The sequence below is a fragment of the Desulfomicrobium salsuginis genome (assembly GCF_054657795.1).
This window is the reverse complement of the sequence record NZ_BAAHYA010000001.1, coordinates 453,839-567,617: the sequence shown is the minus strand read 5'-3', so window position 1 is coordinate 567,617 and position 113,779 is coordinate 453,839. Positions and strand designations below refer to the sequence as shown.

The following is a 113,779-nucleotide window of genomic DNA, read 5'->3' as shown; positions in this document are numbered from 1 at the left end:
TCATCTGGACCTGGCCGCCGGGTCGAAACCGGCCCTGGCCTCGGAGACCCTGAGCATGGAGCTCGGGGCCTTCGTGACGTTGAAGAAGCACGGCCGCCTGCGCGGCTGTATCGGCAACATCGTCGGCAACGGTCCCTTGGTTGCGACCATCGAGCGCATGGCCGGGGCCGCGGCCTTCGAGGATCCGCGCTTCTCGCCGGTTACGGCCGACGAGGTGTCCGACCTGGAGATCGAAGTCTCAGTCCTGGGCCCCATCACGCCATGTCCGGACCCGGAGCTGCTCGAGATCGGCCGGCACGGCCTGTATGTCCGCAAATCCATGCATTCGGGCCTGCTCCTTCCGCAGGTGGCCACGGAGTGGGGCTGGGACCGGGAAACGTTCCTCGACCAGACCTGCGTCAAGGCCGGCCTGCCCAAGGGGACCTGGCGCAAGTCCAAGGTCGAGATCTGGTGGTTCGAAGCCGTCATCTTTTAAAGGAAGGTACATCATGCGCGCATTTTTCTTCGCTTTCGTTCTGTTCTGCCTGACCGTCACCGCGGCCCAGGCCGGCAACCCCAAGGTCGCCCTGACCACGAACAAGGGCGTCATCGTCCTCGAACTCGATGCAGCCAAGGCCCCGGTCTCGGTGGAAAATTTCCTGACGTACGTGAAGGAAGGGTTCTACTCGGGCACGGTCTTCCACCGCGTCATCGAGGGCTTCATGATCCAGGGCGGCGGCATGGACACGTCCATGTCCCAGAAAAAGGGCCGCGCCCCAATCAAGAACGAGGCGGCCAACGGCCTGAAGAACGACAAGTACACCATCGCCATGGCCCGCACCGGCGAGGTCGACTCGGCCACGTCCCAGTTCTTCATCAACACGGCCGACAACGACTTCCTGAACCACGGCGTGCGCGACTTCGGCTACGCGGTGTTCGGCAAGGTCGTCGAGGGTCAGCAGGTGGTGGACGCCATCGACGCGGTCAAGACCGGTTCCAAGGGGATGCACGGCGACGTGCCGGTGGAACCGGTGGTCATCGAAAAGGCCGAAGTGCTGCAGTAGCCTGCATCGAGTTTGCAACAAGAAAGGGCGGTCCCGCAAAGGATCGCCCTTTTTCTTTGGCCTGCAGCGCGGCCCTACGAGGCCAGCAGCTTGGGCAGGATGGTGATGATGTCCGGGAAGAGGGTCAGCACCATAAGACTGGCCAGCAGTGCGTACAGGTACGGCAGCGACGCCTTCATGACCTTTTCCAGGGGGACCTTGGTGATGGCGCTGGCCACGAAGAGGTCCAGGCCCACGGGCGGCGTGATGCAGCCGATGGCCAGGTTGCAGACCATGAGCACGCCGAAGAAGAGCGGGTCGATGCCCAGGCTCTTGGCCACAGGCAGGAAGATGGGCGTCAGGATGACCACGGCCGCCGAGGCGTTGACCATGGTGCCGATGATCAGCAGCAGCACGTTCATGGCCAGCAGGAAGAGGATGGGCGAGTTGGTCAGGCTGGCCACGAAGGCGCCGACATGGTGGGGGATCTGCAGGTTGGTCAGGAGCCACCCGAAGACGTTGGCCGCGCCGACCAGGAACATGATGATGGTCGTGCCGATGACGGCCTGGAAGATGATCTTGGGGAAGTCCCTGAGTTTGAGTTCCTTGTAGATGAACATGCCCACGAAGATGCCGTACACGGCGGCCACGGCCGCGGCCTCCGTCGGGGTGAAGATGCCGCCGTAGATGCCGCCGATGATGATGACCGGGGTCATGAGGGCGAAGAAGGAGTCCTTGAAGGATTTCCACAGGGCGGAAACCGAGAACGTGCCTTCGGCCTTGAGGCCGCTTTTCTTGGCCAGCCACCAGCTGACCAGCATCATGGACACGCCCATGAGCAGGCCCGGCAGGAAGCCGCCGACGAAGAGATCGCCGATGGAGGTGTCGGCGATGACGCCGTACACGACCAGGGTGATGGACGGCGGGATGACGATGCCCACGGTGCCGCCGGCGGCGACGATGCCCGTGGCCCATTCGCGGGTGTAGCCCTTCTTTTCCATTTCATTGACCATGGTCGAGCCCAAGGCGGCCGTGGTGGCCGCGGAGGAGCCCGAGATGGCGGCGAAGAACATGCCCGACACGGCCACGGCCTGGGCCAGGCCGCCGGTGAAGGAGCCCACCAGGGCCTGGGAGAAGTTCACCAGGCGCCCCGTCACGCCGCCAGCGGACATGAAGGAGCCGGCGAGCATGAAGAAGGGCACGGCCATGAAGGAGAAGGAGTCGATGCCCGCGTACATCATCTGCGAGACCATGACGAGGGGCATGTGCATGAAGAAATGCAGGATGGTGGCTGCGGCCAGGCACAGGGCGAAGGCCACGGGCACGCCCAGGGCGGTCAGGCCCAGGAAGACGAAGAGAAGGACGAATTCCATGGCTATCCCTCCTGCCCGGTGCCGCGCCCGGAAATGTTTCTGAAGATGCGCAGGGTTTCCCGGAAGAGGTAGAGGAGCATCAATACGCAGCTGACCGGGATGATGACGTAGACCCAGCTCATGGGGATATCCAGGCCCGGCGCGCGCTGGAAGGTCATGATGGAGGTCATCTTCCAGCCCTGGGTCAGGAGCAGCCCGATGAACACGTAGCCGCAGACGTTGATGACGATGTCCAGGACCGTGCCGAAGGCCGTGCCCTTGAACTTGTCCGGCAGGAACTGCACGGCCAGGTGGCCGCTCTCGCCCATGATCAGCGCCGACCCCAGGAAGACCACCCAGACGAACAGGAATCGGGCCAGCTCTTCGGACCATTCAGGGGTATAGTTGAACAGGTAGCGCGTCACGACCTGGGCAAAGATGATCACGAGCATGACCGACATGGCGACGACGGAAAACCCGTACAGCACCGAGCGCACGCCCTTGAGAAGCTTGTCCATATAATCTCCTGAAATATGAAATGTCCGAGGTATGGCCGCCTTGAAGCCCGTCCCGGCATCCCGGGACGGGCTGGTTCCATGGCTTCTAGTTGCTCAGGGCCAGGACCTTGTCGATGTTGTCCTGCCCGACGGTGGGGGCGAATTCCTTCCACACGGGCTGGGTCGCTTCCATGAACGGCTTGCGATCCACGTCGATGACTTCGATCTTGCCGGTGGCCTTGATCTTGTCCCAGTACTCGTTGTCCTCCTTGGTGGACAGTTCGCGCTGCCAGGCGACGGCCTCGTTGGCCGCTTCCTGGATGATGGCCTTCTGGGCGTCGGAAAGCTTGCCCCAGGTGATCATGGAGATGAGCACCGGTTCCGGGGCGTAGGCGTGGGCCGTCAGGGAGGCGTACTTCTGCACCTCGAAGAAGCGCTTGGTGTAGATGTGGGCGCTGGGGTTCTCCTGGCCGTCGACCGTGCCCTGCTGCATGGCGGAGTAGAGTTCGCCGAAGGCCATGGGGGTCGGGGAGGCGCCGAGGGCCTTCATGGTCTCGATGTAGATCTTGTTGGACATGACGCGGATCTTGAGGCCGGCCATGTCGGCCGGAGCCTTGACCGGGCGGACGTTGTTGGTCAGGTGGCGGATGCCGTTCTCCATGTAGCCCAGAAGCTTCAGGCCGCGGGGTTCAAGCTCCTTGCCCAGTTCCATGCCGACGGTGTCCAGGGCCTTGTATGCGTGGGCGCGGTCCTTGAAGAGGAAGGGCAGGTCGAAGAGGGACATCTTGGGCTGAAACTGGCCCAGGTCGGCGGTGCCGGTCAGGACCATGTCGATGGTGCCGTAGATCAGGCCTTCGGTCATGTCCTTCTGGCTGCCGAGCTGGGAGGACGGGAAGACCTGGACTTCCATGTCGCCGCCGGACTTCTCGGCGACCAGTTTGGCGAAATAATCGGCGCCCTGGGCGTAGGGATGGCTGACCTCGGCGATGTGGCCGAGCTTCAGCACGGTCTTGGCAAACGCGGGCACGGTGAGCGCGATGGCGACAATGGCGACTGCGCACATGAAGAAACGTTTCATGACTCCTCCTGCAACAAAATCGTGTTGGGGGCGCGGATGCGCCGTGAAAGGGACCTCGAGTTTCTGAAGCCACGGATACGCCGGTCGGAGACGAAAATGTCGTTTGGAGCGAAAAAAGAAAAATCCCCATTTTGGGGATTTTGCTCATTGTGCTCACGCTGGAGCGTAAAGAGGGCCGGGTGCGTTCAGCAGCGGAAATACCGGCGCTCCGGACGGCCAACGCTGCCGTAAACCGCGTCGGCGTAGAGCGTGCCTTCGGAGATGAGGTATTCCAGGTAGCGGCGGGAGGTCGAGCGGCTGATGCCGATGAGATCCGCCACGTCTTCGGCGCTCAGCCCCTCTTTCTGGGGCTGGTCGAACACGCCGCGCACCTTGCCCAGGGTCAGGGCGTCGATGCCCTTGGGCAGGCTGGTCCCGGTTCGCTGGGCGCGCGACGCGGCGGGGTGGAGCAGGCTGTCGACGTCATGCTGTTCGATGGCGCAGCCCTGGCGCAGGCGGTCGCGGTAGGCGCAGAACTTGGTCAGGCAGTCGTGGAAGCGCTCGGCCGTGACGGGCTTGATGAGGTAGTCGAAGACCCCGCCGCGCAGGGCCTCCTTCAGCGGGCCCATTTCCCTGGCCGCGGTGATGAGGATGACGTCGATCTCCAGGTCCCTGGACCGGATTTCGCGCAGCAGGTCCGTGCCTGGCCCTTCGGGGAAATAGAGGTCCAGCAGGATGAGGTGGGGCTCCAGGGCCAGGGCCATGTCGCGCGCGTCGTCCAGGCGGTGGGCGACACCCACCACTTCGCAGCCCGGCACACGTTCCGTGAAGCGGCGGTGCAGGTCGGCGATGCGCACGTCGTCCTCGACGATGAGTACTCTGGTGACCATCAGGCCTCCTTGGGGATGACTACGGTGAACAGGGCCCCACCCAGGTGTCCGCGGCTGACCATGACCTGCCCGCCGAGTTCCTCCAGGCGCTGGCGCACCAGGGACAGGCCCACGCCCCGGCGGCCCTGGCCTTTGGTGGTCACGCCGCGCTCGAAGATGTGGGCCTGCTCGTCCACGGCCACGCCGTGCCCCGAATCCTCGATCTCGAAGACGATGTCGTTGCCCAGGTCCGTGAAGGACATCTCCACGGACCTCAGTCCGGCCGGGCGCTGCAGGGCGGCGTCGAAGGCGTTGTCCAGGATGTTGCCGAGGATGGTCACGATCTTCTCCTGGCTGATCCGGGCCGGCACGTCGGCCAGGGTGCTGTCGCGGTCGATGCTGAAGTTGACACGCAATTCCTTGGCCCGGTTGTACTTGCCCAGGATGATGGCGGCGATGACCGGGTGCGGCACCGCCTCGCCCAGAAAGCGAATGAACTCCTCGTACCCCGAGGATTCCGTGACCACAAGGTCCAGGGCCTCGCGATAGGCCTCGATCTGGATCAGGCCGGCGATGGTGTGGAGCTTGTTGGAATACTCGTGGGTCTGGGCCCGCAGCAGTTCGGAGTATTCCTGCACCCGCGAGAGTTCGGCCGCCAGGCGGTCCAGTTCGTCCTTGCGGCGGAAGCTGGCCACCACGCCGCGCACCTTCTGGTCCTGGAAGACAGGCACGATGTTGAAAACGAGTTCGCGGCCGTCCACGGTGCGTTCCTGGTCGAACTCCGCCTGGCCCGTGTGCAGCGTGTGCAGGAGCCCCGCTTCGGGGATGACCATGTCCACCGGCTTGCCGGAGAATCGTTCGTCCTGGGCCAGACCGGCGTAGCGCCTGGCGGCCTGGTTGCAGACGCGGATGTCCCCCTGGTGGTCGATGGCGATAACCCCTTCGCGGATGGTCTGCAGTACGGCTACGCGTTCCAGGTAGAGGTTGGTGATCTCGGAGGGTTCGAGCCCCAGGGTCAGCCTTTTGAGTCGTCCGGCGATGACCACGGCGCTCAGGATGCCGACCACGCTCATGCCGATGATGTACATGAGGGGCTTGTCCAGGTGGGCCGAGATGGACTCGTGCACACCCTCGGACAGGTAGCCCACGGACACGAAGCCGATGATGGACCCGTCGTCGCCCCGGATGGGCGTCATGCCGCGCAGGGAGCGCCCCAGGGTGCCCACGGCCTCGGACACGTAGGATTTGCCCTCCTTCAGCGCCGGCCCGGTGTCCCCGCCGACGAAGGTCTGACCGATGCGTTCGGGCACGGGATGGGAGTAGCGGCGCTCCTGCGTGTCGCCGATGACCACGAAGGACGCTCCGGTCTGGGTGCGGATGGATTCGGCGAGGGCCTGGATCTCCCCTTCCGGGTCTCCGTTTCCGAGAGCCTGGCGGATGCGCGGGATCTGGGCGATGGTTTTGGCCGTCTGCAGGGCTGTCTGGCCGACCTGTTCGTGCAGCATCTCCTCGGTCAACCCCGAGATGACATGCCAGCTGACGGCGATCTGGACCACGACCAGGGCCAGCACCATCAAAATGAGGTGCCCCTGGATCGTTGTCGGGCGCAGCCAGTCGAAACTCCGCATCCATGGCTTCATGAACATCCCTCCGCGTTGTGCGTGAAGACTCTTCGCGAATTGGGGCTCCCTGGCAAGCCCTGACAGTGGCGGGCGACGCAAGCCTGGCAAGGGCTCACCGGGCCCTGGCCCGCCAAGGAGTGAGAACCTTCGTCCCGCCTCTTGCCAGAATTTTTTGTGACATTAAATGCAAAATAATCCTTTCTGTTGACGATAAGTTGAAGTTGTGTATAAATATCTTCAAACATCTAAAATATTTTGGAGGCCGTTATGGTAAACATGGATTATCCAGGACCTGGTTGGGGATGTTCGGCTATTGAAGGTTGCATGTCCGACGAAGCAAAAAGGCTGGCTGTAAAGGGATATTGCAAGGGCGTCGAAGGAGAGCTCACCGCATGGAAGGCCACTCTGTATGACGTGATGGCCTCCTTTATGGATCTCAAGGACGCCGACCGCGGAAAGCTTCTGGATACCGTGACGGAAATCAAGGCCCTCGTTCGCGAAATCGAAACCAAGACCGCCCAGCTTGAATCCGAATGCCCTCTGGAAGGAGTTCAGGCGGCTTCAAAGGATCTGGAAGATAAGATCGGTCTGGTCAGGGTACACTACAGCAAGGCCATGGAAGTCATTGGCGCTGGCTCCTTCGGAGGCTGATACAGGGTCTTGGAAATGGTCTGACAGTGTCGCCCGGTGTTTCACGCCGGGCGTTTTTTTTCGCCAGCCGCACAGCATTGGGAGGGTTGCCATGAGTGTTCTATTCTGGATCAAGCTCTACCTTGCCACCGTACCCGTTTTTTTCGCCATCGACATGCTCTGGCTGGGAGTTCTGGCTCGGAGCTTCTACCAAACAAACCTGCGCCATCTCCTGAGCCCGGAAGTCAACTGGTCGGCGGCGTTCGTCTTCTATTTCATCTATATCGCAGGCATCCTGCTCTTTGCCGTGCGGCCCGGCCTGGAGGCCCAGTCCCTGGGCAGGGCCTGCCTGTGGGGGGCGCTCTTCGGCTTTTTCACCTACGCCACCTACGATCTGACCAACCTGGCCACCCTGCGGGACTGGCCCCTCAAAGTCGTGCTGGTTGATATCGCCTGGGGCACGGTCCTGTGCACCCTGGTCGCCGGCGGCAGCTACCTTCTTGCACTCAAGCTGGCCTGAAAGGGGGACGCGATGACGACAGTGTTGCTCGGCGCGGCCGTGGCCGTGCTCCTGGCCATGAACGCCATGTTCGTCGTGGGCATGTACACACGCGACAACAGCCGCATGGACATCGCCTACGGTCCGGTCCTGGCCTGGGTCGGGTTTGCCGCCTGGCTGGCTGGCGGGACGCCGGACCATTTCCGGCCCCTGGTCATGCTGGGGCTGGCCTGCCTGTGGGGGCTGCGGCTGGGCCTGCACATCGGCCTGCGCCACCGTGGCCGGGGCGAGGACTTCCGCTACCGGAACTTCCGCGAATCCTGGGGGGATACCTTCGTCTGGCGCAGCTTCCTGCAGATCTACATGCTGCAGGGCGCGGTCATTCTCGTCGTGGCCGCGCCCATCCTGCTTGCGGTGGCTCAGCCGGGTGGCGGTCCAGCCTGGTCCGACGCCCTGGGGCTCTCCCTCTTCGCCCTGGGCTTCTTCTTCGAGGCCGTGGGTGACTGGCAGCTCGCGCGCTTCAAGAAGAACCCGGACAACAGGGGCCGCGTCATGTCCACCGGTCTGTGGCGCTACACCCGGCACCCCAACTATTTCGGGGAGGCGACGCTGTGGTGGGGCTTCTTCTTCCTGGGGCTGGCGTCGCCGTTGGGGCTTTGGGGAGTGGTCAGCCCGCTGCTGATCGGGTTTCTGCTGCTCAAGGTCTCGGGCATCCCCATGCTTGAAGCCAAGTACGAGGGCAATCCCGAGTTCGAGGCCTACAGACGAGCGACGAGCGCCTTTTTTCCGAGGCCTCCGCGGAGCACGTCTTCCTCGGACGCCACCCCGGAGCCGGGAGGCGCGCCATGAAGCCCGCCGGAACCAGAAGGACCACGGCCGTCATCGGCGGCGGCGTGGCCGGGATCGTGGCCGCCCACCTGCTGCAGGACATCCGCGAGGTCACGGTTTTCGAGGCGGCGGACTATCTGGGCGGCCACACCCACACCGTCTCCGTGCCCGACGGGCCCGACGGCGGCACGCCCGTGGACACGGGATTCATCGTCTTCAACGAGGCCACCTACCCGTTCTTCATCCGCTTTCTCGACGAACTCGGCGTCGCGTCCCGGGAAGCGGAGATGTCCTTCGGCTTTCACTGCGAGCGTACCGGCCTGACTTACGCCGGCACGGACCTGAACGGGCTTTTCGTTCAACGCAGGAATATCGCGTCCCCCGAGTACTGGCGCTTCCTGTTCGAGATCGCGCGCTTCTGCCGCCAGGCCAAGGCCGACCTGGAAGCCGGCGGCAATCTGGGCACCCTGGACGAGTACGTCCGCAGCCGCCGCTATTCGCCGTTCATGGTCGAAAATTATCTCCTGCCCATGGCCGCGGCCATCTGGTCCACCCCAGCCGGGCGGGTGGGGCGCTTCCCGGCCCTGTCCTTCCTGCGCTTCTTTCGCAACCATGGCCTGCTGTCGCTGGTGGACAGGCCTCGCTGGAGGACCGTGAGCGGCGGCAGCTGCAGCTACGTCCGGGCATTCCTGCGCCGCTTTTCCGGCACCGTGCGCCTGAACGCACCCGTGGCCAGGGTTCTGCGCACGGGCGAGGGCGTGCGGGTGGAGGTGGAAGGGGAGGGGCCGCAGGTCTTCGACGAGGTCGTCATCGCGGCCCACGCCGACCAGACCCTGCGCATGCTGGGGGACCCGTCCGCGGACGAGGCGCGGCTGCTGGGAGCGTGGCGCTACGAGGAAAACAGGACGGTTCTGCACACCGACGTCTCGGTCATGCCGCGGGAGCGCTCGGCCTGGGCCTGCTGGAATTTTCGCCGCGTGGCGGGCGAGGACAGGAACGTCTTCGTCACCTACGCCATGAACCTGCTGCAGGGGCTGGCCGGCGACAGGCAGTTTCTCGTGACCCTGAACCGCCCGACACCCCATGACGCGTCGCAGGTCCTGGCCGATCTCGTCTATCACCATCCCGTCTATACCGATGAGTCCATGGCAACACAGGCCGAACTGGACTCGTTGAACGGGCGGCGGGGAACGTGGTTCTGTGGCAGCTATTTCGGGTACGGTTTCCACGAGGACGCCGTGCGTTCGGCCAACGCAGCGGCGGAAAGTCTGAGGAGGACCTGATGCGTTCGAGGATCTATGCCGGGACCCTGCGTCACAAGCGGCTGCTTGGGGTGGAACACGGCTTTGACTACGGCCTGCACATGTACGCCCTGGACCTGGATGACCTGGACGAGCTGGCCGGCTCCTGCAGCCTGTTCGGCCACAACCGCGTCCGGCCTCTGGCCCTGCACGACCGCGATTATCTTTTCCCCGGGGACTCCCCTCTGCGGGAGAAGGTCCTGCGCGCCCTGCGCGAGAACGGCATCGGGGAGGAGCCGGCCAGGGTCGTGCTGCTGACGGCCCTGCGCCAGTTCCATTACGTCTTCAACCCGGCCAGCTTCTTCTACTGCTTCGATGCCTCGGAGCGGCTTTTTTGCGTTCTGGCGCAGGTCAACAACACCTTCGGCGAGACCCACCTCTACGTGCTCACGCCCCACCCCGACACGGGCCGCTTCGGGGCGCCCAAGGCCTTTCACGTTTCCCCGTTCTTTCCGCGCGAGGGGCGCTACGAGTTCGAGTTTTCCGCCCTGGACGATGACATGCGGGTAGCCATCACCTACGTCCTGGGGGACGGTCCGGCCCTGACGGCGTCTTTCAGCGGCGTCTCGAGTCCCGTCACGTGCGCGAACCTGGCCCGGCTGCTCCTGCGCCATCCCCTGCGGGCGGCCGCCACGTTCCCGCGCATCCTGGCCCAGGCGGCGCGGCTCTATTTCCGGAAGAAGCGGCCCGTCTTTCCCAAACCCGAACCCGCCTCGGCCATGACCATCCGCCAAGCCCCGCCGACGGTGGCCGACAGGGTGGGCCGGGCGGCGCTGACCGGCTTTCTGCGCCGTCTCGACCATGGGCGCCTGACCATGACCCTGCCCGACGGCGGCCGGGAAACTTTCGGGCCGGATGACGGCGGACCACGGGTCGAGCTGGCCGTGCACAGGCCGCGCTTTTTCCAGCGCACGCTCTTTTCGGGGGACATCGGCTTCGGCGAGGCCTATGCCGACGGCGACTGGACTGCGCCGGACCTGACGGGCCTGCTGCGCCTGCTGGCCCTGCGCGAGGAAACATTGAACGACCGCCGGTTCCTGCCGGCACTGGCCGGCCGGACCCTGAACTTTCTGTCCCATCTGCGTCGGCCCAACACCGTGTCCGGAAGCCGGCGCAACATCACCGAGCACTACGACCTGGGCAACGAGTTCTACAGGCTTTTCCTGGACCGGACCATGTCCTACTCCAGCGGCATCTTTCAGCGTGACGGGGACAGCTTGGAGCAGGCTCAGCAGAACAAGATGGGCGCGGTCCTGGAGATGGCCGGCATCGGCCCGGGCGACCATGTCCTCGAGATCGGCTGCGGGTGGGGCGGCTTCGCTCTGGAGGCGGTGCGGCGTACGGGCTGCCGGCTGACAGGCATCACCATCTCCGCGGAGCAGTACCGACTGGCCCGGGAGCGCGTGCGCGAGGCCGGCCTGGACGACCGCATCGACATCCGGCTGGAGGATTACCGGCACGTGCAGGGCGTCTTCAGCCGGATCGTGTCCATTGAGATGCTCGAAGCAGTGGGGCACGGCAACCTGCCCGAGTACTTCGAGGCCGTGGACCGCCTGTTGGCTCCCGGCGGCAGGGCCGTGATCCAGGTCATCACCATGCCCGACCGGAAATATGATGCCTACCGCCGCGGTTCCGACTGGATCCGCAAGCATATTTTCCCCGGTGGCCATCTGCCTTCCCTGGGGGCCATGGTCGCGGCCATGAGCGCACGCACGCGGCTAGGTCCCACTCGTCTCGACGATATCGGGCTCCATTATGCGCGGACTCTGCGGCTCTGGCGGGAGGCGCTGCTGGCCCGTCGCGCGGACGTCCTCGCCCAGGGCTTTGACGAGACCTTCCTGCGCAAGTGGGAGTATTATTTCAGCTATTGCGAGGCCGGTTTTCTGTGCCGCACGGTGCGCAACTACCAAATGCAGTTATCCAGGATGGGCGAGCCCGACGCGGGTGGAGGCGTCTGATGTCCGGCCTGCTGCGCACCAGGGTCCTCAATTTCGTTCTCTACCAGTCAGGCTGGCTCTGCTGCGTTCTCGGGGCCGCCAACGGTCGGCCATGGCTGGGCGCGGGCCTTGGGCTTGTGCCGGTTCTTGCGCACCTGGGGCTGGCCCGCAGACGGGGAGAAGAGGCCTCCCTCATGCTGGGAGCACTGGCATTGGGCATCGTGGTCGACACGCTGCACATGCGAATGGGGACCCTGTCTTTCCAGGGCGGGCTCCTTGTGTCCGGGTTCCCTCCTCCCTGGCTTCTGCTGCTGTGGCTGCAGTTCGCCTCGACTCTGCGGTATTGTCTGAGTTGGCTCTTGGGGCGGTATGTGCTCGGGGCTGTTCTCGGATTCGTGGCCGGCGCAGTCGCGTATTGGGCAGGGGTGCGTCTCGGCGCAGCGACGTTCGGGGTGGACACGGCGCAAGGCCTCCTGCGCATCGGCCTGAGTTGGGGGATTTGTTTGCCGCTGCTGCTGATCATTGCCCAAAGGGCGGAGGAGGAGGGCGGGACGTACCGTTTCTTCTGAATGCGCGGGCACCCTCCCTTTGCGTGCATTACCGGCTTGCATGAACGAAAAACGCCCGGCGGGTTCGCCGGGCGTTTTTCGTTGGGAGCGGGAGAGGCGGCTGGAAGGTTTGGCTGAGAAGCCAGCTCAGCCAAACCGTTCACTGCCATGACGCGATAGTCGAGTTCCGATTAGCATGGCGGTGCGAAAAAAGTAAATCAAAAAGAGTATGTATGACAAAAATAGAGTGTTTTGTAGTACGTGTCCCAGAGGCCTTTCAGCCAGAGTCGTCTGGGTCCGGCAACGGTTTCAAGGCCGTATTTCGAGCTTTGGCCCGTCTTTTGATCTGCTTGCGTCAGCAGGAGGTGGATCATGCAGTTTTTTCCCGCCATGGCACCGGGTTTTGGACCCTCGTCGCAGGCCTTTTCCCGTTTCGATTTCATGGACGCGCGGGCTGGCCAGGATTTTTCAGGCCTTCTTTCCGAGCAGATGAAGCAGCCCGACCCGCAGGACATGACATCGAGGCCGATCGAAAGCGAGCCCGTCTCCGGTCCGGAACCGGCTGCGACGGAATACCGGACCCAGGACGCAGCCCCGGCCGCAGCCGTCGTGGACGAGGGCGCTCCGCAGCGGGAAGAGGCGCCCGCGAGTCATGAACGCCATGCGGAAAGCGATGCCCGGCCTGAAGCCGGTCGGGCCGACGATCCGGCAAAAGCTGCCGAGAATGTCCATGACGCGCCGCGCAAGGAGGAAGGCAAGGTCGCGAAAACCGGGAAGGACGACTCGGAGTCGACGTCGTCCGGGGTTTCGGACGGTGCTGCGCCGCAAGACGCCGGGTCTCCTGACACGGAAGCGTTGCAGGAGGAGCTGGACGCTGTGGAGCAGGAGGCCAAGGGGCGGGCGACCGTGAACCCCGACGTGGACGCCAGGATCAAGGCCCTGCGGGAACTGCTGGGCACCTTGCACCAGGCCGACCCGGCAGAGCGCAGCGAGTTGGCCGTGACCCTTGGGGCGCAGATCAAGGCTTTGCGCGAGGAGCTCGTCGCGCCGGGCGCCAGGGCCGAAAGGGCGGACCATGCGTTGTCCCGCGCTGCGGCCGAAGGGGCGGAAAAATCCGCTTCGCGTTCGCAGGCGCGGGCAGTCCGCAAAGGGCGAGACGGGGATGCGCCGGTCCAGGCTGCTGCAGCCGGTCGGAATGCGGGCGGCTCCGTGAAGGCCGCGCACGCGTCTGTTGCGCCAGACGCCGGAACGGACATGGCGCTGGCCGGCAAGGGTCGGGTCCAGGCATCGACGGACTCCGTCCATGAGGCCACAAAAGAGGTGACGTCCGCGCAGAACGAGCCGAAGGCGGCTGCCGGGGCGTCCGTGGCTGAGGGGTCCGCGGGTGCGGCCGGTCTCGCGGACGGTGCTCGCGCCGACGGCAAGGCGCAGGCGGAGGATGTGCTTGGACGCGCCGGGACCAAGGCCCATTTGGCGGACACGGGCGCTGCGCAGACGCCGGGCGAGGCCGCCGATGAGAACCGGGCCACCGGGAACAAGCCGGCGGCGTCCGCGCAGGAAACGGCCCTGAAGCCCCCTGTCGACAGCGCGTCGCGTGAGGCCGGGAAGAGTCATGGCGCCGCTCAGGCCGCCGAACTCATCGGCCGGGGCGAAGCAGCCAGGGACCATGGCGTTGCCGCGGACGCTTCGCGGGCCGATGCGACGGATGCGCGAAACGTCGTGTCGGCACAGGCCAACGGCGCCAAGGGCGACCAGGTCCGTCAGGACGCACGTCAGGGATTTTTCGGCGCCAGGGGTGAGGAGCAGCCCCGGCAGGCCAAGCCCGTGGCTTCGGCATCCGGCAAAATCGTACACGAGGCCGAGGCCCAGGCCCTGGGAACAGGGCAGAATACGCAGTCAGCCGCCCAGCAGCGTGGCGAATCCCCGGTCAGTTCCCGCTCCGCGGAAGTCTACAGGCAGGTCGAGACCGGCGCCTTCCGCAATCTCGGGCAGGGCGTCAAGCAGCTTGTCATCCGGCTGGACCCCGAGGAGTTGGGCCAGGTCAGCGTGATCCTGCAGGTCAAGGGCAAGGAGGTCCAGGCCGTACTGCGGGCCAGCAGCCAGGAGACCTCGCAGGCCCTGGGCGAACAGCTTTCCCAGTTGCGGACCCAGCTGGAGTCCCAGGGACTCAAGGTCGGCAAGCTCGAGGTCCAGACCCAGCTGGCGGACTCCCAGGGGCAATCCCAATGGCAGGGCGCCGAGCAGCACAACCGCTACCAGGAGAACCGGGAACTGGCCCTCTCGGGCCAGCGCTGGCGCACCCTCGAACGGGTGGACTCCGGACTGGTCCGGGAAGTGCAAAGTGGAGTCCAGAGGGAAAATCTTTCCCAAAGAGGACTGGATATCTTTGCCTGAGAGGGGTGGGTCATGATCGATCAGATTTTGTCGCAGCAGGGCGGTTTTTACGGGGCCGAAACGAAGAGCGCCAACGACGTGCTGGGCAAGGACGCGTTCCTCAAGCTGCTCGTGACGCAGCTCCAGAATCAGGATCCCCTGAACCCCCTCGACGACAAGGAATTCATTGCCCAGTTGGCGCAGTTTTCGAGCCTGGAGCAGATGTCCAACGTCGCCGAAGGCATCAACGCCCTGACGAACAAGACCGCCCAGCAGGACATGATGAGCGCCGTCGGCTACATCGGCAAGCAGATCGCGGCCTCGGGTTCCAGCATGACCAAGGTCGAGAACTACGCCACGCCGGTCTATTTCACACTGAAGGACGCCGCGGCCACGGTCCACGCCAACATCTACGACGCCAACAACAACCTCGTGCGCACGGAGAAGTTCACCTCCATGCAGGCCGGCGAGTTCGAGTTCAGCTGGGACGGCACCGACTACAACGGGGCCACGGTCAACAACGGCCAGTACAACGTGTATTTTTCGGCCGAAAGCGCCACGGGCAAGACCGTCTTGGTCGATACCGAAGTCACCGGGATCGTGACCGCGGTGGAGCAGGGCGATGGCCAGACCTATTTTCGCCTGAGCGATGGGCGCAAGATCGGCTTCAGCGACATCAAGAAGGTCGTGCAACCGGCGGCCACGTCAACGGAATCATAGATTTTGCCGCGTCAGCGGCGGAACAAGGGGGTAACATATGGGCTTGTCAGCATCGATGTATTCCGCGACCAGCGGCCTCAAGGTCCATGGCGAGGACATGACCGTCATCGGCAACAACATCTCCAACGTCTCGACCATCGGCTACAAGGCTTCTCGCATGTACTTCGAGGACGCCCTGAGCCAGCAGGTGACCACGGCCTCGGGCGTGGGCCAGGTCGGGCGCGGCGTGTCCGTGGGCACTGTCATGGGCGATTTTTCCCAGGGTTCCCTGGAGACCACGACGGAGGCCACGGACCTGGCCATCGGCGGCAGCGGCTTCTTTGTGGTTTCTCCGGCCGGGCAGGATGTCAACTACTACACGCGGGCCGGCAATTTCCGCTTCGACGAGGACGGGTTCCTGGTCGATCCCCACGGCTATCGCCTGCAGGGGTGGGCGGTGCAGCAGTCGACCACGAGCACGGCGTCCTCGGGAGAGACCACATCCACGGAAACAGCCGGCGTGCAGATCCAGGGCGTTCCGCAGGACATCAAATTGGAGAATTTCCAATCCCCGCCTCAGGCAACAAGCCGTATCGACGTCATCGTCAACGTGGATTCCGGCTCCGAGGACAAGTCGGCCAGCGATGTGACCCCGTTCACCTCGATGCTGTCCAACTACGACGCAACCGCCGAGAAGCCGCTCGGCGAGGAGCGGTATGCGTACCAGACCACGCTCAAGGTCTATGACGAGAACGGTTCCTCACACAATCTGACGGTGTACATGGATCCGGTAGCAAACGATGAGGTGGCGGATGTCGCTGGCGGCAAGCGCTACTGGGAGTACATCGTAGCCGTGCCCCCGGGCGAGGACAACCGCACGTTCTGGGATGACGGCGACACCAAGCGCGGTGTGCTCATGACCGGCACGCTGACTTTCAACGCTGCTGGCGAGTTGGAAAATATGTCGGCGTTCACGATCAACAACCCGACCGTTGCCGACCCGAACCTCCTTAGCTCATGGACACCGGCTGATTTTTCCCAGAACGGTTACCCCATCTGCACCGCCAATTTCCTGGGAACGGAAAACGGCAGCGTCACAGCTGCCGGAACCGTGTCCGAGAACACCAAGATCGTCGAGATCAATTTTGGACTGCGCAACAAGAACAACCTCTGGAATCCTGGTCCGTCGACCCAAGTGCCTGCACCGACCACTCCCGGTCTGGACAACCTGGGCTCGCTTGCCGCTCTCGATGCCGCAACGTTGACCTCAGCGGAGTTGGGCTCCATCAACGGCATGGATTCCAAAGAGATCAGCGCCCTGTCCTCGACCAACTACTCTACGGGCTCCACGACCATATTCCAGGCCCAGGACGGCTATACCGCCGGGTTCCTGCAGAACATCTCCGTGGACCGCGACGGCGTCATCACGGGACGATACTCCAACGGGCAGGTCTTGCAGCTCTTCGCCGTGACCCTGGCGACCTTCAACAACAACTACGCACTCTACCGCGAGGGCGGCAACCTCTTCTCCGAGACCCGCTCCTCGGGGCCGCCCATCACCGGTCTGGCCAACACCGGCGGCAAGGGCAGCATCGCCTCCAACTCCCTGGAGCAGTCCAACGTGGACCTGGCCACGGAGTTCGTGAAGATGATCACCACGGAAAAAGGCTTTCAGGCCAACTCCAAGACCATCACCACCGTCGACGGCATGCTGACGACCCTGATCCAGCTCAAGCGCTAACGAGCGCCTTTGAAGAAAAATCGGAAGCCCGCGCTGCCAGTGTGCAGCGCGGGCTTCCGATTTTTCCGTTGGCTGGGCGTTAGAGTGCCTTGTCGAGGAACAGGCCGACCATGTTCTCGATGGACGCGGCCAAGTCGAGCATTTCGTCGGCTGGGATCTTGCGGATGAGCTTGTCCGTTTCCGGGTCGCGCACTTCCACCTGAACCATGTCCGTGCGTTCGTCGATGTTGAATTTCAGGCTCACGCCGATGGAGGCCATGTAGGAATCGACGGCCTCTGTCAGGTGCTGCAGCTTCTGCAGGGAAATTTCTTCCGTTTCGTCCTGAGGGGCGTTCGCCGTCCCGTCACGAAGCAGGGCGTGCAGATCGCGTTCGCCGCTATCCGGCGCGGTTCGCTGCTGGGCGACGTGGTCGACAGCCGTGAGCATTTCCTGGGGTTCGAAGGCAAGGGAGGATATCTTCATGGCCGTGGCCTCCTCGTGATATTCTGATTCATCCTATTGATCGGCAGGCGGCGGCAAAACTTTAGAACGGTCGGGGAGGCAAAATTGACCCGGTTTTTGACACACAATCGAGTGCTTGTTTTTAATATATTGAAAATAAATGGAATATTAAAAGTGGCATCCGGAGTGCATTGAGGCGTGTACAACCGCACAAGGAGGTCATCTCATGTCTTTGGTCATTAATCATAATATGATGGCGATGAACGCCGCCAGGAATTTGTCCCAGTCCTATGGAAATCTTTCCGTTTCGACCCGACGCCTGTCCTCCGGACTGCGCGTGGGCACTGCCGCCGACGACGCGGCGGGCCTGGCCATCCGCGAGTTGATGCGCGCCGACATCGCCTCCCTCAACCAGGGCATGCGCAACGCCAATGACGCCATCTCCATGATCCAGACCGCCGACGGCGCCCTGCAGGTCATCGACGAGAAGCTCATCCGCATGAAGGAACTGGCCGAGCAGGCCGCCACCGGCACGTACACCTCGGACCAGCGCCTGATCATCGATTCCGAATACCAGGCCATGGCCTCGGAAATCACGCGAATCGCCAACGCCACGGACTTCAACGGCATCTATCTGCTGAACGGCAATCTTTCGAGCGACCAGTTCCAGGGAAGCGGCCTGCAGTCGAGCGGCAAGCTCAAGGTGCACTTCGGCTCCGGCAACGACTCGGCCGAGGACTACTACTACATCCAGATCGGCAACTCCACGGCTTCGGCCCTGGGCGTCGGCAACCAGAGTGATCCGGCCCTCGGCGGAGGCTACAGCATCTCCACGCAGGAGGGAGCCCAGAGTTCCCTGGACGCCATCAACAAAGCCATTGTCTCCAAGGACAAGATCCGTGCGAGCCTCGGCGCCCTCCAGAACCGACTGGAGAACACCATCACCAACCTGAGCATCCAGGCCGAGAACCTGCAGGCCGCCGAGTCGCGCGTCTCCGACGTCGACGTGGCCCAGGAGATGACCGAGTTCGTGCGCAACCAGATCCTGACGCAGTCCGCCGTGGCCATGCTGGCCCAGGCCAACCAGCTGCCGCAGATGGCCATGCAGCTCATGCAGGGCTAGTGACGGGTTTTCCGGCTAGTGGCGATGATCAAAGACGGAAAGCCGGGGTGTTTCACTCCGGCTTTTTCGATTTGCGGGGTGCGGGTTGCACGGCGTCGTTGCCGGTCATGTCCGGGTAGCGTTCCTGCAGCAGGTGCAGCGCCTGTTCCGCCGCACCCTGTTCGGCCTTGCGCATGCTGCGCTCTTCCCATTCGAGACGGGTGCCGTCCGGCAGCGTCACGATGACGGAATAGAGCTTGGCGTGTTCGGGGCCGCGGCTGGCCCCGAGGGCGTAGCTTGGCCGTGATTTCCAGATGCGTTGGGTGGCTTCCTGCAGCAGGCTCTTGAAGTCGCGCGGGCGGAAGGTCTCCGGAGGGGACGGCCAGTGCCCCTCGAACAAAAATTTGACGCGCTCCGAGGCGGCCTCCAGGCCGCCGTCGAGGTACACCGCGCCGAGGACGGCCTCCAGGGCGTCGCTCAGCACGGAATTCTTGTCCCGCCCCCCCTGACTTTCCTCACCCCGGCCCAGCAACAGGCAGTCGCCCAGGCCCATGCGTCGAGCCACGCCGGCCAAGGCCGTCTCGCTGACCATGGCCGAGCGCATGCGGGTCAGATGTCCTTCCTGGGCGTCCGGAAACTTGCGGTACAGTTCGTCGGACACGGCCAGTTCAAGGACCGCGTCGCCCAGGAATTCAAGCCGCTCGTTGTGGGTCCCGCCGTGCTCGTTGGCATGGGACGTATGTGTCAGAGCCTGGATTAAAAGCTTGACTTGCTTGAACTCATAATGGATTCCAGACTGCAGTGTCCGCAGTGCATCGGAAGGAATTTCCAGAGACATCAAGGTTCTCCATGAGAGACGTTTATCTTCACGCCCTGTTTTCTCCCAAGGCCATCGCGGTCGTCGGCTCCCTCGACGGCGCGGGGGGCCCGGCACGTGTGATCCTGGCCAATCTCGAAGGCTCCGGGTATCAGGGGAGGATCGTGCCCGTCAATTGGACCGGCGAGCGCCCGGCCGACGCATTGGAGTCCCTCGGGGACATCGATCTGGCCGTGGTCTGCCTGCCGCCCGAGGCCGTTCTCGACGCCCTGGAGAGCATCGCCGACAAAGGCATCCGCACGGTCATAGTCACGTCGGCGGGGTTCCGCGAGATCGGCGGCCAAGGCTACTACCTCGAGGAGGCGGTCATCCAGCTGGCCGAGCGCCGGAACATGACGCTTCTGGGGCCCAACTGCCTCGGCGTGGCCTCCTGGGCCGACCGCATGAACGCGTCCCTCATCTCCCGCCTGCCCGCCGAGGGCAACATCGCCTTCTTTTCGCCCTCGGGTTCCATGTGCAACGCCATCCTGGACTGGGCCGCCAGCGAGGAGATCGGGTTCTCCAAGTTCGCGAGCCTCGGCAACCGGGCCGTCATCGACGAGGCGTCCATGCTCCAGTTCTTGGCCGAGGACCCGCAGACCCACGTGGTCATAGGGTATCTCGAAGGCATGAACAACGGCCGCCGCTTCGCGCGCATCAGCCAGACCATCACCCGCGAGAAGCCCGTCATCATGCTCCAGGCCGGCATGACCGAGCACGGCCGCAAGGCAATTTCTTCCCATGTCGGCGCCCTGACCGGGTCCGAGCGCGCCTATCAGACGGCCCTCAGGCAGGCCGGCATCATTCAGGTCGACAACCTTTCGACCCTTTTCGACCTGGCGCGCATGTTCGGCACGCAGCCGCTGCCCAAGGGGGCGAGCCTGGCCATCGTGACCAACTCTGGCGGGGCGGGCATCCTGGCCGCCGATGGCATGGCCGGGACCAGCCTCAATCTTGCGCGCCTGGGCCGGGAGACGGCCCAGCGGCTGGGGGAAATCCTGCCCAGCCACATGCAGGCCTCCAACCCCGTGGACATCGGCATGCAGGCTACGCCCGAGCAGTATGCCCGCGCCGTGGAGCAGGTCGCCCGCGACCGTCAGGTGCACATGGTCCTCGTGGTCATCGCCCCCGGAATGGGGGTGGACATGCCGGCCATCGCGAAGGCCCTGGCCGCCCTGCCGAAAACCCTGGACGCCGCCATGGCGGTCTGCCTGCTCGGCCAGGAAGGCGTGCTGGAGGAGAAGCGATTCCTGCAGCGCAGTGGCCTGCCCTGCTATTCCAACCCCAAGGCTGCCCTGACCAGCCTCGAGGCCATGATCCGCTACGCGCAGTGGAAGACCACCGCCTACCCCGTCGAGGTCTGCTACCGTCGCGACAAGGCCAAGGCCGAGCGTTTTCTGGAAGAGTATCTGGAGATCGGCAAGACCGAGCTGTTCGGCTTCGAGGTGCAGCCCCTGCTGCAAGCCTACGAACTGCAGTACCCCCGGACCGAGCTGGCGCGCACCAGCCGCAGCGCGGCCAAGATCGCCAAGCGCCTGGCCTGCCCCGTGGCGCTGAAGATCGCCTCCCCCCACATCGAGTACAAGAGCGACGTGGGCGGCGTGGAACTCGGCCTGCAGACTCCCGAGGAGGTGCGGCAGGCTTTTTTGAACCTCACGTCCCGGGTGCAGTGCCTGCGCAGCGAGGCCTTCATCTCGGGCTGCCTCGTGCAGGAGATGATCCTCGGCAAATCCACGGAAGTCTGTATTCGCGCTCTCCGGGACCCCAAGTTCGGCCCCCTGGTCCGCTTCGGGCTTTCGGGCAGCCAGGCCGAAATCTTCCAGGACTATTCCCTGCGCCTTGCTCCCCTGTCCCTCGAAGATGCCGCGGGCATGATGCGCGAGCTCAAGGTCTTCTCGCTGCTCAAGCGCGAGCGGGGCCGGGACGCCCTGGACTTGCGGGCCCTGGAGGATGTACTGCTGACCGTGTCGCAGATGACGCTTGATTTCCCCGAAATTTACGCTCTGGAATTCGACCCTGTCCTGGTGACCTCGCGGGGGGCGTGGATCGCCGGGGCGCGGATGTCCCTTTTGCCGCATGCCGAAGAGCGGGGGCGTGACCGATAACCGAGCCTCAATATCTCAGTTCCGATCAGGAGGGTGTATGGTAGGAATTTATGTTGGCGCGACATCCGGCTATTCCGGAAAGAACATGATCGCCATGGGCATCGGGCTCAAGCTCCAGAAGGAGGGCTACCGGGTCGGCTACATGAAGCCCGTGGGCGCCCTGCCGCAGGAAAAGAACGGCGTTCTCGGCGATGCCGACGCGTTCTTCGTCCAGGACATTCTGGGCCTGGCCGAAAATCCGGCCCTGGTCACCCCTGTGGTCGTGGACCAGGATTTCAAGATGAAGGCCTTCACCGGCAAGTGCGACGACCTCATGCCGCGCATCAAGGCCGCCTACGAGGAGCTGAGCAAGGACAAGGACGTCATGATCGTGGCCGGGTCGGGCAGCATGTACTCGGGCAAGTACTGCGGCCTGGACGGCGTCAGCGTGGTCAAGGCCTTGGGCATCAAGGCCATCGTCATCGACCGCTTCGTCAAGGAGCTGAACTACGACTACCTGCTGTCCATGAAGGAGCGCCTGGACGACCAGCTCCTGGGCGTGCTTCTGAACGACATCCCGCCGTCCTTCAAGGAGGAGCTCGACACCCTCCTGCACCCCTTCCTGGAGAGCAAGGGCATCAAGGTACTGGGCAAGATCCCGAGCGACCCCCTCATGGGCGCCATCAAGGTCGCCGATCTGGCCGACCGCCTTGGCGGCCGCATCATCACGGCCCAGGACAAGTCCGAGCGCGTGGTCGAGAATTTCCTCATCGGCACCATGCAGGTCGAGAACTTCATGACCCATTTCCGCAAGAGCAAGAAGTCGGCGATCATCGTCGGCGGCGACCGCTCGGACGTGCAGCTGGTGGCCCTTGAAGGTCAGTGCCAGTGCCTGGTCCTGACGGGCAACCTCTACCCCAACGACATCATCATGACGCGGGCCGAGGTCCTCGAAGTGCCCATCGTCGTGGTCCGCGACGACACCTTCACCGTGGCCAAGAAGATGGAAGCCATCCTCTCCCGCCACAAGCTGCGCGACGTGATCAAGATCCAGCACGGCTCCCAGCTGGTCAGCTCCATCATCGACTTCCCGTTCATGAAGGACGCCCTGGGAATCTGAAAATTCTGGTCGGAACCCAAAAAAAGCCCCGAACTTACGGGGCTTTTTTTTGCGAGAGCGCCGACTGACGGAAGCTCCGTTCGCGTTCGGGACATGACACGAGGATGGATCCCCGCCTTCGCGGGGATGACGCCCAGGCAGGACGATTCGATTCGCAAGCTTCCAGCCCTCGCGGGGATGACGCCCAGGCAGGGCGATTCGGTTCGCAGGCTTCCCGCCTTCGCGGGGATGACGCCCAGGCAGGACGATTCGATTCGCAGGCTTCCCGCCTTCGCGGGGATGACGCCCAGGCTGGGCGATTCGATTCGCAGGCTTCCAGCCCTCGTGGGGGTGATGCCCAGGCAGGGCGCTTCGGTTCGCAGTCTTCCCGCCATCGCGGGAATGACGTCCAGCATGACGATTCTGCCCGTTGTCATTCCCGCGAAGGCGGGAATCCATCTTCTCTTGCGCCGGCATGGCGTCGCCAGGGCCGTATCCCGGATTTGCTCCCGAGCCGCCGTCAGATCTCCCGGATGGCCTGGGTCAGCTTCTTCTGGTCGTCCTTGAAGAGCTTGTAATTGATGGAATCCTCCAGGGCCTGGCGACTGGCCTCGATGATGTTGTAGGACACGCCCACCGTGGTCCAGCGGCTCTTTTGGTCCCCGGATTCGATCAGCACCCGCACGACCGACGCCGTCCCGCTGTGCCCCTCTTCCTTGTTCGCCACGGCCAGCACCCGCACCTTGAAGTCCAGCAGGCGCATTTCGCCCAGGTTCGGGTAGAAGCGCTCCAGCCCCTTGCGCAGCGCGCAGTCCATGGCGTTGACCGGGCCCTTGCCCGTGGCCGCCGTGTGCTCGACCATTCCGCCCACACGCAGCATGACCGTAGCCTCGGTGAAGGGCTCGACGCCCTCGGTGAAGACCGAGTCCAGGATGCGGAAACTCATCAGCCTGAAATAGTTGCGCGCCCGACCGAGCACGCGGTTGACCAGCAGTTCGTAGGAGGCTTCGGCGGCCGAGTACTCGTAGCCCTGGTCCTCGCGGTTTTTCAGCTCCGTCAGCAGTTCGAGGACGAAGGGGTCGCCCTTGTCCAGTTCGAAGCCGTACTGCTTGGCCTTGTAGAGGATGTTGGACTGGCCGGCCAGGTCCGAGAGGATGATGCGCTGCTTGTTGCCGACGAGTTCGGGCTCGATGTGCTCGTAGGTGCGCGGGTTGCGGCGCACGGCCGCGACGTGCACCCCGCCCTTGTGGGTGAAGGCCGACTGGCCCGTGTAAGGCTGGCGCTTGAAGCAGCGCAGGTTGGCCACCTCGGCCACGAAGGCCGCGGTCTCGGTCAGGCGCTCCAGGTGTCCGGCGGGCAGGCAGGACAGGCCCATCTTCAGTTCGAGGTTGGGGATGATGGAGCAGAGGTTGGCGTTGCCGCAGCGTTCGCCGTACCCGTTGATGGTGCCCTGGACCTGGACCGCGCCATGGCTCACCGCCGCCAGGGAGTTGGCCACGGCCAGCTCGCAGTCGTTGTGCACGTGGATGCCCAGGCGCGCCTGGGGCAGCCGCTCCCGCACGGTGTCCATGATGGACGCGATTTCCTCCGGGAGGCTGCCGCCGTTGGTGTCGCACAGGACCAGAAGCTCCGCGCCGGCGTCCCAGGCGGTGCGCAGGCAGGTCAGGGCGTATTCGGGATTGGTCTTGAAGCCGTCGAAGAAGTGCTCGGCGTCGTAGAAAAGCTCCTGGGCATGGGGCCGCAGGAAGGCCAGGGAGTCGCGGATGAGCTCCAGGTTGCGTTCGAGGGTGATCTTCAGGGCGTCGGTGACATGGATGTCCCAGGTCTTGCCGAAGATGGTCAAAACCGGCGCCCCGGACTCCACCAAAGCCAGCAGGTTCTGGTCGTTCTCGGCCGAAACCTTGGCGGCGTGCGTGGAGCCGAAGGCGGCCAGTTTGGCCGTGCTCAGCTCGTACTGGCGCATCTCGGCGAAGAAGCGCTTGTCCTTGGGGTTGGAACCGGGCCATCCGCCTTCGATGTAGGCGATGCCGAGCTGGTCGAGCCTGGTGGCGATGCGCAGCTTGTCCTCGGTGGACAGGTTCAGCTCCTCGGATTGCGTGCCGTCGCGCAGGGTGGTGTCGTAGATCTGGATGGTGTTCATGGTTCTCCCGGGATTATCTCCGGCTTCGCGCGCCCTGTGCGGGCGGCGTGTCGGGCGACAGGTTGAGTTCCCCCTCGAAAGCGAAAAAGCCCCCGGACCTTGCGGTCGGGGGGCTTTGCTTGCGCGGACGTCCGTGTGGTGCAGGCGCGTCACTCCCCCGACCGTGACCGGATGATCACGGAAATCAGAATAATAATAATGGAAATGGGGGTGGAAACGGTTTTCATATGCTGCACCTTTCTGCGTTGATGAACAATGGAGAATCGATTGTCAAGCCCGATGTTGCCGCTGTGCGGGGATCATTGGGCGATCTTGATCTCCAGGGCATCGATGAACTCGATGCCGTTGTCCCGCCCCTCGTCGCCCAGGACGATGGCCTTGCGGCCGTCCAGTCCCGAGGCATCGATGCCGCGCACGATATAGCTCGATGCCTCGGTCACCAGAATGGTGCCGGTGCTGGTTTCTTCCAGAATGCCGTGTACTTCTACGGTATCGCCGGCCAGTACGGCGGCGGGGGCGGCCAGCAGGATGGCGCCGGCCAGGGCTGTGCATGCGCACATCTTCATCATTCTTCCTTCCACTCTCATCTTCTCCTCGGAAATGTTCGGCCCGGGTGTGCGCCCCATGACCCGAAGGGGTCCGGCGCAGCAGGGCGCGCGTGCGGTAGCACAAAATATGCCCCAGATACAACATGCTGAAATTGCTGTATGCGTAAGAAAAGATGCGGCATCGGTCAGAATCGGCGATTCTTTTTTTGCGCACGGGCGTCGGAAAAGCGCAGAAAGCGGTCTCGCTGGGAAAGAACTGCTGGTTCCTATTTGAAAAAAAGGAATCAGGGGTTCCGTTTCGATCTGGGTCGGAAGGATTTCTTGTCGAGGCGGTGCCTGGTCATGAGCTTGTGCAGCTGGCGGGTGGTGATGCCGGCCGTGTCGGCGCTCTTCTTGATGCTGCCGTTGCAGGACTGCAGCAGGGCCCACAGGTAGCGGCGCTCGAATTCCTCGATGGCTGCAGCGCGGGCGGCGTGCAGCGGCATGAGGGTGTCGGAGCGTGTCGGCGAGTCGGTCTGGGTTTCGGGGCGTAGCGTCAGCAGCTCCAGGGGCAGGCTTTCGGCCTGGATCTGGTCAGTCTCCTCCAGGATGCAGGCCCGCTCGACGATGTTTTCCAGTTCGCGCACGTTGCCCGGCCAGGAATATTCCTGCAGGGCCCGGGCGGCGCGCGGGGCGACGGAGGTGATGTTGCGGCCCGCGTCGCGCCGGAAATTGGCGATGAACTGTTCGGCCAGGGGCAGGATGTCCTCGACGCGCCGGCGCAGGGGAGGGACCTCGATGGGAAAGACGTTCAGGCGGTAGAAGAGGTCCCAGCGGAACTTGCCCTGCTCGCACAGCACGGCCGGATCCTCGTTGGTGGCCGCGATGATGCGCACGTCGCAGGGGATGAGCTTTTCCCCGCCGACGCGCTCGAAGGCCTTTTCCTGCAGGATGTGCAGGAGCTTGATCTGGGCCGAGGGGGTGATGGTGCCGATCTCGTCCAGGAAGATGGTGCCGCCGTCGGCCAGTTCGAACTTGCCCTTGCGCGTCCGTGCGGCGCCGGTGAAGGCGCCCTTTTCGTGGCCGAAGAGTTCGCTCTCGATGAGGGATTCGGGCAGCGCGCCGCAGTGGACGCTTATGAACTGGCGGTTGCAGCGCGAACTGAGCTGGTGGATGAGCTTGGCCAGATAGCTCTTGCCCGTGCCCGTTTCGCCCGTCAGCAGGACCGTGGTGCGGGTGGGCGCGACCATCTGCACCTTGCGGTACACGTCGCGCATGGTCTGGGAGCTGGTCATGGACGTGAAGTCCATGCCCTGCGGGGTCTGGCAGCGCAGGCCGGCCGCACCGTTCATCTCCAGCCAGACGCGGCTCAAGGCCAGATGGACGGCGCGCGCCTCGTGGGGCGGCAACAGGGGTTCGGCGTGGCACTGGCGCAGCGCGCCCGTCTCCGGCAGCATGGCCGGGTCCTTGATGAGAAAGAGGATTCGGCAGGCCGGAGCCCTGCCGGAGAATCGTTCCAGGGTTTCCTGGACGGCCTCGGCGTCGGCCAGGTCGCGCAGGTCCATGACGATGATCTCCTGGCCGGGATGGTCGGGCAGGCTCTCGGGAGGCATGGTCTTGACCGTGGCGGCGAACTCGTCGCCGGCCGCGGCCAGGAGGATTTCGCGCATGTCGCGGTGGGCGCTGTAGATGGTCAGCGGGTGCGTCATGACGGTCTCCGCATGGTGTTCAGGACGATTTCCGCGGCCCGGCCGGCTGCTCCGCCGTTGCCGAGCAGGTCGGGGAGGCTTCCGAGCTGTGCGAGGATGCGGCCGCGCTCCGGGGTGTCGGGAATCCACCGGGCCACGGCGTCGGCCAGGGCAGACGGCTCGGCCCCGCGCTGCAGAAACTCGGGGAAGACCGGGGCGTCCAGGATGAGGTTGGGCAGGGACATGTACGGCACCTTCACCAGGAGCCTGCCCAGGAGATAGGTCAGGCGGGAAAAGGTGTAGGCCACGGCCGTGGGCGTTTCGAGCAGGGCAGTCTCCAGGGTGGCCGTACCCGAGGCGGCCATGATGGCCCGGCAGGAGCGCATGAGCTCGTAGCGGCCGGAGCTGTCGATCAGGGTCACTGGCAGTTCCGAGCGCCAGTTGTCCGTGATCAGGGTCCGGTCCATGCCCGGGGCGACGGGCAGCACGAATTCCAGGCCCGGAAAACGGGCGGCAAGGAGGTCGGCCGCGCGGGAAAAGATGGGCAGCAGCCCGGTGATCTCGCGCCGGCGGCTGCCCGGCAGGATGCCGATGCGCCGGGGTGACTGCGGCGTGCGCAGGATGGCGTCCGTGCGGATGGAGTCCAGCAGCGGGTGGCCGACGTAATCGACGGTCATGCCGTGGCGGGCGTAGAAGTCGACCTCGAAGGGCAGGATGCAGACGAGGCGGTCGACGTGGCGGCGCAGGAAATCCGCGCGCCCTTCGCGCCAGGCCCAAAGCTTGGGGCTGATGTAGTAGACCACCGGGATGCCCAGGCTCTTGGCGATCTTGACTACGCGGAAATGAAAGTCCGGGGCGTCGATGACCACGACGACATCCGGCCGCAGGGCTTCCATCCGCTCCCTGATGGTGCGCAGGAGACCCATGATGCGGGGCAGCTGGGCCAGGACCTCGGTGAAGCCCATGACCGAGAGGGACTCGGTCGCAAGCAGCGGTTCGACGCCTTCCCCGCGCATGGCCGGACCCGCCATGCCCACGAACCGCGCGTCGGGACGCATGTCGCGCAGGGCGCGGACCAGGAGCTGGCCGTGCAGGTCGCCGGAAGTCTCCCCGGCGTTGATCCAGATGGTGGGCGAGTTCGTCATGGGTCGCAAATAGTCCCTTGCCGTCGAAATAACAAGAAGTCTAACCCCTTGCCCCTCCAGAATGTTTGGCATAGGTGGGGTCATGCGAAATTTTGCGTTCACCATGTGCCGAAAGGCTTTCTGGGTCGCGTACGTGCTGGCCCTGGTCGTCTCCTCCCTCATGCCGGTCGCGTTCCCCGAGGCTCCCGAAGGCAGCGACAAGGCCCTGCATCTGTTGGCCTACTGCCTGCTCGTGGCGTTCTGGCCACCGGCTTGGCTCCGGCCCGCGGCGGTCATGTTCAGTTTCGCCGCAGTACTGGGAGTGGTTTTGGAGATCGCCCAGGGCGTCCTGCCAACGAGCCGCTTCGCCGACCCCTGGGACGCCGTGGCCAACTGCCTGGGCGCAGGCCTCGGCCTGGCCTGTCTCCAGGCGTGGCGAATAATGGGGAGGGGGGCGGCGTGAGCGCGGCGGAACTGTGGCAGCAGATTTTGTGGCCCCTGTGCAAGCTGGTGGGCCTGGTGTCCGTTGGCCTTTTCATCGGCAACCTCATCGAGGCCCTGCACTGGACGCGCTTCGTGGCCCGGCTGGCCATGCCCCTGGCCCGCGTCGGCCGCCTGTGCGAGATTTCGGCCGCCAGCTTTTCCGTGGCCTTCGTCTCGGGCATCACGGCCAACACCATGCTGGCCGAGGCCTACGACCAGGGCAAGCTGACGCGCCGGGAACTCATCCTCTCCAACCTGTTCAACAGCGTGCCGACGTATTTCCTGCACCTGCCGAGCATGGTCTTTATCACCGCGCCCATCCTCAAGTCCGCGGCGCTGGTCTACCTGGGCATCACCGTGGGCTCAGCCGTGCTGCGCTCGGTCTGCATTCTGGTGGTGGGGCGCTTTCTGCTGGCCGGGATTGACCGCTGCCATGCCGCCGAATTGCCCTCTGAGGAACGCATCGGCCTGCGGCAGGTCCTGGACAAGACCTGGAAACGCTTTCGTCGCCGCATCAAAAAGATCGTCATGATCACCGTGCCCATCTACATCGGCGTGCATTTCGCCCACGAGTTCGGATTCTTTGCCGCGGCCGAGGGTTTTCTGGCCACGCACATGGGCTGGCTGTCCTGGCTGCACCCCCAGGCCGTGGGCATCATCGTCTTCCAGCTCGCAGCCGAGTTCTCGGCCGGCATGGCCGCCGCCGGGGCGCTCCTCGACGCCGGCTCCATGGCCCAGCGCGACGTGGTCATGGCGCTCATCGTCGGCAACGTGCTGTCTTCGCCCATGCGCGCCTTCCGGCACCAGTTCCCCTACTACGCCGGCATCTACAAGCCCGTCCTGGCCCTGGAACTCATCGTCTGCAGCCAGGGCTTCCGCGTGGCCAGCCTCGTGGTGTGCGGGGCCGCGTATTACTGGCTGAGTTGAGCGGATAGCCGACGGCGGGTGAAAGGCATGGATCCCCGCCTTCGCGGGGATGACATGTCGAGGAAACGGTACGGCATGGCGCGGTTCCATGGATCCCCGCCTTCGCGGGGATGACGTTCATTCAATGCGACAGCCCCGAATTTTTTCAACCTGACGGAAGCAGTAATCCTTCACGCCAAGCCTAGCGTCATCCCCGCGAAGGCGGGGATCCTTCCCACGCACACGTTCAGTCGCCTGCCCGACCCACTCGGAACCGAAGGCCCAAAAAAAACCCGGCAAGAAGCCGGGTTTTTTTTCAATATGTGTTCTTGCGCTTAGCGGCGCGGTCCGCGACGTTCGCCGCCGCGGTCTCCGCCTCTGCGTTCGCCGCCGCGGTCTCCGCCGCGGGGACGGTCGCTGCGCGGGCGGTCGGAGCGGGGCTGAACCGGCTCGGGCTCTTCGCCGAGTTCTTCCAGGATGATGGCCTTGCGGCTGAGCTTGATGCGGCCGGAAGGCTCGATGTCGATGACGCGGACGCGGATGGCGTCGCCTTCCTGGCACACGTCCGTGACCACGTTGACCCGGTCGCGGGCCAGCTGCGAGATGTGGCACAGGCCTTCGAGGCCGGGCAAGATCTCGATGAAGGCTCCGAAGTCCATGATCTTCTTGACGATGCCGTCGTAGTCCTTGCCCAGTTCGGCCTTCTGGTCATAGTAGAGGACCATTTCGCGGGCCTTGGCCAGGGCGGCGGTGTCCGGGGCGAAGATGGAGATCTTGCCGGAGTCGTCGATGTCGATGTCGGCCTGGGTGGCTTCGCAGATGGCCTTGATGTTCTTGCCGCCGGGCCCGATGACTTCGCGGATCTTCTCGGGAGAGATGTGCACGATTTCCATCTGGGGCGCGTACTTGGACAGCTCGGGACGCGGGGTGGCGATGACGGCCTCCATCTGGTCGAGGATGTGCACGCGGGCGTCCTTGGCCTGGTGCAGGGCCTTCTGCATGACCTCGGCCGGTATGCCGGCGATCTTGATGTCCATCTGGATGGAGGTCACGCCGTCGCGGGATCCCGCGACCTTGAAGTCCATGTCGCCCAGGTGGTCCTCGTCGCCGAGGATGTCCGTCAGCACGAGGTACTCGTCACCTTCCTTGATCAGGCCCATGGCGATGCCGGCGATGGGCGTCTTGATGGGCACGCCCGCGTCCATGAGGGCCAGTGTGCCGCCGCAGACCGAGGCCATGGAGGACGATCCGTTGGACTCCATGATGTCGGACACGACGCGGATGGTGAAGGGGAAACCGTCCGGCGCGGGCAGCACCGGGGCCAGGGCGCGCTCGGACAGGGCGCCGTGGCCGACTTCGCGGCGGGACGGGGCGCGCAGCATGCGGGCCTCGCCGACGCTGTAGGGCGGGAAGTTGTAGTGCATGAGGAAGCGCTTGGAGATCTCGCCGGCCAGGGTCTCGATGCGCTGCTCGTCCCGGGTGCTGCCCAGGGTGCAGGTGCACAGGGACTTGGTCTCGCCGCGGGTGAAGATGGCCGAGCCGTGGGTGCGGGGCAGGAAGCCCACTTCCATGGTCAGGGGGCGGACCGTGGTCAGGTCGCGGCCGTCGATGCGGAGCTTTTCGGTCATGATGCGCTGGCGCACGAGCTTCTTCTCGAGCTTCTCCAGGATCTCGCCGACGTTGCGCACGCGCTCGGGCGTTTCGGCGAAGCGGGCCAAGAGCGCTTCCATGAGCTCCTGGCGGACCTTCTTCTTGGCGTCGCGGCGGTCCATCTTGCCGGGCACGGCCAGGGCCGTGGTCAGGGGGCCGGCAGCCAGTTCGGCCACGGCGGCGATGAGTTCCTCATCCTCCTGCGGGGGGACGACGGTGAACTTTTCCTTGCCGAGGATGGCGCGCAGTTCCTCCTGGACATCCAGGAAGGGGGCGAGCTGGGCGTGGCCCCAGGCCACGGCCTCGGCCATGATGTCCTCGGACAGGAACTGGGCCCCGCCCTCGACCATGACCACGGCGTCGCGCGTTCCGGCCAGGACCATGTTCAGCTGGCTGGTGGCCAGCTCGGAGGCCGTGGGGTTGAGCAGGAACTGCCCGTCGCGGTAGCCGATGCGGATGGCCGCGATGGGGCCGGCGAAGGGGATGTCGGAGATGTGCAGGGCCGTGGACGCGCCGATCATGGCCAGGACGTCGGCGTAGCGCTCCTTGTCCGAGGAGACGACCGTGGCGATGACCTGGATCTCGTTGGTGCAGCCCTTGGGGAAGAGCGGACGGATGGGCCGGTCGATGAGCCGGGAGGTCAGCGTCTCGTGTTCGCTGGGGCGGCCCACTTCGCGGCGGAAGTAGTTGCCCGGCACGCGGCCGGCCGCGTAGAGCATTTCCTGATAGTTGCAGGTCAGGGGCAGGAAGTCCACGACCCGGTCCAGGGCCTGGTGGGTGGCCGTGACCAGGACGACGGTGTCGCCCCACTGCACGGTGACGGAGCCGCTGGCCTGCAGGGCCAGTTTGCCGTGTTCGATGACGATTTCGCTGTCGCCCATGGGGATGGCGCGGCGGGTGATCTGAAATGCCATGATGTGCCTCATGCTGGTTGGCGCTCCAGCGGGGCAGCTGCGGCGGGTTTGGTGTTTAGGGCGTGTCCCGAAGGGAGTCGGGCCATGCACTAAACACAAAACCGCTGGCGTGAGAGTGCTGCCGGGAGCGCGGTTGATGAAAGGGGCAGGCGGGGCCGTGAGGCCCCGCCTTGGTGTCTACTTGCGCAGACCGAGTTTCGCGATCAGATCGCGGTAGCGCTGAATCTCGGTTTTCTTCAGGTAGTTCAGCAGCTGACGGCGCTTGCCGACGAGCTTGAGCAACCCGGTCCGGGAGTGGAAATCCTTCTGGTGACCCTTGAAGTGGTCCGTCAGGTAGTTCACGCGGGCCGTCAGCAGTGCGACCTGCACTTCGGCGGAGCCCGTGTCGGTTTCGGTTTTTCCGTATTCCTTGACGATTTCAGCCTTCTGCTCAGCGGTTAAGACCACAGCAATATCCTCCGGTTTTCATGTTTCTTCCGCTTTTCCATTATCCACGTGCGAACCGAAGCCTTACGCTTGCCAGAGACCGCGCATGATCGCCCAGGACAGGACCTGGCCCTTGGGCTGCGCTCCCGCCAGAGCCAGAGGCTCGCGGGACGGGGAGAGCAGCAGGGCCCGGTCCCCTTCCTGGGCCGGGTACTCCGGAAACAGGGTCGTCGGCAGCCATGCCCCGTTGCGCACCAGCTGGGCCTGCTCGGTGTTGAGCAGCAGCTTGGGCCAGTGGGGCAGGGCCTGGACCATGGGCAGGACCAGCTCTGTGAGCCGGTCGCCGCTTTCCAGGACCGTTTCCAGGTCGTGGGCCTGGGCGAGGGTGAACGGATGGCTCGCCTCACGCTCCAGTTCGCTGAGGACCGCTCCGCACCCAAGTCGCTTCCCCAGGCTGTGGGCCAGGGAGCGGATGTAGGTGCCTGCGGAGCAGGTCACTCGAAAAGTGACGCTGGGCAGATCCATGGACAGGATCTCCACGTCGAAAATTGTCACGTCCTTGACCTTGACCGGGACTTCCTTCCCGGCCCGGTGCAGGGCGTACAGGGGCTTGCCCTGATGCTTGGCCGCAGAGACGGGCGGCACTTCCTGGCTCATGGTCCCGAGCCAGCCCAGGATGTTGGCCCTGATCGCCTCCGGGTCCAGGTGCTCCCAGGGACTCTCGGCCATGATCTCGCCCTGCACGTCGTACGTGTCGGTCGTGCTTCCAAGGACGAGAGTACCGCGGTAGGTCTTGCGGTCCTCGCTCAGGTAGTTCGCGAGCTTGGTGCCCTGGCCCAGGAGTACCACCAGGACGCCCGTGGCCATGGGGTCCAGGGTGCCGGCGTGGCCGATCTTCTTCTGGCCGAGGTTGCGTTTGATCCGGTTCAGGCAATCCGTGGAGGTCGGACCTCCCGGTTTATGCAAAACCAGGACCCCGTCAAGTTGTTTCAGGGCTGTGGCATTCACGCGCGGTCCAGCTCCTCGGTCACGGCCCGGATCAGGGTCGCCTTGGCCTCGTCCATGGGCACCTCCAGGGTACCGCCGGCGGCGTTGCGGTGCCCGCCGCCGCCGAAGCGTGCGGCCACGGCCTGCACGTTGACGCTGCCCTTGGAACGCAGGGAAAATTTGATGCCCTTGTCCTCCTCGCGCAGGCTGACGGCCGCCTGCACCCCGCGCACGTAGAGGACGGTGTTGACCAGCCCTTCCGTGTCCTCGGGGCCGGTGCCCGTGCGCTCGAAGAGTTCGCGGGTGAAGGCGATGAGCGTCACGCGGCCGCCGGCGTGGAGGCCGGCCTGTCGCAGCACTTCGCCGCGCATCTGCAGTTGGTTCAGGGTGCCGGTGGACTGCTTCTGCTCATGGAAGGGGCCGGGCAGCAGGCCCAGGCGCAGGATTTCGGCGGCCATCTCCAGGGTTTCTGGGCGGGTGTTGTTGAAGCAGAAGTCGCCCGTGTCGGAGATGAGGGCCAGGTAGACGTATTCGCCCAGCAGTCCCACCATGGGCACGCCGAGCTTGCGCGACAGGATGCCGACCATCTCACCCACGGACGAGGAGCGCTCCTCGATCCAGTTCATGGTCCCGAACTTCGGGTTGCCCAAGTGGTGGTCGATGTTGATCACGGTCTTGGACGCGAGCCACGGGCGGATGACCTCGCCGGTACGCTCGGCGCTGCCGCAGTCCAGCACGATGATGGTGTCCGGCTCGTTTTCGGGCAGGGCCGTCAGGATCTCGCGCTTGGGGGCGAGCCAGGAGAAACGGCTGGGGATGCCGGACTCGTTGAACAGGGTCACGCGCTTGCCCAGGGCCGCCAGCAACTCGCCCATGGCCAGCATGGAGCCCAGGGCGTCGCCGTCGGGGGACACGTGGGAGAGGACCAGGAAGTTGTCGGTCTCCCGGATGTGCTCAATGATCGGCTTGAGGTGGGGCATCATAGACCATGTCCTCGAGAAAGGTGTCCCATTGGAAGCGCAGGTCGGGGATGCCCCGCAGCTTGAGCTCCTTGCCCAGGCGCGTACGCAGGAAGCCCTTGGCGCGAATCAGGGCCTTGGTGATCTCGGGTTCGGCCGAGCGTCCCCTGATGTGGGTGTAGAGGACCTCGGCGATGCTGAAGTCCCGGTTGAGGCGCACCCCGGTGATGGTCACGAGCTGCAGGGTCGGGTCCTCGACCTCCTGAACCAGGAGGGAGGCCAGGACCTGCATGATCTGGTCACCCATCTGCACGGCGCGGCGCGAATTGCTTCTTTGCATAGAAAATCAGGCTCCAAATACGTCCATGTCGGCATGGACCAGTTCGTCGGACGTCGAGGCTTCGACCATGGCCAGGACCTTGGACAGCTGGCTGTGCACGTAACCGGATTCATTGGACACCGTGACCACGCCCAGGACCAGGGTCTGGTGGGAGTCCTGGGACTCGGTCTCGGCCACGGCGACGTTGAAGGTGTTGCGCAGCTTCTGCTTCAGACTGTTGGCGCTTTTCCGCTTTTCCTTCAAGGAAAAAACGCCGTGCAGACGGAATTCCAGGCGCAGGGTGCCGATGATCATGGCCGTACATCCGTTGCGGTTCAGGCGTGGCGAATAAACGGAAGGCATGGATCCCCGCCTTCGCGGGGATGACAAGTAGGTAGCCCGGGCCGCCTGTGCGTCATTCCCGCGAAGGCGGGAATCCATGCCTTTTGTTCACGTTTTGCGTCCTCGCCTAGATGGTCCGGGCTTCCTCGACCAGTTCGAAGGCCTCGATGATGTCGCCGACCTTGATGTCGTTGAAGTTCTCCAGGGCCGCACCGCAGTCGTAGCCCTTGGTCACTTCCTTGGCGTCGTCCTTGAAGCGCTTCAGGGAAGACAGCTTGCCGGTGTAGATGACCACGCCGCTGCGCAGCAGGCGGATGCCGGCGTTGCGCATGAGCTTGCCGTCGCTGACCATGCAGCCGGCGATGTTGCCGATCTTGGGCACGCTGAAGACCTGCTGCACGTCGGCCTGGCCGAGGTACACTTCCTTGATGTCGGGCGAGAGCATGCCGGACATGGCCGCCTTGATGTCATCCACCAGCTTGTAGATGATGTCGTAGAAGCGGATGTCGACCTTCTCCTGCTCGGCCACTTCCTTGATCTTGGCCGTGGGCCGGATGTTGAAGCCGATGATGATGGCGTTGGAGGCCGAGGCCAGCAGGATGTCGGATTCGGTGATCGCACCGGCACCGCCATGGACGATGCCGATCTTGACCTCGTCCGTGGACAGCTTGCGCAGCGCCTCGGAGATGGCCTCCAGGGAACCCTGCACGTCGGCCTTGAGGAGCAGGTTCAGGTTCTGGGCCTCTTCGCCGGCCTTGGAGGCCAGGAAGCTTTCCAGAGTGACCTTGGATTCCTTGGCCAGTTCGCGGTCGCGGTGCTTGACGCGGCGGTCCTCGGCGATCTTGCGGGCGACCTTCTCGTCCTTGACGATGACGAACTCGTCGCCGGCTTCGGGGATGGCCTCGAAGCCCTGGATCTCGGTCGGGATGGCCGGTCCGGCGGACTTGATCTGGTTGCCCTGGTCGTCGAACATGGCGCGGACCTTGCCGCTGATCAGGCCGCAGACGAAGGCGTCGCCCTGGTTGATCTGGCCTTCCTGGATGAGGACCGTGCCCACGGGGCCGCGTCCCTTGTCCAGCTTGGCCTCGACCACGTGACCGCGGCCGGGCTTGTCCGGGTTGGCCTTGAGGTCGAGGACTTCGGCCTGCAGAAGGATGAGTTCGAGCAGTTCGTCCAGGCCCTGGCGCTTCTTGGCGGAAACGTGGGCGTAGATGGTCTCGCCGCCCCAGTCCTCGGGCATGAGGCCCAGGTCGGACAGCTCGCGCTTGACGCGGTCGGGGTCGGCCCCTTCCTTGTCCATCTTGTTCACGGCCACGACGATGGGCACGCCGGCGGCCTTGGAGTGGCTCACGGCCTCGCGGGTCTGCTCCATGACGCCGTCGTCGGCGGCCACGACCAGAACGACGATGTCCGTGACCTTGGCGCCGCGGGCGCGCATGGTGGTGAAGGCTTCATGGCCCGGCGTGTCTAGGAAGACCACTTCGCCGCGCGGCGTGTTGACGTGGTACGCGCCGATGTGCTGGGTGATGCCGCCGGCTTCGCCCGAGGCCACGCTCGTGGAGCGGATGGCGTCCAGGAGCGAGGTTTTGCCGTGGTCGACGTGGCCCATGATGGTCACCACGGGCGGACGCGGCTTCAGATCCTCGGCCTTGTCGGCCTCCTTTGGCAGCAGGAATTCGTCTTCGGAGAAGCCGACCTTCTCCACCTCGTACTTGAACTCGGCCGCCAGCAGCAGCGCGGTCTCGAAATCCAGCGACTGGTTGATGGTCGCCATGACGCCCATGGAGAAGAGCTTCTTGATCAGGTCCTGGGCCTTGATGCCCATCTGATGCGCCAGGTCCGTCAGCCGGATGGTGTCCTCGACGCGGATCTTGCGCTTGGACGCCTTCAGCGGCTGGGTGATCTGCTGCTGAGCGCGGGCTCCGCCGGCCCTGCGGGCCTCGGCGCGCTGGGCCTTCTTGCCCTTGCTCAGGTTGAACTCCTCCTTGCGGTACAGATCCTCGGCCTCCACGGTGCGACGACCCTTCTTCTTGCCGCGGGCATTGCGCGCGGCTTCGCCTTCGGGCGCGGGGCGGGGGGCGCCGGTGTCACCAGGGCCCATGGGACGGGGACCGGGACCGCCGGGGCGCGGGCCCGCGGGACCGGCAGGACGCTGGCCGGGTCCGCCCGGACGCTGGCCGGGTCCGCCCGGACGCTGGCCGGCGGGGCCCATGGGGCGCTGTGCGGCAGGGCCCATGGGGCGCGCGGCCGGACCCATGGGTCTGACGGGCGGCTGGCCTTCGGGGCGGGTGTCGGGAAATTCGACGATGGTCGGGCGGGAAATGACCTTGACCGCGACGGTCGGCGGAGCCGGCTTGGGCTTCTTGCCTTTCTTGCGGCCCTTTTTGGCCTCGTCATCGCCTTCGGCGGCTGTATCCGCAGTGGCTTCGGCCGTTTCGTCGCCCCCGTCCCCTGCGTCTTCCTCGGCTGCCGTCTCTTCGACGGCGACGGGCTGCGCAGGGGCTTCGGCGGTCACGGGCTCTGCCGGTGCTTCGGGTGCCTCGGCGGCCGCTACGGTCTCGGGCGCTGCCGGGGCAGCCTCTTCCGCGGCTTCCGGCGCGACCGGTTCCGGGGTGATGATGCGGGCCGGCGTGATGACCACGGCGCGGGCGGACTTGCGAGTTCTCGGCTTTTCAGCGGCTGCTTCGGGAGCGGCCTCGCCGGCTTCGGCCTCGGTTTCCGTTTCGCCGGCCGTGGCTTCGGCCGCGGAGGGGGCTTCGACAGCCGCGGCCCTGTGGCGCTTGCGTACGATGACTCCCGAGGTGGCGCGCGTCTCGACGACCTGCGGCTCGGCGGACCTGTTTCGGTGGTGGCTGCGCACCTGATCGGCCTCTTCATCGGTCAGGCTGCTCATGTGGCTCTTGGCCGGAATCCTGAGCTCCCGCAATATCGTCATCAAATCCTTGCTGGAGATATCAAGCTCCGTGGCCAGATCCCTCACGCGCAATCTAATGGACATTCCCAACCCCCTTGCATTTCTTCTGCCAGCCCTTGAATCGCTCGAATCTGTTCCGGCACGCCGCATCGCGGCAAAGATAAAATCCCCGTCCCGGCAGTTTTCCGGTGCTGTCAGCGGTCAGAGTGAGCTCTCCGTGAACAGGGCAGACAAATCTCAGCAGTTCGTCCTTGTAAAAACGCTGCCTGCAGACGACGCACATGCGCATCGGCCGATGGCCGCTTCGGGCCGGCGCGTCCACAGGTTCCATCCTATTCCTCTTCCCCGGCCTCGGCCTGCTCACCGCCGGCGTCTTCCGCCGGCTCTTGCGCGACCGTTTCCGGCTCCTCTTCCTTGTTCTGGCTGATGAGCAGGTTCAGGGCCGCGCGCAGGTTGCCGATGTTTTCCTCGTCGATGCCCTGGATGTCGAAGAGCTGCTCGTTGGTGCAGGCGGCGATGGCTTCGAGGGAGTCGAAGCCCGCCTCGAAGAAGTCGGCCACGGAGACCTGGGCCGCGCTGGCCAACTGCTCCAGGAGCTGCCGGTTCTTGTGCACCTTGTTGAAGCGGGTGTTGGTGAAGATGTCGATCTTCCAGCCCAGCAGCTTGGCGGCCAGCTTGACGTTCTGGCCCTTCTTGCCGATGGCCGGGGTCAGCTGGTCTTCGGGCACCACGACCTCCAGGGACTTCTCCTCGTCGTCGATGGCGATCTTGGAGATGCGCGCCGGGGACAGGGCATTGGCCGCGTAGGTGGCGATGTCCGGGCTCCAGAGCACGATGTCGATGCGCTCGCCGCGCAGTTCCTGCACGATGTTGTGGATGCGCGAGCCGCGGATGCCGACGCAGGCGCCGACCGGGTCCACGTTGGAGTCCTGGGACAGGACCGTGACCTTGGCGCGCAGGCCCGGGTCGCGGGCCACGCCCATGATGTTGACCGTTCCGTCGGCCACTTCGGGCACCTCGCGGCGGAAGAGGGCGACCATGTATTCGGAGTCGGAGCGGGTGATGATGATCTGCGGCCCGCGGCCTTCCTTGCGCACGTCGATGATCAGGCCCTCGACGCGGTCTCCCTGGCGGAAGCGCTCGCGCGGGATCTGCTTGTCCTTGGGCAGCAGGGCCTCGGTGCGGCCGAGGTTGATGATCCAGCCCGAACGGTCGCGGCGCTGGATGATGCCGCTGACGATCTCGCCCTTGCGGTTCTTGTATTCCTCGTAAATGATTTCCTGCTCGGCGTCGCGCATGCGCTGGATGATGACCTGCTTGGCGCTCTGGGCGGCGATGCGCCCCAGGTCCTCGACCTGCAGGCGGAATCCGATGGCGTCGTCAAGCTCGACGTTGGGGTCGTGCTTGATGGCGTCGGCCATGATGATCTCGGTGTCGGGATCCTCGACCTCCTCGACCACGATCTTGAACTGGTAGACTTCGATCTCGCCGGTCTCCTCGTTGAAGGTGACCTCGATATCCATCTTGTCGCCATACTTCTTGGTCACGGAGGCCCGAATGGCTTCTTCCAGGGTGTCGATCAGCATCTCCCGGTCGATGCCCTTGTCCTTGCTGATCTGATCGATGGCTTTCTTGAGTTCCAAATTCATGAACGTCCTCCGTTCTGAGGGCGGAAACAACCGCCGCGTTCCGAAATATTATCGTTTTCCGGGCTTGCCCTGGTCGTGGTGTTCGTAGACGAGATTGATCTTGCCCACGTCCTCCCAGTTCAGTTCGAAGGTGTTCGCGCCGTCGGACAGGGTGAACAGGGGGGGACTTATGGCAAGCAGGCTGCCCTTGAAATTTTTTCTGCCCTCAAGGGGCTTGTCCAGGCGCAGACGCACCGTCTGGCCGATGTAGGCGGTCATCTGCTCCAGCGAGAAGAACGGGCGTTCCAGGCCGGGCGAGGAGACCTCCAGGGTGAACGCCCCGGGGATGATGTCCTCGACGTCCAGGGCCAGGCTCAGGTGGCGGCTGATGTCGGCGCACTCTTCGATGCCCACGCCCTGGGCGGAGTCGAGGTAGACGCGCACGATCTTGTGGCGTCCGCCGGCTCCGAAGAGCAGGTCGATACCCCAGATCTCGAGGTCCCGCGCCAGACATAGGGGCGTGACCAGTTCCAGAAGCCTTGCGTGAATTTCGTTCATGTCCATAATTGCCTGCCGGAAAAAAAAAGGTGGACCACGAAAAGGCCCACCCCCATCAGCTACCGAATATCAGTATGACCACATACAGGAGTGGAGCGGGTGACGAGGGTCGAACTCGCAACTCCAAGCTTGGGAAGCTTGTACTCTGCCATTGAGCTACACCCGCTCTGCAACCGTTTCCCTTGCATGACTGGGGGGATGGCCGTCAAGTGTTTTTTTCCCGCGCCGTTTCCCCGCGGCATCCCGGCTTTGGCTCACTGGCCTGGTATGTGCAAGAAGCCTCGTGCCGAGGAGGATTCCCATGCAAGAAAGCAGCTACAGCGCCGTGTTCGGGGCCCTGACCCAGCAACACAGGCTTGATACCATCGCCAATAATTTGGCGAACGTGAACACCACGGGCTTCAAGGCGGACAAACTCTCGTTCCGGGACACGTTCCGCCGTTACGCCCACGACCTGTTGGACCCCAACACCAGCCTGCGCGACCGGGTGCCGTGGCCCCAGGGCAACGTCCTGGCCCAGCCCAGGATCGCCGAGCAGGTCATAGACTTGTCCCAGGGGACCATGCGCAGCACGGGCAACCCTCTGGATCTGGCCATCGCCGGTGACGGCTTTTTCCGAGTCCAGACGCCGGAAGGGGAATTTTTGACCCGCCAGGGCGTCTACCACCGCTCAAGCGAAGGTTACATCGTGGACGGCCACGGCAATCGGCTCCTGGGCGAGGGCGGTCCGCTGCAGATCCCCGAGGACGGCACGGTGCTCATCGATTCGAGCGGCCAGCTGTCCGTGAACGGGGAGGCGGTGGATATCATCTCCCTGGTCCGGGTCGAGGATCCCCGCGCGCTGGAAAAGGTCGGCAACTCCATGCTGCGCGTTCGGCCCGACGCGGGCGTTCAACCCGTTCCGGCCGAGGGCGCGACGGTGGAGCAAGGGTTCCTGGAGAGCGCCAACGTCGAGGTGGTCTCGGAGATGGTCAACATGATCGAGGCCCTGCGGGCCTTCGAGGCCTATCAGAAGATGATCAGCGGGACCTTCGAGCAGGACAAGAAGGCCATCGCCGAAGTGGGCGCGCCGAGATAATCATTATGGATGCAGGCTGCGTCGCCCGGTTCGGGCGTCCGGTCGCGGCGCACCGCGCCGCAAGGAGAAGGATATGATTCGAGCCTTATGGACCAGCGCTTCGGGCATGATCGCCCAGCAGCTCAGCCTGGACGTCACCTCCAACAACCTGGCCAACGTCAATACCACGGGCTTCAAGAAGAACAGGGCCGAGTTCGAGGATCTCATGTACCAGAACATGAAGATCGCCGGCGCGACCACTCAGGACGGCAACCAGCTGCCTGTGGGCATGCAGGTGGGCATGGGCGTGCGCCCCGTGTCCGTGCACAAGATCTTCACCCAGGGCGATTTCCAGAACACGGGCAACCAGCTCGATCTGGTCATCGAGGGCGAAGGGTTCTTCCGTGTCGATCGCAACGGTGAAGAGCACTACACCAGAAACGGCGCCTTCAAGCTCGACAGCGACGGCCGCATCGTGACCGACAACGGGCACCCCCTGCAGCCCGAGTTCGTCGTGCCGCCCGAGACCCAGAACATCGTCATCACCGAGGACGGACATCTGACCTGCGTGGACAAGGCGGGCGCGGAGATCGCGGCCACGGACATCCCCGTCTACACCTTCATCAACCCCGCCGGCCTCAAGGCCGTGGGCCGCAATCTCTACGTCCAGACCGACGGTTCGGGCGAGGCGGTGGAGAGCGTGCCCGGCGAGAACAACGCCGGCACCCTGGCCCAGGGGTTTCTGGAGATGTCCAACGTGGAGATCGTCGAGGAGATGGTCAACATGATCGTCGGGCAGCGCGCCTACGAGGCCAACTCCAAGTCCATCTCCACGGCCGACTCCCTGCTGCAGATCGCCAATCAGCTGAAGAGGTAGGGAATGCGTCTTTTCGTCATCCTGCTCACGCTCCTGTTCATTCCCGGCTTGGCCTTGTCCCAGGACAGGCTGGTCGTGGCGGAAGCCGTGTGCGTGGACGGGGAGGCCATCGCCCTGCGCGACCTGGCCAAGGCCGAGGGCCTGCGGGCCGAGGCCGTGCTGGCCGGGGTCGGGGACACCCCCCTGCTGGCCGCGCCGCGGTTTCCAGGCGCGCGGGCCAACCTGAGCGGGCCGCGGCTGCGCGAGCTCATCGAGCAGCGTCTGGGGCCGGGATTGCCGCCCATCACGGTTCCGGATCAGGTGCAGGTCCAGCGCGGGGGGCAGGTCGTCAGTGGCCGGAGCCTCATTCCCGGAATCGACAAAATTTTGACGACTGCCCTGGCCGGCTACGAAGGGGAGGTCGAGATCCGCGAGCACCGCATCGCCGACTACCTCTTCCTCAAGGACAAGACGCCCGTCCAGATGCGCGTCGTGCCCGTCGCGACGCCGGCCCCGGGCCGCATCAGCCTGCGGCTCGAAGCCGTGGACGAGGGCGGGCGTGTGGTGGAGAGCTTCACGGGCACGGTGTTCGCCGATGTCTGGAAGACCGTCCCCTGCGCGGCCCGGGTCCTGAACCGGGGCGACGTGCTGGAGGCCGGGCTGGTCGGTTTCGCGCGCAAGAATCTGGCCTACATGGCCCGGCCGCCCTGGGACGGGCGCGGGCTGCCCCTGCGCATGACCGCGCCCGTGGGCGAGGGGCAGGTCATTTCGGCCGAGGCCGTGGAGCCCATCCCGGTCGTGGCCAAGGGTCAGGTTCTGACCCTGGTCTACGAGGGGGAATCCCTGAAGCTGACCGTGCCGGTGGAGAGCCTCGAGGACGGGGGCATCGGCAGCACCATAAAGGTCCGGAACATGCAAAGCCGCCGGGTGGTGGCCGCACGGATCATCGACGCGGAAACGGCCCTGGTGCCGTAGTCCGGGAGGAAACATGCACAGACTGACGTACCTTTTCATAGCCGTTCTGGCCCTGGCCGGATGCCGGGCCACGAGTCGGCCGCCCATGCCCGCGGCCATCGTCACGCCTCCGCCACAGGAACGGGCGGACCCGGCGACCAACCCGGGCTCCCTCTACGACCCCGACGGCGCGACGTCGCTCTTCGCCGACGCCCGCGCCCGCAGGGTCGGCGACGTGGTGCTCATCAAGGTCGTGGAGACGACCCTGGCCAAAAACAAGGCCACGACCACGGCCGACAGGGCCAACAACGTGGACCTGGGCGTCAGCGCATATCTCGGGAAGGACAAGCTGCCGCTCATCCCCGGCGCGACGGTCGGCGCGGATTCCCTGGTCAAGGCCGACTCCTCCAGCAAATTCGAAGGCGACGGCGAGACCAAGCGCGAAAGCACCATCAGCACCACCGTGGCGGCGCGGGTTTCCCGCGTTCTGGGCGGCGGTCTCATGGAGGTCGTCGGCGCGAGGGAGACGAGAGTCAACGGCGAGACGCAGATCGTCGTGGTCCAGGGCGTGGTCCGGGACCGCGACATCGACGCCGACAACACCATCAAATCCACCAGCATGGCCGAAGCCCGCATCGAACTCTACGGCGAGGGCATCCTGGCCGAAAAGCAACGCCCAGGGTGGCTCGCAAGGATACTCGACAATGTGTGGCCCTTCTAGCCTTCGCGCCGGCCTGGTCCGGTTCGTCATCATCGTGGTCCTGGCGGTTCTCTGCGGTCCCGCCTACGGCGCCCGCCTCAAGGACATCGCCACCTTCGGGGGCGTGCGCTCCAACGATCTGGTCGGCTACGGCCTGGTGGTCGGCCTGCCCGGCACCGGCGACAAGAGCGGGTCCCGGTTCACGGTGCAGTCCATGGCCAACATGCTGGAGGGTATGGGCGTAAAGGTCGACCGTTCAGCCCTCAAGCCCAAGAACGTGGCCGCGGTCATGGTCACGGTCAAGATGCCCGCCTCGTCCCGGCCCGGGTCGCGCCTCGACGCCACGGTCTCCTCCGTGGGCGACGCGGCGTCACTGTTGGGCGGCGTGCTCCTGCTGACCCCCCTCAAGGGCGTCGACGGCAACGTCTACGCCCTGTGCCAGGGCCCCCTGGCCGTGGGCGGGTTTTCCGCCAGCGGCGAGGCGGCCTCGGCCACCAAGAACATCACCACCGTGGGACGCATCCCCGGCGGAGCGGTGGTGGAGCGCAGCGTGCCCTTTTCGTTCAACGAGCAGGCCGAGGTGGCCATCCAGCTCGGCGTGGAGGATTTCTCCACGGCCAAGCAGGTCACGGACACCCTGAACCGCGCCATGGGCGGGCAGTACGCCGCGGCGCAGGACGCGTCCACGGTCCGCCTGCAGGTTCCGCCGAAGTACCAGGGCAACATCGTGGCCCTCATGGCTTCCCTGGAAAATCTGGAGGTCCGTCCCGACACCCGGGCCAAGGTCGTGGTCGACGAGAAGACCGGCACCGTGGTCCTCGGGTCCAACGTCACCTTGTCGAAGGTGGCCGTGTCCCACGGCAACCTGAACGTCATCGTGTCCGAACAGCCGCAGGTTTCCCAGCCGGGGGCCTTCGCCCAGGGCCGCACCGTGGTCACGCCGTCCACGCAGGTCGGGGTGCGGGAGGAGCAGCGCCGCCTCATCCTCATGGACGGGGCGTCCATCCAGGAACTTGTCGACGGCCTCAACGCCATCGGGGCCACGCCGCGCGACCTCATTTCCATCCTGAGAACCATGAAGTCGGCCGGATCGCTGCACGCCGACCTCGAGGTCCTCTAACACGGGAGACGACATGAGCGAATTCCTCACACCCACGGCCCTGCCTGCCCAGGAAGGCGGCCAAAGCCTGCAGAACCGCCTGCGCGAGCTGCGCTCCCATCTCGAACCCGGCGACAAGGGCCAGGACGAGGCCAAGCTCCGCAAGGCCTGCCAGGATTTCGAGGCCGTGTTCATCGGGCAGATCTGGAAGCAGATGCGCTCCTCGGTGCCCAAGGACGGCATGCTCCACTCCAAGGAGGAGGAGAGCTACCTGTCCATGTTCGACCAGGAACTCTCGGTCAAGATGTCCCGCAGCGGCGGCATCGGCCTTTCGGACATGCTGTACGAGAACCTCTCGCAGCGTCTCGTCAACGCCAGTCGCGACACGGACTCCGCCAAGCCCTTGAAGCCCCTGGACCACAAGGCCCTTTCGAAGCTCCAGGCCGAGGCCCGCGTTCAGGACGTCCCGGCCGGAACCCTGGCCGCCATGACCGCCCAGCGCCAGGCCGAGCAGCTGGCCCGGAGCATCGAGAAGGCGAACGGTCCGGCCCCTGCGGAGCCGCCCGTGGCCAAGGCGTCCTCAGAACTCGAGGAAGCCTTGCGCGTGGTACGCATGGACCTGGAGAACGGCGACTGAGGAGCCGGAAATTCTTGCCGGGAAGGAGGGGGGCGCTCCGTCCCGCATGGCAGGAAACCGGCCGTGACGCCCCTCTGACGGTTCGCATCGCCCCGGTGGTCGGAAATTTGCACAGTCGTGGAAGAGGCCCCAGGCGGCGGGCAGGTCTTTCCTGCCCTACCCGAAGCAAAGTCCGTATTTTCGAAGGAAGTTCACCATGCGACAGATCACACTCGGCAGTCTCATTCGTCAGGCCAGGGGCACGGAGCTTCTCTGTCAGCTTCTGCGGGAAGAGCACGCGCTCCTGCGCGCGGGGCAGCCCGATGCGGTGGCGGGGCTGGAGATGTCCATTCAGGAGCTTATCCGGCAGTTGGTCCGCGAGCGCGAGTCCCTTGCCGATGCCCTGCAGCGGGCGGGTTTCGCCAAGCTCGGGCCCTTTCTGGATGGACTCGGCGAAGCCGAGCGGCGGGTTTTCGAGACGTGGCGCGCCAAAATCATCGCCGACGAACAGGAAAGCGCCCGCCAGGCCACGGTCAACGCTGATCTGGCCATGGCCCTGTGGAAGCAGAGCGGTTCGCTGCTGAGCCACTTCCAGAATCAGGTCGCCCCGAAAGAGCGCAACACCTACACCGCCAAGGGGACTTGGCACGACCGCTCGGCCACGGCCACCTTGCTGCGCGGGAGGTTCTAAATGGCCGGCATCGGCTCCATGCTCGAAATAGGGAAGAAGTCCCTGTTCGCCAACCAGGCGGCCATCGAGGTCGTCGGCAACAACATTTCAAACGCCAACACCCCCGGCTACAGCCGTCAGGCCGTGCGCCTGGAAGACGGCATGTACATCAGCTCGTCGCCCGGGCAACTCGGCACGGGTGTCAACGCCGTGGAGGTCGTCCGCTATTTCGACGAGTTCATCGAGGCGCAGTACTTGGACAAGAGTTCGGATGAAGCGCGTTGGCAGACCCTCTACGAGAACCTGAAGAATGTGGAGATGGTCCTGAACGAGTCGAGCACCGATGGCGTCAATTCCGCGCTGGCGGCGTTCTGGGCAGATTGGCAGACCCTGGCGGCCAATCCCGAGGACACGAGTGCCAGGTCGGCCCTGCTGGGCCACGCCGCCAACCTGGTCAGCGCCGTGCAGTCCGTGCAGGGCGATCTGCAACGCCTGCAGGACGGGGCCGATGACGTCATCTCCGCCGAAGTCACCGCCATCAACAAGCTTCTGACCGGCATCGCCGAGCTCAACCGGCAGATCACCGTCACCGAGGAGACGGGCAAGAACAACGCCAACGGCCTGCGCGACGAGCGCACGCAGCTCATCCGGCAGCTCGCCGAGAAGATGGACATCAACGTCATCGACAACGGCCTGGGCAACCTGACCATCACCACCACGGCCGGGCACACCCTGGTGGACGGGCCCAACTCCTTCCGTCTGGCCTTCGAGGCGCCCCAGACCATTGCGAACCTGAAGTCGGGTTCATCTTTCAAGGGTTCGATTGCCTATGATGGCGAGAGTGCTACGGAATACACGGTGAAGATCGTTTCCCAGGTTGGCTCCGTGGTGAAGTATGAGGTCTACGTCGATGGCGGGAAGACCCTTCTCAAGGACGAGAGCGGCAACTCCGAGTTTACCGCGAGCAAGGACGGCATTCTCATGCCCGACGGCCGCGGGGTCCTGAAGTTCGACATTGGCACGGGGACAAGCCTCCAGGCTGGCGACACGTTTCAGGTGCTCCCCAACAAGTCCCTGTTCTGGTACGAAACCTCCTCGTCCAAGGTGAACATCACGCCACAGGTCCAGAGCAACGGGCTGGATAACGAGCGCCGACTCACGGGCGGCAGCCTGGCCGGGTATTTCCAGTTCCGCGACGCGGGCATCGGCGGGTACCTGGAAAAGCTCGACGCCTTTGCCGAGAGCCTGTCCTGGGAGGTGAACCGGATTCATTCCCAAGGTACGGGGACGGAGCGGTTCGAGAACGTGATCGGCAGTTTCGGTGTCGGATCAACGAGCGCAGCGCTGGGGAGCGCGGCCGGGCTGGTGTTTGGCGACAAGCTTGCGGCCGGGAACCTCGTCATCAGCGTTTACGATGAACAGACCGGACAGCTCGTGCAATCTTCCCCGCTGGATTTCGATTTTGATGCGACGAATTTGGAGGTTAAGAATTTCAGCACGGCCAATTCGCTGCAGGATGTCGTGAAAGCAGTGAATGCCGCTTTCCCTTCCGGAACCGTTACGGCCGACATCATCGATGGACACCTGCAAATCAAAGCCAAGGACGGCTACGATTTCGCCTTCGGCTCCGACTCGACGGGCCTTTTGGCCGCCCTGGGCATCAACACCTTTTTCGAGGGTGCAAACGCGGGCGATTTGGCAATCAACTCGACCATCCTCGGCAACATCGCCTACATCAACACCGGACATGTCAACGGCGCCGGCGAGATGAACGAGGGCGACAACACCACGGCCAAGGCCATCGCCGCGCTGCAGTCCGCCTCCGTGCCCACGCGCACCCAGTCCGAAGGCACCACGCGCCAGACCCTGGGGGAATATTATTCCACCATCGTGGCCAAGGCCGGCTCCGACACCCAGAGCGCCAAGTTCAACTACGAGTACAACGAGGCCCTGGCCACGGACCTTCTGTCCCGTCAGGAAGCCGTTTCAGGCGTGAATCTGGACGAGGAAATGACCAACCTGATCAAGTTCCAGCACGCCTACACGGCGGCCGCGAAGCTGATCACCACGGCGGAATCCATGCTGCAGGTTCTGCTCGGGCTCAAGCAATAGGAGGCCGGCAATGCGCGTATCCCTTCGCAACCAGTACAGCAATTTTCTCTACAACCTGCAGAGCACCCAGTCCCGCCTGATGGAACTGAACATGCAGGCCTCCAGCCAGAAGCGCATCAACAAGCCTTCCGACGACCCCGTGGGCACGGCCAGGGTCCTCGACTACCGCAGCTCTCTGTCGGCCATCAACCAGTACCGCGCCAACATCGACACGGCCACTGGCTGGCTGAACCTGGCCGACGAGTCCATGCTCCAGTCCAGCGCCATCCTGACCAAGCTCAAGGGCCTGGCCGAGCAGGGGTCCACGGGCACCATGACGGCCTCGGACCGCGAAGCCACGGCCTACGAGGTCCGCCAGCTCTTCAGCCAGCTCGTCAACCTGGGCAACACCCGCTACGAGGGCAAGTCCATCTTCGGCGGCCAGAAGTTCGAGCAGAACGCCTTCGAGGAAGGGCTCATGGTCTATGACGAGGACGGCAAGAGCCTTGGGCTGGCCACAGGCGCCGCAAGCCGCAGCATCGTCGTGCAGTTTGTCGGAAACGAAGGCGACACGGCTACGGTGGGCGACGCTGCCATTGACTGCCGCTACTCCAGCGACGGCGGAAAGACCTGGACTACGGGCTCGGTGGGGGCGGACGGCGTCCTGGATATGGGCGGCGTCAGCCTCCAACTGCCCAAGGGCAGGGTCCTCGACCTTTCGCCCGAGACCAACACCAACCGGACAACCGGTTCCTGGCTGACCGTCGCGCCCACGGCCGTGTACAAGGGGGATCACGAGTCCCAGTCTGCGGTGGTGTATACAGCAGGCGGCCTCGACGTTGTGGCCGAGCCTCTTGGCGGGTTCGAGCGGGATGTTGATGTCGTCGTCGCGGCGTCGGGGACGGACTTGGCGATTACCGTTTCGGCCCAGGTCAACGGCTCTCCAGAGACTTGGACAACGACGATGCCGGACTCTCGACCCTTGCTGCTGGAAACGCCTTACGGCGCGGTACGCCTGTCAGGAACGAATCTTGTCGGAGCTGAGTTCACCGTGAAGTCCGGTTCGACGGGCGTGCTGCAGATGGGGGCGACGGTCAACGCGGAGGGAAGGGGGCTGTTCGGAGGCGACGTCATGGTCCGCGTCGACGAGGCCGCGACCATCGGGTCCGGCACGGCCTTCACCTATTCGTACAGCACCGACGGCGGCGTGAGCTGGTCCGGCGGTCACACCGCATCCAACCCCGCCGCGGGGGCGCCGGAGCTCCTCGTGCCGGGGGGCAAGCTCGTTCTTTCGGCAAGGGTCGGGACAACCGCCCTGGCCGAAGGGGCTCAGTTCGTCATCCACCCGCAGACGGCCGCCCACGAGGTCGAGATTTCGGCGGGCCAGTACGTGCAGCTCAACAACATCGGCTCCGAGGTCTTCGGCGGCTACTACGAGCACGGCACCCAGCCCGCCTTCGGCGATTCGGCCGGGGAGAAGAACATCTTCGTCGCCGTGGGCAAGCTCGTGGCGGCCCTGGAGAACAACGACCAGCAGGGCTGCGCCGAGGCCCTCAATAGCCTGAAGACATCCCAGGAACATTTCACCACCCAGTTGGCTTCCGTGGGCGCCCGGGAAAACAGGCTCGAGGTCGCCGACACGGTGCTCTCGGGCCTCAAGCTGAACGAGACCGAGCGCATGAGCAACATCGAGGATGTCGACCTGGCCACGCTCCTGACGGAACTGGCCAACCAGCAGATGTCCTACGAGACGGTTCTCAAATCCTCGTCCATGATCATGAAGATGAGCCTGGTCAACTACCTCTAGGAAGGGTTTATGCTCATACTCTCGCGTCGGCCCGGTGAAAGCGTGCATCTGGGCGACGACATCAAGATCACGATCCTGAGCATCAAGGGGCAGCAGATCAAGATCGGCCTCGACGTGCCCGAGCACATGCCCGTGTATCGTGAGGAGTTGTACCAGAAGGTGCAAAACCAGAACGCATCGGCCCTTGAACTCGACAACCACGACCTGATGATGGCGGCAGCACTATGGACAAGCACAGACAGACGATAAACACCCGCATCGGGTCCATCACGGTGTCCCTGGACAAGACTATCCGTTTTCCGCGTGGCCTCATCGGCTTCGAGTCCCTGCGGGAGTTCGCCCTGGTCGAGTTCAAGCCCGGCTCGCCGTTCCACTTCCTGCAGAGCATGGAGATGCCCGGCATGGGCATGATGCTGGCCGACCCGTTCTCCTTCCTGCCCGGCTACGAGATACGCCTGGCCTCGGTGGAGGAGCGCATCCTCCGCATCCGGAGCGTGAGCGACCTGTTCATCCTGGTCAGCGTCACGGTGCCCAAGGGAGACCCCGAAGGCTGCACCCTCAACCTGACGGGGCCCATCTGCGTCAACGTCCAGGAACGTCTGGGCCTGCAGTCCCCGCAGACGGACCTTCCCTATCCCTCGCGCGTGCTGCTGCGGGACTTGGACGGAGGGGACAGGCGCCTGGCCAACTCATAAGAAACAAGAAAAGCCCGACCGGCGGACCGGTCGGGCTTCTTCATTCCCTCTGACGACGCGGGTCTATCCCCAGACGTCGAGTTCCTGCCGCACAAGGCTGGCCGCGATGTCCTTGCCTTCGGGCTTGTATTCGCCGGCCTCGATCCTGGCCTTGAGGTCCGAGACCTTGTCGGCGCGCACCCCGTCGCTTTCCTGCGCCGTCTTGAAGGCCGCTGCCTTGAGGCGCCCCTCCTCGGAGATGGAGATGCGGTCGTTGGCGCCTTCCTGGTTTGCGGCCGCTTTCTGGGCTTCCTGGTGCTTCTGCTCCAGCTGCTCCAGGCGGTGCGATTCGTACCCGCTGACCTTGGTGGTGATGGTGTTGATGGTCATGTTCCGCTCCCTCCGGGTATCCCGGCTGCGCCGGCAGCGCCGGCCGCATCGGCGGTTTCCCGCCCGTGCATGAAAAATATCAGAGCATCGTCTCGTTGACCCTGCTCAGGGCGATCTCCCACAGCCGGCGCATGAAAACATCCTTCTGGCCGTTGGTCAATTCGCTGACGCCTTGTTCCGTCTTCTTCAGTACCTGAAGCCCGCTCCCGTCCGAAGGGTACCTGAAGACCATGTCCCCACCGAACTCGCTCATGAGCTGCTGCTTGATGTCCCGGACCACCGGGTTGGTGCTGTCCGAGCCGATGAGGTTGTCCACGATCTCCCGAGCGACCTTCTCCACGAGCTGGCGGCGCTTGGCTTCCTTGGAAATGGAAACGGAATCCCCCTGTCCGGCGCGGTCCATGTACTTCTTGAACCTGGCGATGCGTCGGCCGGTGTCTTGGTGCTGGTCATAGGTCCGCACCACGTTTTTGACGAGGAAGGGATTCACTGTCACGGGCTATACCTCTTACTTCTCCCTATCGGTTGTCATCGCGAGAACTTTAGGAAAATTCACAAAAATCAGGAACAAGAAATTCTCTTTGATTTCAGGCGGGACGACGCCGCTTAGCTTGGACAGGCTTTCCTTGAACACCCGTCGCCTTTTGCATACAGTCCCGCAAATGGGTAAAATCATCACCAAAATCGTCATCGTCCACAGCAGCGGAAACGAACTGGCCCACGGCATGGCCGGGCAGATCCGGGACTGGCTCTTCCACGAGGGCCGCTCGGCGCGCATCGTCGAGACGTCGCGCGAAGCGGCGCCCCCGGCCGAAACCTGGGCCGGCGCGGAAATGATCCTGACCCTGGGCGGCGACGGCACCCTCCTGGCCGTGGCCCGGGCCGTCCAGGACCTGAGCATTCCCATCCTGGGGCTGAACCTGGGCACGGTCGGCTTCCTGACGGAGATGTCGCCGACGGACTGGCGCGATTCCCTGACGGCCATCCTTCGCGGGGAGTACGACATGTCCCTGCGCCTGGTGATAAGCTTCCACGTCGTGCGGCGGGGCCAGGAGTTTTACAAGGGGTACGCCATCAACGACCTGGTCATCAGCTGCGGGAGCCTGGCGCGCATGATCCGCCTGGACATGTGGTACGGCAACGACCACCTCGGCACCGTCCGGGCCGACGGCATGATCGTTTCCACTCCCACCGGCTCGTCGGGCTATTCCATTTCCGCCGGCGGCCCCCTCATCTATCCGGAACTCAACGTCTTCGCCCTGACACCCATCTGCCCATTCCTGCACGCGTTCCGCCCCATGGTCCTGCCTTTCGAGAAGGACCTGCGCGTCCTGGTCCGCGACGCCGACGTCGACGTCTACCTGACCCAGGACGGCCAGACCGGCGTGGTGCTGGCGCCCGGCGACAACGTCATCGCCTCCAGGGCCGAGAAGCCGCTCAACCTGATCCGCCCCCTTCATTCCCACTACGCCCACAAACTCAAATCCAAAGGATTCGTGAGGGAGAGCTAGATGTCCAAGCTGCCCGACTTCTTTTCGGTCCGCGAGCTGCGCTACGGCCGCGACCCCTATCTCGACGCCTGGCTCCTTCATTTCATGACCGAGAACAACATCGAGCCCAGCGTCAACCCGGCCGAGAACGCCCAGCCCGAGCAGCTGCGCTTCATGGTCGACCTCGACGACGACCAGGTCTTCGTGCCCTGTTCGGATGAGATGTTCGAGAACCTGCTGCACACGCGCCTCTCGGATACCCTGCGGGCCGAGTACCGCGAAAAGTGGAGGATGCTGGTCCACCTGGTGCGCATCAACATCACGGACCGCTACACGCGGCGCAAGATATTTTCCCTGTCCCGGAACAAGATCCGTCAGGTGCTGCACGCGCCGTTTCTCATCCCGTCGCGGTTCCTGAAGCAGCTCCTGACCATCTTCATGGCCATGAGCGGCGTGCACGACCCCCAGCGCGCCGAAAAGAGGCTGGCCAACAAGCGCGCCGAGGATTTCATGGCCCGGCCGGCCATGAACCGCTGCCTGTACGCCTGCCCGGAAACCACCCTGGGCTGCACGTCCATCCAGAATCTGCGCTGGGAGCTCGACTTGCTGGAACTGGCCCGGCTGTGCCGGCTTTCGCTGCGCCCGGCGATCTGGGAAAGCCCCGGAGAGTTCACGGACAGCCCGGCCTTTTTCGACGACATCTGCGCCCCGTGGCCCGAATTCACCGAGGTCATGACCAGGGTCATGGGCCCCGGCGACGGCCGCAAGCCTCTCAAGATTCTCTTTCTTCCGGCCAGCAGCGGCGAAGTCGTCTTCGACCTGCGCTTTATCCGCGTCCTGCTGCGCCTCGGCCACAAGGTTATCCTGGCCCTGAAGGAGGGGTTCTGTCTCGACAGCCCCGTATTCTGGGACGTGGAGCACGACAGCGCCCTGGCCCGCGCCCTGGGTGAGACGCGTCTGGTGGAGAACAGCCGCATGAGCAAGAACGACCTCCTGCGCGCCCAGCGCGAGGACTCCCTCATCGTCATCTCCGACGGGACCCGCGAGCGCCTCAATCTGTGGCGCACCAGCGTGACCTTCGCCCGCGCCTGGAAGGAGGCCGACCTCGTCGTGGCCAAGGGCTTCGCCAACCACCGCCGCCTGGTGAAGAACTCGCACCTCTTCACGCGCGACGTCCTGTGCCTGTTCCGGGACGAGGACGGGCGCGACCGCGTCGTATTCAAGGAGAAGTCGCCCCGGGTGACGAAGATCACCGAGTCGCAGGTCGTGGCCCAGGCCGATTCCATCATCGCGCGCATGCGCAGCGCCCGCGGCATGGGCAAGCAGGTCATGTTCTACAGCGCCATCATCGGCAGCATCCCGGGCCAGACCAAGGTGGCCCTGCGCGTGGTCAACACCTTCGTCTCCCACCTGCGGGCCAAGCACGCCAACCTGATGATCATCAACCCGGCCGAGCACTTCATGGAAGGCATGGACGGCGACGACCTGATGTACATGTGGGAGCGGGTCCAGCGCAGCGGCTTCATCGACGTCTGGCGCTTCCAGACCGTGGCCGACATCGAGAACAGCTTCGAGCTCATGGGCGAGCCGGTCCCGGCCGAGTGGCACGGCAAGGACGCCACCTTTTCCACGGGCTGCACCAAGGAGATGAACATCGCTCTCGACATGCAGGACAAGCACCCCGAGATGCAGATCATCGGGCCCGACCCCAAGCGCTTCTTCCGGCGCATGGAATACGGCGTGGGCAAGTATTTCGACGCGCGCATCCCGGACAAGGGCCGCGGCCTGTGAGGCTTCTGGCGGCAGCCTTCGTCTTGGCGCTGCTGTGCGCCTGCGCGGCGCCGGGCAAGGCTCCGTCCCTGGTGGAGGCGCGGCCCGGCTCCGGGCTGGCCGCGCGTGTGGCCAATGCCGCCGCGGCCGACCCCGTGCCCATGGCCCAGGCGTTGCGGCGCTCCCTGGACTATGTCCGGACCAAGCCCCAGGGCGCGCAGGCCTTCGGACCCGGCGGTCCCGAATGCACGTGGGCGGGACTGGCGGCCTCCCTGGAGCACATGCTGGAAGTGCTGCCGCGCCTGGGAGGCGACCCCGGCCTGCTGGAGCGCGAGTTCGTCTGGCGCGAGGTGCGTCCCGAACCCCTCATGACGGGCTACTACGAGCCGGAGTTCGAGGGCACCCTGGAGCCTGACCCGCGCTTCCCGGTCCCCATTTACGGCCTGCCGGCGAACCTGCAGACCGTGGACCTCGGGGCGTTCCACCCGCGCTGGAAGGGGCAGAGCCTGACCTGCCGCGTGGAGGGGGGCAAGGTCCTGCCCCCGTTCACCCGCGAGGAGATCGACTCGCGCGGGGCGCTGGCCGGCGCGCAACCGCCCGTGGCCTGGACTCGCGACATCGTCGACGTCTACTTCCTGCAGGTGCAGGGCTCCGGGCGGCTGCGGCTGCCCGACGGGTCCGTGCGGCATATCCTTTATGCCGGGAAGAACGGGCATGAATATGTTTCGCTGGGCAAGGTCATGATCGACCGCGGGCTCGTTCCGAAGGAAGAGATGTCCATGCAGCGCATCCGGCAGTACCTGCGCGAGCATCCGGATGAGGTCACGGACTTGCTGAACACGAACCCGAGCTACGTCTTTTTCCGTATCGCCGACGACGGGCCCCTTGGCGCCATGGGCCGGGCGTTGACGCCGATGGTCAGCGTGGCTACAGATTCTGCCTTTCTGCCCCTGGGCAGCATCCTGGCCGTGGAGGCCGGGTTGCCGCAGCCGGGCGGCACGGCGGAGCCTACGGCCTTTCTCGGCTTGGCCCAGGACCGCGGCGGGGCCATCAAGGGCTCGCGCCTGGACCTTTTCTGCGGGGCGGGGGAGGGGGCCGAGTTTCTGGCCGGCCACCTGCAGGCCACAAGCCGCGTGTTTTTTCTGCTCAAAAAACAGGACGCACCATGACCATGACCCCTACGGCCCTCAAGGCCCTTCTGCGCGCCGCCATCTCGGCTCAGCTCGACCATGTGGCCCTCTGGCACCTCGAGGAGCCTGCGGCGGACATCCCGGTGCGGGACGGCGACGGCCTGGTGGAGCTGGTCCTGCGCCAGCACCTCAAGAATTTCCTGCTCTGGCACGTCGAAGACCGCGCCCGGCGCAAGGACGTGGACGACAGCGTCATCACCGCCTGCAAGCGCGAGATTGACGGGCTCAACCAGCAGCGCAACGACCTCATGGAGCAGGTCGACGCCTGGCTGGTGCGCGCCGTGTCCGCCTTCGAGGCCCAGCGGGACATCCACGAAGACCGTCGCCGCTACAACACCGAGACCCTCGGCGCGGCCCTGGACCGCCTGTCCATCCTGAGCCTCAAGATCTTTCACATGGGCGAGCAGACCGAGCGGGACGACGTGGACCCGTCGCACCTCGAACGCTGCCGGGAGAAGCTCGGCGTGCTCCGCGCCCAGCACGACGACCTGTCCCGCTCCGTCCTCGAAGTAGTGGACGAGTACGCAGGCGGCCTGAAGAGCCCCAAAGTCTATTTCCAGTGCAAAATGTATAACGATCCGGCCCTCAACCCGGAACTGTACGCCGCCAAGCCCGTCGCCGGCTGAAGCGAAGGAGTGCCCATGCGCGACTATGAAGTGGTCATCGGCCTGGAGGTTCATGCCCAGCTCAAGACCAACAGCAAGATATTCTGCTCCTGCTCGACCCAGTTCGGGGCCGGACCCAACGAGAACACCTGCCCCGTGTGCACGGGTATGCCCGGCATGCTGCCGGTGCTCAACGCCCGCGCCGTGGAATACGCCGTGAAGATGGCCCTGGCCGTGGACTGCGCGGTCAACCGCCGTTCCCTGTTCGCGCGCAAGAACTATTTCTACCCCGACCTGCCCATGGGCTACCAGATCTCCCAGTTCGAACTGCCCGTGGCCGAGCACGGGCACATCGACATCCACACGGAGAGCGGCGTGAAGCGCATCGGCATCACGCGCATCCACATGGAGAACGACGCGGGCAAGAACATCCACTCCCCTGCGGACAACGCCTCCTACGTGGACCTGAACCGCGCCGGCGTGCCGCTGATCGAGATCGTCAGTGAGCCGGACATGCGCTCAGCCGAGGAGGCCGTGGCCTACCTGAAGAGCCTGCGCGCCATCCTCGTCTACTTGGGCATTTGCGACGGCAACCTGGAAGAGGGGAGCTTTCGCTGCGACGCCAACGTGTCCATCCGGCCGCGCGGGCAGGAGGAGTTCGGGACGCGCGCGGAGCTCAAGAACATGAACTCCTTCCGCAACATCCAGCGCGCCATCGAATACGAGGTGGGCCGCCAGATCGACCTGGTCGAGGACGGCGAGGCCATCGTCCAGGAGACGCGCCTCTTCGACGCGGCCAAGGGCGTGACCCGTTCCATGCGCGGCAAGGAGGAGGCCCACGACTACCGCTACTTCCCGGACCCGGACCTGCTGCCGCTGGTCATCGACCCGGACCGGATGGAGGCCTGGCGCGCCGAACTACCCGAACTGCCCGCGGCCCGCTGCCGTCGCTACCAGGAGACCTTGGGCCTGCCCGAGTACGACGCCCTGGTCCTGACCGCTGAAAAGGAAGTGGCCGATTATTTCGAGGCCACCCTGGAGACGTACTCAGAGCCCAAGAAACTTTCCAACTGGGTCATGGGTGAGGTCATGCGCGAGCTGAACGACCGCGGCGCGACCCTGACGGACTGCAAGGTGCGGCCGTCCGAGTTGGCCGCGCTGGTCAGGCTGGTGGACGACGGCGTCATCAGCGGCACCATCGCCAAGAACGTGTTCAAGGAACTCTTCGAGACGGGCGGCGACCCCGAAGCCCACGTCAAGGCCAAGGGCCTGGTGCAGATCTCCGACACGTCGGCCATCGAGGGGCTGGTGGACGAGGTCCTGGCCGAGAACCCGGCCGAGGTGGAGCGCTACCGGGGCGGCGACAGGAAGCTGACGGGCTTCTTCGTCGGCCAGGTCATGAAGAAGTCCAGGGGCAAGGCCAACCCGGGGCTGGTCAACCAGCTGCTGGCGAAAAAACTCGGTTAGGCTAAAGCGCCAGATCTCGCAAAAACCAAACGGGCGGCCCAAGGGTCGCCCGTTTGCGTTGTGAACGGAAGGATACTGCAAACGGCCTGAGATATCATGAGAAGTCATCCCCGCGAAGGCGGGGATCCATGCCTTTTTTCGGAATGCTGAAAACACTGGATCCCCGCCTTCGCGGGGATGACACGTGGTGGCGCGGAGCGCCTTCGCATCGGCAATCGTCTTCGATCAAAAACGCAGTCTCCTAACTGACTGTTGAAAAATTCATAATTCGCAGGCCGTTCAAAAATGGTGAGATGCAAGGAAGCGGAAAAAGCCAGGACGCGCAGTGTACTCTCGCATACATAAGCGGTCTGGCTTTTTCCGCTGACGCCGCAGATCGTCGTTTTTCAACGGCCTGCTAACGCTGCATCAGCGCCGCCGTCAGCCGCGCGGCCTTGAGCATGTCTTCGACGAGGACGAACTCGTCGGTGGTATGCACGCGGCTCATGCCGATGCCGAGGTTGATGCAGGACAGACCCTGCCCCGCAAAGACGTTGGCGTCGCTGCCGCCGCCCGTGCCCTTGACCGCGCAGGTCAGGTTCTGGTCGTTGCAGGCGTGCAGGGCGCGGTGCAGGAGCATACTGTGGGCCGGGACGTCCATGGCCGGGTAGGAGATTTCGTGGCTGAAGTCGAAGCTGCCGCCGAGCTCCTCCACGGCTTTGACGCAGCACAGGCGCATGTGCTCGATCTGGGCCATGAGCTTGGCGTTCGTCTGGGACCTGGCTTCGCCCGTGAGGGTCACGCAGTCCGGGACGATGTTGGTCTGCCCGCCGCCTTCGATGCGCCCGAGGTTGGCCACGGTCTCCTCGTCGATGCGCAGCAGGCGCATGTGGCTCACGGCGTGGGCGGCCAGCTGGATGGCGCTGATGCCCTTTTCCGGCTCGATGCCCGCGTGGGCGCTGCGGCCGTGGAAGGTCACGCTGATGCCGGCCTTGCTCGGCGCGCGGACGATGATGGTGCCGACGTCTCCGCCGGCGTCCAGGACCACGACCTCGCGGGCCTTGATGCGCGAGAAGTCCAGGTTCTTGGCCCCGAACATGCCCGCCTCCTCGCAGACGGTGAAGAGCAGATACAGCTCGGGGTGCGGGATCTTCTCCTCCTCCAGGTGGAAGAGGGCCTCCAGGATGGCGGCGATGCCCGCCTTGTCGTCGCCGCCCAGGACCGTGTTGCCGGCCGCGCGGATGACGCCGTCTGTCAGCACCGGCTCCACGCCGATGCAGGGCGGCACGCAGTCCATGTGCGCCGAGAAGGCGATGGCCTCGCCCGGCCCCGTGGCCGGTACGCGGACGACGACGTTGCCCGTGTTCCCGCCGATGATGTCGCCGGCGTTGTCCACGCGGATATCGTACCCCCGCCCCGCGAGCAGGGCGCAGAGATGGTCGGCCACGGCCTTTTCGTGCAGGGAGGGGCTGTCGATGCGAACCAGGTCGAGAAAGGTGTCGGTCAGTCGCTGTGAGTTGATCATTGTCGCGGTGTGTCCTTGTGAATGGGAAGTGCCGGGATCATTGCCTTTTGTTCAAAAAAGGTCAACAAGGTCATGGCGGGCGGGGCATCCCCGCGTTTCGCCTGCATATTCGGACACGCACGGGCCTTGCAAACCGCACATCAACAGGAGGCAACCATGCCCAAGGGAACCATGGTCGACACGCACAGCACCTTCATGGGGTATCTGCTCTGGATCTTCGGGTTCACGGGATCGCACCGTTTCTACTATGGCAAGCCCATTTCCGGGACCGTCTACTTTTTCACCCTGGGCCTCTTCTTCATCGGCTGGATCGTGGACCTCTTCCTCATCCCGTCCATGGTCAGAAACGCCAGCCTGCGTTTCCGGCCCGGGCGCATCGACTACTCCCTGGCCTGGATTCTGCTGACCTTTCTGGGGCTTTTCGGGGTGCATCGCATGTACATGGGCAAATGGATCACGGGGATCCTGTACATGCTGACGGGCGGGTTCTTCCTGATCGGGTATGTCTACGATTTCTGGACGCTCAACGACCAGATAACGGTCATCAACGCGCGGGAAAGCTGATCCGTTTCGCCGGCTTGGACTCAGGGCCTCGCCGGTTTGCCGGGGTCGGGCGGCGAGAACCATTTCCTGGCCAGGGCGTCCAGTTCCCCTGAGGCCTTCATGTCCGCGAGGGCCGCGTCCATGTCCCCCTGCAGGCGGGTCCGGTCCTTGCGCAGGGCGATGGCCACGTCGGAACCCGGGTCCGGTGTGGTCAGGACCTTCACGCCAGTGCCCGATTCCCGTGCCAGATACCGTCCCACCTCAAGGGGCATGATGGCCGCCGCGGTCTTTCCTTCGGCCAGAAGACGCAAGGCCTCCTCCTTGGTCTTGGTCTGGGTGACGCGGATGCGCGAGAGGATGCCCTCCTTCCTCCAGAGCAGTTCCACATACGAGTGCCGGTCCCCGGTGATGATGCGGCCGAACAGGTCTTCCACCCCGGACGCCGTGCTGTTCGCAGGGACGAAGACCGCATCGTGGCGCCTGGAGTAGGGAGCGGTGAAGTCGAAATAGGCCAGGCGGAACTCGTTGACTTCCATGCCCGCGATGATGTCGATGCGGCCGATGCGCAGCATGCTGACCACGCTGTCCCAATCGCCTTGGACAAAGCGCGCCTCCATCCCGAGACGGGCCGCCACGCCCCTGGCCACGTCCACGTCGAAGCCGGCAGGCTGTCCATCGAGCGTGAACTGGTAGGGCGGAAAGCCCGACGCCACGCCGACGGCCAGCGTCTTCTCCTGGGCTGCCGCCATGCCGGGGCAAAGGAGGATGAGGGTCAGAATCTGCAGCAGGCGGCTCATGGGCGACTCCGGATTCGGGCTGGATCATGCCCGTTCTAGCCTATGCAGGCCCTGCGGACAAGTGTGGAGAGAAATTATTTGCTCCCGTCCGACTCGAGACGGTCACACAGGAGCGACAGCCAGCCGTGGAGTTTCGTGATGGAGGCGATGGACACGCACTCGCCGAGGCCATGCTGGGTGCCGAAGCCCTCGGCCCCCCAGATGGCGCCGGGGATTCCGCGGTCCATGAGGTGGCGCGCGTCGCTGGCGCCGTGCTCGCGGGTCAGGACGGCGCCGGGGGCGGTGTCCAGCAGGATGTCGGTCATGGGCGAAGGCGGCGAAGCGAAGACCGGGATGACCGAGAGGACGTCGACCCTGCTGCGCACCCGTTCGGTTATGGCCTCGACCAGGCGGCGCGGTTCGTCGTCCTCGGTGAAACGTATGTTGAACCAGCCCTGGGCCGTGTCTGGAACCTGATTGATGGATTCCCCGGCCCGAATCTTCCCGAAGTTGACGGTGCGGTGCCAGTGGTCGGGGCCGTCGTCGCCACCGAAAAGCTCGCGGATGCGTCCGTAGTCTTCGAGCAGCGTGTCGATGGCGTTGAGCCCGAGCCACGGCCGGGCGCCGTGGGCGGCCTTGCCCGTGGCCGTCAGCATGATGTCGATGACGCCCTTCTCGCGGGTCACGATCCGTTCCGGGCCGCCGCCGTCGAGGGCGATGGCGAAGTCCGCGTCGATCCCTTCCAGAGCCCGCGCCGCCCCGTTTTCCCCGCCCGTCTCCTCGTCCCCGGTGATGAGCAGGCCCAGAGCCATGTCGGCCTGGGACAGGCCGCTTCGTTCCAAGGCCCGCAACCTGTCACGGAACAGAACCAGCGACAGGGCCACGGCGTACTTGTCGTCGATGGCCCCGCGCCCGAGGAGCCTGTCTCCCTCGATGCGCGGCGAAAAAAGCTCCTCGGGCGCGTCCACCACGTCGATATGGGTCATGAGCAGCAGGCGGGCGTGTGCTCCGGGCATGACGAGGACCGACGGGGTCCCCCCGTGCACGATCTTTCGCGCGGCGATGTCCTGCCGCCCGCACCAACCCACGACGAAGTCCGCGCAGCGCATGATTTCCTCCGGCCGCGAGTGCATGGAGGGGATGCGGATCAGGTCCTGGGTCAGGCGGATGATTTCGTCGCAGGTGGTCATGGCGTGTGTCCGAGGTTTGCGTGTTGCCGGGCCGGAAAAGGAAAACCCGGCCGGGCCGGGTTGTTTTCTTACTTTTCTTCCGGGTTCAGGACCTTCTTGTCCAGAATGAAGACCGCTCCGATGAGCAGCAGGACGAAGATGACGAAGGAGAAGAAACCGAAGCCGCCGCCGGATGACCCTTCCTCGGCGTGGGCCGCTGCCTTTTCGTCATGGGCGGCGTCCTTGGCGGCGGGGGCGGCATGCTCCTCGGCCTTCTTTTCCGCCTTGGCGGGTTCGGCGTGCTTTTCGGCCGGAGCCTTGTCGTCATGAGCAGCGGTTTCCTTCCCGGTTGCGGCCGCTTCCGCGTGGGCCTCGGGGGCCGCGTGTGCGGCAGCCGGAGCCGCTTCGGCGCGTTCGATGATGCGCACCTTGCCCGTCAGGATGTCGTAGATGGCCCCGACCACAACGACCTTGCCCGCGGCGGCGCGTTCGGCGATGGCGTGGCTCTTGGTCATGATGTCATCCACGGACTGCCAGACGTTGGCCTCGATGGCTGCGTTTATGAGTTCGGCCTGTTCGGCTCCGGGATGCTCGTGTTTGGCCTTCTCCACGGCGGGCACAATGTTGTCCACCAGCTTGGGGATGCTGCCGTGGACTTCGGCGCCGGTGGTCACGGCCGTGACCGCGCCGCAGTAGGTGTGCCCGAGGACCATGAGCACGGGCGTGCCGAGATGGTCCACACCGTACTCTGCGGACCCGATCTCGTCCGTGTCGGCCACGTTGCCCGCCACCTTGATGACGAAGAGATCGCCCACGCCCTGGTCAAAGAGAATCTCGACGGGCACGCGGGAGTCGGAACAGGCGATGACCGTGGCGAAAGGCGCCTGGCCGTCGGTGGTGGTCACCAGACGGCGGGAGAAACTGGTGTTGGGGTGGGTGGACTGGCCCAGGGAGAAACGCAGGTTGCCTTCGCTCAGCATCTGCAGCGCCTGCTCCGGGCTGACCGGATGGGCGGCGTCGGAGGAGGCCAGGGCTGCGATCGGGGCCAAAAGGAACAGCAGGATCAGGACAAGACGCTTGATGAACATGGCAAACCCCTGTTTTTCATGTTTGATGTATGCAAGGGGGCTAGAACCCCCAGGATGGCCGGAGAAAGCTCGGGAAAATATGCACAAGCCTAGCCTAGCCTGGGGCGTATTTCAAGGATTCTTGTCGGAAAAAGGTGGGGTAAATAGGTAACGTTTTGGAAATCTGAAAGAAATAATCGGATTGCGGGGATAAAAAGGCTCGAGAGGGTTACACCTCCATGGGATTATGAATCACGAAAGGCCATCTCTGGACTCGCTCAAGCCGGATGGATCTTTGTGGAGCCCGTCATTGCGAGGAGTCTTCGACGCGGCAATCCAGTTTTTCGAGCGCTTGTGCCGACGCGTTCGGATCAACGCTCAACGACATCAGTGGGTATCCACTGACAGGGTGGGCGCTCTAACCGGAAGAGCAATAAAAAAGCGGCGCGCGACAAAAGCCGCGCGCCGCTTTGATGCAGGTTTGCCAGACTAGTCCTTGAGAACGACCTTGTCCAGGAAGACCACGGCGCCGACCAGGGCGACGACGAAAAGGATGATGAGCATGAAGCCGGACCCGCCTTCGGAGGAAGCCTCGGCAGCGGGGGCGTCGTGACCGGCCGCTGCGGGTTCGGCATGGTCTGCGGCCGGTGCTGCGGCGTCGGCATGGGCCTCGGCAGGCTCGGCCTTGTCCGCGGCCGGTGTTTCCTCGGTGGCCTGGGCATTTTCAGCGGCCGGGGCTTCGGCGGGCATGCCGAGCAGGTAGCGGCCGACCATGGTCTGCTGCTCCGGGTGCGCACCGAGGATCTTGACCGCGCCGGTTTCGGCGTCAAGGAGTGCGCCCTGGACAGTGACCTGGCCCTTGAGCACGGCATGGATCAGGTCGGGGGACGCGGTCAGGGTGTTGGCGTACACGGCCCAGACGGAAGCTTCGTCAAGACCCAGGACGAGGATCAGCGGCGCGGTGATGTCCTTGGCCTTGACGGTCAGGCCCGTGTCGGCGCCGAAGGGGGCGCGGACCGCGCCGACCTGTTCTGCCGCGAGATTGAACAGCGCCGCGGGTTCCTGGGCGATGCTCTCGTCCATGACCACGATGGTCAGAGGCTTGGTCTTGAGGCTCTTTTCGAGGGTGTACATTTCGTTGCCAAGGCTCAGGGCCTTGAGCGCCGCCTCGGGGGCCGCAGCCATGGCCGAGCCGGCAATGACGCACAGCAACACCGCCAGAGAGATGACTTTTTTCATGTTCCGATTCCTTAGGGTATGAAGTTTGCGGTTGTCAGGTTCCCGGCTCGGAGTGCTCGTCGTCTCCGCGGCAGAGCCCCTGTTTGAATGCTTCAATCTCGTCCTTGAATCGCGAGGCCAGAACATCGCTCCCGCAGAACCTGCAGGAGATGCGCGCCGCGGCTCATCTGCCCACGATACGCGCCGGCTTGCCACACAGTGGGCAGGGGATGGCGTCGTCCTCGAAGGCCTCGTCCATCATTTCTCCAGTTGCTGAATGCCTTCCACGACCCAGTGGCTGCCGTCTCCGGTCTCGTAGCGGCTGAAGTGCCACGCCTCGCGGACCTGTTCGGCCGGGGCCGCCGGGGAACCCTCGCGCAGTATGGTGTCGAAGAGGACTGTGGCGATGGTCTGGTTGCCGATGGTCTTGACTTCCAGAATGCGGGCCTCAAGCAGCAGGATCTCGGTCTTGCCCGGGCCCGGGTCGGCCGCGGCCTGCGACTGGATCTCGGCGAACACCTCGGGCGACGTGAACTGCTTCAGGTCATTCAGGTCGCGGGCGTCCCACGAGGCCTGCATGCGCGTGTAGGCCGCCTTGGCGCCGTCCAGGAATTCCTTGGCGTCGAAGCCTGGAGGGTAACTTTCCGCAGCGGACGCCGTCTGATGCTGGGTGGAGCGGAGGTTGTCCCAGGCTCCGCGCTGCATGTCGTGAACCCGCCCCGGACCGCCGGCAGTCTGGGGCATCGGTTGGCGGCTGCGCAGGAACCTGAACAGCAGGAAAAGACCCCCTCCGATGAGGAGGATATCGATGAAGGAAATTCCCGAGAAGCCCCCGCCGAAAAGCAGGGAGCCGAGAAGGCCGCCCATGAGCATGCCGCCGAGCATGCCACCGAACATCCCGCGTCCTCCCATGGGGGAGGCTCCGGGAGCCGCCTGTGGTGTCGGTGTGGATGAAGGCGCGGTCGGCTTTTGGTAGCTTCTCGAATAGGACGGCCTGCTCCCGAAAGAGCCGCCGCCTCCCAAACGCTTGGCGTCCGCAAGGTCGGGCATGGTCAGCAACAGCAGACCCAGTCCGAGAATGACGGCTGTCAGGCTTGAGAATTTTGTCACAATTCCTCCTTGAGAAGGTTTGTCCCGTACCCGATATGGGCAAGGGATGGAAAACGGAAAATCAAATCCGAACAATTTGGGATTATAATGGCAAATTGGCGATTGAAAAGGCCTGACCCGTCATGCGGCCTCAGGCGGGTAAAAAAAAAGGCAGGAGCGAAAAATTTCGCACCTGCCAGGGAAGCCGGGTACCCGGAAGCAACTGTTACCGCTGCTTCCTTTCGGACCTGACGGGGTTGGCAGCGCATCCGCCACCCGGCTTCGCTTGATTTGTCAAAAATGGCGGAGAGGAGAGGATTCGAACCTCCGGTACCCGTTAAGGTACACACACTTTCCAGGCGTGCGCCTTAAGCCAGACTCGGCCACCTCTCCGCGTTCGGGAAAAACGTCTCTATGTCAGCGTCTTCTCTTTGGCAAGAAGAAATTTGCGCGACAGGGAAATAAGCTTTGAGGGTTGATTGTTCTCGGCCGGCCGACCTGTTGGCATTATCCGGAACAGCGCGAACCCTGAGGATTCACTTTTCGAAGGATACGATTACCCACCCGGCGTGTTCAGTCTGCGTACCGTTAAGCCCTTCTGCTGCGAGGGTCGAGACGATAAGCTCCGTGTCCTTCTTTTTGGCCACAACCCGATATTTTCCCGACGCCGATTCAAGGAAATCGTCCAGAGCTTGCTTTCTGTCGCCACTGCCAGCACCAATCCAGCTCAGTTTGCCTCCTGCGTAGAATTGCAGCCCGTAAGCCTTGTCTTTGACCAGCGCAACGGTCTCGCCTTCTCCTGTCGCCAGAATAGTTTCGTGAAGGGCGCGCATGTTCTGATGCAATGGAAGGACGCCCAGAAGAATTCGTGCGGCCACGGCAAGAAAAATCGCCCCTGCAAAGATTGCTGCAGTGCGGCGAAGCGGAATGCGGTCGCGGCGATGGGCAATGCCGAATGCGATAAACATCGTCATGGGGATGGACAGCGGCAGTACGTAGAGGGGCAACCTGCTCTTGGCCAGGCAGAATACGGCCAGAGGCAGGACAATCCAGAGTCCTAGAAAGATACGCTGCTCCGGGGGCATGCTTTGCCAGGCGGCTCTGGGGTTCCCCATCGTCCAGAACCAGTGGAGCTGGCCGGCGAAGAGAACGGGCGCGTAGATGACAAATGGCTTCCACCATTCGGGGTTTCTGTGAAAGGCGTCCGAGGTCAGTCGGCCGACAACTTCCTCCTTGAGGAAAAATGAGAGCAGTTCCGGCCTCTTTATGATGATGGCCGCAAACCAACTCAAGCCGATGATTACGAAAATCATCAGACCGGCCGGCAGAAATACCTTTCCATCGCGAAACCGCCATACATGCCACGGGATGATGGCGAGTAGAGGCAGGAGGCCTGGCGGGCCTTTCGTCAGAAAGGCCAGGCCGAAAGCCGCCCACATCGCGAACAGCAGTTTTTTGGACTGGCCGGGGGCAAGGGACCAAAGGACGTAGCACGCCACGGCCAGACTCTCCCAGAGGGTCAGCACCATGTCAGTGCTCAGAAATGTGGCGCCTAGAATGGGAAGAACGGAGGTGGCGTAGACACCCAATGCCGTAATTGCGGCGAATTCCCCCCAGAGCGTCCATGCCAGCCAGGCCACCACCAGGCCCGTTCCGAGGAAGGACAGAGAAGTGCCGAGACGGGCACCGGCCTCGTTCTCCCCCGCGACGAGCATTCCAGCGGCCATGGACCAGTAGGCCAAGGGCGGTTTGGCCCAATGGGGAGCGGAGTCCAGCGTCGGTTCCAAAAAATTGCCGCTTGAAAGCATTTCAAGGGCGCACTCCGCGTAACGCCCTTCTGTGGTCTCAAGCAGCCCTCGTTCCAGGTTGCCAACGAAGGAAACAAGGAAAAACCCTGTTAGAACCACAGCCCACATGAAGACGCGGTGTCTGCGCCATGCATGTTCAAGGGATATTCCATCGTGATGTCCTGGCGTGCTGCTCATATGCGATGTCGTCTTTTTAAGAATTTATAAGATAGTTTGTACATGAGAAAACGTTGCGATGTGCGATTAAACCAGCGTTTTGTATGATTTTTTATTCAACAAGAACGCCATGATGTCAACCGTGCTGCTGTCTGGAAGTTATTTGGATTACAGATGCTGGCGCACCCACGTTTGGATCTGGCCCGCGGGCATGGCCCCGGACATGCGCGCCACTTCCCGGCCCTGCCGGAAGAGGACGAGGCTCGGTACGGACTGGATGGCGAAGCGCGACGGGACAGCGCGCTGGGCCTCGGTGTCCATCTTGGCCAGGACGGCCTGACCTTGGAGAGCGGCAGCAGCCTGGGCAAAGGCCGGGCCCATCATCTTGCACGGCCCGCACCAAGGCGCCCAGAAGTCCACGAGGACGGGCAGGGTCGAGCGGGAGACGAAACGGTCGAAAGTCTGGTCCGTGAGGTCGATTGGGTTGGCCGGCAGGAGGGGCGTCGCGCATTTGGCGCAGACAGGGTGCTGGCGGATGCGGTCGGTGAGGACCGCGTTCACGGTCTGGCAATTCGGGCAGACGGCATGTATTTTTTCCATGAGGGTGGCCTCCGGTTTGAAATGCGGTTGAACTCTTTGGGAATAAACATCTTTGGGGAGTGGGCAAGGTGTGTCGGCGTTGAAGATGGATTGGGCCATGCGGTTTGCGGCGTTTGGAAGGTGGAGGGATGAGGGCGTTGTGAGGAAGGGGGAGCTGAAGGCGATGTCGTGTGCGGAAGGGGGGAGTGGATGCGTCGCAGTGCGGAAAACGGCCTGTTGCCGGTGTGGCCCGTGGGCCCGTCGGAACTTCTTCGCCGGCCTCGTAGAGTTGAACCGTTGCGTGCGGGGCGGCAAGGCCGGACAATGCGCTTGGCAACGGTTCAACAACCGATGCCTGGCTCAGTCGGACAGCCGACGGACCCACGGGCCACACCGGCAACAGACCTTGAGGCGGGTATGGATCGGATTTGGGTTGCGGCGGGCTGCAGGAAGATGGATTCCCGTCTTCGCGGGAATGACCTGAGATTTCGCGGACGACCTGTTTTTCCGTTGAAAGTCAAAGAGAAACAGAATGTACCGCAAGCATAACGTCATTCCCGCGAAGGCGGGAATCCAATATTATTTTCGGACAGTTGAATAAGTCGTCCTCTCTACTTCTTCAAGGAGAGAGGACGACTTATTGCCGTGACGTCTTTATGCAGGTATGATGCGTGTCAATTGTAAAGTAAACGCTTCAGCATTTTTTCCGTCACCGAATTCGGAATTCTCCACCTGGAAAAGAAGGCGCGTCGATGCAGAATGCGCGCTGTTGTGTCCAGATCTGGGTCGGAAATTTCAAGGGACGATGCGTAGGACGTTTCAAGAATCTCGAAAAAAATATCTGGACGATTGGGACCAAGCAAAAATTTTGGTGAATGGAACTCGACAACAGGGAACACGTCCGTGTTCAAACCCTGTACGCCGCTAGTCATCGTTTTCAAAGAATTGCTGTCGAGATAATAGAAGCTCAGCAGCGAGCCTGGCGTGTCGATGTTCATATCTTGAAATTTATCGCGGATATCAGATTTGTCAAACAAGTGTCTTAGTCGTTCTGCGTTGATTTCGAGGGGATGCATTGAGCTGAGCAAGAATGTGTCTGTTCCCGACATCCACAGATGGACATAGGGAAAAACGCTTTGCAATGATTTGATGATCAGTTTGAAGTGCGAGCTGTCCATGTTGTAGTACGGAATCCACTGGCACAGAATGCCGCCTTCGTTGAGTCTGCTTCCGGCAATACGGAAAAAATCCGCCGTGAAGAGATTGGCGTTGCCTGTTTGCCAGGGGTTCGACGGCTCGGAAATGATCATGTCGTATTTTTGGGGGATGGAAGCGAGCCATGTGCGTCCGTCGAGAATCCGGAGCGTCGAACGGGCATCGGTGAAGACGCGCTCGTTCAGCGCGGAAAAGAAACGAGCCGCAGTCACGACTTCAGGAGAGATTTCAATGCTTTCCACGGACTTGACGGGCAGGTCGAGCACGCAGGCCGAGGTGATTCCGGTCCCGAGCCCGATAACGAGGGCATTATCGGTGTTTTTTGCGTACAGGTACGGCAGGTATCCCAGAAGCATCTGAGTGGTATTGTCGCCTTCGCTGGACCCGTCCGTCTTGCCGTTGACTCGCAGAAACCGGTGCCCGTGGGAGGATTCGAGCACTGCTACGCTCGCGGAGCCTTCCTTATAGAAAATCAGTTCGTAGTTCTTCATTTCCCGTTCCAGGGCGCCTTCGGAATCAAAGAACTTTGAATAGACGTAAACGCCTGAATTCATGCGCGTCGCATCCCAGGTCGTAAAAAAGATCGGAGCCGCCACGGCGATCAGGCTGAGGCACGCGGCCCAGGCCATACGGAATGACGAACGGGGTCCGGCGCCGAGAATGACCGCGGCAGAGCCGAGCAGGGTCAGGCTGGCCGCGATGATGAGACAGCGTTCGGATCCAACCAGCGGGATGATGACGAAACCCGCCACCAGGGCGCCGCAAATGCTCCCTGCCGTGTTCCAGATATAGGCGATGGATGTGGCCACACCGGTTCCCGTGTGCCGATTTTGCCTGGAGCGTGCGATGGTGTGCAGACAGAGGGGGAAAATGGCCCCGCCGATGCTGGTCGGAATCAGCATCAGGGCGGCGCAGGCCAGGAATTCCTTGGCGATGACCGTGTGCCACTGTGCCTGCATGTCCCCGAAGACGCCGACGAACCATGACGGGAGAAAGCCGATGACGGGCGTGACGGCCAGTATGGCCAGGCCGTCGATCAACAGCAGGGCGGAGAGCAGTTTGCCGGAACAGTAAGGCAAAAGGTATTTCGCCGCGAAATAGCATCCGACCGAAAGACCGATGAGATAGGCCGTGAGCATGGTCGAAAAGGCGTACACAGAAGTGCCGAAGACCAGGACGAGGGCGTGGCTCCAGGCATTCTCGAGCAGCATCCCGACGGTTCCGATAAGGAAAAGAACGAGAATCGGAAGGGCAAAGGGGATGTGCGGACCGTCATCAGGGGATTGCGTTCCCGTGACGGATCTTTTCGTGGTTTTCGACGGTGACGCCGGGGCATCGTCACGTTGGACGAACCAGTCGCGCAGAACGAACACGCATGTCAGGCCCACGATTACATTCAGGATCGCCGCAAAGTACATGGTCTTGTCGAGGCCGTAGTAGGGAATGGACAGGAATGCGCTGGCAAAGGATCCAAGCGCAGCGCCGAACGTGTTGATGGCATACAGGACGCCTATGCGCTTGCCAGCCTTTCCCGTGTCCTTTTCGACATACTGTGCCAACACGGGCAAAGTCGCGCCCATGAGCGATGTCGGAATGATCAGCAATATCAGGGCAATGATGAAACGGTACAGGGCAAGAGACAGCGCGCTTCCGTGGGACGCGGCAAAAATGGAGGCATGGACCGTTTCCGCGGCCGAGATGATCAGAGGAAATGCGAGGGCATAGACTCCGAGCGCAATTTCCAGAATGCCGTAGATTCTGCCAAGATTTTCTCCGCGCCTGCTGATTCGTGCGCCGAGATGGCTTCCCAAGGCCAAGCCCAGCATGAAGACTGCCAGAACCGTGGATATGGCTTGGTTGGTGCTGCCGAAAACGAGGGACAGCATTCTGGCCCAGACCACCTGGTAGGCCAGAGCGCACATTCCCGACAGGAGAAAGGCCAGGAAGAGAACGGCAAACCCGCGCGAGGGCATGGCTGCGATGGATGTTTGCGACGAAGTCATGCAGAGCTCCGGAAAAGGCGTATTTTACTGCTACGGTTGTCTTTGGATATGGCGGCAAGTGCCTGCAACAAAAAACCCCTTCAGCGGGAAGGGGTTGCCTGTGCGTTCGGCGATCCTCAGATGCCCATGATGTTGTAGCCCGAGTCCACGTAGATGACCTCGCCCGTGATGGCGCGGGACAGGTCCGAGGCCAGGAAGAGGCCGGTCTTGCCCACGTCCTCCTGGATGATGTTGCGGCGCAGGGGGGCGCGTTCCTCGATGGTGGCCAGGATGGTCTTGAAGCCCGAGATGCCCGAGGAGGCGAGGGTCTTCAGGGGACCGGCGCTGATGGCGTTGACGCGGATGCCGCGTTCGCCCAGGTCCATGGCCAGGTAGCGCACGCTGCACTCCAGGGCGGCCTTGGCCACGCCCATGACGTTGTAGTTGGTGATGACCTTTTCCGCCCCGTAGTAGGTCATGGCCATGACCGAACCGTTGTCGTTCAGCAGGGGATCGAAGGCCTTGCACAGGGCCACCAGGGAGTAGGCCGAGATGTCCATGGCCAGATGGAAGCCGTCGCGAGAGGTGTCCACGTAGCGGCCCTTGAGGTCGTCGCGGTTGGCGAAGGCCACGGAGTGCACCAGGATGTCGAAGTTGCCCCACTTTTGCTTCACCAGGGCCGCGGACTCGGCGATGGCTGCGTCGTTGGACACGTCGCACTGGAACAGGAATTCGCTGCCGAGTTCTTCGTGGATGGGCTCGACGCGTTTTTTGAGGGCTTCGCCGGCGTAGCTCAGGGCGATGGACGCGCCGTTGTCCTTGAGTTCCTTGGCAATGGCGTAGGCGATGCTCTTGTCGTTGGCCACGCCGAAAATGAGGGCCTTTTTCCCTTGAACGAGCATGTGTCTTCTCCGGTTGGTTGCGCCTTACGGCAATTGCAAGGGGGTGCCTGTGAGCAGTTCGTACGCTTCCAGGTATTTTTTCTGCGTTTCCGCGATGACCTCGGCGGGCAGCGTCGGCGGCGGCGGGGTTTTGTCCCAGCCGGTTCCGCTCAGCCAGTCACGCAGGTACTGCTTGTCGAAGCTGGGCTGGGACTGTCCGGGTACGTACTTGTCAGCAGGCCAGAAGCGGGAGGAGTCCGGCGTCATGACTTCGTCGATGAGCAGGATGTCCTTGCCGTCCAGGCCGAACTCGAATTTGGTGTCGGCGATGATGATGCCGCGCTCGGCGGCCAGGTCGCGGCCGCGGGAGTAGATGGCCAGGGACAGTTCCTGGATCTTTTTGAGCAGCCCCTCGCCGATGCGCGACTTGGCGTCGGCCAGGGTGATGTTCTCGTCGTGGGCGCCCAGGTCCGCCTTGGTGGACGGCGTGAACAGGGGCGTTTCCAGCTTGTCGGAATCGACCAGCCCGGCCGGGATCTTGTAGCCGCAGACGGTGCCCGTGGCCTTGTAATCCTTGAAGCCCGAGCCCGTCAGGTAGCCGCGCACGATGCACTCGATGGGCAGGGGCTTGGCCTTGCGCACGATGACGGCCCGGCCTTCGAGGTCCCCGGCGTGGGGGGCCAGGGCGGCGGGGAAGTCGCGCACGTCCGTGGCCAGAAGGTGGTTGCGGACCAGATCCTTGCAGGCAGCCATCCAGTACAGGGTGATCTGGTTGAGGACCACGCCCTTGTAGGGGATGGGCTCGTTCATGATCACGTCGAAGGCCGACATGCGGTCCGTGGTGACGATCAAAAGCGTCTGCGGGTCGATCTCGTATATGTCGCGGACTTTGCCGCGCGAAAGAAGCGGGTACTCGCGGATGCTGGTCTTGGTGACGATGTTCATGGTTTCTCCAGTCGTTGTTCCACGCTGCGGGCGTGGGCTTCGAGGCCTTCGAGGCGGGCCAGGCGGGCCACCTTGGCGCCGTTGGCGCCGATGTAGGCCTGGTCAGTGCTGATGAGGCTCGTCTTCTTGCAGAACGTTTCCACCGAAAGGGCCGATGAGAAGCGCGCCGTGGACAGGGTCGGCAGCACGTGGTTGGGCCCGGCGAAATAGTCGCCCACGGGTTCGGGCGTGCTGTGGCCCATGAACACGGCCCCGGCGTTGCGCACGCTACCGACCCAGGCCCACGGGTCGGCCACGCTCAGTTCGAAATGCTCGGGCGCCAGACGGTTGATGAAATCCAGGCCGGTCTGCAGGTCCGGGACATGGATGAGGGCGCTCCACTCGGACAGGGACTTGGCGGCGATGGTGTTCCTCGGCAGGGCCGGAAGCTGGATTTCGAGCTCCTTGCGCACCGCGGCAAGCAGTTCGGCGTCGGGCGAGACCAGGAGGCTCGATGCCAGAGGGTCGTGTTCGGCCTGGGAGAGCATGTCGGCGGCCAGCCATGCGGGGTCGGCCGAGGAATCGGCCAGGATGGCGATTTCGCTGGGACCAGCGATCATGTCGATGCCGACATGGCCCACCAGCAGGCGCTTGGCCGTGGTCACGAAGATGTTGCCAGGCCCCGCGATGACGTCCACGCGTGGGATGCTCCGGGTCCCGTAGGCCAGGGCGGCGATGGCCCAGGCCGATCCGCAGGCGAAGACATTTTCGATGCCGAGAATGGCCGCCGTGGCCAGGATGTAGGGGTTGAGGGTTCCATCCTTACGCGGCGGGCTGACCATGCAGACCGTCCGCACGCCCGCAACCTGGGCCGGTATGGCGTTCATGAGCAGGCTTGAAATGAGGGGAGTCTCGCCGCCCTGGCCACCGGGCACGTACAGCCCGGCCCGGTCCACGGGCAGGACAAGCTGGCCCAGGGTGGTGCCTGGAGCAGGCGTGGTGATCCAGGAGTTCTGCTTCTGGCGCTGGTGGAAGTCGCGGATGTTGGCCGCGGCCTCTGTGATGATGGCCCGGTCTTCAGTAGGGATGGCGTCGAGAGCGCTGGCGATTTCGGCAACCGGGACAGCCAGCCTGTCGACCGTCATGTCCGGGCAATCGAAGCGGCGGGTGTACTCGGCCACGGCTTCGTCGCCGCCCAAACGGACCTTGGTCAGGATGTCCCGCACCAATGGCTCGACGTTGTCCTCGGCCGCGTCGCGGCGGGACAGCCAGGACGAAATCTCCGGCCAGTCGGCCGAGGTGGAATAGAATATGGATTTCAGAGACATGGATGATCTCGCAACGTTTTTTCGGGGTTGAGCCGGGAGGCCGGGTCAAACGCATGGATTCCCGCCTTCGCGGGAATGACACGAGGCGGTACGCCGGGTTTCTGTCATTCCCGCGAAGGCGGGAATCCATCTTTTCTCCCAGGGAGTCGATCCGTTCAACTGCAGTTATCTATGCCGCGACCCCCCGAAAAGTCAAACCCTTCATCAAGGCTGAACCCGGCAAGACCCTTGTTCACGAAAAGTGTCGGGCCATAAAAAAGGGCCGGAGTTTTGCGTCTCCGGCCCTCGAGGCGTCAGGTGTGAAAACCCGAACTAGAACTTGTACTGGAAACCGACGGTGGCGAAGTAGGAAGCGTCGAGCTCGTAGTCAGCGTCGTCAGCAAGTTGGCTGTCGCCCTTGAAGTAGCCGAGTTCGTTGATAGCGGCCAGGTTTTCGTAGATCATGTACTTGTTGACCAAGTAGACTTCAAAGCCGGAGTCTTCTTCGGTGAAGAAGGAGGTGTCTTCGTCGCCGGTGCCCTGGGCGTAGGCGACGACCAGCTTGTGGGACAGGTTCTCCACGAAGGAGATCTTGTCAAGGACGATGCCAACGGTCCACAGACCGGTGCCGTCGGAGCCGACGCCGACGGCGTCTGTGGCGAAGGAGTCATAGGTGGTGCTGAAAGCGCGCACGCCGCCGATGTAGGGGGTCAGGCCCCAGCCTTCGGCCAGGGTGGGCATGATGTCCTGATCGTCGTCGCCGTCATCGTTCAGGCCGGTGGAGTAGGTGCTGAACAGGGTGGCGGTCATGAAGTCGAGCTTGTAGGACGCGGCCAAGGCGGCGTACCAACCGGCGGTCTCGAAGTCGTCGGACTCGCCTTTGCCGTAGATGAGGTCGGCGGCGAAGGTCAGCGGGTCGAACATGGTCAGAGCTGCGTTGGCGCCAACGACCCACACGGTGGCGTCATCTTCACCGACGAAGTCGCCGTAGTAGGAGGACACGCCCTGCTGAGCGGTGGCACCGGAACCAAAGTCAACATTTTCGCCAATCCAAGCGTAGCCGAAATAGGGGGTGACTTCAAAGCCGTCCAGGGTGATGGGGGCGGCGATGAAGGCCATGTCCATGTCGTCGCTCGCATCGCTGTCGGTGGGATTGGCTGCATAGGGGACAGCGTTATTGACGTCAGCAGCCTTGTCGGCACCGCGGGTGTAACCGACAGTCACGCCGAACATTTCGTTGATGGGCGCGCTCACGATCAGGGCGGCGGCGTCATCCTCGAAGATAGGGTTGCCGAACACGCTGGGCAGGGCCACGTACTGCAGGCCGGCCTTGACGTTGACCTTGGTGTCCGGGAAGTTGAAATCCATGTAGGCGTGCTTGATTTCGATGTTGCCCTTGCCGTCGGTGCCCCAGTCGCCGCCGGTTCCCTGGCCCCAAATCTGGTCCATTTCCAGGCCCAGAACGGCCTTCAGGTTTTCGTTGGCAATGTAGGTGAAGTAGGTGCGCATGCGCTGGGTGGTGAAGTAGTTGTCAGTGTCGCCGAAATCGGAGTTGTGATCTACCAGGTTGGCGGACCACATGCCGTACACGTCCAAGTTTCCTTTCACCTTCAGTTCGGTGGCGGAAGCGCTGGAGGCAACGCCGAACAGCATGGCTGCCAGCAGGGCTACGAGTGCAAAACGTTTCATGTTCTTTCTCCTTTTGCTATGAAAAAAACCGATCATCTGACGCCTGAATCCGCTCTATGACGACTCCGGTCCAAAAAGCAAGCCTTTTTTGGCCGATCCGGGCCTCAAAGTAAAATTTTTTTTACTGTTCAGTTTTTTGAATCTCCCCGCCCGCCTGGGACAGGTCCAGGGGGTAGGCCACGACCATGGTCTTTTTCTTGGCCGTGCCGGCCATGCCCGTGTGGGTGTTGATGTTGACCACCAGATCCAGGACGCCGTCGTTGTCGATGTCGGCCAGGGCGTAGTCGGCCACCGTGCCCTTGATGCGGGCCGTCTTCCACTGCAGGCTCATGCCCACACCGTCCCAGTACAGGCTGTGAATCTCGCCCTGGGGGTAGTCGCGGTAGTTGGAAAATATCTGGGCCGAGACCGAGATGTTGCGGCTAATGACCATCTCGAAGCGCTTGTCGCGGTCCAGGTTGGCCGGGAGGGCGCGCAGGGGGATGTAGACCATGTCCTGGGGGGCCTGCTTGCCGTCGGGGGCCTTCATGCCCAGGGCCGCGGAATGGTACTCGATGCCCAGTGTGGAGCCGGCGTAGGTCTCGTCGGTCACGGTCAGCAGGGCGCCGGTGGAGCTGAAGACGCGCATGCGGTCGTAGTCGTCGATCATGATGACTTGGTAGCCGTTATCAAACGGCAGGAAGGTCACGTTGAAGACGTTGCCGCCCTGGGGCAGGGAGATCCTCGGGCCGAGGTCGAACTTGCCGCCGGTCTTGACCATCTGGTGGATGGAGCTCTCCATGTACTTTATGCGGCCGATGCCCTGGCCCACCAGGGTCGGAGAGAAGGCCGGGGGCATGTTCAGCACGCCCAGGAAAAAGGGGATGTTGTCGTCCTGGATGGAGAGCTTGCCGTCGAAGGTGGCGACGAGGGACACCGGGTTCTTCTCCACGGCCCCGGCCACGACCAGTTCGTGGCGGCCGTCCCGGTTCAGGTCGATGCTGTTCAGGCGCACGTAGTTGCGCTCCTTGGGCAGCTCCATCTCGGCGACCTGCTTCATCTGGCCGCCTTCGACTCGGAAGGCGACAAGGGAGGTGGCCGTGAGCAAGAAGACTTCATTCTTCCCGTCCCCGTCGCCGTCGCAAACGACCATGCCGCGCGAGGCGAAGGACAGGGTCTGGCTGCGCCAGCGGCCCATGGAGGTGTCTGCGTCTTCGTACTTGAGGGACGGGTTTGCGTAGGCCGTGCCGGACTGGGTTTCGTTGACGATGAGGGCCTGGTTCATGGGCTTGGCCACGGGCTGGGCCGCGGCCGTTGCCGTCTCGGGGCGCTTGAAGACCTGGGCGTTGATGTCCGCGGCCACGGTCTCCAGGGTCGGGATGACCTGGTTCAGCTGCGTCTGCACCGGGCGGGGCTGGTTGGCGCCGGCCGGGTCGAGGGTGTTGACGTCCAGGCTGCATTCCTGACCCATGATCGTCAGGGAGCCCCACACGAGATAGTCCACGCCCAGGGTCTGGCGGATCTTCTCCGCCGCGGTGGCGTCGGCGGGTGGAGTGGCCACGCTCTTTTTGACGGCGCCCGTGTCGAGCGGCGTGAAGTTGTCGGGCCAGGTCAGGCGGGTGGTCAGCATGCTCTGGATGCCCTGGCTCAGGTATTGGTACTCCTGCGGCCCATGCACCCCGAAGGGGAGAACCGCGAAGGTCTTGGCCTGCTGGGCCAGGGCCGGGGCGGCGCACAGAAGCAGGACGGCGAGGCAGGCGAGAAGTCTCTTGAACATTGTCTCCTCCGGGAATACAAATTTCGGGCTGTGCCGGTTTTCTCACAATGAAGTGGCTCTTCATGGTAAGGAATCCTTGGAATGTCAACAGCGCGGCGCGATCACCGCGGTTCTCGGGGCGCCGGGCCGGGAACGGACGGAACCGAGGAGACGCCGGATTGTGGTTCGGAAGGCTCGCAGATACGTTGTGTTTGCGTGTCTGGTGAATGGAGCGGGGATTGTGTGTCTCGGGGGCGGTTTAGAAAGGCATGGATTCCCGCCTTCGCGGGAATGACATCGAAATGGGCACAGGTCCATGCAGAGACCATCCCGGCCGACCGCAACGCCTCCGGGTCATTCCCGCGAAGGCGGGAATCCATGCCCTCCGCCGTCGGGAATGCCGATGGCATATCTCGGCTCGTCGAGGCCTGCACGTCCATTGCAGCATCATCATTATAAATAGAGGTACCCATGATTTCCAGACGCGATCTTCTCTTCGGCATGGTCCGCCGCCTGCGCGAGGCCGACGGCGACAAGCCCGTGTCCGGCATCGGCGCGGACATCGGGGAGGCCGATGCGGCCTACGTGCGCAAGGACTATGCCGCTGCCCGCGACCTGTACAAGGAGGTGCTCAAGGCCAACCGGGCGCACAAGGAGGCCCGGATCCGGCAGGGGCTGTGCCACTATCATCTCGGCGAATACATGCAGGCCAAGGACACCCTGCTCATGGTCCACAAGCAGCAACCGAACGAGTACCTGGCCTGCCTCTATCTCGGGCTGGCCTATGCCCGCCGTGACCAGCTCGACAAGTGCATGGAGGTCTGGAAGAAGTTCGTGGACCGCGACCATATCGGCGTCATGCGCGAAATCAATGTCCACCGCGCCCTGTTCGAGACCGGCGAGCCCCTGACCGGGGCGGAGGTGGCCGAAGCCGTCGAGAAGGCCCTGGCCCAGGCTTAGTCCGAAGTTCCGAGCTTTCCGCACGGTTTTCTTCGTTTTTCTTTCCCGGGCCGCCTTTCTGCGGCCCCCCCCCGCTTTTTTTCGTCTGCGGCGGTGGGGCGAAATGCCCCGCAGGATGCCGTATTTGTGAATATCCTCTTTGTTTTCAGGGCATTGCCTGATCTGTAGACCGGTGTGGGGCGAAATGCACCTGTGGGGCGAAATACCCCGGTTGCCCCTCGCCGTATCCTCCGTTTCCGTCCTGTCTCGGTTCGGCATATCCGTCGCGACCACGAATGCCGCAATTCGCCTTTCAGAAAATCAGATAGTTAGGTCTTCTGGCCGTTTGTGCCGCATGAGGATCGTTCGTTCTTTCGCCGTTTTTTTGGCACAGGCGTTGCTTTTCCGGAAACAGGGCGCTGAGGACCGCGTTCCCGTGCGGTGGTGAAATCGTTCAAGGAGGGGTATGTGACGGACGCCAATATTTTGCTGGTTGATGACGACGCGCAGTTCGTCGACATCATGAGGAAGCGCCTGACCATGCGCAGCATGGAGGTGTTTCACGCAGGCAGCGGCGAGGAAGCCATGCAGAAGCTTGCGTCACACGGCGAAATAGAGGTCGTCATCCTTGACGTGAAGCTGCCCGGGTGCAGCGGGATCGAGGTGCTGCGGCTCATCAAGCAGCAGTACCCGCTGGTCGAGGTCATCATGCTGACCGGGAACGCCACCGTGGAATCGGCCATCGACGGCCTCCGTCTCGGGGCCTGGGACTACCTCATGAAGCCTTGCGGCATCGATGTGCTGGTCGAAAAGGTCAAGGAAGCGGTGGAGAAGAAGCGGCGGCACGAAGAGAAGATCGTCGACGCGCGGGTCCGGGAGATCGCCAGCCGCAGAGGCTGAAGGAGTTGGAATGGCCGAGGACAGAATCCTGCTTATAGACGACGAAGCGCACTTCGTGGCCGCCACGGCCAAGCGGCTTCGCCGGCGGGGGTTCTCGGTCCTGGAGGCGACCAGCGGCCCCGAGGGGCTGAGGCTCCTCGATCAGGAGCCCGTCGACGCGGTGGTTCTCGATGTCGGCATGCCGGACATGGACGGCATCCAGGTCCTGCGGGAGCTCAAGATGCGTTTTCCCCAGGTGCAGGTGCTCATGCTGACCGGGCACGGCAACATGGAGGTCGCCATTTCGGGCATGGCCATGGGAGCGTTCGACTATCTGATGAAGCCGGTGGAACTCGAAGTGCTCGTCGGCAAGATCCGGGAGGCCTGCGCCCGGAGGAAGAAAGCGGGAGAGGGGAACGGGATGGTGTGACCATCCGTATACATTTCGGGAAATTGCGATAAAGAGGAGGCGGAAACACGTATGGGATTCTTTAAAGATTGGGGATCATTCATGGTGGAGGGCTCACGGTCCTTTGCCCGGTGGGAAGTGGAAAACGCCCGAATTATCCTGGGTGACAAGAAACGGATCTGGCTGCTGGCGCTGCTGCTCATTCCCTGCATTCTGGGCGGGTGGGCTTTTGCCGATGAGATCGGGCAGGCCCTGCCGAGCGCCATCGGCGGCAAGGAGGCCTACAGCCCGTCTTACTACAGCCTGTTCATCTTTTGCGTGTCGATCTTCGTCGGCGTGGGCGCTGGCCTGATCTCCGGCTGCATCGGCGCGGGCGGAGGCTTCATCATCGCCCCGGCCCTCATGAGCGCGGGCGTCAAAGGCATTCTGGCCGTCGGCACCGACCTCTTTCACATCTTCGCCAAGGCCATCATGGGCTCCGTCCTGCACCGCAAGATGGGCAACGTGTCCGTTCCCCTGGCCTTCGTGTTCCTGATCGGCGCCATCGTCGGCACGACCGTGGGCGCGGGCATCAACCGCGCGCTCTACAACATCAACCCGGTACTGAGCGACGCCTTCATCACCGTGGTCTACACGGTCATGCTCGGTTTCCTGGGCTTCTACGGCATGTACGACTACTGGAGCGCCAAGAAGGCCGGTCATGCCGGCGGCGCCCATGACACCAAGGAAGGCGCGGGTATGACCGGTATCGCACAGAAGCTGCAGGCCGTGAACCTGCCGCCCATGGTCTCCTTCGACCAGGGCCTCATTCCTGGCGGCCGCAAGATCTCCTGGCTCTTCCTGGTCCTGTCCGGCGTGCTGGTCGGCATGGCCGCGGGCATCATGGGTGTCGGAGGCGGCTTCCTGACCTTCCCCATCTTCGTCTACATCCTGGGCGTTTCGTCGCTGACCACCGTCGGCACGGACATCTTCCAGATCGTCTTCACCGCCGGCTACGGCGCCATCACCCAGTACGCCATCTACGGCTTCATCTTCTACACCCTGGCCATGGGCATGCTGCTCGGTTCACTGGCCGGCATCCAGGTCGGCGCGCTGGTCACCAAGGTCGTGCCCGGAATCACCATCCGCGGCTTCTTCGCCCTTTCGGTCATGGCCGGTTTCGTGAACCGGTTTTTCGCCCTGCCCAAGAAACTGGTCAGCATGGAAGTCCTGCCCGCGTCCATGAGTGGCGCGGCCAAGGTCATGGACACGGTGGGCATGTACTTGTTCTTCATCGTCATCGCCTTGTTCGGCATCTGGGTATTCGGGGCGTTCTTCAAGAATATCAAGACTCTGAAGTATAAGGATTGATCATATGATTCATAATAAAAAGGAATTCAACGGAGGCCTCGCCCTCTTGGTGGTCTTCTTCATCGTCCTGTTCGCCATGTTTCAGCCCTTGTTCGACGGGCACAACGCCATGGCCTACCTCGACAACCTGTACAACTCCATTTCCAAGGGTTCGGCCTACTACGTGGACAACCTGAGGGAAGAGGTCAAAAGTGTTGGCGATTTTCAAGTCGATGTGACCATGGAACTGAAGACCGAGGCGCAGGCCGCTCAGAGTGTCGTTCTGATCACGGGCGCGGGCGCCATGGCCGAGGCCCAGGGCAAGAGCCTGACCGTAAAGGGCAGCTATCTGGCCATCCTGAATGCTTGTCTGGATGATTCGGACAAGATGTACCACAACGACGCCGCAGCACTGAAGGCCAAGTATCCGTCGTACGAAGGCATGGACGACAGGCTCGCTCTGTACAATTGGAACGCGATCCTGGGCGGATTTGATCGTCAGCTGAAGAAGCAGAAGGCCTTTTCCGAGGCCAAGGTCGCCGTCAATATAGCTGCAAAAGTAGTTGAGACAGCGTACAATTACTACAAGGTGGTGCCGGAGAAGATCAAGGACAAGATGGGCATCGTGTTCTTCTCCCTGGCCTTCTACGTCATCTACACCATGTGGTACGGCTTCGGCATCCTCTTCGTCTTCGAGGGCTGGGGCCTGAAGATCAGCGGCCACTAACCCTTTGTCCGGCTACAGTCGGAATCTTCGGCGCGGCCTCTCCCGAGGTCGCGCCGTTTTTTGCTTGGCCGGGCGTGGCCGCCTCTGCTAGGTGGGTTGGGGATTCCCGGAGGAAGCATGAACCTGTCCGAATACTACAACACCGTCATGGAGCTCAGCCACGGCATCGTCATCACCCTGGACGAGAAGGGGCGGATCATCCATGGCAATTCCCGCTTCGAGGCGGTGTCCGGTTTCGAGATCAGCCAGCTCGCCGGCCGGGACTGGTTCGAGTCCTGCGTCGACGCCAAGCGTCGCGAGCAGGCGCGCGTCCTGTTTGAGGACATCGTCCGGGCCGGCAGCATGGGCTTCATGAAGGGCTCCCTGCGGGCGCGGGACGGGAGCAAGGTCTACATCGACTGGAACATGAAGTCCCTTTACGACTCCCACGGCAGCCTGGTCAGCGTGCTGTGCGTGGGGCAGGACGTCACGGCCCACGTCGAGCGCCAACACCAGCTGCAGCACGAGCACGACCGGCTGGTGGCCCTGAACAAGGAGCTGTCCTGCCTGCACGCCATGAACCGCATCGTTTCCTCGGACATGGACAGTCCCCTGCCCGACATCCTGCGGGAGATCCTGGGCATCATCCCGCCGTCTTTCCAGTACCCGGAGTCCACGGGGGTGCGCCTCGTGCTCGACGGCGAGATCATGCTCAGCGGGAATTTCCAGGCCGACGCCGCCTGCCGTCTCGGGGAGGACGTCTTCGTGCAGCGCGTCAAACGCGGCCGGCTGAGCGTCAGCCTCGACGGGTGCGGCCAGGACGGCAAGTCCTTCCTGCCCATGGAGGCCGAGCTGCTCCGCGCCCTGGCCAAGCACGTGGGCTGGATCATCTCCAAGCGCGAGGCCCTGTCCACCAGGCGCAATCTGGAGCGCCAGCTGCAACACGCCGACAGGCTGGCCAAGATCGGGCAGTTCGCGGCCGGCGTGGCCCACGAGCTGAACGAGCCCCTGGCCAACATCCTGGGCTTCGCCCAGCTGGCGGCGCAGACGCCGGGGCTCCCCGCGCAGGTCGCCAGGGATCTGGACAGCATCGTCAAGTCCGCGCTGCACAGCCGCGAGGTCATCAAGAAGCTCATGATCTTCGGCCGCAAGGTGCCCCTGCAGAAAACCCTGGTGGACCTGAACCAGGTCGTGCGCGACACCCTCTATTTCATCGAGATGAGCGCCTCCCGCGGCCGGGTCGAGGTGCGCACGGACCTGACCGAGGGCCTGCCGCCGATCATGGCCGACCCGCAGCACATCAAGCAGGTCATGGTCAATCTGGTGGTCAACGCCATTCACGCCATGCCGACAGGCGGCGTCTTGACCATCCAGACCCAGTCCTTCAAGGATGACGTCTACCTTGCCGTGGGCGACACGGGCGTGGGCATGACCCCGGAGGTGCGGCGGCAGATCTTCAACCCCTTCTTCACGACCAAGGACGTGGACCAGGGGACGGGGCTGGGGCTTGCGGTGGTGCATGGCATCGTGTCCGCCCACGGCGGGGTCATCGAGGTCGAGAGCGAGCCGGGCCGGGGAACGCGTTTCGAGATCACCTTCCCGTGCAGAGCGACGGCCCCCGACGGTCCCGGAGGCGGCGGGGCGGCCGGCGGCGCCGGGACCGACGCGCCGGAAGCCGGGCAATGAGGAGACAGGACATGCAGGACAAGGGTGCGACCATCCTGGCCGTGGACGACAGCGCGGCCACCCTCGAGGTCATCTCGCGCAATCTGGCCGCGGCCGGCTACGAGGTCCATACCCGCGGCAGCGTCGAGGAGGCCGGGGCCTTCCTGGACGAGACGCCCGTGGACCTCATCATCACGGACTACAAGATGCCCAGGGCCAACGGCCTCGAACTCATCAAACACGTGCGCGACAATTTCCGGGACACGGAGATCATGATGATCACCGGCTACCCGTCCGTGAGCGGGGCCGTGGAGGCCATGCGCGACGGGGCCGGGGAGTACCTGGCCAAGCCATTCACGGGCGAGGAGCTGCTGGCCGCGGTGCGGCGCATCCTCGACAAGCAGGCCCGCAGGCGTGCCGCCCACGACGAGAAGCAGGAAGCCGGGAATTTCGGGATCATCGGGGACTGCGCTGAGATGCAGGGCGTCTTCGCCCTCATCCGCAAGGCCTCGGGAACCAGCGCCAACGTCTTCATTTCCGGCGAATCGGGCACGGGCAAGGAACTGGTGGCCCGGGCCGTGCACTACAACAGCGACCGTCGCGCATTCGCCTTCGTGCCCGTCAACTGCTCGGCCATCCCGGACACGCTGCTGGAGAGCGAGCTCTTCGGCCACGTCAAGGGCGCCTTCACCGGCGCCAAGGAGAGCAGGGCGGGCTTCTTCGAGATCGCCAACGGCGGGACCATCTTCCTCGACGAAATCGGGGACGCGAGCCCCAGCCTGCAGGCCAAGCTCCTGCGTGTCATGCAGAGCAAGGAATTTTCCATGGTCGGCTCCTCGCGCATCCGCACCGTGGACACCCGCATCATCGCCGCCTCGCACAAGAACCTGCGCCGCCTGGTCGACCAGGGCCTGTTCCGCGAAGACCTCTTCTACCGCATCCACGTCATCGAGATCCGGCTGCCGTCGCTGGCCGAGCGCGGCGACGACATCCTCATGCTGGCCAGCCACTTCCTGCACAAGTTCGCCACGGACATGAACCGCGAGGTGCCGCGCCTGACGGACGAGGCCCTCGAAGCCTTCCGTCAGTACGCCTGGCCGGGCAACGTGCGGGAACTCGAGAACCTGCTGCAGCGGCTGGTCATCATCGGCGACGGCCCGGTCATCGACGTGACGGACCTGCCCGAGTCCATGCGCTTCACCATCACCCGCTCCCGCCACGGCGACAAGACCCTGGCCGAGGTCGAGGCGGACCACATTCGCTCCGTCCTGGCCCGCACGGGCGACAACAAGACCCGCGCCGCCGAGATCCTGGGCATCGACCGCAAGACGTTGCGCGAGAAGTTGAAGCGCCTGGGGTTGGGGTGATTTTTTTCGACACGACCCGTCTCGCTCGGGCGGCGGATGGTCAGTCAAGGGGGAATACCCCCTCCCCCTTCGGGTACTCCCCCTTGGCAGGGGGAGATTCAAGATCCTTGTCTCTCGTGTTGTTTTGTGATCCGAAGAACGAAGGTGGATTGCCATGTCGAAGACTCCTCGCCATGCAGTTGTTCCACATCCGTCATTGCTAGCTTAGCGTGACAAGATTCGCCGGCAGCAGCTCCGACTCCCCTCCTGCCAAGGAGGGGGTGCCCGCAGGGCGGGGTGGTTGCCTCTTGCTCCATGTCTTGCATCCTTCGAGGCGCCGCAGAGCGGTCACGATCCGGAATGCCTACAGGAATTTATTGATCACCGCCTTCAGGCTTTCGGCCGTGAAGGGCTTGTGGGTGATGTCGTTGATTCCGGCCTCCAGGGCGGCGCGGTTGTCGTTGGCCTCGTTTTGCGTGGTAACCATGATGATCGGCAGCTCTTCCTTGGGGAAATTCCTGCGGATGGCCCTGGCCAGGTCGATGCCGGTGATGTCGGGCATGTTCAGGTCCGTCAGTACCATGGCCGGCCTGTTTTTCTCCAGCCACTCCAGTGCGCCGGCCGGGAACTCGAACAGGACCGGCTCGAAGCCCAGTTCGTGCAGGGTCGACTTGTAGATGTTCAGGATCATGCGCGAGTCGTCCACGGCGCAGATGCGCTTGCGGGCGGCGGCCTTCTTCGTCTCGGGCGCCAGCAGCCTGAGGGCCAGCTCCGAGTACCCCTGCTCCTTCAGCACGGCGTAGAAAAAATCCCGGATGTCCTTGTGGGATTTCGTCAGTTGCGCCACGGCCATGTCCTGGAAGCGCTCCTCGGTCATGAGGCTCAGGAAGATGCTCCTGGCCTGGGCGCTGATGACCGTGCGGATGATGCGGTGGGCGTCCTCGTCGCGGGCGCCGGCCAGGTTCTTGATCCCGGCGGCCATGATCTCGTTGAAGTTGCGGTCGATGGCCTTGGCCGCGGCGATGCAGACGTGCTCGACGGGGTCGCCCAGCCCCTGGGTCAGGACGTAGGCCCCCCGGTCCAGGGGCAGGAGGCCCAGGGCCTCGTAGGCGGCGAAGCGCACGTTGGCGTCTTCGGGGTGGTTGTGCAGGAGCTTGCGGATGGGGGCGATGGCGGCCGGGTCCCCGATGTCGCCCAGGACGTTCAGGGTGTGCACGCGCAGGTCCGCGTCGTCGAAGAGCAGGTTCTCGGTCAGCAGGGGCACGGCCTTGGGCCCGATGGCCGCCAGGGTCTTCTTGGCGTAGCTGCGCAGGTGGGCATAGTGGGAGCGCATGGCCTCGTTCAGCTTGTCCAGGGAAATGGCGTCCTGAACCTTGGCGAAGATGTCGAGGATCAGGAGGTCGAGCTGGTTGTCCGTGCCCATGCGTTCGGCCAGCCGCAGCATGGCCGTGGGCGTGCCGAGCTTGCCCAGGGCCTTGGTGGCCGAGATGATCAGGGTGCGGTTCCCGGAGTAGAGGAAATCGCTCAAGGGGGTGGTGGCCGTCGGGTCGCCGATCTCGCCAAGGGTTTCAATGAGTTGGTTGATCTCCTCCACGTCCGAGGCCGCAAGCAACGCGTCGATCAGGTCGCCGACCACGGATTCCAGACGCAGCTCCGCGGCCATGGCGATGTACGTCTTGCGGAACGGGGTCTGCGGGTCGCGGATCGCCCGGGAAACGAGGTCCGGCTGGGACAGGATTTTCATGGCCAGGATTTCCCGGACCACGGGCAGTTCCGAGACCATGTCGCGGTGTTCGGACATGAACCTGGCCAGGATGGGTACGGCGAAATCAGGATCGGCCGAACGGAATGTCCCCAGGACCTGCTCTCGCAGGGATCGGTCCACGTTTTCGAGGTACGCCAGCACCAGCCGGGCCTTGATGGGGTCCTTGCGGGCGATGTTTTCCTTGATCTCGGCCAGCAGATGGGTGTGTTCGGCCATGTCATCCTCCCAGGTTGGGGATGAGGGCGCGCAGCAGCGCGCCCAGGGCGGCGGCTGAACGGCCTGCCTGGTCCAGGATCTCCTCGTGGGAGGTGGGGGCCATGCAGTCCGGCAGGTTCTTGTTGGTCAGGCACGAGATGCCAAGCACCCTCATGCCCATGTGGCGGGCGACGATGGCCTCGGGCACCGTGGACATGCCCACGGCGTCGGCGCCCAGGATGCGCAGCATACGCGTCTCGGCCGGCGTCTCCAGGCTCGGTCCGGCCACGGCGACGTAGACGCCCTGCTCCAGGCGCTGTCCGCAGCGCAGGGCGGCCTGCATGGCCTTTTCGCGCAGGGCGGGGCAGTAGACCTGCGACATGTCCGGGAAGCGCGGCCCCCAGGCTTCGATGTTGGGGCCCGTCAGGGGGTTGTGGCCGGTCATGTTGATGTGGTCCGTCAGGACCATGAGCCCGCCCGTGGCGAAGAGGGGGTTCAGGGCACCGGCCGCGTTGGTCGCGATCAGGGTCGTGACGCCAAGTAAGCCCAGGACGCGGACCGGCATGGTCACGGTCCCCGCGTCGTATCCTTCATAGAGATGGAAGCGCCCCGAGAGGACGAAGACGGGCGTGCCCTGGACGTCGGCCAGGAGCAGGGCGCCGGCGTGGCCCTTGACGGTCGAAACCGGAAAGCCGGGGATGTCCGCGTAGGGAATGCGCAGGCGGATGGAGCCTTCCTCTACCCAGTCGCCCAGGCCGCTGCCGAGGATCAGGGCGGTCTTCGGCGCTTCGGGACATGCTGTTGCGATGCTGTCCGCGGCTTTCTTCACGTCTTCCATCCGTTGCTGCATGGTCGAAATCCTTTGCGTTTGAGAAGGGTTAGCGATGAGTTGAACCGGTCGCCCCATGAATCTGGACAGCGGAAAGACCGTTGGTGTAGGAGCGTAAGACCGGTCGGAGCAATCGCACGTGAGTCTGGCAACGGCGTTTTGACCATAGACGATATCGGAGCGCTCTTGCAACTCCTTGTCAAAACTGCCTGCCTGGCGCCTCGCGGCCCGTCCACCGGGGGAAACATGGTCCGCAAGGCTTGCTCCGATGCGATTATGCATATAAGCGGGTCCGGCCTTGTGGCGGATTTCCGCCCTTTAATCAACGCCCAACAGACCATCCGAGGAAAAAGGCTCTTGCAGACATGAAGAACTCAAGCGAACCCAGACAACATAAGATTCTCATCGCCAACCGCGGTGAGATCGCCATCCGCATCATGCAGGCCTGCCGCAAGCTGGGCCATGCCTTCGTGGCGCTCTTCACCGAGCCCGACAGGCACAGCGAGCACTGCGTCCTGGCCCGCAAGCTCGGTGGCGAGGAGTCCCTGTACCGGGTCAGTTCCTATCTCGACGCCAACGAAATCTTCGCCGTGGCCGACCAGGCCGGCGCCACCGCCATTCACCCCGGCTACGGCTTCTTCGCCGAGGACTATCGCTTCGCCCGCCGCGTGGTGCAGCGCGAGCGCAAGCTCATCTTCATCGGACCCTCCTGGCAGGTCATCCGCGAGCTCGGCGACAAGATCAACACCAAGCGCCTGGCCCGCAAGCTCGGCGTGCCGACGGTGCCCGGCTCGGACAAGCCCGTGACCGACGACCTCGAGGCCGAGCACATCGCCAAGTCCCTCTTCGATTTCCAGAAGGATCAGGGGATCAACAACCCCGTCATCCTGGTCAAGGCCTCGGCCGGCGGCGGCGGTATGGGCATCGAGGAGGTGGCTGACCTCGACAAGTTCCGCAGCACCCTGCGGCGCATCAAGAACTACGCCAAGCGCCAGTTCCGCGACGAGGGCGTGCTCATCGAACAGCGCATCTTCGACTTCAACCACCTGGAAGTGCAGGTCGTGTCCGACCGCACCGGCCAGAATCCGGTCCACTTCGGCACCCGCAACTGTTCGGTCCAGTCCCTGGGCCACCAGAAGCGCATCGAGGTCGCGCCCGGCTTCGACCCGTCCTCCCTGCGCTACGCCTTCGACGCCCGCAAGGTGCTCGAAGACATCACCGAATACTCCCTGCGCATGGCCCGCGAGGCCGGGTACGACAACGTCGGCACCTGGGAATGGATCGTCAGCCCCACGGGCCAGCCGTTTCTGATGGAGGTCAACACGCGCATCCAGGTCGAGAACGGCGTTTCCGCCCGCATCGCGACCATCAAGGGCAAGGGCGACGTGGACCTCATCGCCGAGCAGATCCGGGTGGGTCTGGGCGCACCCCTGGGCTATTCCCAGAAGGACATCGCCCTGAACGGCGTGGGCATCGAATACCGCATCATCGCCGAGGACCCGGACAACAAGTTCGCCCCGTGGGTCGGCCGCATCACCTCCTTCGGCTGGCCCGAGCAGGAATGGCTCAAGTTGCACAGCCAGGTGCCCACGGACCGCGAGTACGAGATCCCCACGGACTTCGACCCCAACCTGGCCCTGGCCATCATCTGGGGCAAGGATCTGGCCGAGGCCAAGGCCAGGGGCGTCGAGTTCCTGAACGCCCTGAAGCTCGAAGGCGTCAACGCCTCGGGCGAGGCCCTGAAGTCCAACATCGACTTCCTGAAGCGCAAGACCGAAACCATCCTGGCGTTCTAGGGCACCGCATCGCGCCCTGATTTCGACCGCGCCGGAAACTGATTAAGCGCTCAAGCGACGCCGGAAATTCCGGCATAACCCAAGCCTGCGAGGCATTCGCGCACTCATTATGGATATAGAAAAACGCATACAGGAGCTTCGGGACCGCCTGAAGTACATTCTGGACATATTCGGACCCGACGAAAACGCCAACGTGGCCATGCTGGAGGCCAAGCTCGGCGAATACGTGGCCCGCGAGCCCGGCCTGCCCAAGCAGGAGGCCATCCGCCAGCTGGAGACCCTGGAGGAGCTGTTCAAGTTCCTGGAGAAGAAGCTCGAAAGGGAGCTTACGCCCATGAACAAGGTGCGCATCGTGCGCCACCCCCAACGCATCTGCCTCAAGGACATCCTTGAGAACGTCTACGACAACTACACCGAGATCGGAGGCCAGGACGACTACAGCATCGACCCGAGCATGCTCATCGCCCGCGCCTACATCACCCGCCGCCGCGGCAAGAAGGTCCACAACCAGGCCGTCATGGTCATTGGCCAGGAGAAGGGGCACGGGCAGGAGTTCCGCAACGGCGGCTCCGTCAAGCCCTGGGGCAACGCCAAGGCCCTGCACTACATGAAGGTCGCCGAGACCGAGAACATCCCGATCCATACCTATATCTTCACGCCGGGCTCCTACCCCATCGAGGACTACCCCGGGGCGGCGCAGCAGATCGCCAAGAACCTCTACGAGATGGCCGGGCTCAAGGTGCCCATCGTGGCCGTCATCTCCGAGGGCGGCTCCGGCGGCGCCGAGGCCATCGGCCTGGCCGACACGCGCATCATGATGTCCCACGGCTACTACTCGGTCATCTCGCCAGAGGGCGCGGCGGCCATCGAAGGGCGCCTGCGCGGCGGGCAGCGCGCGGAGGCGAAGCTCATCGAGCACTGCGCCAAGCAGCTCAAGATCACGGCCGACGACAACCGCGCCAACGGCTACATCGACTGGAAGATCAATGAGCCGGAGCTTGGCGCCCGGCCCGAGCACTACGACTTCTTCCGCAAGCTGCGCAAATCCGTCATCGCCTCCACGGACGAGATCGTGCTGAACGTCAGCGGCATGCGCCTCTTCCGTTCCATCGCCCTGAAGCGCCACAAGGGCGCCGACGTGTACGTGCGCTGGAGCCTCAATACCCGCGCCAAGGAGCGCCTGCTCTGGACGCGCTACATGAAGTTCCGTCGCATGGCCCAGCACGCCTACCTCGACAAGCGCCACTGGTTCAGCCGCGGCAGCGAGTGGACCAGCGAACTCTTCTCCTCCCTCTATTCCTACTTCCGCTACGACCTCTTCGGGAAGCAGCACAAGAAGGTCACGGAGCTGGCCGAGGACATGCACGCCGAGATGCAGGTCGTGGTCGGGCGCTCGACGAAGCTTTGGAACGCCATCACGTCCAAGCTGTCCTTCGGCAAGGACAAGAAGGACGTGGACAAGGCCGGTCTGACCTCCCTGTCGGTTTGGGACGATGGTGCCCAGAACAGCGGCAAGTGGCAGTACGTCAGCCCCCAGGCCAAGCTGGATCGCGCCTTGCCCTGTCCCAACGCCGCCGTGCACGGTTGCCTGGACCAGTGGGCCCCGGACCTCTTCGGCGAGTGGGCCGGCGTGTGCAGCTTCTGCGGCCACCACTTCCCCATGGAATACCAGTGGTACCTGCACAACATCTTCGATCCGGGCTCCATCTACGAGCTCTTCACGGAGATCGAGTCCACCAACCCTCTCAAGTTCGAGGGCTTCGATCTCAAGCTCGACGAGGCCAAGCGCAAGACGGGCCACAAGTGCGGCTGCATGACCTTCGAGGCCCGCATCGAGGGTACCACGGTCATGGTCGCCATGTTCATGGGCGCCTTCCGCGGCGGCAGCGTCGGTGCGGCCGAGGGCGAGAAGTTCATCCGGGCCATGGAGCGGGCGCGCAAGAAGCAGCTGCCCTTCCTGTCCTACGTGCATGGCACGGCGGGCATCCGCATCCAGGAAGGCGTCAACGGCGTCATCCAGATGCCGCGCTGCACCCTGGCCGTGCGCCGCTACACCGAGGCCGGCGGCCTGTACCTGGTCCTCTACGACACCAACTCCTACGCCGGACCCGTAGCCAGCTTCCTGGGCTGCTCGCCGTACCAGTTCGCCGTGCGCTCGGCCAACATCGGCTTCGCCGGCCCCGGCGTCATCAAGGAGACCACCGGCCTGGACATCCCGCCCAACTACCATAACGCCTTCCAGGCCCTGTCGCGCGGGCACATCCAGGGCATCTGGGACCGCCGCGAGATCCGCGGGAACCTCGTGCAGTCCCTGCAGACCATGGGCGGCCGCAACCTTTACTACCGATAGGAGTCGTACGTGATAGACGTCAAAGAATTGCTTCGTGAGCTGCGCGAGGAGCCCTACGAGAAGATCGTCATCCGGGCGCCCCATAGCGGCAAGGTGGAGTTCGTGGCCAGCGAGCCCGGGGTGCGCGTGGTCGGCCCCGGCGGCACCTGGAAGGAGGTGCCGGGCACGCTTCTGGCCAGGCTCGAACGCGAGCAGGTCAAGCGCCCCATCAACGCCCCGCAGAAGGGCGAGGTCATGTTTCTGGGCGACGTGCGGAACGGCCAGTTCGTGCAAGCCGGCCAGGAGCTCATGACCATCCGCCACTTCCTGACCAAGGAGGAGGTCATCGCCCGCATCCTGCGCCGCTCCCTGTCCCTCTTCCTGGCGCCGGAGAAGGGCAAGTACTACTTCTTCCCGGAAGTGGACATCAAGATCAAGACCAAGGGCAGCCAGACCGTGCACGTCGAGGACGGCATGGAACTGTTCATCCTCTCGCGCATGAAACGCGAGACGTCGGTGCGCTACACGGGCCCCGGCGGCATCATCTACGCGGTCTACTTCGAGACCAACGACTCCGTGGACCGCGACGCCCCCCTCATCGGCGTCTGTCCCGAGAGCCAGCTGGGCCAGATCCAGGAGGTCGTCAGCCGCATCCAGAGCGAGTGGGAGGAGCGGGACTGATGGGCAGGGTGCTGCAGGTCCGCGTCCTGGCCTATACGTATGCAGAGGATGATGTCCGTAAGGCCTGGCCCTTACTGTGGAAACTGGCCTTCGAGGACAACACGCCCGGGTTCCCGCACGAGATGAAGGGTGTCCTCGAACTTGTCAGGGCTCTCGATGACCTGTATCAGTTCGGGGACGTTCCCGACGAGGTCCGCAGGCTCCTGGAAGAGGGGCTGCCCAGGGTCGTGAAGGACGTCAAGGACATGCAGGCCCGACTGGCCGACTGGGATCCGCAGGCCGCCAATCAGGCCACGGACCGGATCGAGGAAGGCCTCGGCGAACTGGAAAAGCGGGTCGCCAAACCGTAGGCGGCCGACAACATACGAGGAGACGACATGGCAGGGAGTCTGAACAAGGTGATTTTGATCGGCCGTCTGGGCCGCGACCCAGAAATGCGCTACACCCCCTCGGGACAGCCGGTGGCCAACTTCTCCGTCGCCACCGACGAGTCCTACACGAGCAAGGACGGCCAGAAGGTCGAGAAGACCGAGTGGCACCGCATCGTGGTCTGGGGCAAGCAGGCCGAGTTCTGCGGCAACTACCTGTCCAAGGGCCGCCTCGTGTACATCGAGGGCAAGCTCGAGACCCGCAAGTGGACCGACAAGGACGGCGCCGAGAAATACACGACCGAGATCAAGGCCGACCGCGTGCTCGGCCTAGACTCCCGCCAGTCCGAAGGCGGCTACGCCCCGGCTCCGCAGTATCAGCAGCGCGGCCAAGCCCCGGCCCAGGGCGGCAACATGGGCTACGAGGAAGATCTCGGCCCGGCCTTCCCGTCCGAGGCCAGCGGCATGGACGACGCCCCGTTCTGAGTTGGGACGGTTTGAAACCATGGCATGACAAAGCCAGACGGGTTCGGCCCGTCTGGCTTTTTTTCCTGGCAATGACCCCGGAGACCCGGGGCAGACATCGGCGGCTTGGGGCATGATCATCGGCGTGGGCATCGACATCGCGGAGCTGGACAGGATCGCGCGTTCCTATGAAAGGTTCGGCGGGAAGTTCTGTGCCCGCATCCTCACTACGGCCGAATCCGCGGCCATGCCCGGCAACGCCGTCCCATTCCTGGCTTCGCGCTTCGCGGCCAAGGAAGCCGCGTCCAAGGCCCTGGGCACGGGCTTCAGCCAAGGCGTCACCTTTCAGGACATCGAGGTGCGTTCGGACGACCTCGGCAAGCCGACCATCCATTTCCACAACGCCGCGCAGGCCAGATTCCGCGAACTGGGGGCCGCAAGGGCCCACCTCTCCATCTCCCACGGCCGCGACAACGCCGTGGCCGTGGTCATCCTCGAAGCCTGAGCGCTTCGGCCCTAGCTTTTGATCTCCACCGTCACCTCGGAACCGCCGGACAGGGCCTGCGGCCCGGCGCTGCCCATGAACACCCGTCCGGCCTCCACGCCGAGGACCTGCACGAGCTGGTTCTTGACGAATTCGGCGCGGCTCGCCGCCAGGCTGACGAGATCCTCGTCGGTGACGCTTATGAGTTCGCGCAGCTTGGCTTCCTGCACCTCGCGCGAAACCTCCTTGTGCATGCCGATGGCGTTCTTCTCCTTCTCGACGGGTTCGTCCTTGTAGGCCTCCCAGAGCAGGTCCGCATACTCCTCGTCCGTGATCTCCAGTTCCTCCGGCACGGTTTGCTCGCGCTCTTTGCGCGACAGGTCGTCGTACTTGATGACCTGCAGCTTGCGCCGGAATTGTCTGTCGGCCATGGCCTTCCGGTCCGCCACCGGGTCGGCGCGCCCGACGATGGAGATGCTCAGACCCGGGCGCTGCTTCAGGATGTCGGCCAGGGCCTGTATTCCCTTCGTGGTTTCCTCGGACGGGGTGGCCAGCCCGGCAGGGAAGGCCAGCTTGCTCACGTCTCCCGCGCCCTCGGGCACCAGGCTCGCCAGCAGGGTGAAGGGCGAGGCCACGGCCTTGACGATGAGCCCCAGAAAGGCCTGCATGACGATGCCGCCGATGCTGAACTGCGGGTCGTTCAGGTCGCCCTTGACCGGGAGGTTGATGGCGATGTTGCCGGACATGTCCCGCAGCAGGGCCAGGCCCAGCTTGACCGGCACGTCGGCCGCGTCGGGCGATTCGACCTTGTCGCCGAGTTCGAGCCGGCGGGCCTTGATGGCGTTGCGCATGGCCAGGTTGCTGCCGTCGGTGCTGACATTCATGTCCCAGTCGAGCTGGCCCTGGGCCACGGGGTAGGCGATGAATTTCGCGGAGTAGGGCGAGAGGCCGACCAGGTCGAGGTTGCGCAGCGTCACGGTGCTGTTGGTTTGAACCGGGTCCTTCAGGGGGCTGATCCAGCCGGAGGCGTTGACGGCCGCCGAGCCGTCCACGACCGCGGAGAGTTCGAGCTCCGCCCGTTTCTGCGGGTCGAGGGAGATGCCGCGCACGTTCAGGTCCACCGGGGAGACGACGGAGGCAAACTGCGGCGAGAGAGTCTGGTCGGCGAAGGTGAAGCGGCCCTGTTTGAGCGCGAAGCTCGCGATATCGAGGGATTTGAGGCCCTCGGACTTGTCCGCCTTCTTGGGCTGCGCCTTGGCGGGCTTTTTCGCCGGCGGCGCGATGCGGTCCAGGGTGGTGCGGCCCTGGGCGTCGATGACGAAGCCGGCGCGCGGCTCCACGAGTTCCACTTCCCGGATGCTCAGGGCCAGCGGTGAGAGCTGCAGGGCGAGTTGCGAGACGTCCAGGGTCTTGAAGCCGAGGATTTCCGCTTTCGACCGGCCTTCCGTGACGCGAAGGTCATCGATTCTCAGGGAGCCGGAGAGCTGGTCCTTGCCCTTGCCGCCCATGCGCCAGTTCAGCTTGCCGCCGAGCCGTCCGGACGGGATATCCACTGAGGCTGCGTCGGCCACGTAGGCCGAGGCCACGGACAGGGGGATGCGGGAGAGATCGACGGTCCCTTTGGTGATCATGGTCGAGGGCACGATGTCGCCGCTCGCCTTGATGGTCCCGGTTTCCTCCACGCGGCAGGACAGGGCCAGGGGGATGGCCTTGGCCAGGTCCGTGGACAGGTTTTTCGTCAGGAAGGATATCTGGTCCACCTCCAGGCGCGAGGGCTGGGCAAGGGTCTGGTCCGTGAGGGAGACACCGGACCCGGACAGGGAGAACTGTTCCACGGCAACGCTCCAGGCCGGGGATGAGCTTTTGGGCGCAGGCTTGTCGGAGGCGGATTCCTGCGGGGAGAAAAGCTTGGCCAAGTCGATGGCCCCGTCCTTCTCGCGGACGACGTCGAGGTTCAGCGACAGGTCCACCGGGCCGACGGTCACGGCCGTCTTTGCCGTGTCCACGTTCACGGGGCCGACCTTCAGGGCGCTAACGCGGATCGGGGCATCCTTCTTTCCGGACAGCAGCAGGCGGACATCGGACACGGCCGCTCCGCCGCTCGCGATTTTCCAGGCCGGCGCAACGCTCGTCGCGGCGTTGCCGGCCGGCTTGGTCGGCGCCGATGTCGAGGGCGCGGCCAGGGCGGCCACGAGGGTCGCGCGGCCTGCGGCGTCCACGCCCGTGGTCACGGATGCCTCGGCCAGGGTGAGGATGCCCGTACGGACCTCGCGCCCGGCCATGTCGACGAAGATGCCGTCCAAAGCCGCCTTGCCGAGTTGCACGTTGCCCGCGTCGCCCTTGGCCTTGAGGGCCAGCCCGCGCACTTCGACCCTGGAATTTTCCAGGCGCGGGGCGGCGCTGGCGGTGTCCAGGATCAGGTTTACGGAAGCGTCGGCCTTGGCCGCGGCCAGGGTCATGGGCAGGGCGTCCCGGAAGAAGGGCGAGTAGGAGGGGATGTCGAGATTGTGCGCCTCGACGCGGGCCTTGGCCTGAATGGGTGAGACGGAGAAGGACCCTTCCACGCCGATCTCCTCGCCGTCGGCCGTCAGGGCCCGCACCGCCGCCTGGGTGGTCGCGTTGGCGGCCGTGCTCAGGTCGGTGACGGTCACGTCAAGCTTCTGCACTTCCTTGGTGAAGGGGGTGGGCGTGGTCTCGTCCCTGAACAGGACACGGCCGTCCGTGAGCCGCACTTCGGGAATCTGCAGGAGCAGAGTCCTGGCTGGCTGTTGCGCAGTTTCGGCGGCAGTGGCGTTGCCCGCCTGCGCGGTCGCGTTGGCCGCGGCTTGCGTGGCGTTCCCCATTCCGGCTGCCGCGATTTCGGTTCCCGCGGTGGCGTTTTCCGCTTTCGGCGACACGGTGCCGTTTGCCGCCGTCGCGTTTGACGGGGCCGGCTCGCGGGTGAAGTAGCCCATCCAGTTCAGGCTGCCGTCCTTTTTGCGCACGAGCTTGATGAACGGGCTTTCCAGGCTGACGGAGCGCAGTCCGAGCTCAAGGTTCAGGATGGAGATGTCGTCCAGGACGATTTCCGTGCTGGCCGCCGAGAGGACGGGTTCCCCGTTGTCCGTCAGTTCGATGTCGCGCCCGGTCACGGTGCCCTGCAGGGAAAAGGTCGGCAAACTGTCCTCGTGCCGCTCGAAGACGAGCTTGTTTTCGAGGCTCAAGGTTCCCTTGGCCAACTGGAGGTTTTCGTTGGCCAGTGCGTACGCCCAGTACTGGGGCAGGCCGAGGTCCATGACGTTCAGTTCGAACTCGGTCTTCAGGGAATCGTCGAAGGGGATGGTCTTGCCTTCGAGGTTGAACGGCGCTCCGTTGGCCCGGAAGGACAGGGTCGGGGTCATGAAGGTCGTCCAGTCCTTCTTGCGCGAGGAGAACTGGGGAACCAGGAAGTTTATTTCATCGACGACATGCGTCACGCCCCGGGCCTGGTCCTCGAAGATGATGGTGCCGTTGCCGATGGAGATGGGCTCGATGATCAGGGGCACGATGAGGGGCGCGGATTTTTCGGAGCCTGTCTCGTGCGTGTCGCCCTGCAGATCTGCGAAGTTGGTGCGGCCTTCCCCGTCGAGGCGGATATTGATGCGCGGACCGTCCAGTTTCAGGTCGCGCACGACGATGGCCAGGCGAATCAGAGAGCTGAGCTCGAGGTCGGCGTGCAGGGCGTCGAAGGCCACGAACTGGCCATCGCCATCCTTTTCAGCGATGGTGAAACCCGTGATGTCGGCAGTCAGCGTGAAGGGATTGAAGCGGATTTCTCGAGCGTCAACAGAACGGTGCAGTGCCGGGGAAACCTTTTCCACAAGAACGTATCGGACAATCGGGGGGAGAAGAAAAAAACCGAACGCAGCGTACAATGCAAGGCAACTGAAGATTGAAATCAGGACTTTCTGCCACGACTTCAGAAATTTCCATGAAGCAAGAAACGGTATCATAAGCCACTCCCGGGTTTACTATCAACTCACGTAGCTGCAGTGTCCTTGTTTGGCAAGAAGGACGACGTGAGAGTGGTCTTGCGGTTTGTCTCGATTTTCCGGCAACAGAACTGTTTGCCCGCATGAGAAGGAGCTGTGTGACGTAATGTCGCATCCCCCCTGGCGAGGGAGACGGTTTATGGGATGCTTCGGGGATCCCTTGGATGGCAGAGACGTCCACCGATAGCGGCTGGGATCCTGCCTGGTCGATCGCGACAGCGGGGCGTGATGAAGGTGGGAAAATCTGCGAGAGAAAAGTACTGAATTGGACGCCTTCTCTAGGGAGTGGCGTCCTTTTTCAGTTCTGGGCAAGTATCTTCAGAAGTTTTTGTGTTATCCCGGAAATGTCGAACCTGGAGACGACGGTCTGTCTTGCCTTTTGAGCCATTTGCTTGAGAAGTTTCTGATCGTTGAGCAAGATTGATACGTATTCTCCCCACTCATGCTCGCTCTCGACCAGAAATCCGTCCACGCCATGTGATATTATTTCCTTATTGAATCCGACTGATGATGCGATAGGTACAACTCCACATGACATATATTGCAGTATTTTAAATCCACATTTTCCGCGTGTATACGGCGTGTCACTGAGGGGCATCAATCCAACTGTAAAATTTTGAAGCTGGAAAAGTTCTTTTTCAGGAGCCCATGCGTCATAAATGGAGAACTTTGAAAGGGTGCCCGTGGGGGGCGCATTGGATACGATTTGTATTGGGTTTCCGGTTACAGCCTGTATTTGTTCTGCGATATTTTGCAGGCCTGAAAGATAGCTCGAAGTTCCCATCCACCCGACTGTGAATTTTCTGATGCGGATGTCTGAAGTGCAGGGGATATACGCAATCGTGTCGAGGGGGGTGGGCAGTACGGCAACGGAAGCCGCTCCTTGCGCAGCTTCAGCGAGATAGGAATTGCCAGCGATGACGATGTCGGCATGGGTGACGTTTTTTTTGAAATTATCCCATTTTTTGCCGCTTCCAGGCGCAGAGGCCTCGTCCTGATCTGTCCATATCGCATCATCGAAATCGAAGACGACTTTTCTGGATAAAATCTTCAGTGCATATATTTCTGCTACAGAAAGTATTCTTTTCTGTATTATGCAAATATCGAATTTTTTTTTCGCATATATCTTTTGCAAAAAGAATCGTATTCTGTCAAATATTGTTTTTGGATATCTCGATACATCCACGTCAATGCCGTATTTTATTATTTCTTTCGCAATTGGTATGACGCGATATCTCACGCTCGGAAGCGTATCCTTTCCTTGTGTTAACCATAATATAGATTTTATTGTCATTTTAATTTGTATTCGATTGTAAGTAATTTTGTGAAGTCAGGATAAAGTATGTGGATTTTGGTGTGAAGAAAAAATGATGTGTCCAAGTCCCGATGTCCTATTATATTTTTTGGCCACGGCATATTCAAGTTGTTCTTGGGTGCCACACAATGAAAATTTTTGTTTTGCCCTGGTCAGGGCCGTGTATAGGAGCTCCCGTCCCAGTATGGGGCAAGGTTCCGCCGGCAGGATCAGCACGGTGTGCCTGAACTCCGAACCCTGGCTCTTGTGCACGGTCATGGCGTAGCAGGTCTCGTGCCGGGGCAGTCGGGCCGGGGCGAATGAGGTGAAGCCTTCGGGGGCCGGAAAGAAGACCCGGAGGGTGTCGCCGACGGGCAGGGCGATGCCCGTGTCGCCGTTGAAGAGACCCAAGCTGTAATCGTTCTCCAGGATCATAACCGGGCGGCCCTGATACCATCCATCCCCTGCCGGCGCACCGAGCGCCTCGCAGGCCATGCGGTTCAAGGCCTCGGTGCCTTGCGGGCCCTGGCGGATCGGCGACAGCAGGCGCAGGGCTCCGAACGCCTCGAAGGCACGCACCGGGTCCATTTCCGTGCTCAGGCCCCTGAACGCCGCCCGCACGAGCGGGGCGAGTTCCGCGACCAGGGCCGCGTGTCCGGAACACTCCTTCATCTCCAGATCGTCATGGGGCTGCGAAAGCAGTTCCTCCGCCTTCCCGGCCTCACCGGCCACGATGCACGCGGCCAGGGCGGCGATGCCGCTGTCCGCACCGAACCGCCAGCTTTTCCTCAGTTCCACTACATGGTCCGTCAGGGCCGAGACGTATGAAGCCTCGGGCAGGCGTGCCCCCGCCCTAGCGGCGTCGGCCGCGAAGGCCGGCGAGAAGGCGTTGATGGCGTCCTCGCGGCAGAGGTTGCCAAGCACTGCTCCGGCCTCCACCGATGCGAGCTGGTTACGGTCACCCAGCAGCACCAGGGCGGTTTGTTCGGGCAGCGCTTCCAGCAGGCGGGCCGTCAGTTCGAGATCGAGCATGGACGCTTCATCGACGACCAGCATGTCAAGTGGCAGGGGATTGCCTTGGTGGTGGCGGAAGCCCCCGGCGCCCCAGCCGAGCAGGCGGTGCACGGTCTGGGCGCCCTGCATCAGGCTTTCGTCCAGTTCAGGCGGCAGGGTTCCTCCCGGAAAGGCCGCGGCCAGGGCCTCGGACATGCGCGAAGCCGCCTTGCCCGTGGGCGCGGCCAGGCGGATGCGGAAGGGCGCGCCGGCGTGCATGCGGGCCGCAAGGGCCAGGATGCGGGCCACGGTCGTGGTCTTGCCCGTGCCGGGGCCGCCCGAGATGACGCAGAAGCGGCTGCGCAGGGCCGCGAAGCAGGCCACGTCCTGCCAGTCGGTTTCCTCGTCTCGGGCCTTGAAAATGTCGGGTAGCAGCTCTGCCGGGATGCTCCGGGGCGGTGCCGAGGCCAGGCGCAGGAAGGCCCGGGCCAGGGACTCCTCGTCGCGGAAGAAGCGGGCGAAGTACAGCCGCTCCCCGTCAAGGATGAGGGGCAGGCCGGAGTCGGGCGCGCCGATCACCCCCGTGTCCAGGCCGCCGTCCAATGCGTCCAGGCCCAGGGAGGCCAGTCGTTCGCGCACGCCCTCATCGCCGAGGTGCAGGCAGACGTGCCCTTCGCGCACGGCCAGGGAGACCAGGGCCGTCAGGCCTGCCGCGAGGTCTGCGTGTCCCGGCAGGGCCAGGGAGGCGGCGAAGCGGGCCTGGTAGAGGTCGGCCCCGGTGAAGAGTTCGCTGGCAACGAGGCGGGGCAGGATGGCGGGGCGGGCGAACATCAGCGGTCCTCCATGTAGATGAGGGCCTCGTCCAACGCTTCGAGGAAGCGCAGATCGGGACGGTCCTCATGCACGCCCTGCCCCGGCCGCTCCGGGTCCACGCCGCGCAGGAAGACGTAGCGCACGCCGCCGAAGTGCTCCGCGTAGTCGAATTTTGGATTGCGCAGGGCCAGATGGCGCTTCAGGGCCAGGCAGTAGAGGTGGTACTGCAGGAAGTAGTGGCTGCCGACCATGGCCGTGTGCAGGGCGTCCTGGGTGTAGTGGGCGGGAGTGGGGCCGAGCCAGTTGGATTTCCAATCGAGGAGGTAAAATTTTTCACCGCTGCGCACGACCAGATCCATGAACCCGGTCATGAAGCCCCGGCGCGGCTCGAAACGCAAGTTGCCCATGCGCTCCGGCAGGTCGGGCGGCAGAAGCCCGGCCGCGTCCCGATACACGGCGGCCAGGGCCTCGCGGGTCACGGGGCGCAGGGGGAAAAGGAATTCCAGCTCGACCAGCTTGTCCTTCTGTTTGATGCCTTTCAACTGCAACCCTTCTCCCAGATCCGCGTGCAGGACCCGTTTGACCATGTCCTGGACAGTTTGATGCCAGTCCGGGGCGAAGCCGTACGTGGCCAGCGCCTCGGTCACGGCGGCGGGGACGGTGCTCTCGTCCGCGAAATCGATGCGCTCGAAAACCCAGTGCAGGCAGGAACCGGCGGCAGCGCCGCGCGGGAAATTCGCCATGGACCACTCGTCCGCGGCCATGCCGGACGCATCAGTCTCATCCAGGCCCGGCCGCGCTCCGTGTTCCATGCCGCGGGTCAGGCCGGTGAAGCTCGCCAGCCCGAAGCCGGAGCCCAGAACGCGATCCCAGTTCCGGAATCGCAGGTCAGGGGCATGGGTGAATTGTGGCGGTCCCTGCTCGGGGTCGGCGTCGGGCAGTTCCGCGACCTCGATGTCGTCACCCGCCAGTTCGAGCAGGTCCGCGCAGACCATGTCCTCATCGACGTCGTCCCAGTTCAGGGTGCTGTTTTCGCCGGCGCGGTGCCCGTGGAACAGCCAGGCCGCGCCCGAGGTCTCGGCCTCGTTGATGCGTCCCCAAATCGCGTAGCAGCGGCACTTGGCGCGGGTCAGGGCCACGTACAGCAGTCGCACGCGCTCGGCCTGCGCCTCGGTCAGGGCCTGGCCTATCCGCCTTGGCAGCTCCTCCGTACCCAGGTCGAGAAGCAATCCGCTTTCGTGGATCAGGGCCCGATCCTCGGGGCATCTGGCCCGGCCAAAGATGAAGGGGCAGAAGACTACCGGGTATTGGAGCCCCTTGCTCTTGTGAATGGTCACGATCTGGACCGCGTCGCGGTCCGTGTCCAGGCGGAGCTGGGATTCCTCAGTACTGTCGGTGCCGAGCCGCCGGGCGAACCAGGTCAGCAGGGTGTGCATGGACGCGCCCGATTCGCGTTCCCGGCTGTGGAGCAGCTCCAGGCAGTGCAGGACGTTGGTCATGCGCCGTTCGCCGTCCGGCAGGGAGACAAGGCGCCCTCGCACATCGAGGTCGGTGAAGAGTCGGCGCGCGGCGGCCATGACACCCCGGCGGTCCCACAGTTCGCGGCAGGCGAGGAAGCGTTCGAACCACGCCTCGAGTTTATCGCCGTCCTCGTCGATGAGTGCGAGATGCGGGGCCGTCAGGCCGATCATGGGTGCGGCCAGGGCCGTGCGCAGGGCCGCCGGGCGCTGGCAATCGGCCATGCCGCGCAGCACGGACAGGAGTTCCGCCGCCTCGGGGCTGGCGAAGACCGACGAAGTGTGGGTCACGACGCTCGGGATGCGCAGCGCGCCAAGGGCTTGGTGGACGGCCTCGCCCTGGGCATGGGTTTCGACCAGAACGGCGATGTCCCCTGGCAGGAGCGGCGCGTCGCCGATGCGGATGCTCCCTCCGGCTGCGCCCCGCAGCAGACGGCTGATCTCGGCGGCCACGGCCCGGCAGATGCGCGGCGCAAGCGCCCCCTTGGCCAGGGGCTTGTCCTCGCTCTTGACCTGCCAGAGGACCATGGGCGCGGGTGTATGCCCGTCTTCGCGGAAGCGGTCCCGCTCTTCGTCCGGGGCGCTCACGGGCTGGTAGCCGATTTTCGGGTCCAGGAAGGGCCGTGGATTGTCAGGCCTGGAAAACAGGCGGTTCACGGCCGCGATGAGCTCCGGCGTGGAGCGGTAGTTGACGCCCAGCGTCATGCCGCGTTCGCAGCTGTCGGCCGCGGTAAGGTACGTGTGCAGGTCCGCGCCCCGGAAAGAGTAGATGGCCTGCTTGGGGTCGCCGATGAGGAACAGGCTGTTCTCCCCGTCGCCGGTGGCGAAGAGGGTGCGGAAGATGTCGTACTGCAGGCCGTCGGTGTCCTGGAACTCGTCGATCAGGGCCGCGCGGTACTGGGCCCTTGCCGCCGCGACCAGCTCGGGGCTGGCCAGGGCGGCGTGCATGTTGCGCAGCAGGTCGTCGAAACCCAGCACGTTGCGCCGCCGCTTGAGGTCGTCCAGGCGCGCCGTCACGCCCGAGAGGAAGGCATGCCGCAGATGGACCACGAAGGGGCCCAGCGCCTGCCGCAAGGCCTCGACACGGTCCAGGATATCCTGGATCTCGTCGAACAGCGGGTGCTCCGGGGCGGTGAAGGCCTTTTTGGTCATGCCCCGCACGTATGTCGAGGTCAGTTCGCCGAGGGCCTTGAGCTGCTCCCTGGCATCGAGTCTCGGGTCGTTCAGGAAGTCGCGTGCCGCCTTCAGACGCTGATCGAGCTTCTGCGGCGAGAACTGGCGGGCGTTGAAGTTGTCCGTCCGGGCCAGAAGAAGCGTTCGGACCTCCGGTTCCGTAACCGGCCAGGAGGCCTTCAGCCGTTCGCAGGCCTCCCGCACGGCCCGGTCCAGGGGGGCGGGGTCCGGCGCGGGGCTGTCCGGCACGATGCGGATGCGCTGGGCCAGGAAGGGCAGGCCGGACAGTTCCGTGAGATGGTCCGGGGTCAGCTGCTTGCGCACTTCCGTGCCGGTCAGGCCGTCAAGGGGCAGGATGCGACTGCGCCAGAAATCCACGCAGACCTGGCGGCGCAGGTCCGAGAGGTCCGGCTCGAGCTGGGTGTCGAAGAGGGCCGAGCACTCGAAGCCGTTGCGCCCGAGCATGCGCTGGCAGAAGCCGTGGATGGTGAAGATCTGGGCCAGGTCGAAGTTGCGCAGGGCGAGTTCCAGACGGTGGGCGGCGTCGGTGCCGCCAAAGCGGGCCTGGAGGTCCCATTCCAGTTCTTCGTCGGCCACCATCTCACCGGACAGCACCCCGGCCACGTCGGACAGTCGTTTGCGGATGCGTTCGCGCAGTTCCTCGGTGGCCGCGTCCGTGAAGGTCACCACCAGGATCTGGTCCACGGTCAGACCCTTCTCCAGCAGCAGGCGCACGAAGAGGCCGGTCAGGGTGTAGGTCTTGCCGGTGCCGGCGCTGGCCTCGATGAGGGTCGTGCCGTCCAGGGGAGCGGTGCAGAGGTTCATGGGCTCCATCACTCGGCACCTCCCAGAATGGGACCGTAGATTTTCTCGGCCACGTCCGCGAAACGCTCCCAGTCCGGCTCTGAGTCGCGGAAGAGGAAGGCCAGGTGCGGGTCGTCGCGTTCGGGGCTGACCATGAAGCCGCCTTCCCACTGGCGCATGGCCTGTTGCAGCGCTTCGGGCCGCTCCTTGGGCTTGCGGCCTTTGAAGCGCGCCTCGGCGAAGGCCAGGGAGGTCCGGGGGAAGAAGGGGATGGGGGAGCCCATGCCCTGCGTGTAGAGCCGCAGCAGCCCTTCGAGAAGGTTCCGGGCGTCCTGTGCCTCGGGTGCGGAGAAGCAGTCATCGGTGCCGATGTGCATGGATTGGGCGGCATGGCCCGAGGCCGAGGCTGCCAGATGGCGGACCCACAGGCGGAGCATGTCCGAGCTTTTGGTCTTGGCCGGTCGGCAGGTCACGATGCGGTCGCCGTGGAGGTCGAGGCGGCCTGTGAGCGTGACCCTGCCAAGCTGCAGCTTCAGGTCGAGGCGCGCGGCCTTTTCGTCGCCGATGACGGCCCGTGCCTGGTCGGCCAGGAGGCGGATCTGGGAGCAGAGCTTCCGGCTTGCGTCGGTCCCGGCCTGGCCCGGAGGCAGGAGCTGCCAGGCCAGGAGCAGCCCCTCCAGATTGGCGGCGGGCTCGTCCAGGGCCGTGCGCAGGAGGTCCTGCAGGGGGCCGTAGGCTTCGAGGCCCGTGGGCGCGGCCAGGGGTTCCTCGTCCAGAAAATCGTCCTCGCCCCTGCCTGGGTCGATGCGCAGGGCGCGCAGCAGGTGGCGGCAGGGGTGGGTCAGGAAGCGCGTCAGCTCTTCGATGTCGATCTCGACCTCCTGCTCCGGATGTGCTTCTTCGGGAGCATCGGTCTCGGGGAAGAATTGCCTGGACCGGTGCTCGGCGAACAGCGCCAGCGCTGCGTCGCGGTTCTGGGCCGAGTAGGAGAAAAGGCGCGACCCTGCGCTGAAATAGTCCGGATGGAAGGCTTGCAGCTTGTGCTTGAAAACAATGGCCTTTGAGGGCTGAAGACCGTCAACCGTACAGCCTTTGTCCAGGAAATCGAGCAGTTCCGAGACCAGAACCGACGGCGGGGCCTCGGAGTTGTCGGACTGGGACAGGCCTGGGTAGGTCAGGATGAGGCTGTCGCGGGCCGAGATGATGCTTTCCAGGAACAGGTAGCGGTCGTCCTCGCGAAGGCTGCGGTCGCCTGGCCTGGGGCGGGCGGCCATGAGGTCGAAGCCGGGAGGCGTGTCCTGGCGCGGGAAGGCCGTGCTGGTCAGGCCCGTCAGGCAGACCACCCGGAAGGGGATGGAGCGCATGGGTTTCAGGCCGCAGAAGGTCAGGCCCGAAGCCAGGAAGCCCGACTCGCCGCCGCTCTCGTCCAGGCGCTTGCGGATGAGATAGAGCATGGTTCGTGCGTCGGCCTCGAAATCGCCCATGTCGCGGGTCAGTTCGGTCACGGTCCGGCGAATGGCCAGCAGATGCTCGGCCTGGGCGGGGTCCTGGGGGAAGAAGGCGTCCATGACCCACAGCAGGCAGTCCTGCCAGTCGGCTGGCGTTCGCGTGTCCCGCAGCCTGGACCACAGGGCGGCCAGTTCGTCGATCCAGGCGGTCAGGCGGCCCAGCAGCTCCTGCTCGGCCGAGCCGCGCAGTGCCAGCGGGGCGATGCCGTGCAGCGGGTCCGCCGCCCCGGTCATGTACCCGAGGTACAGGCGGGACAGGCCGCTCTCCCAGGTGTTCTGGCCGAAATCACCCAGCCCCGCATTTCGGCGGAAATTCCGATCAAGCCCCCAACGCACGCCCGATGCGCGCACCCACTCCAACACGCGCTGCGTATCGGACGCATCCAGGCCCAGTCGCTGCCGCACTGGCGGGGCTTCGAGCAGGGCGCAGACGCGCGAGGCCTCGAAGCGGTGCTGTCCGAACTCCAGGAGTTCCAGGAAGAGGCGGATGGTTTCGGCGGCCTTGGTCGGCTTGCGGTCGGAGATGGAGAAGGGGAGGTCCGTTTCTCCCGTGGTCCCGAACACGGCCTGGATGACCGGGGTGTACCTCTCGATGTCCGGGTTCATGACCAGGATGTCCTGCGGCGAGAGGGACGTGTCCTTGGCCAGAAGGTCGAGGATCAGGTCTTTCAAAACCTCCATCTCGCGCAGGGGGCTGTGGCAACAGTGGACCTGGATGGACGTATCGGAGAAGTCCGTCTTTTCGTCGCGAACGTCCAGATCAAGTAGGTCGGCCTGGAGTTGTCCGAGCATGGTGCCCGCGTCTGGTTCTTCGTACAGCCCCGTTTCCAGCGCGTCCCGGTCCATCAGCAGTTCCAGAAAGTCTTTCCCGACCGCACCAAGACCCGCCAGCGGCATTGCGTCCTCGGGTCGTTCCGGGGAGGCGTGTTCCCCGGCGCGGTAGGCGCGCCGCCGTTTCCGATGCGTCAGAAGATCGCCCCAGTACTTCCGGCAAGGGCTGAGCAGAAAGACGTGCACCTGGCTGTGCCTGGACAGAGCCTGCAAAAGATCGAGATAGACCGGCGGCAGGGTCGGGATGCCGAAGACACAGACGCGGGTGGGGAGTTCCGGCAGGGACGAGCCTTTTTCCAGCTTGGCGATGGCCCGCCGCAGCAGCGCCGCGCGATGCTCCCCGCCCATGTCCCTGATCAGTTCCCGCCACAGCCGGGCCTGCCAGGCTTCGCTGGCGAGGTGACCGGGCAGGAGGAAGTTTCCGCTCGGATCACGGTTTTCCCAGCGTGCGGCCCACTCCGGCCTGAAGATGAGGTACTGGTCGAAATGATAGGCGATGCGTTCGGCCAGCTGCACGGACTTGAGCTCCGAGTCCTCGCGCACGTAGCGCGCCAGCGGCGCGAACTCCGGCTCGTCCAGCAGGCCGCGCAGCAGGTGCGTGATGCGCCACAGCATGCGCTCCTGGCTCAAGGGGTATTCGGGGGGCAGGTCGGCCCGCAGTTCCCGACAGAGTTCGTAGGCGAAACCGACAGGAAAGGGGAATCGCACGCCCGCGCAGATCCCGTGACGGCGGGCCAGCTGCATGGAGACCCAGCGCTGCATGCCGCCGGACTGGACCAGGATGGTCTCCTGCTTCATGGGGTCCAGCGGAATTTTTACGACCTCGGCCAGCAGTTCGGCCAGGTTTTCCAGGCGGTTGGATGCGTGGAGGAGAAAGCCTTCCATGAAGGTCAGGACGCAGCCAGCCCTACTTCGTTCTCGATCCCCGTGATCGCCCCTATGGCCAGCGTCAGGAAGTCGCCCAGCTCCAGGCCGATCTTCTCGCACTCCTTGATCGTCTCGCGGCAGACCGAGGCGGCGAAGGCCTTGTCCTTCATCTTTTTCTTGAGGCTCTTGGCCTCCATGCCCTGCATGCGCGTGGGGCGGACGAGGGCCGCGGTGTGGATGAGGCCGGTCACGGTCTCGCCGCAACGCAGGGCGAAATCGAAGTCCGACTGCGGCAGGTTGCCGTTCATCTCGTTGTGGCGGGCGATGGCCTGCACGGCGTCGCCCGGCAGTTTTCCGGCCAGGGTCTCGGCGGTCAGCAGGCCGTGCTTTTCGGGCGTGTCCTTGGTCTGGGGGTAGTCGAGGTCGTGCAGCAGGCCGGCCAGGCCCCAAGTCTCGGGGTCGTGGCCCAGGCGGGCGGCCAGGGCGCGCATGACGGCTTCGGTCTCCAGCGCGTGGACGACAAGGTGGTCGGGGGCGGTGGCCTTGATCATGGCCAGGGCTTCGGTGCGGTCGAGCATGATTCCTCCGTGGTTTGGAAGGCAGAGAATTCCTGCATTTCCGCGCCGCGGTCAAGGATTCAGCAGCATGAAGTCCCGCGCTTGCCCGGCAGCCAGGTCTGGATGATGTACTCGGCGCAGCCCACGCCGGGCGTGACCGCGATGGCCGCCGCCGGGCAGTTCAAGGCGCAGGCCCCGCACTCCATGCAGGCCTCGCGGTCCAGAACCTCGGCCTTGCCGTCCCGCACGGCGAAGATGCGGTGCGGGCAGACCGTGGCGCAGAGGCCGCAGCCCACGCATTTTTCTTTGTCATAGGCCAGGGTGGCCACGTTTTCGAGATGGCGGAAGGTCTTCATGTCGTCCTCACGTAAAATTGCCGACCACAAAGAGGGCCGCGGCCACGAGCGTGCCCGCAGCCTGCACTGGGATGGCACGGCGCATCTCCTTTTCCACACCCGAGGGTGAGGTGTAGGGCGTGGAGCCGGTGAAGTTGAGTCCCAGCCATGACGCCAAGACCACGGTCCAGAGTCCCGCCCCGAGAACCCCGATGTCGGGCTGTGCGGGGAAGATGGCCGGCAGCAGCACGGCCAGGGCCAGGCCAAGGCCCGCGCCGCCCAGGGAAAAGAGGCGCGTGCGCAGCGCGGGCAGGAGCAGGGGAAAGAGAATGGCTCCGGCGGCCAGACCCAAGCCCGTTGCGCTCGCGGCCATGAGCCAGCGCTGCCCGGTGGTCCGCAGGGAGAAATCGGGACCGATGAGGCTCAGCACGGCCGCCACCAGAAATGCGGCGAGGATCAGCTTCCATCCCAGCACCAGTTCCACGGGAATGACCGCCGCGCGCTCCCTCAAGGAGAAGGTCACCTCGCGCATGGCCTCGTCGACGCCGTGGTCGAGGTAACGGGGCAGGTCCTCGGCCCGGACGGGCCCGAACACGGCCTCGAACCCGCAGGCCTTGCGCAGGTCGCGGGCCCGCACCCCGTTGGCCCCGAGCTGGGGCAGGATCAGGCGGCGGTGGGACACGACGCGCTCAAGCCCCGTCTTTTTGACCTGCTCGCTGACCCCGGCCGCGCTGAAGGTGCCCTTGCCGCCCGCGCACCAGACGTTGATGCCGCGCGTGTCGACCACCAGCAGCCAGACGTCGCGCCCGGCCAGGGCGAAGCGGACCGTGTCGAAGGTCAGCTTGTAGTTGGCCGTGACGACCACCGGGGAGTCGGGACCGGGAGCGCCCACGGCGTAGAGGCCGGGGTTGACGGTATAGTGGTTGCGGTCGAGGCCCAGCCGGGCGCGGCAGGTCCCGAGCCGGTCCTGCGCCGTAGGGCTGGTCCGCAGGCGTGGGATGCGCCCTGCGGCGGTGGGCGTGAAGGCTTCGACGTAGTGTTCGATGCGGTAGCCCGGAAGGTCGTCCACCCCTGCACCAGGGGCCGGCGGCGGGCCTCAGCACGCCCCCGGTGCCGGGGAGGGAGAGGGCGCGCCGGGGGCGCACGGATCTGAACACGGGCCGGAAGGGGCCATGGGAAAGGGCTGCAAGGGTTTCATAATTTCCTAGAGTGCGGTGACTAGGTTTTTGAGTTCGGCCAGCCGGTCCTTGTCCGCGCAGTAACAAATCCGCGGGCCTTCGATCTCCCCGCGGATGAGCCCCGCTTCCTTGAGCTGCTTGAGATGCTGGCTGACGGTGGATTGGGCCAGGGGCAGGATGCTGACGATCTCGCCGCAGATGCAGCGGTCGACCTGCAGCAGATGCCTGAGGATGGCCACCCTGGCGGGGTGACCCAGGGCTTTGCAGAGGGAGGCGAGGGCGTCGTCGTGTCTGTCCTGGCTCATGATCGGCTCCACTTATAAATCGTATTTCGTAAAAATACGATAAGCCGCTTTTTGCGTCAATCCCTGGCCGTGTATTGAATTTTCCCCCATCCGGGGGCATTATGAACAAACACATTTTCGAGGAGGCACCATGCGCTGGAAACAATTCTTCACCCCGGTTCAGTCCATGAATCCGGACGAGGCCCGGGCCTATCTGTCCGACAAGACCCTGCAGGAAGTGACCATTCTCGATGTGCGCCAACCCGGCGAATACGAAGAGGGGCACATTCCCGGCGCCAAGCTCGTGCCTATGGCCGTGCTGGCGGATTCCCTGCACGAGATCGACAGCTCCAAGCCCGTGCTCGTCTACTGCGCCATCGGCGGCCGCAGCCGCATCGCAGCCCAGACCCTGGCCGGCAAGGGCTATGACCAGGTCATCAACCTCTCTGGCGGTTTCAAGGCCTGGACCGGCCAGGCGGCCTACGGGCCCGAGGAGGAGGGCGTCGACCTTTTCGCCGAACTGGACAGCGCCGAGCAGATCCTGGCCACGGCCTATTCCCTGGAGGACGGGCTGCGCGATTTCTACCTGCGCATGCAGGAGCGGGCCTACGACGAGAAGCTCAAGAGCGTCTTCAGGCTGCTGGCCGACATCGAGATCAAGCACAAGGACCGGCTGTTCGAGGAGTACACCCGGTTGACGGGCAAGGACGACCGGGGGGCCTTCGAGTGCACCTTTGTCACCCCGCTCATGGAAGGGGGCATGACCACCCAGGAGTATCTGGAGCGCTTCAAGCCCGACATGGACAGCCCCGTGGACGTCGTGTCCATGGCCATGTCCATCGAGGCCCAGGCCCTGGACCTCTACATGCGCGCCGCCGTCTGGACCACGGACGACGAGAACCGCGCCATCCTGGAACAGATCGCCAGCGAGGAGAAGAGCCATCTGGCCCGTCTCGGCCAGCTGCTGGACGAAATGTACGCCGACGGCAAGCCCTGATTCTCTCCAGTATCCAAAACGCCGCAGCGCAAGGGCCCGTGTCGAAGTCGTACCGACTTTGCGCGGGCCTTTGCTGCGCTTGGGAAGCGGCCCAAGCGCGCGGCGTGACCATGGGAGAAGATGCGTAAGTGCGTGGGAGAGGAATTGCGCACCGCGTACGGTCTTTGCGCGCGCATTTCGGATCAAAACTCTCATCATTCATCACTGCCGGATCAATATCCTTGGAGAACGGGCAGTTGACCCCCATCGTGCGGCCAGGCACGCGCTTTGCTCAATGGATGCCAACGGCGACGGCCATGTGGTCGCCTGCCAGCAGACTTTCGGGGGTGTGTCATGAAGCAGATCTGTTACCTTTTCTGGATTGCCGGGATGGCGACTCTTGTTGCTTATGGCTGGAGCGATAATATCCTCAATCAGGTTTCCGAGGTGGTCCGATTCATGGGGCGGCTTGTGGCCTTCATGATGGTCTGACCCTCCTCCTCTCGCGTGTCCGCAGCCGGAAGGACCTGGCATCCTTCCGGCTGCGGGGTTTTTCTTCGCGCCTTTTCCTCTTAGGGGACGTTCGTCCGCACCATCCTGCTCCCGCGCTGTTGCGCTCCTGTACGGCCCGTTATAGGCCACGGCATGCCTGCCGTCGTCTTTTCCCCCGATCATGGGTCCTGGGTGCGCTACGAGCTGCCCGTGGCCGTATTCGAAGCGCATCGCCATGACGAGATTCCCGGCCTTCTGGCACATCTTGAAGGCGAAGTGGAGCGGACGGGCCTGCACGCCGTCGGCTTTCTGGCCTACGAGGCGGGAAGCGCCTTCGATGCGGCCATGCCCGCCGCGTCCTGCGCGCCCTTCCCGCTGGCCCGGTTTGGGCTCTACGGGCCGTCCGTGACCATCCTTCTTGACGCCACCGCTCCCGCTCCCGCCCTGGCCTGGACGTCCGAACTGGACGAACCCGCCCACGCCGGGGCGCTGGCCCGCATCCGCGAACACCTGGCCTGTGGCGAAACCTATCAGGTCAACTTCACGCACCGCCTGCGCGCACGCTTCGACGGGGACCCGTGGGCCCTCTTCTGCCGGCTGGCCGCCCGCCAGCCCTCGCCGCACTGCGCCTATGTCGACACCGGGGATTTCGCGGTGTGCTGCGCGTCGCCCGAGATGTTCTTCGAACGTGAGGGCGAGATGGTCCGGTCGCGGCCCATGAAGGGCACCGCGCCCCGCGGCCGCTGGGCCGGGGAGGACAGGGCCATGGCCGAAAAGCTCATGGGTTCGGAGAAGGAGCGGGCCGAAAACGTCATGATCGTGGACATGGTGCGCAACGACCTCGGCCGGGTCTGCCGCCCGGGCAGCGTCCGGGCGCCCGAACTGTTCCGGGCCGAGCGCTATCCGACCCTGTGGCAGCTGACCTCCCTGGTCGAAGGAATGACAACGCTGTCCACGGCCGAGGTCATGGCCGCCCTGTTCCCGGCCGCGTCCATCACCGGCGCGCCCAAGGTCCGCACCATGCACCTTATCGACGAGCTCGAAGTCTCGCCGCGACGCATCTACACCGGCACCATCGGCGTCATGCTGCCGGGGCGGCGGGCCCGTTTCAACGTGGCCATCCGCACGGTCCTCGTGGACCGGAAGGCCGGGACGGCGGAGTACGGCGTGGGCGGGGGCATCGTCTGGGATTCGGCCCCGCGCGACGAGTACCGCGAAACCCTGCTCAAGGCGCGGGTGCTGGATGCGCCGGCGCCCGAATTTTCCCTTCTGGAGACCATGCGCTGGAGCCGGGCGACCGGGGTGTTCCTTCTGGAGGAGCATCTGTCTCGCGTTGCGGAGAGTGCGGAGTATTTCGGATTCAGGCTGGATGTCGAAGGTCTGCGGTCGGAAATCGAGGCTGCGGTTCGGAATGCGGTCGGAACGGGCGGCGTGCTGCGGCTGACGGTCAACGCGGGCGGGTCGGTCGGGCTGGAGCGGCGGGCCCTGCCTGCGCCAGGGCCGTGTCGTGTCGCCCTGGCGCGTACGCCCGTCGATTCGCGCGCCCCGTTTCTCTATCACAAGACCACGCGCCGCGACGTCTATGAGCGGGCCCGTGCGGAGGTCCCAGGGGTGGAAGACGCGCTGCTCGTCAACGAGCGAGGGGAGGTTACGGAATCGACCATCGCCAACCTGGTGGTCGAGCTGGACGGCGACCTGCTGACGCCGCCCCTGGACAGCGGTCTGCTGCCGGGCACCCTGCGGGCCGCGTTGCTGCGGGCGGGGCGCATCCGGGAGCGGGCCGTGCAGGCGAGGGAACTGTCCCGGTGCTCCAGGATGTGGTTGATCAATTCCGTGCGGGGGTGGCGCAGGGCCACCCTGGCTGACCGGGACGAATCGTAGCGGGCCGCCCGAGGAAGGCGATCCGCTGCGTCAGCGAGAAAAGCCAGGATGCGCAAGACACTGCGCACCCTGGCTTTTTCGCTTCATGGAGTTTTCGCCAGCCGGCTAGTCGCCCTCGGGCGCTCCCCGCTGCAGCAGGGCCGCGGCCAGGCCCAGGGCCAGGAAGAGGCCGTCGCGCACGATGTACCACGTCATGTCGCCAGAAGGCACGCCTCCGGACGTGAAGCACCCGCAGGACAGGTCGATGCCGCGCAGGCGGGCGCTGACGAGTGCGGCCAGGAACACGACGAGCATGGCGTTGGCCAGGAAGAGGGCGGGCTTCATCCAGACCCGGCACAAGAGCAGGGCGGCCACGACCAGCTCCAGCCAGGGCAGTGTCAGGGCCGTGAAATTGATGAGCGCGTCGGGCAGGATGAGGTAGTAGCTGATGCTTGCGGCAAAATCCGTAGGCGAAAGGATCTTCTGCGGCGCAGCGGCCAGGAAGACGAGGGCCAGGGCGATGCGCGTGGAACGGGCAAGGGACGCCGTGTTCATGACTGACCTCCGTCGTGTTCAGGGTTCCGCCCCGTGGCCGTGGGCAGGCCCTGCTCCTGCCACAGGGTCCAGCCGTTCAGCAGTTCGTGAACGTTTTCGATGCCCTGGGCCCGGAGAGCGTCGGCCAGGTCCGCGCTCAGGCTGCAGCGTTCGCCGTCGCAGTAGGTGATGACCGTCTTGCCCTCCAGACGGTCCCGGACGGCGGGGAAATTCTGTTCGAAAGCATGGAGGGGCAGGGAGAGGGCGCCCTGGACATGGCCTTCGGCATATGTCTCGGCGTCCCGGGCATCTACGAAGACGGCCTGTCCGGCGGAAAAGAGCGCGGCGGCGTCCTGCAATGAAATTT

The 113,779-nt window shown here is 64.1% G+C and carries 99 protein-coding genes, 2 tRNA genes and 1 other RNA gene (2 of these 102 cut by a window edge); 49 read left to right on the top strand and 53 right to left on the bottom strand.

Translation table 11 applies throughout. The features are described from left to right. Together amrA and ACYQ3G_RS02475 are read left to right on the top strand one after the other, a co-directional pair. Positions 1-475 carry the 3' portion of an AmmeMemoRadiSam system protein A gene (gene amrA, locus ACYQ3G_RS02480; protein WP_459822056.1) on the top strand. Its footprint begins 77 nt before the window's first position, so 475 of the gene's 552 nt are visible here — the last part of the coding sequence; its start codon lies off the left edge, out of view; it ends in the stop codon at positions 473-475. 13 nt (positions 476-488) lie between these two features. Beyond that, entirely contained in the window at positions 489-1,043 is a 555-nt protein-coding gene (locus ACYQ3G_RS02475; RefSeq protein ID WP_459822054.1) for a peptidylprolyl isomerase, read from the top strand. A gap of 74 nt (positions 1,044-1,117) precedes the next feature. Here ACYQ3G_RS02475 and ACYQ3G_RS02470 read toward each other — a convergent pair whose 3' ends face one another. From ACYQ3G_RS02470 to ACYQ3G_RS02450, 5 genes are all read right to left on the bottom strand, one after another. Then, the gene (locus ACYQ3G_RS02470; RefSeq protein WP_459822052.1) at positions 1,118-2,395 is read right to left on the bottom strand and encodes a TRAP transporter large permease; all 1,278 of its coding nucleotides are present in this window, start codon (positions 2,393-2,395) and stop codon (positions 1,118-1,120) included. A gap of 2 nt (positions 2,396-2,397) precedes the next feature. After that, the gene (locus ACYQ3G_RS02465; RefSeq protein ID WP_028577066.1) at positions 2,398-2,892 is read right to left on the bottom strand and encodes a TRAP transporter small permease; all 495 of its coding nucleotides are present in this window, start codon (positions 2,890-2,892) and stop codon (positions 2,398-2,400) included. A gap of 85 nt (positions 2,893-2,977) precedes the next feature. Next, complete coding sequence (locus ACYQ3G_RS02460; RefSeq protein WP_459822049.1) at positions 2,978-3,949, bottom strand: TRAP transporter substrate-binding protein; 972 nt, start codon at positions 3,947-3,949, stop codon at positions 2,978-2,980. Between the two features lie 185 nt (positions 3,950-4,134). Beyond that, positions 4,135-4,818 (bottom strand): response regulator, encoded by a 684-nt coding sequence (locus ACYQ3G_RS02455; protein ID WP_043775004.1) that lies wholly within the window; start codon positions 4,816-4,818, stop codon positions 4,135-4,137. Beyond that, positions 4,818-6,437 (bottom strand): ATP-binding protein, encoded by a 1,620-nt coding sequence (locus tag ACYQ3G_RS02450; protein ID WP_459822046.1) that lies wholly within the window; start codon positions 6,435-6,437, stop codon positions 4,818-4,820. The genes ACYQ3G_RS02455 and ACYQ3G_RS02450 overlap by 1 nt, the downstream gene beginning before the upstream one ends. 306 nt (positions 6,438-6,743) lie before the next feature. Here ACYQ3G_RS02450 and ACYQ3G_RS02445 point away from each other — a divergent pair, with 306 nt between their 5' ends. The 9 genes from ACYQ3G_RS02445 to ACYQ3G_RS02405 all read left to right on the top strand — a co-directional run bounded on the left by ACYQ3G_RS02445 (position 6,744) and on the right by ACYQ3G_RS02405 (position 16,975). Further along, positions 6,744-7,070, top strand: coding sequence for a hypothetical protein (locus tag ACYQ3G_RS02445; RefSeq protein WP_459822044.1), 327 nt, complete (start codon positions 6,744-6,746; stop codon positions 7,068-7,070). A 91-nt stretch (positions 7,071-7,161) separates the two neighbouring features. After that, positions 7,162-7,569: a DUF2177 family protein gene (locus tag ACYQ3G_RS02440; protein ID WP_459822042.1), complete on the top strand. Its 408-nt coding sequence runs from the start codon at positions 7,162-7,164 to the stop codon at positions 7,567-7,569. 12 nt (positions 7,570-7,581) lie between these two features. Further along, positions 7,582-8,397: a DUF1295 domain-containing protein gene (locus ACYQ3G_RS02435; RefSeq protein WP_459822040.1), complete on the top strand. Its 816-nt coding sequence runs from the start codon at positions 7,582-7,584 to the stop codon at positions 8,395-8,397. Next, positions 8,394-9,659, top strand: coding sequence for an NAD(P)/FAD-dependent oxidoreductase (locus ACYQ3G_RS02430; RefSeq protein ID WP_459822038.1), 1,266 nt, complete (start codon positions 8,394-8,396; stop codon positions 9,657-9,659). Before ACYQ3G_RS02435 ends, ACYQ3G_RS02430 begins: the two co-directional genes overlap by 4 nt. Then, entirely contained in the window at positions 9,659-11,635 is a 1,977-nt protein-coding gene (locus ACYQ3G_RS02425; protein WP_459822036.1) for a DUF1365 family protein, read from the top strand. The genes ACYQ3G_RS02430 and ACYQ3G_RS02425 overlap by 1 nt, the downstream gene beginning before the upstream one ends. Further along, positions 11,635-12,183, top strand: coding sequence for a DUF2878 domain-containing protein (locus ACYQ3G_RS02420; protein WP_459822034.1), 549 nt, complete (start codon positions 11,635-11,637; stop codon positions 12,181-12,183). The genes ACYQ3G_RS02425 and ACYQ3G_RS02420 overlap by 1 nt, the downstream gene beginning before the upstream one ends. 351 nt (positions 12,184-12,534) lie before the next feature. Continuing rightward, a complete protein-coding gene (locus tag ACYQ3G_RS02415; protein ID WP_459822032.1) occupies positions 12,535-14,556 on the top strand; it encodes a flagellar hook-length control protein FliK in 2,022 nt (673 codons plus the stop codon). A 12-nt stretch (positions 14,557-14,568) separates the two neighbouring features. Further along, on the top strand, positions 14,569-15,255 hold the full coding sequence (locus tag ACYQ3G_RS02410; protein WP_459822030.1) for a flagellar hook assembly protein FlgD: 687 nt from the start codon (positions 14,569-14,571) through the stop codon (positions 15,253-15,255). A gap of 37 nt (positions 15,256-15,292) precedes the next feature. After that, positions 15,293-16,975, top strand: a complete 1,683-nt coding sequence (locus ACYQ3G_RS02405; RefSeq protein ID WP_459822028.1) for a flagellar hook protein FlgE — start codon at positions 15,293-15,295, stop codon at positions 16,973-16,975. A gap of 79 nt (positions 16,976-17,054) precedes the next feature. Here ACYQ3G_RS02405 and ACYQ3G_RS02400 read toward each other — a convergent pair whose 3' ends face one another. After that, a complete protein-coding gene (locus tag ACYQ3G_RS02400) occupies positions 17,055-17,438 on the bottom strand; it encodes a flagellar protein FlaG (RefSeq protein ID WP_459822026.1) in 384 nt (127 codons plus the stop codon). Positions 17,439-17,643: 205 nt separating this feature from the next. On the opposite strand from ACYQ3G_RS02400, the gene ACYQ3G_RS02395 reads away from it, so the two are divergent. Next, positions 17,644-18,540: a flagellin N-terminal helical domain-containing protein gene (locus ACYQ3G_RS02395; RefSeq protein ID WP_028577053.1), complete on the top strand. Its 897-nt coding sequence runs from the start codon at positions 17,644-17,646 to the stop codon at positions 18,538-18,540. A 52-nt stretch (positions 18,541-18,592) separates the two neighbouring features. Here ACYQ3G_RS02395 and rnc read toward each other — a convergent pair whose 3' ends face one another. Continuing rightward, complete coding sequence (rnc, locus tag ACYQ3G_RS02390) at positions 18,593-19,357, bottom strand: ribonuclease III (protein ID WP_051307017.1); 765 nt, start codon at positions 19,355-19,357, stop codon at positions 18,593-18,595. Positions 19,358-19,368: 11 nt separating this feature from the next. Between rnc and ACYQ3G_RS02385 the strand changes: the two genes are divergently transcribed. After that, on the top strand, positions 19,369-21,480 hold the full coding sequence (locus tag ACYQ3G_RS02385; RefSeq protein WP_459822023.1) for an acetate--CoA ligase family protein: 2,112 nt from the start codon (positions 19,369-19,371) through the stop codon (positions 21,478-21,480). Positions 21,481-21,517: 37 nt separating this feature from the next. After that, the gene (locus ACYQ3G_RS02380; protein ID WP_459822021.1) at positions 21,518-22,579 is read left to right on the top strand and encodes a phosphotransacetylase family protein; all 1,062 of its coding nucleotides are present in this window, start codon (positions 21,518-21,520) and stop codon (positions 22,577-22,579) included. Positions 22,580-23,078: 499 nt separating this feature from the next. Here ACYQ3G_RS02380 and cimA read toward each other — a convergent pair whose 3' ends face one another. From cimA to lpxB, 4 genes are all read right to left on the bottom strand, one after another. After that, positions 23,079-24,698, bottom strand: a complete 1,620-nt coding sequence (gene cimA / locus ACYQ3G_RS02375; RefSeq protein ID WP_459822019.1) for a citramalate synthase — start codon at positions 24,696-24,698, stop codon at positions 23,079-23,081. Positions 24,699-24,997: 299 nt separating this feature from the next. After that, positions 24,998-25,264, bottom strand: coding sequence for a hypothetical protein (locus tag ACYQ3G_RS02370; RefSeq protein ID WP_028577049.1), 267 nt, complete (start codon positions 25,262-25,264; stop codon positions 24,998-25,000). Between the two features lie 266 nt (positions 25,265-25,530). Continuing rightward, positions 25,531-26,934: a sigma-54 interaction domain-containing protein gene (locus ACYQ3G_RS02365; RefSeq protein WP_459822016.1), complete on the bottom strand. Its 1,404-nt coding sequence runs from the start codon at positions 26,932-26,934 to the stop codon at positions 25,531-25,533. Then, positions 26,931-28,058, bottom strand: coding sequence for a lipid-A-disaccharide synthase (gene lpxB / locus ACYQ3G_RS02360; RefSeq protein ID WP_459822014.1), 1,128 nt, complete (start codon positions 28,056-28,058; stop codon positions 26,931-26,933). The genes ACYQ3G_RS02365 and lpxB overlap by 4 nt, the downstream gene beginning before the upstream one ends. Positions 28,059-28,140: 82 nt before the next feature. Between lpxB and ACYQ3G_RS02355 the strand changes: the two genes are divergently transcribed. Together ACYQ3G_RS02355 and ACYQ3G_RS02350 are read left to right on the top strand one after the other, a co-directional pair. Then, on the top strand, positions 28,141-28,500 hold the full coding sequence (locus tag ACYQ3G_RS02355) for a VanZ family protein (protein ID WP_459822012.1): 360 nt from the start codon (positions 28,141-28,143) through the stop codon (positions 28,498-28,500). Then, entirely contained in the window at positions 28,497-29,447 is a 951-nt protein-coding gene (locus ACYQ3G_RS02350) for a hypothetical protein (RefSeq protein WP_459822010.1), read from the top strand. The genes ACYQ3G_RS02355 and ACYQ3G_RS02350 overlap by 4 nt, the downstream gene beginning before the upstream one ends. Positions 29,448-29,761: 314 nt before the next feature. Here ACYQ3G_RS02350 and pnp read toward each other — a convergent pair whose 3' ends face one another. From pnp to ACYQ3G_RS02295, 11 genes are all read right to left on the bottom strand, one after another. Next, positions 29,762-31,990 carry a polyribonucleotide nucleotidyltransferase gene (gene pnp, locus ACYQ3G_RS02345; RefSeq protein ID WP_459822008.1) on the bottom strand — a complete coding sequence of 743 codons (2,229 nt, stop codon included), beginning with the start codon at positions 31,988-31,990 and terminating at the stop codon, positions 29,762-29,764. Between the two features lie 177 nt (positions 31,991-32,167). Further along, on the bottom strand, positions 32,168-32,437 hold the full coding sequence (rpsO, locus tag ACYQ3G_RS02340; protein ID WP_028577043.1) for a 30S ribosomal protein S15: 270 nt from the start codon (positions 32,435-32,437) through the stop codon (positions 32,168-32,170). A 63-nt stretch (positions 32,438-32,500) separates the two neighbouring features. Next, positions 32,501-33,424 carry a tRNA pseudouridine(55) synthase TruB gene (gene truB / locus ACYQ3G_RS02335; RefSeq protein WP_459822005.1) on the bottom strand — a complete coding sequence of 308 codons (924 nt, stop codon included), beginning with the start codon at positions 33,422-33,424 and terminating at the stop codon, positions 32,501-32,503. Further along, positions 33,421-34,386 carry a DHH family phosphoesterase gene (locus tag ACYQ3G_RS02330; RefSeq protein WP_028577041.1) on the bottom strand — a complete coding sequence of 322 codons (966 nt, stop codon included), beginning with the start codon at positions 34,384-34,386 and terminating at the stop codon, positions 33,421-33,423. The genes truB and ACYQ3G_RS02330 overlap by 4 nt, the downstream gene beginning before the upstream one ends. Next, entirely contained in the window at positions 34,358-34,702 is a 345-nt protein-coding gene (gene rbfA / locus ACYQ3G_RS02325; RefSeq protein WP_459822003.1) for a 30S ribosome-binding factor RbfA, read from the bottom strand. The genes ACYQ3G_RS02330 and rbfA overlap by 29 nt, the downstream gene beginning before the upstream one ends. A 6-nt stretch (positions 34,703-34,708) precedes the next feature. Then, complete coding sequence (locus ACYQ3G_RS02320) at positions 34,709-35,044, bottom strand: DUF503 domain-containing protein (RefSeq protein WP_459822001.1); 336 nt, start codon at positions 35,042-35,044, stop codon at positions 34,709-34,711. A 106-nt stretch (positions 35,045-35,150) separates the two neighbouring features. After that, the gene (gene infB, locus ACYQ3G_RS02315; protein ID WP_459821999.1) at positions 35,151-38,021 is read right to left on the bottom strand and encodes a translation initiation factor IF-2; all 2,871 of its coding nucleotides are present in this window, start codon (positions 38,019-38,021) and stop codon (positions 35,151-35,153) included. After that, positions 38,011-38,220, bottom strand: a complete 210-nt coding sequence (locus ACYQ3G_RS02310; RefSeq protein ID WP_084435429.1) for a YlxR family protein — start codon at positions 38,218-38,220, stop codon at positions 38,011-38,013. The genes infB and ACYQ3G_RS02310 overlap by 11 nt, the downstream gene beginning before the upstream one ends. A gap of 49 nt (positions 38,221-38,269) precedes the next feature. Then, on the bottom strand, positions 38,270-39,586 hold the full coding sequence (gene nusA / locus ACYQ3G_RS02305) for a transcription termination factor NusA (protein WP_459821997.1): 1,317 nt from the start codon (positions 39,584-39,586) through the stop codon (positions 38,270-38,272). A 48-nt stretch (positions 39,587-39,634) separates the two neighbouring features. Then, entirely contained in the window at positions 39,635-40,123 is a 489-nt protein-coding gene (locus ACYQ3G_RS02300) for a ribosome maturation factor RimP (RefSeq protein WP_169725541.1), read from the bottom strand. Positions 40,124-40,214: 91 nt separating this feature from the next. Continuing rightward, a tRNA-Gly gene (locus ACYQ3G_RS02295) sits at positions 40,215-40,289 on the bottom strand. A 135-nt stretch (positions 40,290-40,424) separates the two neighbouring features. Between ACYQ3G_RS02295 and flgF the strand changes: the two genes are divergently transcribed. From flgF to fliW, 11 genes are all read left to right on the top strand, one after another. Beyond that, the gene (flgF, locus tag ACYQ3G_RS02290) at positions 40,425-41,201 is read left to right on the top strand and encodes a flagellar basal-body rod protein FlgF (RefSeq protein WP_459821995.1); all 777 of its coding nucleotides are present in this window, start codon (positions 40,425-40,427) and stop codon (positions 41,199-41,201) included. Positions 41,202-41,274: 73 nt separating this feature from the next. After that, the gene (gene flgG, locus ACYQ3G_RS02285) at positions 41,275-42,057 is read left to right on the top strand and encodes a flagellar basal-body rod protein FlgG (RefSeq protein ID WP_028577036.1); all 783 of its coding nucleotides are present in this window, start codon (positions 41,275-41,277) and stop codon (positions 42,055-42,057) included. A 3-nt stretch (positions 42,058-42,060) separates the two neighbouring features. Then, entirely contained in the window at positions 42,061-43,011 is a 951-nt protein-coding gene (flgA, locus tag ACYQ3G_RS02280) for a flagellar basal body P-ring formation chaperone FlgA (protein ID WP_459821992.1), read from the top strand. A gap of 13 nt (positions 43,012-43,024) precedes the next feature. Next, entirely contained in the window at positions 43,025-43,711 is a 687-nt protein-coding gene (locus ACYQ3G_RS02275; protein ID WP_028577034.1) for a flagellar basal body L-ring protein FlgH, read from the top strand. Further along, the gene (locus ACYQ3G_RS02270; RefSeq protein ID WP_459821990.1) at positions 43,695-44,810 is read left to right on the top strand and encodes a flagellar basal body P-ring protein FlgI; all 1,116 of its coding nucleotides are present in this window, start codon (positions 43,695-43,697) and stop codon (positions 44,808-44,810) included. Before ACYQ3G_RS02275 ends, ACYQ3G_RS02270 begins: the two co-directional genes overlap by 17 nt. Positions 44,811-44,823: 13 nt before the next feature. Beyond that, positions 44,824-45,426 carry a rod-binding protein gene (locus ACYQ3G_RS02265; protein ID WP_459821988.1) on the top strand — a complete coding sequence of 201 codons (603 nt, stop codon included), beginning with the start codon at positions 44,824-44,826 and terminating at the stop codon, positions 45,424-45,426. Positions 45,427-45,622: 196 nt separating this feature from the next. Then, positions 45,623-46,096: a flagellar export chaperone FlgN gene (gene flgN, locus ACYQ3G_RS02260; protein WP_459821986.1), complete on the top strand. Its 474-nt coding sequence runs from the start codon at positions 45,623-45,625 to the stop codon at positions 46,094-46,096. Beyond that, positions 46,097-48,187 (top strand): flagellar hook-associated protein FlgK, encoded by a 2,091-nt coding sequence (flgK, locus tag ACYQ3G_RS02255; RefSeq protein ID WP_459821984.1) that lies wholly within the window; start codon positions 46,097-46,099, stop codon positions 48,185-48,187. Between the two features lie 10 nt (positions 48,188-48,197). Then, positions 48,198-49,973, top strand: coding sequence for a flagellar hook-associated protein FlgL (gene flgL, locus ACYQ3G_RS02250; RefSeq protein ID WP_459821982.1), 1,776 nt, complete (start codon positions 48,198-48,200; stop codon positions 49,971-49,973). A 9-nt stretch (positions 49,974-49,982) separates the two neighbouring features. Further along, entirely contained in the window at positions 49,983-50,222 is a 240-nt protein-coding gene (gene csrA, locus ACYQ3G_RS02245; RefSeq protein WP_028577029.1) for a carbon storage regulator CsrA, read from the top strand. Next, on the top strand, positions 50,198-50,668 hold the full coding sequence (gene fliW, locus ACYQ3G_RS02240) for a flagellar assembly protein FliW (RefSeq protein WP_028577028.1): 471 nt from the start codon (positions 50,198-50,200) through the stop codon (positions 50,666-50,668). Before csrA ends, fliW begins: the two co-directional genes overlap by 25 nt. Before the next feature lie 63 nt (positions 50,669-50,731). On the opposite strand, the gene flgM is transcribed toward fliW, so the two are convergent. Both flgM and ACYQ3G_RS02230 read right to left on the bottom strand, forming a co-directional pair. Next, entirely contained in the window at positions 50,732-51,037 is a 306-nt protein-coding gene (gene flgM / locus ACYQ3G_RS02235) for a flagellar biosynthesis anti-sigma factor FlgM (protein WP_459821979.1), read from the bottom strand. 79 nt (positions 51,038-51,116) lie between these two features. Next, the gene (locus ACYQ3G_RS02230) at positions 51,117-51,533 is read right to left on the bottom strand and encodes a DVU0524 family FlgM-associated protein (RefSeq protein WP_459821977.1); all 417 of its coding nucleotides are present in this window, start codon (positions 51,531-51,533) and stop codon (positions 51,117-51,119) included. Between the two features lie 166 nt (positions 51,534-51,699). Here ACYQ3G_RS02230 and ACYQ3G_RS02225 point away from each other — a divergent pair, with 166 nt between their 5' ends. Genes ACYQ3G_RS02225 through gatB form a run of 5 tightly spaced genes read left to right on the top strand, consistent with a single transcriptional unit; the run spans position 51,700 to position 57,559 of the window. Further along, a complete protein-coding gene (locus ACYQ3G_RS02225; protein WP_459821975.1) occupies positions 51,700-52,548 on the top strand; it encodes an NAD(+)/NADH kinase in 849 nt (282 codons plus the stop codon). Then, on the top strand, positions 52,549-54,318 hold the full coding sequence (locus ACYQ3G_RS02220; RefSeq protein WP_459821973.1) for an ARMT1-like domain-containing protein: 1,770 nt from the start codon (positions 52,549-52,551) through the stop codon (positions 54,316-54,318). Next, positions 54,315-55,466, top strand: coding sequence for a murein transglycosylase A (gene mltA, locus ACYQ3G_RS02215; RefSeq protein ID WP_459821971.1), 1,152 nt, complete (start codon positions 54,315-54,317; stop codon positions 55,464-55,466). The genes ACYQ3G_RS02220 and mltA overlap by 4 nt, the downstream gene beginning before the upstream one ends. Beyond that, the gene (locus ACYQ3G_RS02210) at positions 55,463-56,113 is read left to right on the top strand and encodes a DUF4254 domain-containing protein (protein ID WP_459821969.1); all 651 of its coding nucleotides are present in this window, start codon (positions 55,463-55,465) and stop codon (positions 56,111-56,113) included. Before mltA ends, ACYQ3G_RS02210 begins: the two co-directional genes overlap by 4 nt. A 15-nt stretch (positions 56,114-56,128) precedes the next feature. Further along, positions 56,129-57,559, top strand: a complete 1,431-nt coding sequence (gene gatB, locus ACYQ3G_RS02205; protein WP_459821967.1) for an Asp-tRNA(Asn)/Glu-tRNA(Gln) amidotransferase subunit GatB — start codon at positions 56,129-56,131, stop codon at positions 57,557-57,559. A gap of 397 nt (positions 57,560-57,956) precedes the next feature. On the opposite strand, the gene ACYQ3G_RS02200 is transcribed toward gatB, so the two are convergent. Then, positions 57,957-59,063 carry a M20/M25/M40 family metallo-hydrolase gene (locus ACYQ3G_RS02200; RefSeq protein ID WP_459821965.1) on the bottom strand — a complete coding sequence of 369 codons (1,107 nt, stop codon included), beginning with the start codon at positions 59,061-59,063 and terminating at the stop codon, positions 57,957-57,959. A gap of 156 nt (positions 59,064-59,219) precedes the next feature. Here ACYQ3G_RS02200 and ACYQ3G_RS02195 point away from each other — a divergent pair, with 156 nt between their 5' ends. Next, positions 59,220-59,627, top strand: coding sequence for an NINE protein (locus ACYQ3G_RS02195; protein WP_028577020.1), 408 nt, complete (start codon positions 59,220-59,222; stop codon positions 59,625-59,627). A gap of 20 nt (positions 59,628-59,647) precedes the next feature. On the opposite strand, the gene ACYQ3G_RS02190 is transcribed toward ACYQ3G_RS02195, so the two are convergent. From ACYQ3G_RS02190 to ACYQ3G_RS02120, 15 genes are all read right to left on the bottom strand, one after another. Beyond that, a complete protein-coding gene (locus tag ACYQ3G_RS02190) occupies positions 59,648-60,403 on the bottom strand; it encodes a transporter substrate-binding domain-containing protein (RefSeq protein WP_459821963.1) in 756 nt (251 codons plus the stop codon). Between the two features lie 74 nt (positions 60,404-60,477). After that, complete coding sequence (locus tag ACYQ3G_RS02185; RefSeq protein ID WP_459821961.1) at positions 60,478-61,572, bottom strand: M20 family metallopeptidase; 1,095 nt, start codon at positions 61,570-61,572, stop codon at positions 60,478-60,480. A gap of 68 nt (positions 61,573-61,640) precedes the next feature. Then, complete coding sequence (locus ACYQ3G_RS02180; RefSeq protein WP_459821960.1) at positions 61,641-62,639, bottom strand: carbonic anhydrase; 999 nt, start codon at positions 62,637-62,639, stop codon at positions 61,641-61,643. 468 nt (positions 62,640-63,107) lie between these two features. Continuing rightward, positions 63,108-63,857 carry a hypothetical protein gene (locus ACYQ3G_RS02175; protein ID WP_459821959.1) on the bottom strand — a complete coding sequence of 250 codons (750 nt, stop codon included), beginning with the start codon at positions 63,855-63,857 and terminating at the stop codon, positions 63,108-63,110. A 237-nt stretch (positions 63,858-64,094) separates the two neighbouring features. Continuing rightward, positions 64,095-64,946: a Tim44 domain-containing protein gene (locus tag ACYQ3G_RS02170; RefSeq protein WP_459821957.1), complete on the bottom strand. Its 852-nt coding sequence runs from the start codon at positions 64,944-64,946 to the stop codon at positions 64,095-64,097. Positions 64,947-65,118: 172 nt separating this feature from the next. Next, positions 65,119-65,214, bottom strand: an RNA gene (gene ffs / locus ACYQ3G_RS02165) — signal recognition particle sRNA small type. 12 nt (positions 65,215-65,226) lie between these two features. Then, positions 65,227-65,318, bottom strand: a tRNA-Ser gene (locus ACYQ3G_RS02160). 143 nt (positions 65,319-65,461) lie between these two features. Next, positions 65,462-66,910 carry an ArnT family glycosyltransferase gene (locus tag ACYQ3G_RS02155; RefSeq protein ID WP_459821955.1) on the bottom strand — a complete coding sequence of 483 codons (1,449 nt, stop codon included), beginning with the start codon at positions 66,908-66,910 and terminating at the stop codon, positions 65,462-65,464. Between the two features lie 147 nt (positions 66,911-67,057). Then, entirely contained in the window at positions 67,058-67,489 is a 432-nt protein-coding gene (trxC, locus tag ACYQ3G_RS02150; RefSeq protein WP_459821953.1) for a thioredoxin TrxC, read from the bottom strand. Positions 67,490-68,142: 653 nt separating this feature from the next. After that, a complete protein-coding gene (locus tag ACYQ3G_RS02145; protein WP_459821951.1) occupies positions 68,143-70,686 on the bottom strand; it encodes a fused MFS/spermidine synthase in 2,544 nt (847 codons plus the stop codon). Positions 70,687-70,802: 116 nt separating this feature from the next. Beyond that, positions 70,803-71,567 carry an enoyl-ACP reductase FabI gene (locus ACYQ3G_RS02140; RefSeq protein WP_459821949.1) on the bottom strand — a complete coding sequence of 255 codons (765 nt, stop codon included), beginning with the start codon at positions 71,565-71,567 and terminating at the stop codon, positions 70,803-70,805. Positions 71,568-71,591: 24 nt separating this feature from the next. After that, on the bottom strand, positions 71,592-72,491 hold the full coding sequence (locus ACYQ3G_RS02135; protein WP_459821947.1) for a phosphoribosylaminoimidazolesuccinocarboxamide synthase: 900 nt from the start codon (positions 72,489-72,491) through the stop codon (positions 71,592-71,594). Further along, positions 72,488-73,798 carry a histidinol dehydrogenase gene (gene hisD, locus ACYQ3G_RS02130; protein ID WP_459821945.1) on the bottom strand — a complete coding sequence of 437 codons (1,311 nt, stop codon included), beginning with the start codon at positions 73,796-73,798 and terminating at the stop codon, positions 72,488-72,490. Before hisD ends, ACYQ3G_RS02135 begins: the two co-directional genes overlap by 4 nt. A gap of 312 nt (positions 73,799-74,110) precedes the next feature. Next, complete coding sequence (locus ACYQ3G_RS02125) at positions 74,111-75,466, bottom strand: outer membrane homotrimeric porin (protein WP_459821943.1); 1,356 nt, start codon at positions 75,464-75,466, stop codon at positions 74,111-74,113. Between the two features lie 121 nt (positions 75,467-75,587). Continuing rightward, positions 75,588-77,222: an FG-GAP-like repeat-containing protein gene (locus tag ACYQ3G_RS02120; protein ID WP_459821941.1), complete on the bottom strand. Its 1,635-nt coding sequence runs from the start codon at positions 77,220-77,222 to the stop codon at positions 75,588-75,590. A 450-nt stretch (positions 77,223-77,672) separates the two neighbouring features. Here ACYQ3G_RS02120 and ACYQ3G_RS02115 point away from each other — a divergent pair, with 450 nt between their 5' ends. The 7 genes from ACYQ3G_RS02115 (at position 77,673) to ACYQ3G_RS02085 (ending at position 84,495) form a co-directional block, all read left to right on the top strand. After that, entirely contained in the window at positions 77,673-78,161 is a 489-nt protein-coding gene (locus tag ACYQ3G_RS02115; RefSeq protein ID WP_028577009.1) for a tetratricopeptide repeat protein, read from the top strand. A gap of 447 nt (positions 78,162-78,608) precedes the next feature. Beyond that, the gene (locus tag ACYQ3G_RS02110) at positions 78,609-79,040 is read left to right on the top strand and encodes a response regulator (RefSeq protein ID WP_028577008.1); all 432 of its coding nucleotides are present in this window, start codon (positions 78,609-78,611) and stop codon (positions 79,038-79,040) included. Positions 79,041-79,050: 10 nt separating this feature from the next. Then, the gene (locus ACYQ3G_RS02105; protein ID WP_028577007.1) at positions 79,051-79,449 is read left to right on the top strand and encodes a response regulator; all 399 of its coding nucleotides are present in this window, start codon (positions 79,051-79,053) and stop codon (positions 79,447-79,449) included. 51 nt (positions 79,450-79,500) lie between these two features. Beyond that, complete coding sequence (locus tag ACYQ3G_RS02100) at positions 79,501-80,778, top strand: sulfite exporter TauE/SafE family protein (protein WP_028577006.1); 1,278 nt, start codon at positions 79,501-79,503, stop codon at positions 80,776-80,778. 4 nt (positions 80,779-80,782) lie between these two features. Further along, entirely contained in the window at positions 80,783-81,484 is a 702-nt protein-coding gene (locus ACYQ3G_RS02095; RefSeq protein WP_028577005.1) for a hypothetical protein, read from the top strand. A gap of 117 nt (positions 81,485-81,601) precedes the next feature. Beyond that, on the top strand, positions 81,602-83,149 hold the full coding sequence (locus ACYQ3G_RS02090) for a PAS domain-containing sensor histidine kinase (RefSeq protein WP_459821937.1): 1,548 nt from the start codon (positions 81,602-81,604) through the stop codon (positions 83,147-83,149). A gap of 11 nt (positions 83,150-83,160) precedes the next feature. Then, positions 83,161-84,495 carry a sigma-54-dependent transcriptional regulator gene (locus ACYQ3G_RS02085; protein ID WP_028577004.1) on the top strand — a complete coding sequence of 445 codons (1,335 nt, stop codon included), beginning with the start codon at positions 83,161-83,163 and terminating at the stop codon, positions 84,493-84,495. 343 nt (positions 84,496-84,838) lie between these two features. Here the strand turns inward: ACYQ3G_RS02085 and ACYQ3G_RS02080 are convergent, their stop codons facing one another. Together ACYQ3G_RS02080 and ACYQ3G_RS02075 are read right to left on the bottom strand one after the other, a co-directional pair. Further along, on the bottom strand, positions 84,839-86,455 hold the full coding sequence (locus tag ACYQ3G_RS02080; RefSeq protein WP_028577003.1) for a response regulator: 1,617 nt from the start codon (positions 86,453-86,455) through the stop codon (positions 84,839-84,841). Position 86,456: 1 nt separating this feature from the next. Next, on the bottom strand, positions 86,457-87,284 hold the full coding sequence (locus ACYQ3G_RS02075) for a purine-nucleoside phosphorylase (protein WP_459821934.1): 828 nt from the start codon (positions 87,282-87,284) through the stop codon (positions 86,457-86,459). Between the two features lie 344 nt (positions 87,285-87,628). Here ACYQ3G_RS02075 and ACYQ3G_RS02070 point away from each other — a divergent pair, with 344 nt between their 5' ends. The 6 genes from ACYQ3G_RS02070 to ACYQ3G_RS02045 all read left to right on the top strand — a co-directional run bounded on the left by ACYQ3G_RS02070 (position 87,629) and on the right by ACYQ3G_RS02045 (position 93,407). Continuing rightward, positions 87,629-89,059, top strand: coding sequence for an ATP-binding protein (locus ACYQ3G_RS02070; RefSeq protein ID WP_459821932.1), 1,431 nt, complete (start codon positions 87,629-87,631; stop codon positions 89,057-89,059). Between the two features lie 109 nt (positions 89,060-89,168). Then, positions 89,169-91,409 carry a carboxyl transferase domain-containing protein gene (locus ACYQ3G_RS02065; protein ID WP_028577000.1) on the top strand — a complete coding sequence of 747 codons (2,241 nt, stop codon included), beginning with the start codon at positions 89,169-89,171 and terminating at the stop codon, positions 91,407-91,409. A 9-nt stretch (positions 91,410-91,418) separates the two neighbouring features. Further along, on the top strand, positions 91,419-92,069 hold the full coding sequence (locus ACYQ3G_RS02060; RefSeq protein ID WP_459821930.1) for a biotin attachment protein: 651 nt from the start codon (positions 91,419-91,421) through the stop codon (positions 92,067-92,069). Then, positions 92,069-92,419 carry a hypothetical protein gene (locus ACYQ3G_RS02055; protein WP_028576998.1) on the top strand — a complete coding sequence of 117 codons (351 nt, stop codon included), beginning with the start codon at positions 92,069-92,071 and terminating at the stop codon, positions 92,417-92,419. The genes ACYQ3G_RS02060 and ACYQ3G_RS02055 overlap by 1 nt, the downstream gene beginning before the upstream one ends. Positions 92,420-92,446: 27 nt before the next feature. Continuing rightward, the gene (locus ACYQ3G_RS02050) at positions 92,447-92,923 is read left to right on the top strand and encodes a single-stranded DNA-binding protein (protein ID WP_028576997.1); all 477 of its coding nucleotides are present in this window, start codon (positions 92,447-92,449) and stop codon (positions 92,921-92,923) included. Between the two features lie 112 nt (positions 92,924-93,035). Then, positions 93,036-93,407, top strand: a complete 372-nt coding sequence (locus ACYQ3G_RS02045; RefSeq protein ID WP_459821927.1) for a holo-[acyl-carrier-protein] synthase — start codon at positions 93,036-93,038, stop codon at positions 93,405-93,407. 11 nt (positions 93,408-93,418) lie between these two features. Here the strand turns inward: ACYQ3G_RS02045 and ACYQ3G_RS02040 are convergent, their stop codons facing one another. From ACYQ3G_RS02040 to ACYQ3G_RS02000, 9 genes are all read right to left on the bottom strand, one after another. Beyond that, positions 93,419-97,357 carry a DUF748 domain-containing protein gene (locus ACYQ3G_RS02040; RefSeq protein ID WP_459821925.1) on the bottom strand — a complete coding sequence of 1,313 codons (3,939 nt, stop codon included), beginning with the start codon at positions 97,355-97,357 and terminating at the stop codon, positions 93,419-93,421. Between the two features lie 337 nt (positions 97,358-97,694). Then, positions 97,695-98,636, bottom strand: coding sequence for a glycosyltransferase (locus ACYQ3G_RS02035; RefSeq protein WP_459821923.1), 942 nt, complete (start codon positions 98,634-98,636; stop codon positions 97,695-97,697). A 90-nt stretch (positions 98,637-98,726) separates the two neighbouring features. Next, on the bottom strand, positions 98,727-100,514 hold the full coding sequence (gene recD / locus ACYQ3G_RS02030; RefSeq protein WP_459821921.1) for an exodeoxyribonuclease V subunit alpha: 1,788 nt from the start codon (positions 100,512-100,514) through the stop codon (positions 98,727-98,729). Then, positions 100,514-104,020, bottom strand: a complete 3,507-nt coding sequence (recB, locus tag ACYQ3G_RS02025) for an exodeoxyribonuclease V subunit beta (RefSeq protein WP_459824153.1) — start codon at positions 104,018-104,020, stop codon at positions 100,514-100,516. Before recB ends, recD begins: the two co-directional genes overlap by 1 nt. After that, on the bottom strand, positions 104,020-107,214 hold the full coding sequence (gene recC / locus ACYQ3G_RS02020) for an exodeoxyribonuclease V subunit gamma (protein WP_459821919.1): 3,195 nt from the start codon (positions 107,212-107,214) through the stop codon (positions 104,020-104,022). Before recC ends, recB begins: the two co-directional genes overlap by 1 nt. A gap of 5 nt (positions 107,215-107,219) precedes the next feature. Beyond that, positions 107,220-107,774 carry an HD domain-containing protein gene (locus ACYQ3G_RS02015; RefSeq protein WP_459821917.1) on the bottom strand — a complete coding sequence of 185 codons (555 nt, stop codon included), beginning with the start codon at positions 107,772-107,774 and terminating at the stop codon, positions 107,220-107,222. A gap of 59 nt (positions 107,775-107,833) precedes the next feature. Next, positions 107,834-108,109, bottom strand: a complete 276-nt coding sequence (hgcB, locus tag ACYQ3G_RS02010; protein ID WP_459821915.1) for a mercury methylation ferredoxin HgcB — start codon at positions 108,107-108,109, stop codon at positions 107,834-107,836. 7 nt (positions 108,110-108,116) lie between these two features. Next, entirely contained in the window at positions 108,117-109,286 is a 1,170-nt protein-coding gene (gene hgcA / locus ACYQ3G_RS02005) for a mercury methylation corrinoid protein HgcA (RefSeq protein WP_459821913.1), read from the bottom strand. 6 nt (positions 109,287-109,292) lie between these two features. Continuing rightward, a complete protein-coding gene (locus tag ACYQ3G_RS02000) occupies positions 109,293-109,571 on the bottom strand; it encodes an ArsR/SmtB family transcription factor (protein WP_459821911.1) in 279 nt (92 codons plus the stop codon). Between the two features lie 130 nt (positions 109,572-109,701). Between ACYQ3G_RS02000 and ACYQ3G_RS01995 the strand changes: the two genes are divergently transcribed. The 3 genes from ACYQ3G_RS01995 (at position 109,702) to pabB (ending at position 112,899) form a co-directional block, all read left to right on the top strand. Beyond that, positions 109,702-110,547: a rhodanese-like domain-containing protein gene (locus ACYQ3G_RS01995; RefSeq protein ID WP_028578446.1), complete on the top strand. Its 846-nt coding sequence runs from the start codon at positions 109,702-109,704 to the stop codon at positions 110,545-110,547. A 333-nt stretch (positions 110,548-110,880) separates the two neighbouring features. Then, on the top strand, positions 110,881-111,018 hold the full coding sequence (locus ACYQ3G_RS01990; protein ID WP_156902640.1) for a hypothetical protein: 138 nt from the start codon (positions 110,881-110,883) through the stop codon (positions 111,016-111,018). Between the two features lie 153 nt (positions 111,019-111,171). Beyond that, complete coding sequence (pabB, locus tag ACYQ3G_RS01985) at positions 111,172-112,899, top strand: aminodeoxychorismate synthase component I (protein ID WP_459821909.1); 1,728 nt, start codon at positions 111,172-111,174, stop codon at positions 112,897-112,899. Positions 112,900-113,004: 105 nt separating this feature from the next. Here pabB and ACYQ3G_RS01980 read toward each other — a convergent pair whose 3' ends face one another. After that, the gene (locus ACYQ3G_RS01980; protein WP_028578448.1) at positions 113,005-113,433 is read right to left on the bottom strand and encodes a MauE/DoxX family redox-associated membrane protein; all 429 of its coding nucleotides are present in this window, start codon (positions 113,431-113,433) and stop codon (positions 113,005-113,007) included. After that, a protein-coding gene (locus ACYQ3G_RS01975; protein WP_459821905.1) for a rhodanese-like domain-containing protein crosses the window boundary here: on the bottom strand, positions 113,430-113,779 show its end. The gene runs 358 nt beyond the window's last position; 350 of the gene's 708 nt are visible here — the last part of the coding sequence; its start codon lies off the right edge, out of view — the gene reads right to left on this strand; it ends in the stop codon at positions 113,430-113,432. The genes ACYQ3G_RS01980 and ACYQ3G_RS01975 overlap by 4 nt, the downstream gene beginning before the upstream one ends.

Bases quoted from the DNA above. Each gene is read 5' to 3' on its own strand.
- ACYQ3G_RS02475 (WP_459822054.1), top strand. From the start codon at position 489: ATGCGCGCATTTTTCTTCGCTTTCGTTCTGTTCTGCCTGACCGTCACC.
- ACYQ3G_RS02470 (WP_459822052.1), bottom strand. From the start codon at position 2,395: ATGGAATTCGTCCTTCTCTTCGTCTTCCTGGGCCTGACCGCCCTGGGC.
- ACYQ3G_RS02465 (WP_028577066.1), bottom strand. From the start codon at position 2,892: ATGGACAAGCTTCTCAAGGGCGTGCGCTCGGTGCTGTACGGGTTTTCC.
- ACYQ3G_RS02460 (WP_459822049.1), bottom strand. From the start codon at position 3,949: ATGAAACGTTTCTTCATGTGCGCAGTCGCCATTGTCGCCATCGCGCTC.
- ACYQ3G_RS02455 (WP_043775004.1), bottom strand. From the start codon at position 4,818: ATGGTCACCAGAGTACTCATCGTCGAGGACGACGTGCGCATCGCCGAC.
- ACYQ3G_RS02450 (WP_459822046.1), bottom strand. From the start codon at position 6,437: ATGAAGCCATGGATGCGGAGTTTCGACTGGCTGCGCCCGACAACGATC.
- ACYQ3G_RS02445 (WP_459822044.1), top strand. From the start codon at position 6,744: ATGTCCGACGAAGCAAAAAGGCTGGCTGTAAAGGGATATTGCAAGGGC.
- ACYQ3G_RS02440 (WP_459822042.1), top strand. From the start codon at position 7,162: ATGAGTGTTCTATTCTGGATCAAGCTCTACCTTGCCACCGTACCCGTT.
- ACYQ3G_RS02435 (WP_459822040.1), top strand. From the start codon at position 7,582: ATGACGACAGTGTTGCTCGGCGCGGCCGTGGCCGTGCTCCTGGCCATG.
- ACYQ3G_RS02430 (WP_459822038.1), top strand. From the start codon at position 8,394: ATGAAGCCCGCCGGAACCAGAAGGACCACGGCCGTCATCGGCGGCGGC.
- ACYQ3G_RS02425 (WP_459822036.1), top strand. From the start codon at position 9,659: ATGCGTTCGAGGATCTATGCCGGGACCCTGCGTCACAAGCGGCTGCTT.
- ACYQ3G_RS02420 (WP_459822034.1), top strand. From the start codon at position 11,635: ATGTCCGGCCTGCTGCGCACCAGGGTCCTCAATTTCGTTCTCTACCAG.
- ACYQ3G_RS02415 (WP_459822032.1), top strand. From the start codon at position 12,535: ATGCAGTTTTTTCCCGCCATGGCACCGGGTTTTGGACCCTCGTCGCAG.
- ACYQ3G_RS02410 (WP_459822030.1), top strand. From the start codon at position 14,569: ATGATCGATCAGATTTTGTCGCAGCAGGGCGGTTTTTACGGGGCCGAA.
- ACYQ3G_RS02405 (WP_459822028.1), top strand. From the start codon at position 15,293: ATGGGCTTGTCAGCATCGATGTATTCCGCGACCAGCGGCCTCAAGGTC.
- ACYQ3G_RS02400 (WP_459822026.1), bottom strand. From the start codon at position 17,438: ATGAAGATATCCTCCCTTGCCTTCGAACCCCAGGAAATGCTCACGGCT.
- ACYQ3G_RS02395 (WP_028577053.1), top strand. From the start codon at position 17,644: ATGTCTTTGGTCATTAATCATAATATGATGGCGATGAACGCCGCCAGG.
- rnc (WP_051307017.1), bottom strand. From the start codon at position 19,357: ATGTCTCTGGAAATTCCTTCCGATGCACTGCGGACACTGCAGTCTGGA.
- ACYQ3G_RS02385 (WP_459822023.1), top strand. From the start codon at position 19,369: ATGAGAGACGTTTATCTTCACGCCCTGTTTTCTCCCAAGGCCATCGCG.
- ACYQ3G_RS02380 (WP_459822021.1), top strand. From the start codon at position 21,518: ATGGTAGGAATTTATGTTGGCGCGACATCCGGCTATTCCGGAAAGAAC.
- cimA (WP_459822019.1), bottom strand. From the start codon at position 24,698: ATGAACACCATCCAGATCTACGACACCACCCTGCGCGACGGCACGCAA.
- ACYQ3G_RS02370 (WP_028577049.1), bottom strand. From the start codon at position 25,264: ATGAAGATGTGCGCATGCACAGCCCTGGCCGGCGCCATCCTGCTGGCC.
- ACYQ3G_RS02365 (WP_459822016.1), bottom strand. From the start codon at position 26,934: ATGACGCACCCGCTGACCATCTACAGCGCCCACCGCGACATGCGCGAA.
- lpxB (WP_459822014.1), bottom strand. From the start codon at position 28,058: ATGACGAACTCGCCCACCATCTGGATCAACGCCGGGGAGACTTCCGGC.
- ACYQ3G_RS02355 (WP_459822012.1), top strand. From the start codon at position 28,141: ATGCGAAATTTTGCGTTCACCATGTGCCGAAAGGCTTTCTGGGTCGCG.
- pnp (WP_459822008.1), bottom strand. From the start codon at position 31,990: ATGGCATTTCAGATCACCCGCCGCGCCATCCCCATGGGCGACAGCGAA.
- ACYQ3G_RS02330 (WP_028577041.1), bottom strand. From the start codon at position 34,386: ATGATGCCCCACCTCAAGCCGATCATTGAGCACATCCGGGAGACCGAC.
- rbfA (WP_459822003.1), bottom strand. From the start codon at position 34,702: ATGCAAAGAAGCAATTCGCGCCGCGCCGTGCAGATGGGTGACCAGATC.
- ACYQ3G_RS02320 (WP_459822001.1), bottom strand. From the start codon at position 35,044: ATGCCTTCCGTTTATTCGCCACGCCTGAACCGCAACGGATGTACGGCC.
- infB (WP_459821999.1), bottom strand. From the start codon at position 38,021: ATGTCCATTAGATTGCGCGTGAGGGATCTGGCCACGGAGCTTGATATC.
- ACYQ3G_RS02310 (WP_084435429.1), bottom strand. From the start codon at position 38,220: ATGTGCGTCGTCTGCAGGCAGCGTTTTTACAAGGACGAACTGCTGAGA.
- nusA (WP_459821997.1), bottom strand. From the start codon at position 39,586: ATGAATTTGGAACTCAAGAAAGCCATCGATCAGATCAGCAAGGACAAG.
- ACYQ3G_RS02300 (WP_169725541.1), bottom strand. From the start codon at position 40,123: ATGAACGAAATTCACGCAAGGCTTCTGGAACTGGTCACGCCCCTATGT.
- flgF (WP_459821995.1), top strand. From the start codon at position 40,425: ATGCAAGAAAGCAGCTACAGCGCCGTGTTCGGGGCCCTGACCCAGCAA.
- flgG (WP_028577036.1), top strand. From the start codon at position 41,275: ATGATTCGAGCCTTATGGACCAGCGCTTCGGGCATGATCGCCCAGCAG.
- flgA (WP_459821992.1), top strand. From the start codon at position 42,061: ATGCGTCTTTTCGTCATCCTGCTCACGCTCCTGTTCATTCCCGGCTTG.
- ACYQ3G_RS02275 (WP_028577034.1), top strand. From the start codon at position 43,025: ATGCACAGACTGACGTACCTTTTCATAGCCGTTCTGGCCCTGGCCGGA.
- ACYQ3G_RS02270 (WP_459821990.1), top strand. From the start codon at position 43,695: ATGTGTGGCCCTTCTAGCCTTCGCGCCGGCCTGGTCCGGTTCGTCATC.
- ACYQ3G_RS02265 (WP_459821988.1), top strand. From the start codon at position 44,824: ATGAGCGAATTCCTCACACCCACGGCCCTGCCTGCCCAGGAAGGCGGC.
- flgN (WP_459821986.1), top strand. From the start codon at position 45,623: ATGCGACAGATCACACTCGGCAGTCTCATTCGTCAGGCCAGGGGCACG.
- flgK (WP_459821984.1), top strand. From the start codon at position 46,097: ATGGCCGGCATCGGCTCCATGCTCGAAATAGGGAAGAAGTCCCTGTTC.
- flgL (WP_459821982.1), top strand. From the start codon at position 48,198: ATGCGCGTATCCCTTCGCAACCAGTACAGCAATTTTCTCTACAACCTG.
- csrA (WP_028577029.1), top strand. From the start codon at position 49,983: ATGCTCATACTCTCGCGTCGGCCCGGTGAAAGCGTGCATCTGGGCGAC.
- fliW (WP_028577028.1), top strand. From the start codon at position 50,198: ATGGACAAGCACAGACAGACGATAAACACCCGCATCGGGTCCATCACG.
- flgM (WP_459821979.1), bottom strand. From the start codon at position 51,037: ATGACCATCAACACCATCACCACCAAGGTCAGCGGGTACGAATCGCAC.
- ACYQ3G_RS02225 (WP_459821975.1), top strand. From the start codon at position 51,700: ATGGGTAAAATCATCACCAAAATCGTCATCGTCCACAGCAGCGGAAAC.
- ACYQ3G_RS02220 (WP_459821973.1), top strand. From the start codon at position 52,549: ATGTCCAAGCTGCCCGACTTCTTTTCGGTCCGCGAGCTGCGCTACGGC.
- ACYQ3G_RS02210 (WP_459821969.1), top strand. From the start codon at position 55,463: ATGACCATGACCCCTACGGCCCTCAAGGCCCTTCTGCGCGCCGCCATC.
- gatB (WP_459821967.1), top strand. From the start codon at position 56,129: ATGCGCGACTATGAAGTGGTCATCGGCCTGGAGGTTCATGCCCAGCTC.
- ACYQ3G_RS02200 (WP_459821965.1), bottom strand. From the start codon at position 59,063: ATGATCAACTCACAGCGACTGACCGACACCTTTCTCGACCTGGTTCGC.
- ACYQ3G_RS02195 (WP_028577020.1), top strand. From the start codon at position 59,220: ATGCCCAAGGGAACCATGGTCGACACGCACAGCACCTTCATGGGGTAT.
- ACYQ3G_RS02190 (WP_459821963.1), bottom strand. From the start codon at position 60,403: ATGAGCCGCCTGCTGCAGATTCTGACCCTCATCCTCCTTTGCCCCGGC.
- ACYQ3G_RS02185 (WP_459821961.1), bottom strand. From the start codon at position 61,572: ATGACCACCTGCGACGAAATCATCCGCCTGACCCAGGACCTGATCCGC.
- ACYQ3G_RS02180 (WP_459821960.1), bottom strand. From the start codon at position 62,639: ATGTTCATCAAGCGTCTTGTCCTGATCCTGCTGTTCCTTTTGGCCCCG.
- ACYQ3G_RS02175 (WP_459821959.1), bottom strand. From the start codon at position 63,857: ATGAAAAAAGTCATCTCTCTGGCGGTGTTGCTGTGCGTCATTGCCGGC.
- ACYQ3G_RS02155 (WP_459821955.1), bottom strand. From the start codon at position 66,910: ATGAGCAGCACGCCAGGACATCACGATGGAATATCCCTTGAACATGCA.
- trxC (WP_459821953.1), bottom strand. From the start codon at position 67,489: ATGGAAAAAATACATGCCGTCTGCCCGAATTGCCAGACCGTGAACGCG.
- ACYQ3G_RS02145 (WP_459821951.1), bottom strand. From the start codon at position 70,686: ATGACTTCGTCGCAAACATCCATCGCAGCCATGCCCTCGCGCGGGTTT.
- ACYQ3G_RS02140 (WP_459821949.1), bottom strand. From the start codon at position 71,567: ATGCTCGTTCAAGGGAAAAAGGCCCTCATTTTCGGCGTGGCCAACGAC.
- ACYQ3G_RS02135 (WP_459821947.1), bottom strand. From the start codon at position 72,491: ATGAACATCGTCACCAAGACCAGCATCCGCGAGTACCCGCTTCTTTCG.
- hisD (WP_459821945.1), bottom strand. From the start codon at position 73,798: ATGTCTCTGAAATCCATATTCTATTCCACCTCGGCCGACTGGCCGGAG.
- ACYQ3G_RS02125 (WP_459821943.1), bottom strand. From the start codon at position 75,466: ATGAAACGTTTTGCACTCGTAGCCCTGCTGGCAGCCATGCTGTTCGGC.
- ACYQ3G_RS02120 (WP_459821941.1), bottom strand. From the start codon at position 77,222: ATGTTCAAGAGACTTCTCGCCTGCCTCGCCGTCCTGCTTCTGTGCGCC.
- ACYQ3G_RS02115 (WP_028577009.1), top strand. From the start codon at position 77,673: ATGATTTCCAGACGCGATCTTCTCTTCGGCATGGTCCGCCGCCTGCGC.
- ACYQ3G_RS02105 (WP_028577007.1), top strand. From the start codon at position 79,051: ATGGCCGAGGACAGAATCCTGCTTATAGACGACGAAGCGCACTTCGTG.
- ACYQ3G_RS02100 (WP_028577006.1), top strand. From the start codon at position 79,501: ATGGGATTCTTTAAAGATTGGGGATCATTCATGGTGGAGGGCTCACGG.
- ACYQ3G_RS02095 (WP_028577005.1), top strand. From the start codon at position 80,783: ATGATTCATAATAAAAAGGAATTCAACGGAGGCCTCGCCCTCTTGGTG.
- ACYQ3G_RS02090 (WP_459821937.1), top strand. From the start codon at position 81,602: ATGAACCTGTCCGAATACTACAACACCGTCATGGAGCTCAGCCACGGC.
- ACYQ3G_RS02085 (WP_028577004.1), top strand. From the start codon at position 83,161: ATGCAGGACAAGGGTGCGACCATCCTGGCCGTGGACGACAGCGCGGCC.
- ACYQ3G_RS02080 (WP_028577003.1), bottom strand. From the start codon at position 86,455: ATGGCCGAACACACCCATCTGCTGGCCGAGATCAAGGAAAACATCGCC.
- ACYQ3G_RS02075 (WP_459821934.1), bottom strand. From the start codon at position 87,284: ATGCAGCAACGGATGGAAGACGTGAAGAAAGCCGCGGACAGCATCGCA.
- ACYQ3G_RS02070 (WP_459821932.1), top strand. From the start codon at position 87,629: ATGAAGAACTCAAGCGAACCCAGACAACATAAGATTCTCATCGCCAAC.
- ACYQ3G_RS02065 (WP_028577000.1), top strand. From the start codon at position 89,169: ATGGATATAGAAAAACGCATACAGGAGCTTCGGGACCGCCTGAAGTAC.
- ACYQ3G_RS02055 (WP_028576998.1), top strand. From the start codon at position 92,069: ATGGGCAGGGTGCTGCAGGTCCGCGTCCTGGCCTATACGTATGCAGAG.
- ACYQ3G_RS02050 (WP_028576997.1), top strand. From the start codon at position 92,447: ATGGCAGGGAGTCTGAACAAGGTGATTTTGATCGGCCGTCTGGGCCGC.
- ACYQ3G_RS02045 (WP_459821927.1), top strand. From the start codon at position 93,036: ATGATCATCGGCGTGGGCATCGACATCGCGGAGCTGGACAGGATCGCG.
- ACYQ3G_RS02040 (WP_459821925.1), bottom strand. From the start codon at position 97,357: ATGATACCGTTTCTTGCTTCATGGAAATTTCTGAAGTCGTGGCAGAAA.
- recD (WP_459821921.1), bottom strand. From the start codon at position 100,514: ATGTTCGCCCGCCCCGCCATCCTGCCCCGCCTCGTTGCCAGCGAACTC.
- recB (WP_459824153.1), bottom strand. From the start codon at position 104,020: ATGGAGCCCATGAACCTCTGCACCGCTCCCCTGGACGGCACGACCCTC.
- recC (WP_459821919.1), bottom strand. From the start codon at position 107,214: ATGGAAGGCTTTCTCCTCCACGCATCCAACCGCCTGGAAAACCTGGCC.
- ACYQ3G_RS02015 (WP_459821917.1), bottom strand. From the start codon at position 107,774: ATGCTCGACCGCACCGAAGCCCTGGCCATGATCAAGGCCACCGCCCCC.
- hgcB (WP_459821915.1), bottom strand. From the start codon at position 108,109: ATGAAGACCTTCCGCCATCTCGAAAACGTGGCCACCCTGGCCTATGAC.
- ACYQ3G_RS02000 (WP_459821911.1), bottom strand. From the start codon at position 109,571: ATGAGCCAGGACAGACACGACGACGCCCTCGCCTCCCTCTGCAAAGCC.
- ACYQ3G_RS01995 (WP_028578446.1), top strand. From the start codon at position 109,702: ATGCGCTGGAAACAATTCTTCACCCCGGTTCAGTCCATGAATCCGGAC.
- ACYQ3G_RS01990 (WP_156902640.1), top strand. From the start codon at position 110,881: ATGAAGCAGATCTGTTACCTTTTCTGGATTGCCGGGATGGCGACTCTT.
- pabB (WP_459821909.1), top strand. From the start codon at position 111,172: ATGCCTGCCGTCGTCTTTTCCCCCGATCATGGGTCCTGGGTGCGCTAC.
- ACYQ3G_RS01980 (WP_028578448.1), bottom strand. From the start codon at position 113,433: ATGAACACGGCGTCCCTTGCCCGTTCCACGCGCATCGCCCTGGCCCTC.